At 72.3% G+C, this 99982-nt stretch carries 82 protein-coding genes and 1 pseudogene; 48 read left to right on the forward strand and 35 right to left on the reverse strand.

Annotated elements, in window-relative coordinates; all coding sequences use genetic code 11:
• The coding region (locus tag ACFC79_RS09995; RefSeq protein WP_376237565.1) for an electron transfer flavoprotein subunit beta/FixA family protein at positions 1-362 on the reverse strand (362 nt) is incomplete at its 3' end.
• Positions 363-507: 145 nt separating this feature from the next.
• Between ACFC79_RS09995 and ACFC79_RS10000 the strand changes: the two genes are divergently transcribed.
• From ACFC79_RS10000 to ACFC79_RS10010, 3 genes are all read left to right on the forward strand, one after another.
• Entirely contained in the window at positions 508-1179 is a 672-nt protein-coding gene (locus ACFC79_RS10000) for a TetR family transcriptional regulator (protein WP_376238286.1), read from the forward strand.
• Between the two features lie 143 nt (positions 1180-1322).
• On the forward strand, positions 1323-1694 hold the full coding sequence (locus tag ACFC79_RS10005; protein ID WP_376238289.1) for a Zn-ribbon domain-containing OB-fold protein: 372 nt from the start codon (positions 1323-1325) through the stop codon (positions 1692-1694).
• Between the two features lie 121 nt (positions 1695-1815).
• Complete coding sequence (locus ACFC79_RS10010) at positions 1816-2697, forward strand: inositol monophosphatase family protein (protein WP_376237567.1); 882 nt, start codon at positions 1816-1818, stop codon at positions 2695-2697.
• A gap of 37 nt (positions 2698-2734) precedes the next feature.
• Here the strand turns inward: ACFC79_RS10010 and ACFC79_RS10015 are convergent, their stop codons facing one another.
• Positions 2735-3529, reverse strand: coding sequence for a DUF4037 domain-containing protein (locus ACFC79_RS10015; protein WP_376237570.1), 795 nt, complete (start codon positions 3527-3529; stop codon positions 2735-2737).
• Positions 3530-3736: 207 nt separating this feature from the next.
• Between ACFC79_RS10015 and ACFC79_RS10020 the strand changes: the two genes are divergently transcribed.
• Together ACFC79_RS10020 and ACFC79_RS10025 are read left to right on the forward strand one after the other, a co-directional pair.
• The gene (locus ACFC79_RS10020) at positions 3737-5152 is read left to right on the forward strand and encodes a phytoene desaturase family protein (RefSeq protein WP_376237573.1); all 1416 of its coding nucleotides are present in this window, start codon (positions 3737-3739) and stop codon (positions 5150-5152) included.
• Positions 5153-5335: 183 nt separating this feature from the next.
• The gene (locus ACFC79_RS10025; protein WP_376237576.1) at positions 5336-5872 is read left to right on the forward strand and encodes an O-acetyl-ADP-ribose deacetylase; all 537 of its coding nucleotides are present in this window, start codon (positions 5336-5338) and stop codon (positions 5870-5872) included.
• 153 nt (positions 5873-6025) lie between these two features.
• Here ACFC79_RS10025 and ACFC79_RS10030 read toward each other — a convergent pair whose 3' ends face one another.
• Complete coding sequence (locus tag ACFC79_RS10030) at positions 6026-6217, reverse strand: hypothetical protein (protein ID WP_376237577.1); 192 nt, start codon at positions 6215-6217, stop codon at positions 6026-6028.
• A 280-nt stretch (positions 6218-6497) separates the two neighbouring features.
• A complete protein-coding gene (locus ACFC79_RS10035) occupies positions 6498-6665 on the reverse strand; it encodes a hypothetical protein (RefSeq protein ID WP_376237579.1) in 168 nt (55 codons plus the stop codon).
• Positions 6666-6803: 138 nt separating this feature from the next.
• On the opposite strand from ACFC79_RS10035, the gene ACFC79_RS10040 reads away from it, so the two are divergent.
• Together ACFC79_RS10040 and ACFC79_RS10045 are read left to right on the forward strand one after the other, a co-directional pair.
• Positions 6804-8276 carry an AlkA N-terminal domain-containing protein gene (locus ACFC79_RS10040; RefSeq protein ID WP_376237582.1) on the forward strand — a complete coding sequence of 491 codons (1473 nt, stop codon included), beginning with the start codon at positions 6804-6806 and terminating at the stop codon, positions 8274-8276.
• Positions 8277-8311: 35 nt separating this feature from the next.
• Entirely contained in the window at positions 8312-8860 is a 549-nt protein-coding gene (locus ACFC79_RS10045) for a methylated-DNA--[protein]-cysteine S-methyltransferase (RefSeq protein ID WP_376237584.1), read from the forward strand.
• 257 nt (positions 8861-9117) lie between these two features.
• Here ACFC79_RS10045 and ACFC79_RS10050 read toward each other — a convergent pair whose 3' ends face one another.
• Positions 9118-9702 (reverse strand): TMEM165/GDT1 family protein, encoded by a 585-nt coding sequence (locus ACFC79_RS10050; RefSeq protein WP_376237586.1) that lies wholly within the window; start codon positions 9700-9702, stop codon positions 9118-9120.
• A gap of 335 nt (positions 9703-10037) precedes the next feature.
• On the opposite strand from ACFC79_RS10050, the gene ACFC79_RS10055 reads away from it, so the two are divergent.
• The gene (locus tag ACFC79_RS10055; RefSeq protein ID WP_376237588.1) at positions 10038-10433 is read left to right on the forward strand and encodes a (2Fe-2S) ferredoxin domain-containing protein; all 396 of its coding nucleotides are present in this window, start codon (positions 10038-10040) and stop codon (positions 10431-10433) included.
• 80 nt (positions 10434-10513) lie between these two features.
• On the opposite strand, the gene ACFC79_RS10060 is transcribed toward ACFC79_RS10055, so the two are convergent.
• Entirely contained in the window at positions 10514-11263 is a 750-nt protein-coding gene (locus ACFC79_RS10060) for an NAD-dependent deacetylase (protein ID WP_376237591.1), read from the reverse strand.
• A 201-nt stretch (positions 11264-11464) separates the two neighbouring features.
• Positions 11465-11959, reverse strand: coding sequence for an NUDIX domain-containing protein (locus ACFC79_RS10065; protein ID WP_376237593.1), 495 nt, complete (start codon positions 11957-11959; stop codon positions 11465-11467).
• Positions 11960-12087: 128 nt separating this feature from the next.
• On the opposite strand from ACFC79_RS10065, the gene ACFC79_RS10070 reads away from it, so the two are divergent.
• Positions 12088-13203, forward strand: a complete 1116-nt coding sequence (locus ACFC79_RS10070; protein ID WP_376237595.1) for a glycerate kinase — start codon at positions 12088-12090, stop codon at positions 13201-13203.
• Between the two features lie 218 nt (positions 13204-13421).
• Here ACFC79_RS10070 and ACFC79_RS10075 read toward each other — a convergent pair whose 3' ends face one another.
• Positions 13422-13976 (reverse strand): SRPBCC family protein, encoded by a 555-nt coding sequence (locus ACFC79_RS10075; RefSeq protein ID WP_376237598.1) that lies wholly within the window; start codon positions 13974-13976, stop codon positions 13422-13424.
• A gap of 289 nt (positions 13977-14265) precedes the next feature.
• Here ACFC79_RS10075 and ACFC79_RS10080 point away from each other — a divergent pair, with 289 nt between their 5' ends.
• Complete coding sequence (locus tag ACFC79_RS10080) at positions 14266-15297, forward strand: zinc-dependent alcohol dehydrogenase family protein (RefSeq protein WP_376237601.1); 1032 nt, start codon at positions 14266-14268, stop codon at positions 15295-15297.
• 98 nt (positions 15298-15395) lie between these two features.
• Here ACFC79_RS10080 and pssA read toward each other — a convergent pair whose 3' ends face one another.
• From pssA to ACFC79_RS10130, 10 genes are all read right to left on the reverse strand, one after another.
• A complete protein-coding gene (gene pssA, locus ACFC79_RS10085; RefSeq protein ID WP_376238292.1) occupies positions 15396-16217 on the reverse strand; it encodes a CDP-diacylglycerol--serine O-phosphatidyltransferase in 822 nt (273 codons plus the stop codon).
• Positions 16218-16239: 22 nt separating this feature from the next.
• Positions 16240-16887: a phosphatidylserine decarboxylase gene (locus ACFC79_RS10090; protein WP_376237603.1), complete on the reverse strand. Its 648-nt coding sequence runs from the start codon at positions 16885-16887 to the stop codon at positions 16240-16242.
• Positions 16888-17068: 181 nt separating this feature from the next.
• Positions 17069-18274, reverse strand: a complete 1206-nt coding sequence (locus tag ACFC79_RS10095) for an acyl-CoA dehydrogenase family protein (RefSeq protein ID WP_376237605.1) — start codon at positions 18272-18274, stop codon at positions 17069-17071.
• Positions 18271-18804, reverse strand: a complete 534-nt coding sequence (locus ACFC79_RS10100) for a MaoC family dehydratase (protein WP_376237607.1) — start codon at positions 18802-18804, stop codon at positions 18271-18273. The genes ACFC79_RS10095 and ACFC79_RS10100 overlap by 4 nt, the downstream gene beginning before the upstream one ends.
• A gap of 1 nt (position 18805) precedes the next feature.
• Positions 18806-19825, reverse strand: a complete 1020-nt coding sequence (locus ACFC79_RS10105) for an HpcH/HpaI aldolase/citrate lyase family protein (protein WP_376237610.1) — start codon at positions 19823-19825, stop codon at positions 18806-18808.
• Positions 19822-21834, reverse strand: coding sequence for a protein meaA (locus tag ACFC79_RS10110; RefSeq protein ID WP_376237612.1), 2013 nt, complete (start codon positions 21832-21834; stop codon positions 19822-19824). The genes ACFC79_RS10105 and ACFC79_RS10110 overlap by 4 nt, the downstream gene beginning before the upstream one ends.
• 9 nt (positions 21835-21843) lie before the next feature.
• Positions 21844-23241, reverse strand: coding sequence for a crotonyl-CoA carboxylase/reductase (ccrA, locus tag ACFC79_RS10115; RefSeq protein ID WP_376237614.1), 1398 nt, complete (start codon positions 23239-23241; stop codon positions 21844-21846).
• A gap of 362 nt (positions 23242-23603) precedes the next feature.
• Positions 23604-24413 carry a GNAT family N-acetyltransferase gene (locus tag ACFC79_RS10120; RefSeq protein WP_376237616.1) on the reverse strand — a complete coding sequence of 270 codons (810 nt, stop codon included), beginning with the start codon at positions 24411-24413 and terminating at the stop codon, positions 23604-23606.
• A gap of 119 nt (positions 24414-24532) precedes the next feature.
• Entirely contained in the window at positions 24533-25348 is an 816-nt protein-coding gene (locus ACFC79_RS10125) for a TetR family transcriptional regulator (protein ID WP_376237619.1), read from the reverse strand.
• 203 nt (positions 25349-25551) lie between these two features.
• Complete coding sequence (locus ACFC79_RS10130) at positions 25552-27333, reverse strand: 3-hydroxyacyl-CoA dehydrogenase family protein (protein WP_376237622.1); 1782 nt, start codon at positions 27331-27333, stop codon at positions 25552-25554.
• A gap of 401 nt (positions 27334-27734) precedes the next feature.
• Here ACFC79_RS10130 and ACFC79_RS10135 point away from each other — a divergent pair, with 401 nt between their 5' ends.
• Positions 27735-28316, forward strand: a complete 582-nt coding sequence (locus ACFC79_RS10135; protein WP_376237625.1) for an adenylosuccinate lyase — start codon at positions 27735-27737, stop codon at positions 28314-28316.
• Between the two features lie 116 nt (positions 28317-28432).
• Here the strand turns inward: ACFC79_RS10135 and ACFC79_RS10140 are convergent, their stop codons facing one another.
• Together ACFC79_RS10140 and ACFC79_RS10145 are read right to left on the reverse strand one after the other, a co-directional pair.
• Positions 28433-30034 (reverse strand): alpha/beta hydrolase, encoded by a 1602-nt coding sequence (locus ACFC79_RS10140; protein WP_376237626.1) that lies wholly within the window; start codon positions 30032-30034, stop codon positions 28433-28435.
• Positions 30035-30263: 229 nt separating this feature from the next.
• Positions 30264-31304, reverse strand: a complete 1041-nt coding sequence (locus tag ACFC79_RS10145; protein WP_376237629.1) for an Rv2578c family radical SAM protein — start codon at positions 31302-31304, stop codon at positions 30264-30266.
• 194 nt (positions 31305-31498) lie between these two features.
• On the opposite strand from ACFC79_RS10145, the gene ACFC79_RS10150 reads away from it, so the two are divergent.
• The 3 genes from ACFC79_RS10150 to ACFC79_RS10160 all read left to right on the forward strand — a co-directional run bounded on the left by ACFC79_RS10150 (position 31499) and on the right by ACFC79_RS10160 (position 35274).
• A complete protein-coding gene (locus ACFC79_RS10150) occupies positions 31499-31942 on the forward strand; it encodes an SRPBCC family protein (protein WP_376237631.1) in 444 nt (147 codons plus the stop codon).
• Positions 31943-32119: 177 nt separating this feature from the next.
• A complete protein-coding gene (locus ACFC79_RS10155; protein ID WP_376237633.1) occupies positions 32120-34678 on the forward strand; it encodes an MFS transporter in 2559 nt (852 codons plus the stop codon).
• Between the two features lie 374 nt (positions 34679-35052).
• On the forward strand, positions 35053-35274 hold the full coding sequence (locus ACFC79_RS10160) for a hypothetical protein (RefSeq protein WP_376237635.1): 222 nt from the start codon (positions 35053-35055) through the stop codon (positions 35272-35274).
• Here the strand turns inward: ACFC79_RS10160 and ACFC79_RS10165 are convergent.
• Positions 35223-36671, reverse strand: coding sequence for an amidase (locus tag ACFC79_RS10165; protein ID WP_376237637.1), 1449 nt, complete (start codon positions 36669-36671; stop codon positions 35223-35225). The genes ACFC79_RS10160 and ACFC79_RS10165 overlap by 52 nt on opposite strands.
• Before the next feature lie 47 nt (positions 36672-36718).
• Between ACFC79_RS10165 and ACFC79_RS10170 the strand changes: the two genes are divergently transcribed.
• Positions 36719-37384, forward strand: a complete 666-nt coding sequence (locus ACFC79_RS10170; RefSeq protein WP_376237640.1) for a TetR/AcrR family transcriptional regulator — start codon at positions 36719-36721, stop codon at positions 37382-37384.
• Complete coding sequence (locus ACFC79_RS10175; protein ID WP_376237642.1) at positions 37381-38253, forward strand: alpha/beta fold hydrolase; 873 nt, start codon at positions 37381-37383, stop codon at positions 38251-38253. The genes ACFC79_RS10170 and ACFC79_RS10175 overlap by 4 nt, the downstream gene beginning before the upstream one ends.
• A 274-nt stretch (positions 38254-38527) precedes the next feature.
• Here the strand turns inward: ACFC79_RS10175 and ACFC79_RS10180 are convergent, their stop codons facing one another.
• From ACFC79_RS10180 to ACFC79_RS10190, 3 genes are read right to left on the reverse strand one after another with little or no spacing between them, the layout of a single operon-like run.
• Positions 38528-38932 carry a GntR family transcriptional regulator gene (locus tag ACFC79_RS10180; RefSeq protein WP_376237644.1) on the reverse strand — a complete coding sequence of 135 codons (405 nt, stop codon included), beginning with the start codon at positions 38930-38932 and terminating at the stop codon, positions 38528-38530.
• A 58-nt stretch (positions 38933-38990) separates the two neighbouring features.
• Positions 38991-39971 (reverse strand): ABC transporter permease, encoded by a 981-nt coding sequence (locus tag ACFC79_RS10185; RefSeq protein ID WP_376237646.1) that lies wholly within the window; start codon positions 39969-39971, stop codon positions 38991-38993.
• The gene (locus tag ACFC79_RS10190) at positions 39968-40912 is read right to left on the reverse strand and encodes an ABC transporter ATP-binding protein (RefSeq protein WP_376237649.1); all 945 of its coding nucleotides are present in this window, start codon (positions 40910-40912) and stop codon (positions 39968-39970) included. Before ACFC79_RS10190 ends, ACFC79_RS10185 begins: the two co-directional genes overlap by 4 nt.
• Positions 40913-41392: 480 nt before the next feature.
• Here ACFC79_RS10190 and ACFC79_RS10195 point away from each other — a divergent pair, with 480 nt between their 5' ends.
• From ACFC79_RS10195 to asnB, 7 genes are all read left to right on the forward strand, one after another.
• Positions 41393-42226, forward strand: a complete 834-nt coding sequence (locus ACFC79_RS10195) for a M55 family metallopeptidase (RefSeq protein ID WP_376237652.1) — start codon at positions 41393-41395, stop codon at positions 42224-42226.
• On the forward strand, positions 42219-43562 hold the full coding sequence (locus tag ACFC79_RS10200) for a M20/M25/M40 family metallo-hydrolase (protein ID WP_376237654.1): 1344 nt from the start codon (positions 42219-42221) through the stop codon (positions 43560-43562). The genes ACFC79_RS10195 and ACFC79_RS10200 overlap by 8 nt, the downstream gene beginning before the upstream one ends.
• A 22-nt stretch (positions 43563-43584) precedes the next feature.
• The gene (locus ACFC79_RS10205; protein WP_376237656.1) at positions 43585-45573 is read left to right on the forward strand and encodes a prolyl oligopeptidase family serine peptidase; all 1989 of its coding nucleotides are present in this window, start codon (positions 43585-43587) and stop codon (positions 45571-45573) included.
• Complete coding sequence (locus ACFC79_RS10210; protein WP_376237658.1) at positions 45570-46514, forward strand: LD-carboxypeptidase; 945 nt, start codon at positions 45570-45572, stop codon at positions 46512-46514. The genes ACFC79_RS10205 and ACFC79_RS10210 overlap by 4 nt, the downstream gene beginning before the upstream one ends.
• A 235-nt stretch (positions 46515-46749) precedes the next feature.
• On the forward strand, positions 46750-48579 hold the full coding sequence (locus tag ACFC79_RS10215) for a CocE/NonD family hydrolase (RefSeq protein WP_376237661.1): 1830 nt from the start codon (positions 46750-46752) through the stop codon (positions 48577-48579).
• Between the two features lie 229 nt (positions 48580-48808).
• Positions 48809-49540 (forward strand): GNAT family N-acetyltransferase, encoded by a 732-nt coding sequence (locus tag ACFC79_RS10220; protein ID WP_376237663.1) that lies wholly within the window; start codon positions 48809-48811, stop codon positions 49538-49540.
• Between the two features lie 413 nt (positions 49541-49953).
• Entirely contained in the window at positions 49954-51810 is a 1857-nt protein-coding gene (asnB, locus tag ACFC79_RS10225; RefSeq protein ID WP_376237666.1) for an asparagine synthase (glutamine-hydrolyzing), read from the forward strand.
• A gap of 339 nt (positions 51811-52149) precedes the next feature.
• Here the strand turns inward: asnB and ACFC79_RS10230 are convergent, their stop codons facing one another.
• Entirely contained in the window at positions 52150-52503 is a 354-nt protein-coding gene (locus tag ACFC79_RS10230) for a DUF6204 family protein (protein ID WP_376237668.1), read from the reverse strand.
• Between the two features lie 178 nt (positions 52504-52681).
• Between ACFC79_RS10230 and ACFC79_RS10235 the strand changes: the two genes are divergently transcribed.
• A complete protein-coding gene (locus tag ACFC79_RS10235) occupies positions 52682-54661 on the forward strand; it encodes a DUF5107 domain-containing protein (protein WP_376237671.1) in 1980 nt (659 codons plus the stop codon).
• A gap of 102 nt (positions 54662-54763) precedes the next feature.
• On the opposite strand, the gene ACFC79_RS10240 is transcribed toward ACFC79_RS10235, so the two are convergent.
• On the reverse strand, positions 54764-55117 hold the full coding sequence (locus ACFC79_RS10240; RefSeq protein ID WP_376237673.1) for a VOC family protein: 354 nt from the start codon (positions 55115-55117) through the stop codon (positions 54764-54766).
• Positions 55118-55141: 24 nt separating this feature from the next.
• Positions 55142-55951, reverse strand: coding sequence for a class I SAM-dependent methyltransferase (locus ACFC79_RS10245; protein WP_376237676.1), 810 nt, complete (start codon positions 55949-55951; stop codon positions 55142-55144).
• Between the two features lie 417 nt (positions 55952-56368).
• Between ACFC79_RS10245 and ACFC79_RS10250 the strand changes: the two genes are divergently transcribed.
• Both ACFC79_RS10250 and ACFC79_RS10255 read left to right on the forward strand, forming a co-directional pair.
• Positions 56369-57220, forward strand: coding sequence for an SMP-30/gluconolactonase/LRE family protein (locus tag ACFC79_RS10250; protein WP_376237679.1), 852 nt, complete (start codon positions 56369-56371; stop codon positions 57218-57220).
• Between the two features lie 145 nt (positions 57221-57365).
• The gene (locus ACFC79_RS10255) at positions 57366-58622 is read left to right on the forward strand and encodes an aminotransferase class I/II-fold pyridoxal phosphate-dependent enzyme (protein ID WP_376237682.1); all 1257 of its coding nucleotides are present in this window, start codon (positions 57366-57368) and stop codon (positions 58620-58622) included.
• Between the two features lie 84 nt (positions 58623-58706).
• Here the strand turns inward: ACFC79_RS10255 and ACFC79_RS10260 are convergent, their stop codons facing one another.
• Both ACFC79_RS10260 and ACFC79_RS10265 read right to left on the reverse strand, forming a co-directional pair.
• Positions 58707-59327, reverse strand: a complete 621-nt coding sequence (locus tag ACFC79_RS10260; protein ID WP_376237684.1) for a DedA family protein — start codon at positions 59325-59327, stop codon at positions 58707-58709.
• Positions 59324-60115: an MBL fold metallo-hydrolase gene (locus ACFC79_RS10265; RefSeq protein ID WP_376237687.1), complete on the reverse strand. Its 792-nt coding sequence runs from the start codon at positions 60113-60115 to the stop codon at positions 59324-59326. Before ACFC79_RS10265 ends, ACFC79_RS10260 begins: the two co-directional genes overlap by 4 nt.
• Before the next feature lie 519 nt (positions 60116-60634).
• Here ACFC79_RS10265 and ACFC79_RS10270 point away from each other — a divergent pair.
• The 5 genes from ACFC79_RS10270 (at position 60635) to secD (ending at position 69528) form a co-directional block, all read left to right on the forward strand.
• Positions 60635-61048 carry a hypothetical protein gene (locus tag ACFC79_RS10270; protein ID WP_376237689.1) on the forward strand — a complete coding sequence of 138 codons (414 nt, stop codon included), beginning with the start codon at positions 60635-60637 and terminating at the stop codon, positions 61046-61048.
• A gap of 99 nt (positions 61049-61147) precedes the next feature.
• Positions 61148-63286 (forward strand): alkaline phosphatase family protein, encoded by a 2139-nt coding sequence (locus ACFC79_RS10275; protein WP_376237691.1) that lies wholly within the window; start codon positions 61148-61150, stop codon positions 63284-63286.
• Positions 63287-63343: 57 nt separating this feature from the next.
• Positions 63344-65437: an NAD-dependent DNA ligase LigA gene (gene ligA / locus ACFC79_RS10280; RefSeq protein ID WP_376237694.1), complete on the forward strand. Its 2094-nt coding sequence runs from the start codon at positions 63344-63346 to the stop codon at positions 65435-65437.
• 157 nt (positions 65438-65594) lie between these two features.
• Positions 65595-66416, forward strand: a complete 822-nt coding sequence (locus tag ACFC79_RS10285; protein ID WP_376237696.1) for a rod shape-determining protein MreC — start codon at positions 65595-65597, stop codon at positions 66414-66416.
• A 646-nt stretch (positions 66417-67062) separates the two neighbouring features.
• Entirely contained in the window at positions 67063-69528 is a 2466-nt protein-coding gene (secD, locus tag ACFC79_RS10290) for a protein translocase subunit SecD (protein WP_376237698.1), read from the forward strand.
• Positions 69529-69695: 167 nt separating this feature from the next.
• On the opposite strand, the gene ACFC79_RS10295 is transcribed toward secD, so the two are convergent.
• The gene (locus tag ACFC79_RS10295) at positions 69696-70529 is read right to left on the reverse strand and encodes a helix-turn-helix domain-containing protein (protein ID WP_376237699.1); all 834 of its coding nucleotides are present in this window, start codon (positions 70527-70529) and stop codon (positions 69696-69698) included.
• Between the two features lie 63 nt (positions 70530-70592).
• Between ACFC79_RS10295 and ACFC79_RS10300 the strand changes: the two genes are divergently transcribed.
• Positions 70593-70898, forward strand: a complete 306-nt coding sequence (locus tag ACFC79_RS10300) for a 4a-hydroxytetrahydrobiopterin dehydratase (RefSeq protein WP_376237701.1) — start codon at positions 70593-70595, stop codon at positions 70896-70898.
• A 128-nt stretch (positions 70899-71026) separates the two neighbouring features.
• On the opposite strand, the gene ACFC79_RS10305 is transcribed toward ACFC79_RS10300, so the two are convergent.
• A complete protein-coding gene (locus tag ACFC79_RS10305) occupies positions 71027-71989 on the reverse strand; it encodes a LysR substrate-binding domain-containing protein (protein WP_376237703.1) in 963 nt (320 codons plus the stop codon).
• 251 nt (positions 71990-72240) lie between these two features.
• Here ACFC79_RS10305 and ACFC79_RS10310 point away from each other — a divergent pair, with 251 nt between their 5' ends.
• A complete protein-coding gene (locus tag ACFC79_RS10310; protein ID WP_376237706.1) occupies positions 72241-73194 on the forward strand; it encodes a class I SAM-dependent methyltransferase in 954 nt (317 codons plus the stop codon).
• Positions 73195-74107: 913 nt separating this feature from the next.
• Positions 74108-74683 carry a hypothetical protein gene (locus tag ACFC79_RS10315; RefSeq protein ID WP_376237707.1) on the forward strand — a complete coding sequence of 192 codons (576 nt, stop codon included), beginning with the start codon at positions 74108-74110 and terminating at the stop codon, positions 74681-74683.
• Positions 74684-75228: 545 nt separating this feature from the next.
• Here ACFC79_RS10315 and ACFC79_RS10320 read toward each other — a convergent pair.
• A complete protein-coding gene (locus tag ACFC79_RS10320; protein WP_376237709.1) occupies positions 75229-76065 on the reverse strand; it encodes an aldo/keto reductase in 837 nt (278 codons plus the stop codon).
• Between the two features lie 335 nt (positions 76066-76400).
• On the opposite strand from ACFC79_RS10320, the gene ACFC79_RS10325 reads away from it, so the two are divergent.
• Genes ACFC79_RS10325 through ACFC79_RS10335 form a run of 3 tightly spaced genes read left to right on the forward strand, consistent with a single transcriptional unit; the run spans position 76401 to position 80512 of the window.
• Positions 76401-77447 carry a chitinase gene (locus ACFC79_RS10325; protein WP_376237711.1) on the forward strand — a complete coding sequence of 349 codons (1047 nt, stop codon included), beginning with the start codon at positions 76401-76403 and terminating at the stop codon, positions 77445-77447.
• Between the two features lie 9 nt (positions 77448-77456).
• On the forward strand, positions 77457-78722 hold the full coding sequence (locus ACFC79_RS10330) for a glycosyl hydrolase family 8 (protein WP_376237714.1): 1266 nt from the start codon (positions 77457-77459) through the stop codon (positions 78720-78722).
• A gap of 11 nt (positions 78723-78733) precedes the next feature.
• Positions 78734-80512 carry a PQQ-dependent sugar dehydrogenase gene (locus tag ACFC79_RS10335; protein ID WP_376237717.1) on the forward strand — a complete coding sequence of 593 codons (1779 nt, stop codon included), beginning with the start codon at positions 78734-78736 and terminating at the stop codon, positions 80510-80512.
• Between the two features lie 223 nt (positions 80513-80735).
• Here the strand turns inward: ACFC79_RS10335 and ACFC79_RS10340 are convergent, their stop codons facing one another.
• A complete protein-coding gene (locus ACFC79_RS10340) occupies positions 80736-82535 on the reverse strand; it encodes an AMP-dependent synthetase/ligase (RefSeq protein WP_376237720.1) in 1800 nt (599 codons plus the stop codon).
• A gap of 334 nt (positions 82536-82869) precedes the next feature.
• Complete coding sequence (locus ACFC79_RS10345) at positions 82870-83796, reverse strand: LysR substrate-binding domain-containing protein (RefSeq protein ID WP_376237722.1); 927 nt, start codon at positions 83794-83796, stop codon at positions 82870-82872.
• Positions 83797-83891: 95 nt separating this feature from the next.
• Between ACFC79_RS10345 and ACFC79_RS10350 the strand changes: the two genes are divergently transcribed.
• Complete coding sequence (locus tag ACFC79_RS10350) at positions 83892-84971, forward strand: bile acid:sodium symporter family protein (RefSeq protein WP_376237725.1); 1080 nt, start codon at positions 83892-83894, stop codon at positions 84969-84971.
• Positions 84972-85092: 121 nt separating this feature from the next.
• On the opposite strand, the gene fdhD is transcribed toward ACFC79_RS10350, so the two are convergent.
• Positions 85093-85941: a formate dehydrogenase accessory sulfurtransferase FdhD gene (gene fdhD, locus ACFC79_RS10355; protein ID WP_376237728.1), complete on the reverse strand. Its 849-nt coding sequence runs from the start codon at positions 85939-85941 to the stop codon at positions 85093-85095.
• A 297-nt stretch (positions 85942-86238) separates the two neighbouring features.
• Here fdhD and ACFC79_RS10360 point away from each other — a divergent pair, with 297 nt between their 5' ends.
• The 10 genes and pseudogenes from ACFC79_RS10360 to ACFC79_RS10405 all read left to right on the forward strand — a co-directional run.
• Positions 86239-87189 carry a beta-ketoacyl-ACP synthase III gene (locus tag ACFC79_RS10360; RefSeq protein WP_376237730.1) on the forward strand — a complete coding sequence of 317 codons (951 nt, stop codon included), beginning with the start codon at positions 86239-86241 and terminating at the stop codon, positions 87187-87189.
• A 195-nt stretch (positions 87190-87384) separates the two neighbouring features.
• On the forward strand, positions 87385-88566 hold the full coding sequence (locus ACFC79_RS10365) for an ROK family protein (protein WP_376237733.1): 1182 nt from the start codon (positions 87385-87387) through the stop codon (positions 88564-88566).
• Between the two features lie 175 nt (positions 88567-88741).
• Positions 88742-90262, forward strand: coding sequence for a sugar ABC transporter ATP-binding protein (locus ACFC79_RS10370; RefSeq protein WP_376237735.1), 1521 nt, complete (start codon positions 88742-88744; stop codon positions 90260-90262).
• Positions 90259-91308: an ABC transporter permease gene (locus ACFC79_RS10375; RefSeq protein ID WP_376237737.1), complete on the forward strand. Its 1050-nt coding sequence runs from the start codon at positions 90259-90261 to the stop codon at positions 91306-91308. The genes ACFC79_RS10370 and ACFC79_RS10375 overlap by 4 nt, the downstream gene beginning before the upstream one ends.
• Before the next feature lie 110 nt (positions 91309-91418).
• On the forward strand, positions 91419-92459 hold the full coding sequence (locus tag ACFC79_RS10380; RefSeq protein WP_376237739.1) for a substrate-binding domain-containing protein: 1041 nt from the start codon (positions 91419-91421) through the stop codon (positions 92457-92459).
• A 68-nt stretch (positions 92460-92527) separates the two neighbouring features.
• Positions 92528-93766, forward strand: coding sequence for a Gfo/Idh/MocA family protein (locus tag ACFC79_RS10385; protein WP_376237742.1), 1239 nt, complete (start codon positions 92528-92530; stop codon positions 93764-93766).
• 174 nt (positions 93767-93940) lie between these two features.
• Positions 93941-94945 carry a sugar phosphate isomerase/epimerase family protein gene (locus tag ACFC79_RS10390; RefSeq protein ID WP_376237745.1) on the forward strand — a complete coding sequence of 335 codons (1005 nt, stop codon included), beginning with the start codon at positions 93941-93943 and terminating at the stop codon, positions 94943-94945.
• A gap of 401 nt (positions 94946-95346) precedes the next feature.
• Positions 95347-97962: pseudogene (locus ACFC79_RS10395) on the forward strand (PQQ-dependent sugar dehydrogenase); the annotation flags it as partial.
• A 237-nt stretch (positions 97963-98199) separates the two neighbouring features.
• Positions 98200-99318: an inositol-3-phosphate synthase gene (locus tag ACFC79_RS10400; RefSeq protein ID WP_376237747.1), complete on the forward strand. Its 1119-nt coding sequence runs from the start codon at positions 98200-98202 to the stop codon at positions 99316-99318.
• A partial coding sequence (locus tag ACFC79_RS10405) for a UbiA family prenyltransferase (RefSeq protein ID WP_376237750.1) occupies positions 99315-99982 on the forward strand: 668 nt, incomplete at its 3' end. The genes ACFC79_RS10400 and ACFC79_RS10405, both read left to right, overlap by 4 nt.

The raw sequence follows: 99982 nt of genomic DNA on the forward strand, positions 1-99982 counted from the left end.
GCCATCCCCGCAACCACCACGTCGAACCCGGCCTTCTCCACCGCCCGAGCCAACACCAACGACGTCCCCATCACATCACTGCCATGCAGATCATCGTCCTCGACATGCACCGCCCGGTCCGCACCCATCGACAGAGCCTTCCGCAACGCATCCCGAGCATCCTCCGGACCCACCGTCAACACGGTGACCTCCGCATCATCCACCCCATCCGCGATCTGCAACGCCTGCTCCACCGCATACTCATCCAGCTCCGACAACAGACCGTCCACATCCTCACGGTCCACCGTCAGATCATCGGCGAAGCGCCGGTCACCCGTGGCATCGGGCACATACTTCACACAGACAACGATCCTCAAGCTCACGCCGGCTCTCCTACCTGGGTACGGTTCGTGAGGACGACGATATGGCACTCAGTACCCTCTGTAAAGGAACGCGGTGCCAGAATCGGCCTTTCGGTGCTACGTTCCCCGCATGACTGACGCACCCAGACCCGCGAAGAAGACCCCGATGCGGGAGATGCTGGCCCAGGCCGCCTTCCAGCTCTTCCTGGAGCGGGGCTTCGAGCAGACCACGGTGGACGACATCGTGGCCCGGGCCGGGGTCGGGCGCCGGTCGTTCTTCCGGTACTTCCCGTCCAAGGAGGACGCGGTCTTCCCGGACCACGAGCGCTGCCTCGCCGACATGACGGCGTTCCTGGCCGCGGTCGGCGACGCGGAGCCGGTCGACGCGGTGTGCGACGCGGCCCGGCTGGTGCTGCGCATGTATTCCGCCAACCCCGAATTCTCCGTCCAGCGCTACCGGCTCACCCGGGAGGTGCCCGGACTGCGCACCTACGAACTGTCCGTGGTGCGCCGGTACGAGCAGACGCTCGCGGGCTATCTCCGCGGGCGCTACGGCGAGGCGGGGGACGGCGCGCTGCGGGCCGAGGTGATCGCCGCCTCCGTGGTCGCCGCGCACAACAACGGGCTGCGGACCTGGCTGCGCTCGGGCGGTGAGGGGGACGCGGAGACCGCGGTGGATCACGCCCTCGGGCTGGTGCGGCAGGTGTGGGGGAGCGCGGTGGCGGCGGACGGGCCGAGCCGCCCGCAGGACGGTGACGTGGTGGTGATGGTCGCCGCGAAGGGGGCTCCCATGTGGCGTGTGGTGCAGCAGATCGAGTCGGCCATCGCCCCCGACTGAGACCGGAACCGAACTCGTCTGGCACTGAGTGCCTTTACGGTTCGGCACTCAGTGCCCTATGGTGCGGACGCGTCGACACGCAGGTGCGGCGCATCCGAGCCGAACGCAGGGGGTCGAACGTGTCCCAGTCATCGCATGACACCGTGCGGACGGTGCCCGAGACGGTGCCCGAGGAAGTCGGCCTGCACTACCACCGGTGCCGCTGGTGCGGCACCGCCTCCTTCCGGCGGCTGTTGTGCCCGGTGTGCGCGTCGAGCGATCTGAAGTCCGAACACAGCGCGGGCCTGGGTGTCGTGGTCAGATCCGGCGTCGTGCACCGCTACACGGAGGCGGCACGCAACGAGTCGTTGGTCCGGCTCCCCGAGGGCTTCGTGTTCCGCTGTCGTGTGGTGGGCGCCGCACCGCACATGGTTCCGGTCGGCGCGCGGGTGCGGCCGCCGACCGGGGGCGTCCCGGAGGTCGGCGACGTGGTGCTCGAACTCTGCGAGCCGCCGCGGGACGACGACTGGTCCTGAGCCCCGTCCGCGCACCGCCGGTGCACCGATCCCCGATCCGTATGCCGTCGTACACCGACCGGCCGCCCTCCTGACACGGGCCGTTCGTCAATTCCTCGATGCATCGTGATTGGCTGGAGACATGATGAACGAACTTCTCGACGGATTCGCAGGCATCGTCGACCCGGCCGAGGACGCCGAGGACACCGGGCGCGCCGGATGGCTGACCGAGGTCGAGGCGGCGGTGCGCGCGGCGGCCGCGGCCGAAATCATGCCCCGCCACCGACAGCTCGCCGCGCACGAGATCATCGAGAAGAACGGCCCGCACGACCTCGTCACCGTCGCCGACCGCCTCGCCGAGGAACACCTCACCGCCTCGCTGACCCGGCTCCTGCCCGGTTCGGTCGTCGTCGGCGAGGAAGCGGTACACGCCGATCCGGCGGTGTACGACGCACTGCGGGGCGACGCGCCCGTGTGGATCGTCGACCCGGTCGACGGCACCCGGCAGTTCGTCCACGGCGACCCGGGCTTCTGCACCCTGGTCGCTCTCGCCCGGCACGGCGAACTCCTCGCCTCGTGGACCTTCGCCCCGGCCCTCGACCAGATGGCCGTCGCGATCCGCGGCCGGGGCGCCACCCTGAACGGCGAGCCGATCCGTTCCGGCTCGCCCGCGCCCGGCGCCGCCCTGCGGGTGGCCACGTCGCACCCCGACTACACCACCGACGCCCAGAAGCGCGCCCTGCTCGGCCTGCGGACCGACGGCATCGACGCCCGGCCCTGCGGCTCGGCCGGCCTCGAATACCTCGCCGTCGCGCGCGGCCAGATGGACGCTGTCGCCTTCACCTGGGAGTACGCGTGGGACCACGCGGCCGGCCTGCTCCTGGTCGCCGAGGCCGGTGGCGCCCAGGCCACGTTGGAGGGCACCCCGTTCCGGATCGCAGGCGGGAACGCCCTGCCGTTCACGGCCGCACGCGACGCAGCGACCGTCGAACGCGTCCTGAAGGCGCTGCGCGACGGGGCCTGACCGGCACGGTCGGGCACCACGCACCGGAGGGCGGCGATCAGGTGTGGTCCGCCTCGCCTGCGGCGAGGACCGACCGGACGTCCCGGACCAGCTCCGCGGCCCGCTCCACCGCCTCCCCGTCCAGGCACCTCAGCACCTCACCGGCCCGTGCGGCGAAGCCCGCGGGGGTGTCCGGCATGCCGGACACCGCGGCCAGCGCACCCTTCTCGTTCAGGCACCAGGTGCGGTGGTGGGCGTGGAGCGACTGCGCAAGGACGCCGACCGCACGCGACAGGCACAGGGAGACATGCAGCGGGTCGTCGGCGGAGGCCGACTTGCGGGCGTTGGCCACCGAGAACTCCGCCTCCCACGACGCCTCCACCAACGCCGTGCGCAGCGGTTCCGGGTAGGCGACGGTCTCGTGCCGAAGTGCGGTCAGCTCGCCCCCGGGGTCGGCGAGCACATGGCACAGCGCGACCTCGCCGGGGTAGGCCGGAGACCAGAAGCCGAGCGGATGCCCGGCCTGCACGCCCACCTCGAAACGGCCCTCCCGGCAGTCGGACCAGACCGCCTCCACCCGGTCCAGATCACGCAGGATCCAGTCCACCGCGCCGCCGTCCACCGTCAGCCAGGCACCGCCGTTCACCCAGGGGCCCCAGCCGCCGGGCCCCGCGACCTCCGCCGGGGAGCCCTGGACCTCGGAGGCCAGGGCGGTCAGCGCCGCCACGTCGGGAGTGCCCCGGTAGTAGAGGCCGAGATCCCAGTCGGAGTCGGGGCGGTGCGTGCCGCGGGCCCGGCTGCCGCCCAGGGACACGGCCCGCATGCCGGGCAGTGAGACGAGGCGCGAGGCCATGTCCGCGATCGGGGCGGGCACGATCGGGCCGGGCGGTGCTCCGGGCGTGCGCGGAGCGGAGGAATGCGTCCGCCGAGCGGAGGAATGCGTGCGTGGAGCGGAGGAGTTCGGTGTGTTCATCGCGCGGTGACCCTACCCGCGCCCCCGTTGCCGATGCCGCGGAATATCCTGGGACTTCCGGCCGCCGGCTGACGAAGGAGCCCGAAGGTGCCGTCGATGCTTGATGCCGTCGTCGTGGGGGCGGGGCCCAATGGACTGACTGCCGCGGTCGAACTGGCCCGGCGCGGTTTCGCCGTGGAGGTCTTCGAGGCCGGCGAGACCGTCGGGGGCGGGGCCCGCACGGAGGAGCTCACCCTGCCCGGCTTCCGCCACGATCCCTGTTCCGCCGTTCATCCGCTGGGCATCGGCTCGCCCGCCTTCGCCACCATGCCGCTCGCCCGGCACGGCCTGGAGTGGCTCCAGCCGGAGCTGGCGCTTGCCCACCCGTTCCCGGACGGGACGGCGGCGGTCCTGGCCGGATCGGTGGGGGAGAGCGCCATGTCGCTCGGTGCCCGGGACGCGGGGGCCTACCGCAGACTCGTCGCCCCCTTCCTCGGCCACTGGGACGCCCTGGCCGAGGACTTCCTGCGCACCCCGTGGGACGGCCTGCCCCGCGACCCGTACCGCTGGGTGCGCTTCGGCCTCGACGCGCTCCAGCCCGCGACCCTGCTCTCCCGCCGCTTCCGCGGCGCGAAGGCGCGGGGCCTGATCGCCGGGCTCGCCGCCCATGCCATCGCGCCCGTCGGCGGAGTCGCCACCGGCGGAATCGCCCTGCTCTTCGCGCTGGCCGCGCACGAGAAGGGGTGGCCGGTGCCGCGCGGCGGATCACAGGCCATCTCCGATGCCCTCGCCTCGTACCTGCGCGAACAGGGCGGTGCCATTCACACCGACACCGAGGTCAGACGGCTCGACGAACTCCCGCCCGCCCGTGCGTACATCTTCGACACCTCGCCCACCGCGGTCGCCCGGATCGCCGGGCTGGGCCGCGCCTACAGCGGCTACCGCTACGGGGCGTCCTGCTTCAAGATCGACTATGCCCTCTCGGGCCCGGTCCCGTGGACCGCACCCGAGGCCCGCAGGGCCGGAACGGTCCACATCGGCCCCACCGCCGGGGAGATCGACGCCGCGCTGAGCGCCGCGGTGGCGGGCCGCGATCCGAGCGTGCCGTTCCTGATCACCGCGCAGCCCAGCCTGATCGACCCCTCCCGCGCACCCGAGGGCCGGCACGTCTTCTGGGCATACGGGCACGTCCCGGCGGGCTGGGAGGGCGACGCCACCGAGGTGATCGAGCGCCAACTGGAGCGCTTCGCCCCCGGGTTCCGGGACCTGGTCCTCGCCCGGGCGGTCGCCGGACCACCCCGGATCGCCGCGCGCAACGCCAACTATGTCGACGGCGACATCGCCTGCGGGGCGTTCGCCGGACTCCAGACGGTCATTCGCCCCAAGCTCGCCCGCGTCCCCTACGCGACGGCGCACCCGGCCGTGTTCCTGTGCTCCTCGGCCACCCCGCCCGGCCCGGGGGTGCACGGCATGTCCGGCCACCATGCGGCGAAGGCGGTATGGCGACGGCTGCGGGAGGTCTGACGGCCTCTCGGACGCCACCGCATCCCCCGCGCCGTTCCCGTGGTCGCGCGAGGGGAGCGGAAGCCGATCGCGAAGGCCGGTCCGGTGGCGGGCAACCGCTCGGCCGCGAGCGCGTCGCGCCGCGCCTGCGGCCACGTCCGTGTTCGTGCAGTGCGGTCGACGCCGACACGGCATCATGGCCCCATGCGCACACCTGAGACCGTTTCCGTCACGCTGGTACGTGGTGACATCACCGAGCAGACCGTTGACGTCATCGTGAACGCGGCGAACTCCTCCCTGCTCGGGGGCGGCGGGGTCGACGGGGCCATCCACCGGCGCGGTGGCGTCGACATCCTCAGGGAGTGCCGCGAACTCAGGGCCTCGCACTACGGAAAGGGCCTGCCCACCGGCCGGGCCGTCGCCACGACCGCCGGACGGCTGGACGCCCGGTGGGTGGTCCACACCGTCGGCCCGGTCTGGAGCGGTGCCGAGGACCGGTCGGCCCTCCTCGCCTCCTGCTACCGCGAGTCGCTGCGGGTGGCGGCCGAACTGGGAGCACGCACCGTCGCCTTCCCCGCCATCTCGACCGGGATCTACGGATGGCCCATGGACGACGGGGCCCGGATCGCCGTGCGCACGGTCCTGGCGGAGGCGGTCCCGCCCGTCGAGGAGGTGCGGTTCGTGCTCTTCGACGCGCACGCGTACGAGGAGTTCCGGGAGGCCCTGGCGGGACGCGGCTGACCGCGGTCGCCACCCGACGCCGTACGCGCTCGGTGGGCCGGGAGCGTCCGCCGCCGGCCCGTGCGTTCCTCCGGGACCACGAGGTCCGTCGCCGTGTCGTCGCCGGGGGAGTCCTGGGGATCACAGGTGGACATCACAGGCGCGGATGCCGGTTCAGGCGGTGTGTGCGGTGACGAAACCGGCGACGGCGTCCTGCATCTGCTGGAGGCCGGGTTCTTCGAGGGGGTAGTGGCCGGCGTTGTCGAGCATGACGGTATCGACCGGGACTTCGGTGATACGGGACAGGAACGGCGTGCTCGGGTGGAGCGGGGTCCAGCGGTCCCGGGCGGGCTGGGCCAGCAGCACCGGGCAGGCATCGAAGTGTTCCGGTTCGACGTGGGAGCGTAGTTCAGGCAGCGGTCCAGGAAGCGGACGCCGACCCAGTTGACGGCCGAGGTGCGGTCCTTCGCCAGGACCTTCATCGCGCCCGGGACGTTGGCCAGGGCGGACATCTTGGAGACCAGGCTCATGGTCGCGGTAGTACGTGGGGGTGGTGCTGCTCATGGTGGCGCCTTTCGCCGGTGGGTGGGCGGCCCGGTGGTGGGTCGGGTCGGGAACGACGCGGGGCGGGCGAATGCGCCGGTGATCATTTGCGCGCCGGAGCGCACTGCGCGGCGCACGGCTTCGGTGTCGCGCAGGGCGGCCTCCGGGCCTCGTCGACGATGCCGGAGGCCGTGGTGCGGCGGTACCCGTTGTGGCAGAAGCAGTGGTGGGCGGCGTCGAGCACGATCCGGGAGGACGGGATCGTCGACATGCTTACAAAATTAACGCTCGACTCGAAGAGTGTAAATTTCGATGAGTCGTACCTCGGGAGGCGATCTCGGAGAGGGCGCTCGTGGTCGATGTCGGATTCTCGCCAGTCCTGCCGCCGTCGGTGCCCCATGCTGGGGGCATGCACACCGACACCGAGCGCTGCGTGCGGGCCGTCCAGTCCAAGGACGCCCGCTTCGACGGCTGGTTCTTCACGGCGGTCCTGACCACCCGGATCTACTGCCGCCCCAGCTGCCCCGTCGTGCCGCCCAAGGTCGAGAACATGACCTTCTACCCCAGCGCCGCCGCATGCCAGCAGGCGGGGTTCCGGGCGTGCAAGCGGTGCCGTCCCGACACCAGCCCCGGTTCCCCGGAGTGGAACGCCCGCGCCGACTCCGTGGCCCGCGCCATGCGCCTCATCCGGGAAGGCGTCGTCGACCGGGAGGGCGTCCCCGGACTCGCGGCACGCCTCGGCTATTCCGCCCGGCAGATCGAGCGGCAGCTGCTCGCCGAACTGGGCGCCGGCCCGCTCGCCCTGGCCCGCGCCCAGCGCGCCCAGACCGCACGCCTGCTCATCGAGACGACCGCGCTCCCCATGGCCGAGGTGGCGTTCGCTGCCGGGTTCTCCTCGATCCGCACCTTCAACGACACCGTGCGCGAGGTCTTCGCGCTCGCGCCGGGCGAGCTGCGCAGCCGCGCCGCCCGGGGCGCGTCACCGGCGCCCGCGCCGGGGATGATCGCGCTGCGACTTCCGTACCGGGCCCCGCTCAACCCGTCCAACCTCTTCGGCCACCTCGCCGCGACGGCGGTGCCCGGCGTGGAGGAGTGGCGCGACGGCGCGTACCGCCGCACCCTTGCCCTGCGCCACGGACACGGCATCGTCGCCCTCACCCCGCGCCCCGACCACATCGGCTGCCGCCTCCTGCTCACCGATCCGCGCGATCTCACCCTCGCGATCAGCCGCTGCCGCTGGCTGCTCGACCTGGACGCCGACCCGGTGGCCGTCGACGACCGGCTGCGGGCCGATCCCGTGCTCGCCCCCCTTGTCGACAAGGCCCCCGGGCGGCGGGTGCCACGCACCGTCGACGGAGCGGAATTCGCCGTACGGGCGGTGCTCGGCCAGCAGGTCTCGACCGCCGCCGCCCGCACCCACGCGGCCCGGCTGGTCACCGCCCACGGCGTTCCCGTCGACGACCCGGAGGGCGGTCTCACCCACCTGTTCCCGACCCCGGACGCGCTCGCCGGGCTGGACCCCGAGCGGCTCGCCCTGCCGCGCAGCCGCCGCGCCACCCTCACCACGCTCGTCGGCGCGCTCGCCGACGGGACGCTCGGGCTCGGCACCGACACCGACTGGGAGCGGGCCCGCTCCGAGCTGGCCGCCCTTCCCGGCTTCGGCCCCTGGACCGTGGAAGTGATCGCGATGCGGGCCCTCGGCGACCCGGACGCCTTCCTCCCCACCGACCTCGGCATCCGCCGCGCCGCCGCGGAACTCGGCCTGCCGTCGACACCCGCCGCCCTCACCACCCGTGCGGCGGCCTGGCGGCCCTGGCGGGCCTACGCGGTCCAGTACCTCTGGACCGTCGACGACCACCCCATCAACCACCTGCCCGTATGAACCAGTTGGGAAGTGCCCCCATGACCGTGACGCCCATGACCGCGACGCCCACGCGCGCGACCGCCCGGCAGCAGGACGCGGCCGGCCGCCGTCGGTACACCGTCGTCGACAGCCCGTACGGTCCGCTGACCCTCGTCGCCACCGACGGCACCCTCTCGGGCCTCTACATGACCGGGCAGCGCCACCGCCCCGCCGAGGAGACCTTCGGAGAGCCCGATCCGGGGCCGTTCACGGAGGCGGTCCGCCAGCTCGATGCCTACTTCGCGGGGGAGCTGCGCGTGTTCGACCTTCCGTTGCACCTGGACGGAACCCCGTTCCAACGCGCCGTCTGGGAACAGCTCCGGCGCATTCCGTACGGCGAGACCCGCTCGTACGGCGAACTCGCGGAATTCCTCGGCAAACCGGGGGCCTCGCGGGCGGTGGGCCTCGCCAACGGCAAGAACCCGGTGGGCATCATCGTCCCCTGTCACCGCGTCATCGGCGCCTCGGGCAGCCTCACCGGCTACGGCGGCGGGCTCGACCGCAAGCAGCGACTGCTCGCCTTCGAGAAGGGCGAGGAACACGATGCCCGGACGCTCTTCTGACACCGTCCGGGCCGTTCCTGCCCCGGACCGCGGACGGCGGCTCACCGGCCGCCGGACCGGGGAAGGGACGCGAGGACGGGCCCGGCGCGCAACCGGCCCCGTCCCGTGTGCGTCCCGGTTCATCCCCGTTCGTCCCGTGTACGTTCCGGCACGTCCAGAAGCATCCTGGAAGGTTTCCGGAACGTGCCCGACGCGCCGCCCGCAGACCGCCGCGTCCGACGACGGCGACCGGCGGCGAGCCGGGCCGACGCGTGACATCAGCCGGTGAAGATCTCCACCACGGTCCAGATCGCCAGCCCCAGCATGCAGAGCCCCCCGATCCGCTGAACCGTCTTGAGCGGCACCCGCTTCGCGATGAACTGCCCCGCCAGCAGCGCCAGCGCCGAGACCGACATCAGCGCGGCGGCGGACCCGATCGCGGTGGACCAGGTCCCGTTGCTCGCCGCCAGGTTGGCCGTGGTGATCTGCGTCAGGTCGCCCCACTCGCTGATGAAGACCGCCATGAACGCGGTCGAGTAGACGGGCCAGAACCCGGTCACCGTCCGGGTGCCGTCCTCGTCCTCGTCATCGCCGCCGCCCGCCCGCAGCAGCATGAACGCCCCGAACGCGAACAGGGAGGCGGAGACGACCTTGACGAGCCAGCCCGGCAGCAGCCCGATGAGACTGCCCGCTCCGACGGCGATCGCGACATGCACGATGAACGCGGACGACGTACCGAACCAGACGTAAAGCGGCTTCATGCGCGTGCCCATGGCCAGGGACGCGAACATGGTCTTGTCCGGGAGCTCGGCGAGGAAGATCAGCCCGAAGGCGGTGATGATCGCCAGGGGGTCGAGGTGCATTCCGGGTGGCTTTCTGTGAGAGCCGGGCCCCGGGTCTTCGCGAAGTGCCGTTCGGGCTCTCGGAGGACCACTCGGCCCGGCATGACATCGACGCCCACGGGGCGCGGGCGCGTCATACCTGACCGAAGGTCTCGCCCGCCCGCGACGATCCGCGGGCCCGGCCACCGGGAACCCGAGGGCTCCAGTGTGTCGACGACCGGTTTGCGGGGCTACTCCCCTTCGCAGCCCACCACTCTACCCCACCGGCTACCGGGGGAGCGCAGGTGTTCGATCGGGCGACGAGGTCGGTACAGTCCCACCGTGATCGTCGGAGCCACCACCCGGAGCCGTCCCGCATGAGCCGCCGCGCCCACCAGGCCGCCCCCGCCCGGGACACATCCGGGCCCACCGTCAGTGTCTGCCGCGGCTGCTGCTGCGGAACACCGAAGATCCCCGACGTGGACCACGCCGGCCAGCTCTCCGGGCTGCGCCGGGCGCTCGACGCGGTGGCCACGGTCCGTGCCGTGGACTGCCTGGACGCCTGCGAGCAGGCCAATGTCGTCGTCCAGCCCTCGGCGCAGGGGCGCCGCGCCGGGGGCCGACCGGTCTGGCTCGGCCTGGTCAACGATGCGGACGCGGCGCGGGACATCGCGGCCTGGGTGCGGGCGGGCGGTCCGGGCCTGGCCGACCCGCCGGAGATCCTCGACCTGTACACCTTCCGCCCCTCCCGCCGCGTACAGCGGGGGCTCTGAGAGCCCGCCCGTGCCGGACCCCCGCCGCGGCCGGGCCCGAGCGCCCTTCGGCCATGCCGCCCGGCCGCCCCCGCCGCCGTTCAGCCCGGCGTCGGCGTATCCGTGTCCGGTGACGCGGCAAACCGCTTCAGCAACACCGGAAGAGCCGTTCCGATGGGCTCGCGAACGATCTCCTCGGCCAGTTCGTCGTACGGGGTGGGTTCGGCGTTCACCACGATCAGCCGCGCCCCGTGCTCGGTCGCGATACCGGCAAGCGAGGCCGCGGGCTGCACCTGGAGGGTCGTGCCGACGGCGACGAAGACCTCACAGGCCTTGGCGATCGCCATCGCCTCGCTCAGCACCATCGGATCGAGCCGCTCACCGAACATGACCGTCGCCGACTTCAGGATGCCGCCGCAGACCGTGCACGGCGGGTCGGTCTCGCCCGCCTCGACGCGGACCAGTGCCTCCGCCATGGGGGCGCGGGCATGACAACGGGTGCAGGCGGTCTCGCGCGCCGTCCCGTGGAGTTCGAGAACCTTGCGGGAGGGCAGACCGGCCAGTTGGTGCAGCCCGTCGACGTTCTGCGTGAGCACCCGCACCGGCGTACCGGATCGTTCGAGTTCCGCCACCGCTCGGTGGGCGGCGTTCGGCTCCGCGCCCCAGGTCGCGCTCGTGCGACGCATCTGCCAGGAGCGGCGGCGGATTTCCGGGTCGGCCATGTAGAAGTCGTACGTGACGAGCTTCTCGGCCTCCGGGTCCTTGCGCCAGAGGCCCTGGGGGCCGCGGTAGTCGGGAATGCCGGAATCGGTGGAGATCCCGGCGCCGCTGAGGATCGCGACGAGTGCCATGGGCCGAGCGTACGCAGCGACGAAGACGCTCGCGAGGCCATTTCGGCGGGGCGTGCCCGGCCCCGGACACCCGTGCCCGGCCGGCCGCAGTCCCCGGCCGTCGGCCGACGCGCTGTGTGCGCAGCGGAACGCGAGGGGGGTACGGGTGACCGGGGCGGCCGGCGTGCGCGGCACGCGACCGTCGCGGGCCGCCCCGGGGCGTCAGCCGCCGACCGGGCGGCCGTCCTCCAGCTCCACCGCGCCGCCGCCGGAGTCCAGCACGTCCAGTGCCGCTCCCAGGCGCAGCGCGAGACCGCCGAGCAGGTAGCGGTCGAGGCCGTCGCGCCCGACGAGCTCCCAGGACAGCAGTTCCTCCTCCTGGAGCCGGATCTCCTTCAGCGCCGCCTCGTCCAGCACCCCGCCGTCGTAGAGGTACGCGGCGATGGGAGGACGTTGCGGGCCGCGGGACCAGTCGATCGCGAGCAGCCGTCCCGGCGGCACATCGAGACCGATCTCCTCGGCCGTCTCGCGTCGCGCTGCCTGCCTGGGGCTCTCCCCGCCGTCGGACTCGACTGTTCCGCCCGGCAGGGCCCAGCCGTCGCGGTAGTTGGGCTCGACGAGCAGCACGCGGCCGTGGACGTCCCGGAACACGGTGGCCGCGGCGGCCAGGACACGGGGCAGCCCCGCGATGTAGGTGGCGTAATCAGGGGTGGTCACGTGGGCAGCGTAGCCGGGGGAGCGGCAGTGAGACGGCCCTGGCCAGCGGGTATCCGCTGTGGATAGGGTCGGGGCGGCGCGACTGCCTGTTCGAGAGCAAGGGATGCAAAGTGGCGGACGGAGCAGTGATGGAGACCGCGCGTGTACTCGTCGCGGCGGACAAGTTCAAGGGGTCTCTCACGGCCGTACAGGTCGCGGAACGTGTGACGGCCGGGCTGCGACGGGTCGTCCCCGGAGCCAGGGTCGAGGCCCTGCCGGTCGCGGACGGCGGCGACGGCACGGTGGCGGCGGCGGTGGCCGCCGGGTTCGAGCACCGCGAAGCACGGGTGACCGGACCACTCGGGGATCCGGTGACCGCCGCGTACGCGCTGCGCGGCACCACCGCGGTGGTGGAGATGGCCGAGGCTTCGGGTCTCCAGCGGCTGCCCGCCGGGGAGTTCGCCCCGCTCACGGCCACCACGTACGGCTCCGGCGAGCTCCTGGCCGCGGCGCTCGACGCTGGCGCCCGCACGATCGTGTTCGGTGTGGGCGGCAGCGCCACCACGGACGGTGGCGCGGGCATGCTCGCCGCGCTCGGCGCCCGGTTCCTGGACGCGGACGGCAAGCCCGTCGGCCCCGGCGGCGGCGGGCTCGCCGACCTCGCCGAGGCCGATCTGTCCGGCCTCGACCCGCGCCTCGCCGACGTCGACCTGATCCTCGCCAGCGACGTCGACAACCCGCTGACCGGGCCCAAGGGGGCTCCCGAGGTCTACGGTCGGCAGAAGGGCGCCACCGACGAGGACATCGCGCTCCTCGACGCCGCGCTCGCCCACTACGCGTCCGTTCTCGGCCCGGACCGCGCCCGGCTGCCCGGAGCGGGTGCGGCGGGCGGCATCGGCTACGGGGCGCTGGTCGCCCTCGGGGCCAGGTTCCGCCCCGGCATCGAGGTCATGCTGGACGTCCTCGGCTTCGCCCCGGCGCTGGCGCGCGCCGACCTCGTGATCACCGGGGAGGGCTCGCTCGACGAGCAGACCCTGCACGGCAAGGCGCCGGCGGGTGTCGCCGCGGCCGCCCGCGCGGCGGGCGTGGAGGTCGTGGCGGTCTGCGGCCGCCTCGCCCTGTCGGCAGAGGCACTGACCGGTGCGGGCATCCGCCGCGCCTACGCGCTCGCGGACCTGGAACCGGATCCCGCCGTGTCCATGGCCCAGGCGGGGCCGCTGCTGGAGCGAGCGGCGGAGGCGATCGCCCGCGACTTCCTGCGGTAGCGGATCCCGGCCGGGTGGGGCGGGCCGACGACACGCGGTCCGCGACCGCGGGGCCGCCGCGCGCTCCGGCCCGGCGCATGGGCACGCCGACCTGCCCGACGGCCGGAGCCGAGCCCGAGGACCGGTGCCGTGCGGCGGCGTCGGTCTCCGGCGCGGGACCACCACCGCGGCCGGGACGGAACCCACGCCCCTCGGCAACCCCCGGGCGGGCTCCCGTCTCAGCGGTGGAAGGGCGCCCGCCCGGTGCTGTCGCCCGTGTCGGCGCCCGACTGCTCGCGCCCGTGCCGTTCGTCCTCGGGCCGTCCGCTCCCGGCCCCCTCGTCCCCGGACTGCTCGCCGTCGGTCAGCAACTCCGCCAGACACCGCAATTCCACCGGCAGGTCACGGCGCCACGCCATTGTCACGAACGGCGCAAGGATGATCATGCCGCCGTCCAGATGGGGCTTGACCGACATCTGGACCAGCGTTCCGCGCCGGCCGGGACGCAGCCGGAACTCCAGTTCCGGCGAGTGCCGGCCGAGCGGCGTCCACATCCGCGCGCCCCGGAAGGCCAGGTACTCGACCGGTGCGCTCGCGGTGCACGTGAGACGGTGCACCCGCCGTCTGCCCGGGAACTTGCAGGTGTACGTGTCGCCGACCTCCGTGGCGACCGGGCCCTCGATCACGCGATCTATGCTCGACGACCACACGGCCAGATTCCGTGGATCCCGGAGGAACGCGAAGATCTCGTCGGCGGGACGGGACACATGGACATGCGCAGACACACGGGGCATGGCTCCACCTCTTACGGCGGCCGGTCGCCCGAGTCCCGGCGTCCGGCCGCCCTCGTCGCGGTGCCGTCATCCCTCAGCCTGCTGCGCGGCAGGAGCCCGCGCACTCCTCGTGCGACCGATGGAGTGATTCCGGGCTCCTGATCCGGCACCTCCGCGGAGCGCCGCGCGGGCGGGAGCACCTCTCCCTGATAGAGGCGCCCGGAGCCGGGGAGCGCCGCGCCCTCCCCGGAAGCCGTCCGGGCCCGCCGGACGGTTTGCCCCCGTTCCCCGGACGCCGCACGCTGGAGGTGTGGCTGTTCCCCGTCCCGTCCCGGCCGACCGAACCGCCTGGGCCGTCCGGACACCCGGTCCGATCGGCACCGGCCCCCTGGTACGTGTGCGCCGGCCGGCACCCGCACCGGGCCCGGGGGAGTTGCTGCTCGACGTGGAGGCGTGCGGTGTCTGCCGTACCGACCTCCATCTGGCCGAGGGCGATCTCCCGCCCCACCGCCCGGCCACCGTCCCCGGCCACGAGATCGTCGGCAGGGTCTCTGCCGTCGGCGACAGGACGGGCCGGTTCCGGATCGGCGACCGGGTGGGCGGGGCCTGGCTGCGCGGGACGTGCGGGAGCTGCCGCTACTGCCGGGGCGGGCGCGAGAACCTCTGCCCGCGGTCCGTCTACACCGGCTGGGACGCGGACGGCGGCTTCGCCGACGCGGTACTCGTCCCGGAGGACTTCGCCTACCGGCTCCCGGACGACGAGGACCCGATACGGCTGGCCCCGCTGCTCTGCGCGGGCATCATCGGCTACCGCTCCCTGCGACGGAGCGAGCTCCCCCCGGGCGGACGCCTGGGCATCTACGGCTTCGGCGCCTCGGCCCACCTGGCTGCCCAGGTGGCCCTCGCCGAGGGTGCCACCGTCCACGTGCTGACCCGGTCGGAGCAGGCACGCGCACTCGCCCTGGAGCTGGGCGCGGCCTCGGCGGGGGACGCGTACGACCGGCCGCCGGAGCCGCTGGACTCGGCGATCCTGTTCGCCCCGGTCGGAGACCTGGTGCCGGTGGCGATGGAGGCACTGGACCGGTCCGGGACACTGGCGATCGCCGGAATCCACCTGTCCGACATCCCCGTCCTGAACTATCGGCGCCACCTCTTCCAGGAGCGCGAACTGCGCAGCGTCACGTCCAACACCCGCGAGGACGGTCGTGAGTTTCTCGCCCTGGCCCGACGCGTCGGCATCCGGGTCACCGTGAGCCCGTACCCGCTGAGCGGGGCCGACCGGGCGCTTGCCGACCTGGCCGCCGACCGGGTGCACGGGGCCGCCGTGCTCGTGCCCGGCTGACCGCCCGCGGTCCCGGCGTTTTCTCGCGTACGCGAGAGGGCCCCGGAAGCTCGGCCGAGCTTCCGGGGCCCTCTCGCACACGATGAGCCGCCATGCCACTACGGCAGCTGTGCCGCCCTTGCCTCGCGTCGATTGCCGCGGAAGGTGTTCACCCGCCGTGCCGTCGCGAAGAGCGGGATGACCGCAGCGAGGACGACCTGGAGCGCGCAGCCGGTCTGCAGCAGCAGCTGCCCGCCCGGGGCGTCCAGCGCCCACGCAGCGAGGAGCCCCATCGCGGCGACGATCCAGCTGAGCATCGCCACCGCCAGGATGCCCCGCGGCTTCGGGTACTCGACGCGGCTCACCATCAACCACGCCACCCCGACGATCGCCAGGAGCGTCGGAACGAAGTACAGCTCCAGGAGCACGATCGACACGATGGTGAGCGCACCGAAGGGGCTCGGCATGCCCTGGAACATGCCGTCCTTCATGGTCACGCAGGAGAATCTGGCAAGTCTCAGCACCACCGCCAGCAGCACCACCACCGCCGCCAGCGCCGACACCCGCTGATGTGCGTCGTCCGCGACCATGCCGTAGACGAGGACGAAGTACGCCGGGGCGAGCCCGAAGCTGATCAGGTCCGAGAGGTTGTCCAGCTCGGCCCCCATCGGGGAGGAGCGCAGCTTGCGCGCCACGAGCCCGTCGAAGAGGTCGAACACCGCGGCCAGGAGCATCAGGATCACGGCGGTGGCCGCGGAGTGGCGTGCCATGCCGCTCTCGTCGCTGCCCGTGAGGTGCGGGATGAGGATTCCGGTGGTGGTGAAGTACACCGCCATGAATCCGCACGTGGCATTGCCGAGGGTGAGGGTGTCGGCTATCGACAGCCGCAGCGAGAGCGGCATGTCCTCGCCGGCGTCCTCCTCGGACTCCGCCTCGGGCACCCAGCCCGCCCGGGTCTCGGGATCAATCACGGTCAATTCGAGTCACCCCCGCGGTGGTGGCCTGGCCGACCTCGACCGCGACCTCGACACCCTCCGGCAGGTAGATGTCGACCCGGGAGCCGAAGCGGATCAGACCGATGCGTTCGCCCTGCTCCACCTTCGTGCCCTGCGGAACATAGGGGACGATGCGTCGTGCGACCGCGCCTGCGATCTGCACCATCTCGATGTCGCCGAGCTCGGTGTCGAAGTGCCAGACGACGCGCTCGTTGTTCTCGCTCTCCTTGTTGAACGCCGGAACGAACCCGCCCGGGACGTGCTCGACCGAGGTCACCGTGCCGGCCAGGGGCGCACGGTTCACATGGACGTTCAGCGGGCTCATGAAGATCGCGACGCGGGTGCGCCCGTCCTTCCACGGCATGATGCTCTGCACCACGCCGTCGGCCGGTGAGATGACCCGGCCCTGCGTGATCTCGCGCTCGGGGTCCCGGAAGAACCACAGCATGCCCGCCGCGAGCGCGGTGGTGGGCACGGCCACCGCGGCCCAGCGCCCGGACTTGCGTGCCCGGGTGAGGCTGAGCGCCGCGGTGGCGACAGTCGGGAGGAGCCACGGCGAAGCTCCGCGCGCAAGGCGGACGCCACCGCGCGGTGCAGAGTTTTGGCTGTCGGGCATGGATGACCTTCGTAGCGGATGATGCCGCGCTGGCAACGGGGGACGGCGGCTTTTCCGGCGATGTTATCGGTTGCGAGCCGCAACTGGGCAAGCCAGCAGCCGAGTCGGACGGCGGGAAGGCACCGGCTGAGGATGACAGGGTGTGATCTTCTTCGCTGCCAAATCGGCTTTAAAGGGACAATCACCCCTGGAACCGGTACTCCTCAAGGAGTCGGCGCCCAATGATCATTTTCTGGATCTCGGCGGTACCTTCGCCGATCAACAGCATCGGTGCCTCCCGGTAGAGGCGCTCGATCTCGTACTCCTTGGAGAAGCCGTAGCCGCCATGGATCCGGAAGGCGTCCTCGACGACTTCCTTGCAGTACTCGGAGGCGAGGTACTTCGCCATCCCTGCCTCCAGGTCATTTCGTTCGCCGGAGTCCTTTTTGCGCGCTGCATTCACCATCATGGCATGGGCGGCCTCGACCTTGGTGGCCATTTCGGCCAGTTTGAACTGGATCGCCTGGTGCTGCGCGATCGGCTTTCCGAAGGTCTGGCGCTGCTGGGCGTACGAGACGCCGAGCTCGAACGCACGCTGTGCGACACCGCAGCCACGCGCGGCCACATTCACCCGTCCGACCTCGACCCCGTCCATCATCTGGTAAAAACCTCGACCGGTGGTGCCGCCCAGTACGCGATTGGCCGGAATTCGCAGACCGTCCATGATGAGTTCGGTCGTATCGACGCCCTTGTAGCCCATTTTGTCGATTTTGCCCGGAATGGTGAGTCCGGGGCGCACCTCGCCGAAACCGGGCTCCTTCTCGACCAGGAACGTCGTCATCGACTTGTGCGGCGGGGTGCCCTCGGGGTGGCCTTCGTCACTCCGGCACAGGACCGCCACGAGCGAGGACGTACCACCATTCGTCAGCCACATCTTCTGGCCGTTCAGGACGTACTCCTCGCCGTCCTTGACGCCCTTGGAAGTGATCGCCGAGACATCCGAGCCGAGAGCCGGCTCGGACATCGAGAACGCCCCCCTGACCTCGCCCAGAGCCATGCGCGGCAGGAATGTGTCCTTCTGTTCCCGGGTGCCGTGCTGCTTGAGCATGTACGCCACGATGAAGTGCGTGTTGATGATTCCGGAGACGCTCATCCAGCCGCGGGCGATTTCTTCCACGCACAGCGCGTAGGTGAGCAGCGACTCGCCCAGACCCCCGTACTCCTCGGGAATCATCAGGCCGAACAGGCCGAGTTCCTTCAGCCCCTCGACGATCTCGGTCGGGTACTCGTCGCGGTGTTCCAGCCCGGTCGCGACCGGAATGATCTCCTTGTCGACGAAATCCCGGACCGTGGCGAGGATTTCCTGCTGGACATCGGTGAGACCGGAAGTCCGGGCGAGTCGTGTCATGGCTGCTTCTCCACGTTCTTCTGCGAGGGCCGGATCGGCTCGGGGCGGCCGGGCTGCTCGCCGCCGCGCTCCTTGATGTACGTCTCGGTGGGAACCATCACCTTGCGGCGGAAAACGCAGACCAGCGTCCCGTCCTGCTTGTGGCCCCGGGTCTCCACGTGGACGATTCCGCGGTCGCTGCGGGACTTCGACGGCCACTTGTCCAAAACGGTGGTCTCGCCGTAGATCGTGTCGCCGTGGAAGGTCGGCGCGACGTGCTTCAGTGACTCGATCTCCAGGTTGGCGATCGCCTTTCCGGAGACGTCCGGGACCGACATCCCGAGCAGCAGGGAATAGATGTAGTTGCCGACGACGACGTTCTTTCCGAAATCGGTCGTCGTCTCCGCGTAATTGCTGTCCATGTGCAGCGGGTGGTGATTCATGGTCAGCAGGCAGAAGAGGTGGTCGTCGTACTCGGTGACCGTCTTTCCGGGCCAGTGCTTGTAGACCGCGCCGACCTCGAACTCCTCATAGGTGCGTCCGAACTGCATGTCAGTCCTCCGGCGCTTCGAACTTGGAGGTGCGCCGCATGCCGGCCGCGCGCCCCTTGCCCGCGACGACCAGGGCCATCTTGCGGCTCGCCTCGTCGATCATCTCGTCGCCGAGCATCGCCGAGCCCTTCTTGCCGCCCTCCTCCGAGGTGCACCATTCGTAGGCGTCGAGGATCAGCTCGGCGTGGTCGTAGTCGTCCTGCGACGGCGAGAACACCTCGTTGGCCGCCTCGACCTGGCCCGGGTGGAGCACCCACTTGCCGTCGAAGCCCAGCGCCGCGGCGCGGCCGGCGACCTCGCGGTACGCGTCCACGTCCCGGATCTGGAGGAAGGGGCCGTCGATCGCCTGGAGGTCGTGGGCGCGTGCCGCCATCAGGATGCGCATCAGGATGTAGTGGTAGGCGTCCGCGTCGTACCCGGGCGGCTGCTGGCCGACGACCAGGGTCTTCATGTTGATCGACGCCATGAAGTCGGCGGGGCCGAAGATCAGGGTCTCCAGGCGGGGCGACGCGGCGGCGATGTCGTCGATGTTCACCAGGCCCCTGGCGTTCTCGATCTGGGCCTCGATGCCGATCCTCCCGACCTCGAAGCCCATCGTCTTCTCGATCTGGGTCAGCAGCAGGTCCAGCGCGACCACCTGCTGGGCGTCCTGGACCTTCGGCAGCATGATGCAGTCGAGGTTCTGCCCGGCGCCCTCGACGACGGTGACGACGTCCCGGTACGTCCAGTGCGTGGTCCAGTCGTTGACCCGCACGACCCGGGTCTTTCCCGTCCAGTCGCCCTTGTTCAGCGCGTCGACGATGGTGTGCCGCGCCCCCTCCTTGGCGAGCGGCGCACAGGCGTCCTCCAGGTCGAGGAAGACCTGGTCGGCCGGGAGGCCCTGGGCCTTCTCCAGGAACCGCGGGTTCGAGCCCGGCACGGCCAGGCAGGAGCGGCGCGGACGCAGACGGGAGGTGCCGTCCCCCGGGGACGTCGTTTGAGGGTGGTGGGGGGAGACGGGCGGGCGGTTGACGGCAGTCATGCGGGGACCTCCAGAGGGTCGAGCTTGTTCGCTTTCCGGATCTCGTCGACGATACGGCCGATGATCTCCGTGATGCCGAAGTCCTTCGGGGTGAAGACGGCGGCGACGCCGGCCCCGACCAGGGCCTCGGCGTCGGCGGGCGGAATGATCCCGCCCGCGATGACCGGGATGTCCGAGGCGCCGGCCTCCCGGAGCCGGGCCAGCACGTCGGGGACGAGCTCGGCGTGCGAACCGGAAAGGATCGACAGGCCGACGCAGTGCACGTCCTCGGCGAGGGCGGCCGACACGATCTGCTCGGGCGTCAGCCTGATCCCCTGGTAGACCACCTCGAATCCGGCGTCGCGGGCCCGTACGGCGATCTGCTCGGCGCCGTTGGAGTGCCCGTCGAGGCCGGGCTTGCCCACCAGCAGCCGCAGCCGTCCGGACCCCAGGTCGGCCGCGGTCCGGGCGACCTTCTCCCGGACCAGGGCGAGCGGGGTACCGGCCTCCGCGGTCACCGCCACGGGGGCCGAGGACACGCCCGTCGGCGCCCGGAACTCGCCGAACACGTCGCGCAGCGCCCAGGACCATTCCCCGGTGGTGACGCCCGCACGCGCGCACTCGACGGTCGCCCCCATCAGGTTCTCGGTGCCCGCGGCCGCCTTCTTCAGCGCGGCGAGCGCCTCGGCGGCGCGCGCCTCGTCACGGCCCGCGCGCCACTCGTGCAGGGCGGCGACGACCCGGGTCTCGTTGGCGGGGTCGACCGTCATGATCGCGCCGTCCAGGTCGGCGGTGAGCGGGTTGGGTTCCGTCGTCTCGTGGACGTTGACGCCGACGATCTTCTCCTCGCCGCTCTCGATCCGGGCCCGGCGGGCGGCGTGCGAGGAGACCAGTTCGGACTTCAGATAGCCGGACTCGACGGCTGCCATGGCGCCGCCCATCCGTTCGATCCGGTCCATCTCGGCCAGCGACTCGGTGACGAGTTGCTCCACCTTCGCCTCGACGACGTGCGATCCGGCGAAGATGTCCTCGTACTCCAGCAGGTCGCTCTCGTGCGCCAGCACCTGCTGGATGCGCAGCGACCACTGCTGGTCCCAGGGCCGGGGGAGTCCGAGGGCCTCGTTCCAGGCGGGCAGCTGGACGGCCCGCGCGCGGGCGTCCTTGGACAGGGTGACGGCCAGCATCTCCAGGACGATGCGCTGGACGTTGTTCTCCGGCTGAGCCTCGGTCAACCCGAGCGAGTTGACCTGGACGCCGTAGCGGAAGCGGCGCTGCTTGGCGTTCTCGACGCCGTACCGCTCGCGCGTGACCCGGTCCCAGATGCGGCCGAAGGCGCGCATCTTGCACATCTCCTCGATGAAGCGGACGCCCGCGTTCACGAAGAAGGAGATCCGCGCGACCACATCGCCGAACTTCTCCTCGGGCACCTGGCCGGAGTCCTGTACGGCGTCCAGCACCGCGATCGCCGTCGACATCGCGTAGGCGATCTCCTGGACCGGGGTGGCTCCCGCCTCCTGGAGGTGGTAGCTGCAGATGTTGATCGGGTTCCACTTCGGGATGCGGTTGACCGTGTACGTGATCATGTCGGTGGTCAGCCGCAGCGAGGGACCGGGCGGGAAGACGTGCGTCCCGCGCGAGAGGTACTCCTTCACGATGTCGTTCTGCGTGGTGCCCTGGAGGCCCGAGACGTCGGCTCCCTGCTCCTCCGCGACCACCTGGTAGAGCGCCAGCAGCCACATCGCGGTGGCGTTGATCGTCATCGAGGTGTTCATCCGCTCCAGGGGGATGTCCTGGAACAGCCGCCGCATGTCACCGAGGTGCGAGACGGGCACGCCGACCCGGCCGACCTCGCCGCGGGCGAGGACGTGGTCGGGGTCGTACCCGGTCTGGGTCGGCAGGTCGAAGGCGACGGACAGGCCGGTCTGGCCCTTGGCGAGGTTGCGCCGGTAGAGCTCGTTGGACGCCTCGGCGGTGGAGTGGCCGGCGTACGTCCGCATGAGCCACGGGCGGTCCTTGTGGCGTTTGCTCATCGGTGGACCTCAGCCGTTCAGGCCGGCTCGGACGGGCTGCTCCGCGGGTGTGTCGCGGAACAGGTTGATGGCGTCGATGTGCCGGGCGCGCTTCTCGTGGTCGCGGACGCCCAGGCCCTCGTGCGGGGCGAGGGCGAGGACGCCGACCTTGCCCTGGTGGAGGTTGCGGTGGACGTCGTACGCGGCCTGGCCGGTCTGCTCCAGCGGGTAGACCTTCGACAGCGTGGGGTGGATCTTCCCCTTGGCGACCAGGCGGTTGGCCTCCCATGCCTCGCGGTAGTTGGCGAAGTGCGAGCCGACGATCCGCTTCAGCGACATCCACAGGTAGCGGTTGTCGTACTCGTGGGTGTAGCCGGAGGTCGAGGCGCAGGTCACGATCGTGCCGCCCTTGCGGGTCACGTACACGCTCGCGCCGAAGGTCTCGCGGCCCGGGTGCTCGAAGACGATGTCCACGTCCTCGCCGCCGGTGAGTTCGCGGATGCGCTTGCCGAACCGCTTCCACTCGCGCGGGTCCTGCTCGTGCTCGTCCTTCCAGAACCGGTAGCCCTCGGCGGTGCGGTCGATGATCGCGGTCGCGCCCATCCGGCGGCAGATGTCCGCCTTCTGGTCGCTGGAGACGACGCAGATCGGGTTGGCCCCACCCGCCAGGGCGAACTGCGTGGCGTACGAGCCGAGGCCGCCACTGGCGCCCCAGATCAGCACGTTGTCGCCCTGCTTCATGCCGGCGCCGTTGCGCGAGACGAGCTGCCGGTACGCGGTGGAGTTGACCAGGCCCGGCGCCGCGGCCTCCTCCCAGCTCAGATGGTCCGGCTTGGGCATCAGCTGGTTGGACTTGACGAGCGCCAGCTCGGCGAGGCCGCCGAAGTTGGTCTCGAAGCCCCAGATGCGCTGCTCGGGGTCGAGCATCGTGTCGTTGTGCCCGTCGGAGGATTCCAGTTCGACGGAGAGGCAGTGCGCGACGACCTCGTCGCCGGGGTGCCAGGCGTTGACGCCGGGGCCGGTGCGCAGGACGACACCGGCCAGGTCGGAGCCGATGATGTGGTACGGCAGGTCGTGGCGCCGGGTGAGTTCGCTGAGCTTCCCGTAGCGCTCCAGGAAGCCGAAGGTGGGCAGCGGCTCGAAGATCGAGGTCCAGACCGAGTTGTAGTTCACCGAACTCGCCATGACGGCCACCAGCGCCTCGCCCGGGCCGAGTTCGGGCACCGGCACCTCGTCCAGGTGCAGCGATGTGCGGGGGTCCTTGTCGCGGGTGGCGAGCCCGGCGAACATCTCCGTCTCGTCCTTGTGCACGGTCACCGCGCGGTACGACTCGGGGACGGGCAGGGCGGCGAACCGCGCGGCCCGCTCCGCGGCGGAGCCGTCCTTCGATTCCGACTGCGATTGGATCGCGTCCAGGATTTCCTTCACGGGTGCCTCCGGCGGATGGGGGCGCTCGGGGGGACGCCGGGGCGTCCCCGCGGGCGGAGGGGGAGCTGGGTGGTGTGGAGGTGGTTGCCGTCGGGTTCGGCTGGTGGTGCTTCGGCTTGCTCGGTGGAGCGGAAGGTCTCGCCTGTGACGCAGGCGTCCGGGCGCGCGGGCACGTTGCCCGCGGGGACAGCCGGTGTACGCGAGATTTCGGTACGTCGGCCACCCGGACAACTTCAACGTATGGCACTCTGTGACAGCTGACAAGGCACTCGGTGCCAACAATTTCTCTCACTTGTCACCCCCCGGGCACGCATGAGCGCCGAGAGGGCTGTTCTGCGGGGAAATGCCGGGTGAATGATCGATCAGCGGGGCCGGTGAGGGTGCGGCCGGAACACGTACGGGGTCGTGGTGCTCAGGGCCAGGAATCCGAGCCGCTCCAGGATCGGACGGCTCTGCCCGGAGGCGTCGACCTGGAGGAAGCCGAAACCGCGCTCCGCCGCGATCCGGGCGCGATGGGCGACCAGCGCCCGGTAGATCCCCCTGCCGCGCCATTGCGGGGCCGTGCCGCCGCCCCACAGCCCGGCGAAGCGGGTGCCCGGGTACAACTCCATCCGGGCCGAGCTCACCGGCTCGTCGCCGGCCATGGCAAGGACACCGACGAAACCGTCCGGGTCCCCGGCCAGCAGGGCCGACACCCGGTGCCGCAGCCATGACGCGTCCGAGCCGAAGGCCCGCTCGTGGGCCCGGGCCATCAGCTCCACGCCGTCCGCGTCCCGCACCGGGCACAGCCGGACACCCTCCGGGGGCTCCGCCGCCGCGGACAGGTCCGCCACCCGGGCCACCATCACGGTCTCCGGCTCCTGCGCCTCGAAACCTGCCGCGCGCAGTCGCCGCGCCAGACAGTCCGGACGATCGTGCGCGTACAGCTTCCACTCGAACTCGGTATGCCCCAGCGCCGTGTAACGGTCCACCTGGGAAGCGATCACCGCGTCGACCCGGGCGGGATCGAGGCCCGGGGCGGACCAGACGATCCCGTTCCAGTCGTCGACGGCACCGACCTGCCGCACCACGTCGGCGGTGCGCTCGATCCGCACGCCCGGTCCGTCGGGACGCGCCTGCTCCCGCAGTTCCCGGTCGAACAGGGCCGTCAGCACGTCGCGATCGGAGTCCATCCGCACATCACAACCCGCGGGCCGCCGATGCGGCAACGCGGTTTCGGTCCGGCAACCGGTTTCGGCCCGGCGGGCGGTCCGGACGAGCAGGCCGGACGAGCAGGCCGGACCGCCCCCGATCAGCGGTCCTCGAGAGCCTGCTGGATGGTGCGCATCACTTCGTCGAGCGGCGCGTCGGTGCGTGCCACCGCGACCAGCACCTCGCCCTCGGACCCCACCGAGGCGGCCGGCCGCCTCGTCGGCTCCCCGCCGGTGATCCGGCTCGCCCCGATGCCGGTCCCGAACGTGTCCCGCACGATCGCGAAGGCGTGGTCCAGCTGGGCCTCCACGTCACCCTCGCCGCCCGCCCGCAGCCAGCGCCGCAGCACATGGTTGTGCGCGGTGACGACGGCGGACGCGGCCACCTCCGCGAGCAGCGGGTCGTCGTTGCCGACCTCGTGGTCGCGCTCGTCGAAGTGACCCAGCAGATAGCGCGTGAACAGCCGCTCGTAGCGGGCCACCGAGGCGATCTCGGCCTCCCGCAGGGTGGGGACCTCCCGGGTCAGCTTGTAACGGGCCACGGAGACCGCGGGCTTCGCCGCGTACATCTTCATGACCTCCTTGATGCCGCGGCAGACCGTGTCGAGCGGATGCTCGTGCGCCGGGGCCGCGTTGAGGACGGCCTCGGCCCTGACGAGGGTGTCGTCGTGGTCCGGGAAGATCGCCTCTTCCTTGGAGCGGAAGTGCCGGAAGAAGGTGCGTCGGGCGACCCCCGCGGCCCCCGCGATCTCGTCGACCGTCGTGGCCTCGTACCCCTTCGTCGCGAAGAGTTCCATCGCCGCGGCGGCCAGTTCGCGGCGCATCTTGAGCCGTTGGGCGGCGGCGCGGGTGCCGGTGGCACTTTCCTGCGGATCGGGCGCGGCGGTGGCACGGGAGGACCTGGCGGGCTGGGACATGGTGTGAACGTACTGCATCGGCGCGGGTGAATGTGCCCGCGGGTGCGGTCCGCCCGAAGGTTCGAGCAGGCCGCCCCACCCGGCTCCCGGCCCACGGGGCCCGGCGTCGTGCCTGCCCGCGCCGCGGGGCCGGGGCCCGCGCCCCGCGGCGCCGTCGTCCGTCACCGATGCCCCGTCACCGCCCGGTACCCCGTCGGCCCCGCTCAGCGGCGGGTGTGTTCGCGGAAGCCGCGTCCCGTCTTGCGGCCGAGGCAGCCCGCCGCCACCAGATGTTCGAGCAGCGGCGCCGGGGCCAGGCCCGGGTCGCGGAACTCGTCGTGCAGCACCTTCTCGATGGCGAGCGAGACATCGAGTCCGACGACGTCGAGGAGTTCGAACGGGCCCATCGGGTAACCGCCGCCCAGCTTCATCGCCGCGTCGATGTCGTCGAGGCTGGCGTAGTGCTCCTCGACCATCTTGATCGCGTTGTTGAGGTACGGGAACAGCAGCGCGTTCACGATGAACCCCGCGCGGTCCCCGCAGTCCACCGGGTGCTTGCGGATCTCGCCGCACACCTCGCGCACGGTGGCATGGACATCGTCCGCGGTGAGCACCGTGCGGACGACCTCGACCAGCTTCATCGCGGGCGCCGGGTTGAAGAAGTGCATGCCGACCACGTCCTGCGGGCGCGAGGTCGCCCGCGCGATCGCCACGACCGGCAGCGACGAGGTGGTGGTGGCGAGTACCGCCCCGGGCCTGCAGACCTTGTCCAGCGACCGGAACAGCTGCTGCTTGACCGCCAGGTCCTCGGCGACCGCCTCGACCGCGAGATCGACGTCGGCCAGCGCGTCCGGCGAACCGGCCGGGGCGATCCGGGCCAGCGCCGCGTCCCGGGCCCCGGCCGTCAGCCGTCCCTTGGCCACCGAGCGGTCCAGGGACGTGGCGATCCGGTTCTTCGCCGCTTCCGCCTTCTCCGGGCTGCGGGCGACCAGCACCACGTCGTAGCCGCCCTTCGCGAACACCTCGGCGATCCCCGAGGCCATCGTGCCGGAGCCCGCGACGCCCACCGAACGCACCGGCCGCCCGGCGGCCGGCGACGCGCTCTCGCCCGGGGTCAGCGCGTCCGGCACCACGGTCCGGCTGCCGGGCTCCGCGTACGTGTAGAAGCCGCGGCCCGCCTTGCGGCCCGTCAGTCCGGCCTCGCTGAGCTGCCTCAGCACGGGCGCGGGGGCGTGCAGCCGGTCGTGGGACGAGGCGTACATGGCCTCCAGGACGGTGCGCGCGGTGTCGACACCGATCAGGTCGAGGAGGGCGAGCGGCCCCATCGGCAGGCCGCAGCCCAGCTTCATTGCCGCGTCGATGTCCTCGCGGGAGGCGTAGTTCGCCTCGTACATCGCGGCGGCCTGGTTGAGGTAGCCGAACAGCAGCCCGTCCGCGACGAACCCCGGCCGGTCGCCGACCGCGACCGGCTCCTTGCCCAGGCCGCGGGCGAGCGCCGTGACCGCTTCGACGGCCGGCGGCGCGGTCAGTACCGAGGAGACCACCTCGACCAGCTTCATCGCGGGCGCCGGGTTGAAGAAGTGCAGCCCCAGCACGCGTTCGGGGTGCAGCGACTCGGCGGCCAGCCGGGTCACCGACAGCGCGTTGGTCCCGGTCGCCAGGACCGTGGTGGGGGAGACGATCGCGTCGAGTTCCCGGAACACCTGCTGCTTGATCTCGTAGGACTCCGGCACGACCTCGACGACAAGTTCCGCGTCGGCCGCCGCCCGCAGGTCGTCGTGGACCCGGAACCTGGCGAGGGCCTGGCTCCGCTCCTCCTCCGAGATCCGCCCGCGCCGCACGGCGCGCTCGGTCGCGGCCTCCAGCGCGGCGACGGCACGGCGGGCCGCCGCGTCGCAGGTGTCGATACCGATGACCTCGTGACCGGCGAGGGCCAGGACCTCGGCGATGCCGGTGCCCATGGTGCCGAGGCCGATGACGGCGATGGTGCTGAACGGGGTGTCCATCACGGGACTCCAGATGATGAGTGACGACTGGGAGAGGGCGCGGAGCGCGCGCGGGCACACGGAGAACGTGCGCAACCGAGGCGGCGCGTGCGGGAATTGCGTGTCGTGATGCCCGGTCCGGGGCCAAGGGCATGCCCGGAGCGGGAGGGGTGACGGACTCTGTCCCGGAGTCACGTCTCGCGAAGCTGCCGAACCGACGAGCACTCCGGACGGCTGCGTCACCAGGCCACCGGAGCCGGCGGGATCGTGTCCCGCTCACTTGAGATTAACTCCCGGGTAACGAGCGCGCCAGACCCGTGCGGTCGTGCGCCACGTCACATCCGCCCGGCCCGTCGGCGCCGGCCGGCCAAGGGTGCGCCCGGCACTCGATACGCAGAGTCCCCGCCGATACGCTGAGCGTCATGGACGAGGAATACCGGTCACTGGCCGACCGGCTGGCGGGCGAGGCGGAGGCGGCGGGGGAGTCGTCGGCCTTCCGCGTGCTGCTGGCCACCGACGACGAGGAGGAACTGGCCCGCGTTCTGGTGGAACCCGAACGCCCGCTCTGGGCGCGGGAGATCGCCGCGTTCCGGCTCGGCTGTTCCGGGGACCGCCGGGCCTTCGAGGCGCTGGTCCTGCTGCTCAACCACCGTGACCCGGAACGCTGCGTCGGCGCCGCCCACGCCCTGGCGTGCCTCGGCGACCCCCGCACCCCCCGGGCCGCCGCCGCGCTGGCGACCAACACCCTGCGCACCGCGTACGCCCTTCACCCGGTGCGGCTGCTCACCGTGCTCCGGGCGCCGGAGTCCGTGCCCGCGCTGATGGCCACGCTGGAACGCCTGCTGGCCCCCGGCGACCCGTACTGGCGGGTGGCACTCGCCTGCGTGGAGGGGCTCGGGCAGCTGGCGGACGAGCGGGCCCGGCCGCTCCTGGAAGCGGCCCTTCCGCACCCGAGGCTCGGCGGCGCCGCGCGCGACGCGCTGGCCCGGTTGACGGCGGACTGACCGCCGGCCGCCCGGCACCCGTGCCGGAGCGGTCGGCGGGCGCGGCACGGGGCGGGGCCCGGGTGTGACGACACCCCCGCGGCGGGGGAACGTCCGCCGCGGAGGCCGGCCGACCGTCAGCCGCGGAAGCCGAGCAGCCGGTGCAGGACGCTGCCCCTGCTGCGGGCCTCCGCGGCCCGTGCCGACTTCGCCGCCCTGCCGGTGGTCGGTGTCGGGTCGGGCGACTTGGCGCAGACCGCGTCCGCCTCGGACCGGCTGCCCCCGCCGCGTGGGACGGTGCCCTTGGCCAGGTAGTCGGTCAGGTAGGTGTCCAGGCAGTCGTTGCCGCTCAGGGTGATGCCGTGATTGCCGCCGCCCTGTTCCACGACGAGGCTGGAACCGTGCAGTCTGCGGTGCATGGTGACAGCGCCCTCGTAGGGTGTCGCCGCGTCGTCCGTGGCCTGGAAGAGCAGCACCGGCGGCAGGTTCCGGTTGGAGACCCGCGGTGGGTTCAGCGGTTCCACCGGCCAGTCGGCGCACGGCGCGTTGTACCAGGTGTTGTTCCAGGTCGAGAAGGGGGCCTTGGCCTCGACGCGCAGGCTGTCGTTGCGCCAGGTGTTCCATCGGCGGGGCCACGGGGTGTCCCGGCACTGCACGGCCGAATAGACCGAGTAGCCGTTGTCGCCCTCCGCGTCGACGACGCCGAACCGCTCGTACGCCTTCACCAGCGCGCCCTCGTCGTGGTCGTTCACGTACCCGGCGAACGCGTCGGCCAGACGCGGCCAGTAGCCGTTGTAGTAGCCGCCCGGCAGGAAGGTGTCCTCCAGCTCGCCCGCCCCGACCTTCCCGCCCGCGGGGTGCGCCGCGACGGCCGCGCGCATCGCGTACCAGGCGCGCTCCACCTTCGCCGGATCACTGCCCAGCCGGTAGGCGCTGTCGTGTTTCGCCACCCAGGCGGCGAACGCCTTGTGGCGGGCGTCGAAGGCGTAGTTCTGCCCGATGTTGTCCTCGTACCAGACGCCCTCCGGGTCCACGTTCGAGTCGAGCACCAGGCGTCGCACGCGCTCCGGGAACAGCTTGGCGTAGACCGCGCCGAGGTACGTCCCGTACGAGTAGCCGAAGTAGTTGAGCGTGTCCGCGCCGGTCGCCCGGCGGATCACGTCGAGGTCCTTGGCGGCGCTGACGGTGTCCATGTGGGGCAGCAGGTCCGGGTACTTCTCCCCGCAGGCCCGCGCGAAGGAACGGGCGCGGTTCCGGTTGGCCTGCTCGACGCCGGGCGTGTCGGGGACGGAGCCCGGTCGCGGCGGATCGAAGTACTGGGGCACGCAGTCCAGGGCCGGCCTGCTCCGGCCGACGCCGCGCGGATCGAAACCGATCACGTCGTACTGCGCGGCCACCGCCTTCGGCAGCGCCGACGCGACGAAGCCGGCCATCGACCGGCCGCTGCCCCCGGGACCGCCCGGATTGACGAGCAGGGGGCCCTGGAAGGTCTTCGCGGTGTGCGGGATCCGGGTCAGTGCGAGGGTGATCCGGCGACCCGACGGGTCGTCATGGTCCAGTGGTGTACCGACCGACGCGCACTGCAGCCGCGGCTGGGCGTCGGTGCCGCAGTCGGTCCAGCGGAGCCGGGCGGTGGCCGGCCCGGCACCGGTGTCGGCGGTCGCCGGCGGCGGAGCGACGGTCACCAGACCGGCGACCGTCGCACCCACGGCGATGAGAACTCCTGGACGTTTCGTCATATGGCCTCCCGTGGTGGGGGAACACGGCTGCGCGAGGCGCAGTCCCCGCCGCATGCTCCCCGTATTCACGCCGGAAAGGACGTGGAAGGCCGAGAGTTGACCCGTTTGCCCCTATTGACGCTGTTTCGGCAGGTATCCCGCAGAGGCGTTCTCCCGGCCCGGAGGGACCAGGACGGGAGGGATCGGGCCGAGGGGCCGGGTCGACGGATGGCGGTTTCCAGGGGCCGGGTCAGATCAGGGTCAGCTGGGTCGGCCCGGGGGATTCGGGCGACGGTGGGTTCTCCGGTCGTGCGGGCAGGCGGCGGGCCGCGCCCCGATGCGACGGTCCGATGCCGAACTCGGCCGCCAGTTCGTGGACGTGACGTGTGATGCGCCGTTGGTACCACGTGGGCGCGTAAGCCCCCTCCGCGTACATCCGCTCGTACCGGCGCACCAGGTGCGGGTGGTGTTTCCCGAGCCACTGCATGTACCACTCGCGGGCGCCGGGGCGCAGATGGAGCACGAGCGGGGTGACCGATGTGGCTCCGGCCGCGGCGATCGCCCGGACCGTGGCGCGCAGCTGGTCGGGGGAGTCGCCGAGGAACGGGACGACGGGTGCCATCAGTACGCCGCAGTCGATGCCGTGCTCGCTCAGCGCGCGTACGACGTCCAGGCGGCGCTCGGGCGAAGGTGTGCCGGGCTCCACGGTGCGCCAGAGCCCGGCGTCGACGAAGCCGACCGACACGGAGATGCCGATGTCGGTGACCTCGGCCGCCTGCCGCAGCAGCTCCAGGTCGCGCAGGATCAGCGTCCCCTTCGTCAGGATCGAGAACGGGTTCGCGTGATCGCGCAGGGCCGCGATGATGCCGGGCATCAACCGGTACCGGCCCTCCGCCCGCTGGTAGCAGTCGACGTTGGTGCCCATGGCGATGTGCGCTCCGTGCCAGCGGGCGGACGCGAGATGGCCGCGCAGCAGTTCCGGGGCGTTGGTCTTGACGACGATCTGCGAGTCGAAGCCGATCCCCGTGTCCAGGTCCAGGTAGCCGTGGGTCCTGCGGGCGAAGCAGTACACGCAGGCGTGCGTGCAGCCGCGGTACGGATTCACCGTCCATTCGAACGGCATCCGGGAGGCGCCCGGCACCCGGTTCATGATCGAGCGGGCCCGGATCTCGTGGAAGGTGATCCCTCGGAACTCGGGGGTGTCGAAGGTGCGCGTGGTCACCGCTTCCGCGGCGAAGAGCGCGCTGCTTCCGGCCGTGGCGGGTTGTTCGACCAGATGGTCCCAGCGCATGGACGCCTCCTCGGTAGCACTCGGGGAGAGAATAGAACATATGTTCCCTTGATCGTTTTCTCCCCTTCGTCCCGGAGTGGGTCCCGGCCGGTTCCCGGCCCGGATCCGGCCGGGAGGCACCCCCGATTTTGAGCGGGGTCCGGGAGGTGGTTGGCTCGGCACACCCCCGTAAACCGAGTGCTGGAGGAACAGCCATGGCGCAGGTCGAGGCCACCACTGAGCGAGTCATCGCGGCGGACGCGGAGACGGTGTTCGACGCGCTGGCCGACTACGAGCGGACCCGCGGCAAGGTGCTGCCCGCGCAGTTCAGCGAGTACGAGGTGCGCGAGGGCGGTGACGGCGAGGGCACCGTCGTGCACTGGAAGCTCCAGGCGACCAGCAAGCGGGTGCGCGACTGCCTGCTGGAGGTCACCGAGCCCACCGACGGCCGGCTCGTGGAGAAGGACCGCAACTCCTCGATGGTCACCACGTGGACCGTCACCCCGGCCGGGGAGGGGCGGTCGAAGGCGGTCGTGTCGACCGTCTGGAACGGGGCCGGCGGCATCGGCGGGTTCTTCGAGCGGACGTTCGCCCCCAAGGGGCTCGCGCGGATCTACGACGAGCTGTTGAACAATCTCGCTGCCGAAGTCGAGAAGTAGGACCGCCGGGCCTCACCGGTTCGGGTGGTTTTCCGGGGCCGCCGGTCGTGCGCCGTAGTGGCTCCCACCGGGGACGAAACCCGTAGTGCGCCGCCCGCGCCCCCCTCGTCGGCGTTTGCTCTCCCTTATCGCGCGATGCGAGAAAGGGCGGCGCAGACGCGACGAGGGGAGCGGCACGTGGTGGGTGGAATCACTCTGTTGGGGGACGAGCCGGACGGCACGGAGGCCGCCGGGACACCGGGCGTGTTACCCCCGCCGCGGCCCGCACCGTCCCCTGCCGCGGTGGAGGAGCAGACCGGGACCGCGGCGCCGCAGGCTTCGGGATCCGCGGGACGGGGAACCGGGACACCCGGACCCGAGAACGCCGGGGCGATCTCCGCCGGGCCGCTCGCCGCGCCGGAGACGAGTCCCCGCCGCATCCGCCTGATCTTCCTCGGGCTGATGCTGACACTGCTGCTCGCGGCGCTCGACCAGATGATCGTCGCCACCGCCCTGCCGAAGATCGTCGGAGAACTGCACGGCCTGGAGAAGATGTCCTGGGCCGTCACCGCGTACCTTCTCGCCTCCACCATCGGACTGCCGATCTACGGCAAGCTCGGCGACCTCTTCGGCCGCAAGAGCGTCTTCCAGTTCGCGATCGTCGTCTTCGTGATCGGTTCCGCGCTGGCCGGCTGGTCCCGCACCATGGACGAACTGATCGCCTTCCGGGCCGTTCAGGGCATCGGCGGCGGCGGACTCATGATCGGCGTCCAGGCCATCATCGCGGACGTCGTGCCGCCCCGGGAACGCGGCCGTTTCATGGGGCTCATCGGGGCCGCCTTCGGCCTCGCCTCCGTCGCCGGCCCGCTGCTCGGCGGCTTCTTCACCGACCACGCCTCCTGGCGCTGGTGCTTCTACATCAACGTCCCGTTCGGCCTGGTCACCCTGGCCGTCATCACCGTCGTCCTGAAACTGCCCCGGCCCGCCGTCCGGCCCCGGCTCGACGCCCTGGGCGCGTTGCTGCTCGCGGCCTCCTCCACCTGCCTGGTCCTGCTGACCAGTTGGGGCGGGACGGAGTACGCCTGGGGGTCGCGCACCATCCTGGGACTGGGCGCCGGAGCGATCGCAACCGCCCTGCTGTTCCTCGTCGTCGAGCGCCGGGCGGCCGAACCCATCATTCCGCTGCGGCTGTTCCGTGACTCGATCTTCAACGTCACCGCCCTCGTCGGCGCGGTCGTCGGGGTCGCGCTGTTCGGCGCCGCCAGCTACCTGCCGACCTTCCTCCAGATGGTCGACGGCGCCACGGCCACCGAATCGGGGCTGCTGATGCTCCCGATGATGGGCGGCATCGTCGTGGCGTCCATCGTCTCCGGCCAGTTGATCTCGCGCACCGGACGCTACCGGGTCCACCCCATCGCCGGCGCGGCCCTCGCCGCGGTGGGGATGTGGCTGCTCTCCCGGCTCGACACGGACACCCCGTGGCTCGAGTACAGCATCGCCCAGGCCGTGCTCGGCATCGGGATCGGCCTGGTCATGCCGGTGCTGGTGCTGGCCGTGCAGAACTCCGTGCGGCCCGCCGACCTCGGCACCGCCACCAGCGCCAACAACTACTTCCGGCAGATCGGCGGCAGCGTCGGCGCCGCCGTCTTCGGCACGCTCTTCGCGGGCCGGCTCGCCGACGCGCTCGCCGCTCGGCTGCCCTCCGACGCCGAGCTCCCCGACCCCGAGTCGATCACCCCGCAGCTGGTCCATGCCATGGAACCCGCGCTGCGCGACAGCTACATCCGGGCATACGCCGACGCGATGCCGCGGATCTTCCTCTACCTCGTGCCGGTGCTCGTGCTCGGCCTGATCCTCGCCCTCTTCCTCAAGGAGAAACCGCTGGTGTCCCACAACAGCCCCGAGAACGCCGCCGAACCGTTCGCCGAGACCGCCCCGATCCCCGCCGCCCGGGCTCTCGCCCCCGCCCACCCCGCCACGACCGCGTCCGTGTACCTGTCCGGGGTACCGGTCTGCGGCAGCGTCCAGCACCCGGACGGCACGAAGGTCCCGCGCGCCGCGCTCACTCTCATCGACGTGCAGGGGCAGCAGGTGGGGCGCGGTGCGAGCGGCGACGACGGACGATACGCGCTGAGCGTCCCCGGCGCAGGCGGCTACGTGCTCATCGCGGCGGCGGGCGGCCATCAGCCGCAGGCCGTCAGCGTCACCGTGGGCGAGCGGCCCGTCGAACTGGATGTGGTGCTCGGTGGTGCGGGGCGGCTCGCCGGGACCGTCGTCACCGCCGACGGGCTCCCGGTGCGTGACGCCGCCGTGACCCTCACCGATGTGCGCGGCGAGGTGGTGGCGTCCACCCGCAGCGGACGCGAGGGCGGTTACGTGATCAAGGAGTTGGTGGCAGGGGAGTACACGCTCGCCGCCAGCGCCCCCGCGTTCCGGCCCGCCGCGTTGCCGGTGAGCGTGCAGGCGGCCCGGGAGACCCGGCAGGACATCGAACTCGCCGGTGGGGCGGTGCTGCGGGGCGTGGTGCGGGCGAGCGGGGGTCGTCCCGTGGAGGACGCCAGGGTCACCCTGCTGGACGCGGCGGGCAACGTGGTCGACACACTCACCACCGGGCCCGACGGGGCGTTCCGGTTCGTCGACCTGTCCACCGGCGAGTACACGGTGATCGCCGCCGGGTATCCGCCGGTGGCCACCGTCCTCCAGGTGGCGGGCGGCGGGCGCACCGAACGCGATCTCCAACTCGGGCACGAGGACTGACAGTTCGGCGTGTGACGGGTGACGGACGGCGGTTCGGCGCGTGGTCGCCGATGCGGACCGGACCGGGCACACCCGGTCCTGCCGCGGGCGCCTCGGGACGCTTCTCCTGCGGACCGGGGCGGAACACCCCAAAGACAAGGGGGCCGACGGGCCCGGGACTGCGCATGGGTGCGTCGGAGCGGTAGGGCGAGGCGTGGGAGGGCCACTGGTCGGCCGCCCCGGGCCCGCGGTCGCGACGCTGCTGGGGGAGCGGGCCCGGGTCTTCGTCGCCGGGTCCGTCCCGGCCGCCGGGGAGGCGCTCCGGCCGGTCATGGCCGAGCCCGGCGGCGCCGCCCGCGAAGGTGCGGCGCGTCCTGGAGCACGGCCCGCGACCGGTGAGCACCACCACCGAGGAGAAGGCGCGGCTGCTGCGGGCGGCCGGTCCGACGATCCTGGCCGAGGGGGACACCGAACCGGCCCGGACCGTGCACCGGCCGGACGGCACCCGGATCATCCTGCCCGCACGCCGGTTCGCCCCGGCCCCGGCACGCGCCGTCGCCCGGCGTCAGGAGGCGCGGGTCGTCGGCGACGCGTGGGCCCCGTCCCGGCCGGGATAGCGGCCGGCCCAGGGCAGAGCCTCCTCCAAGGCCGCGGAGACGCCGAACAGGAGGTCCTCGCGGCCCCAGCCCGCCGTGAGCGACACCCCGAGCGGAAGCCCCTGGGAACTCCAGCCCAGCGGAAGGCTGATGGTCGGAAACCCGGTGGCGTTCCCGATCACGGTGTTGCCGGTGAACGCGGTCATCGCGGCGAGTTCCGCGGCCGGGTCGGTGTCGTCGCGGAGCTGCCCGACGCGCGTCGGAGGGGCGGTCACGGTCGGGGTGATCACGATGTCGGCGTCCGCGTGGTCGAGGGTCCAGGCCCGTGCGCGAGCCTGCACGACACCGATCGCCGCGGCGAGCTCGGCCGCGGTCGACTTCTGTGCCCGGGACCGGAGGTGACGGACGATCGGTCGCAGGGCCGCCTCGTCGAGGGCTGCGGTCCTGGCGCCGACCAGCGCGGTGAACATCACCTGGAAGCCCCCGGTGAACGCGGGGTCCGGGGCCTGGTCGCGGGCGAACACGTCATGACCGAGTCCGGCCAGCACCCGGCCGGTGCGTTCGACGGCGGCGGCGACCTCGGCGTCCACGGGCGCGCCCGAGACCGAGCCCTGCGCGACCGCCACCCGCAGGCGGGGGACGGGGGCGTCGCAGGCGCGCTCGTAACCGTCCGCCCCGTCCACCCGGGGAGGGTGCACGAGACCGGCCCCGGTACGGGTGGTCAACGCGTCCAGGAACGCCGCGGTGTCGCGCACGGTGCGGGCGATCGGCCCCTTCACGGACAGCCCCAGGCCGTCGTCGCCGCCCGGGCCCCCGGGGACGAGCCCGCGGCTCGGCTTCAGCCCGACCACACCGCAGGCACTCGCGGGGGAGCGCACGGAACCGGCGGTGTCGCTGCCCTGGGCGATCGGCACCAGCATCGCGCCGACCGCGGCCGCCGCGCCGCCGCTGCTGCCCGCCGCGCTGCGGGTCGGGTCGAACGGGCTCCGCGCGGGCGCGGCGACCTCCGGCTCGGTGTAGCAGGCGGCCCCGAACTCGGGAACGGTCGTCTTGCCGAGGCTGATCAGCCCGGCGTCGGCCATCACCACGACGATCTCGTCGTCGTGGTCCGGCACCCAGTCACGGAACTGCGAGGACCCCAGCGTGGTGCGTACTCCCGCGGTGGCCTCCAGGTCCTTGACGGCGGTGGGCACGCCGAACAGGCGCGGCAGTCCGGAGCGGTCCGCCGCGCGCAGCACGCGCCCGGCCTCGGCCGCCGCCGCGCGGGCCCGGTCGGCCGACACCGTGGTGAACGCACCCACCCGGTCGCCGTCCTCGATCCGGGCGAGCAAGTGGTCCACGACCTCGGCGGGCGTGGTGTCGCCGCGCTCGTAGGCGGCGGCCAGTTGGAGGGCCGTGAGTTCGTGCAACTGCGTCATGGATGCTCCCATTGTGATTTCGTTACGCGTATCGATATGGTGGGCACATGAGCACCGACAAGGCAAGTCCCGGCAAGGCGGGTCAGGCGCGGAGCGGCCGGCCCCGGGCGGTCTCGTTCGACGCGATCCTGGACGCCGCGACCCGGATCGCCGACGAGCGGGGACTGGACGCGGTGACCTTCCGCGCGGTGGCCGAGCGGCTGGAGGTGTCCCCGATGGCGATCCACCGCACGACGGGCGGTGTCGACGCGCTCCGGCACGCGCTGGTCTCCCGGATCGTCGGCGAGGCGACCCGCTCGGTGGACTGGCCCGGGGACTGGCAGAGCATCCTGCGCACATTCGCGAACGAGCTCCACGACCTGCTCATGCGCCACCCCGTCGTGCTGGAGGCGCACCGCAGCGCCCCCCTCGTGGGGCCCGGCGCCGACGACGCCGCCCTCCGGGTCGTCGCGGCGCTGCGCACCGCCGGGCTCGACGAGCGGGCCGCGGTGTACGCGTACGGCACGCTGCACGACTTCGTCACCGGACACGTGGCGATCCGGCTGGGTCGCGGCGGTCCGGAACGGCTCCCGCTGCCGCCCGAACGCCGGGCGATGTCGGTCTTCATCGAGCACCACGACTACGACCGCCGGTTCGCCTACGGCCTCGACCTCGTCATCGGCGGGATCACCGCCGCTGCCGCCGCCCCCGTACCGCATGAGGAGCAGAGATGACGCACGACCTGCCCGAGCCGCCCGAGACGGTCCGCATCGAAGGGCCCGGCGGGCGCCGCATCGCCTACTGCTCGTACGGCGATCCCGCCGCCGCACCCGTGATCGTGCTGCACGGCACCCCGGGCAGTCGCTACGAGGGCCTTCCGTTGCAGCGGGCCGCGACGGACGCGGGAGTGCACCTGATCTTCCCGGACCGCCCCGGGTACGGCGAGACCGATCCGGTGCCCGGCAGCGGTTTCCACCGCTGGAACGACGACTTCCTGACGCTGCTCGACCACCTCGGCCGGGAACGCGCGAGCCTGGTGGCGATCTCCGGCGGCGGCGGATACGCGCTGTCCGCGGCCCGGGCGCACCCGGACCGGGTGACGAAACTGATCCTCGCCGCCGCCGCCGTTCCCGGAGCCCCCAAGGAGGCATACGCGCGCCGGATCCCGATCGTGACCTTGCTGAGCCACATCGTCCGCTGGGCCCCACCGGTCGGCGGCGCGATGCTCGCGGGCACGGGCGTCTTCAAGCGGCTGCGCAGCCGGGATTCCGACCTCTCGGCCTGGCCCCGGGCCGACCGGCTGGTCATGAGCACCCCCGAGTTCCGGGCGCTGTCCGAACTGGACACGACCGAGGGGCGTCGCCAGGGCATGGACGCGGCCCTCACGGACCTGAGCGGATACGCCCGCTCCCTGCCGGACGCACTGGCCTCGATCTCCGTGCCGACCGTGTTCATCCACGGCGAAGCGGACGGCAACGTCCCCGTGGAGGTGGCGCGTTGGGCGCACGCGAGGATCTCCGGAGCCGAGCTGAGGATCGTGCCCGAGGGCGGCCATCTGTTCCTCGTGGAAGACCCCGGCATACTCCTGCGGGAACTGGTCTGAGCGCCGGCGCACCGCCGGGGGCCGGACGTCGCGACGGAGAGGGTGCGACGCCGACGGTGCGATGCCGACGGTGCGAAGACGACCGTCCTGGACCGGACGGCCCCGGGGCGGAACCCCCGGCACATGACGGCGATCGGTCGCACGTTCCGGGCGCCGCGAAGGGGTGGGCCGTGCCCGAGGACGGGTGGGCCGTGCCCGTGAACGGCGGCCGCGGGAACGGCCGGGCGCGCCTCGCCGGAGGCACGCCCGGCCGTTCCGGGCCGTTCGCGGTCCCTCAGTCGGCCGCCCGGGCCGACTCGATCGGGTACACCACGGCGTGGACCGACTCGAAGAGTGCGCTCGCCTCCCGGGCATCGAGGCCCTGGGAGCGCGCCTCGGTCAGCCACTCGGTCAGCGACGCCCGCAACGGCGACTCGTAACCCGCCTGCGCCGGCACGAGGGAGCGGGTGATGAAGGTGCCCGCCCCCTGCCGGACCTCGGCGAGACCGGCCCGCTCCAGCTCGCGGTACGCCTTGAGCGTCGTATTGGGGTTCACCCTGGTGTCCGCCGCGACCTGAGCGGCCGTCGGCAACCGGTCCCCCACCTCCAGCGCCCCCATGCGCAGGGCCTGTTCCACCTGGTGCACGATCTGGAGGTACGTAGCCACTCCGCTGCGCCTGTCGATGCGGAATACGACCACTGTCTTCACCTCCGTCGGACTGCCGAAACCATACGTGACCAACCCGCGCCGGTACGCCCTACAGAGGGCGGCGCGAGACCTGCCACACCGTGAACGCGGTGAGTGCGGCTGTGGCCGCGAGCAGGATGCCCGCCCCGGTCCACTGCATCGCCGGCATCTGGTCGAACCCGAGGTACTCGATCACGTTGTTGACGATGCCGTTCTTCTTCACGCAGGCGTCCGAGGCCGCCTCGGTGGTCTTGGCGCACAGCCCCCAGCCGTAGAGGTGGCCGTCGGCCGAGCCGATCCAGCGGTCCAGTTCGTACGACTCGCTCAGTTGCGCGGGCAGGTTCCCTTCGAGCGGGTAGGTCAACGTGCGCGACGGCGCCAGGTACATGCGCACCTCGCCCCAGGCGACCTCGAAGATCGAGGCGAGGACGAAGGTGACGGCCATCGACGCGAGGACGCGGCGCAGCAGCAGGCCGATGGTGATCCCGACGGCGGTGAGGAACAGGCAGAACGCGGGGAACATCGGGCCGGTGTTGTCGAAGATGTCCCCCTCCGACCACGGGCTCTGGAACACCGAGCGGTGCGGCTTCCACCACCAGGTGAAGATCACCGAGAGCACCGCACTGGTCAGCAGGACGGCGGAGTAGCACCAGGCGAGCTTGGCCGTGATCCAGCGGCGCCGGGAGACGGACTGGGTGGTGACCAGTTGCGCCGTGCCGTTTTCCTGGTCGCCCGCGATCAACGGGGCGCCGAGGAACACGGCGAGGAGCAACGGCAGCGCGCTCAGCGCGGTGAGGGTGAGGCCGCCCCCTGCGGAGTTGAACGTCGGCTGTGCGAGCTCCTTGTCCGGCCAGCCCGCCGCTTCGAGCGCCCGGACCATCTTGCCGCGCTGGTAGATGAGCCAGCCCGAGCCGACGACCGCCACCGCGACCACGCCGAGCAGCGCGGTCCGGTGCTGGCGTACGACGAGCCAGTTCAGCCCGCTCAGCATGCGGCGTCCGGGCTTTGAACCCGTCCTGGAGCTTTCGGTATCGGTGAGGGTGGAGCTCATGCGCTGTGGATCCCTTCGGCGTCGACGCGGGCACCGGGTGTGAACAACGGGGGCGCGTCGGGCGAGCGGAGATGCGCCAGCAGGACTTCCTCCAGGCCGGGTTCGGCGACGACCCAGTCGGCGGGCATAGGGCCGTTCGGCCGCACCAGCGCCTGGAACTGCCTTCCCTGGACACGGCATTCGATCACCGTGTGGGGTGCCAGCGCGGCGACCGGGTCCCCCTCGGGCGCAAGCCCCGTCACCAGCGAGTGCGCCGGGACGAGCGCGTCCGCGTCACCCGCCATCCGGAGCCGGCCATCGGCGAGTACCAGCAGGTAGTCGCACATGTCCTCCAGCTCGGACAGCATGTGCGAGGACATCACCACGGTGGTTCCGCGTTCGACTGCCTCCGACATCAGCAGGGCGCTCATGTCGTGCCGGGCCAGCGGGTCCAGGTCGGCCATCGGCTCGTCGAGAAGCAGTAGATCGGGCCGCTTGCCGAAGGCGAGCGCGAACGCCACGCGGGTGCGCTGGCCACCGGAGAGCGTCTCGACCCGGGCACCCATCGGGACCTCGCCCGCCCGCACGATGCGCTCCGCCGCGGCCGCGTCCCAACCGGGGTTCAGCTCGCTGCCCATGCGCAGTGTCTCGGCCACGGTGAAGCCCTTGAACAGCGGCTTGTCCTGCCCGAGGTACGCGAACCTCGGCATGACGGCAGGATCGTCCACCGGTACCCCGAAGATGCGGAGTTCGCCCTCCGTCGACTGCACCTGCCGGGTGGCGAGCCCCAACAGGGTGCTCTTTCCCGCCCCGTTGGGGCCCACGAGACCGCAGATCCGCCCGGCCGGCAGCCGGAACGAGCAGTCGCGCAGCGCCCAGCCGCGGCGGTACCGCTTACCCAGACCGCGAGCCTCCAGCGCCCAGGCGCCCAACACGCCGTCCGGAGTGAATGCGTCGGCCATGCACTTCGCCTCAATTCCATTAGTCAATTAATGGAATCATGGTCTCGACGGGGGAGTGCTGTCAAGGCGGGACCGCAGGGGCACGGCGGGCCGCGTGGAATGTCCGGAGTCTCGGCACGCCGGTCGTGGCGTCGTGATCGCCCCGCCGCGCGCCCCGGTTCCGTGAGGGGGCGGACACCTGCCACGGCTCCTCGCGGTGCCGCACGCGCATGACGCGATCGGGCTCCACGGGCGCCGCGGCCGGCTGTGTCCGACGTCGGCCGGGGCGAACATCGCGGTCGTCGGCCGCGGGGCCGGAAGGTGCTTCCGGATGATCTCGTTCCTGCCGGGTGACGCAGGAGGGGAGACGGCCGGCCTGCATGGATGTTTGTATGGGGACGCCGATTCGGGTGCCTGCTCGTCGACTTCGCGAACCGATGCCGACGACGGGTGCCGCAACCGGCCCAGACAGCCCCGGACCTGTAAGAAGACGGACTCATCATGAAGATCCTGATCAGCGCGGACATGGAAGGCGCAACCGGCGTGACCTGGCCCGCCGATGTGCTGCCGGGCAGCCCCCAGTGGGAGCGGTGCCGTGCCATGTTCACCTCGGACGTGAACGCGGCGGCGCTCGGGTTCTACGACGGCGGCGCCGACGAGGTGCTCGTCAACGAGGCCCACTGGTCGATGCGCAACCTCCTGCTGGAACGGCTCGACGACCGGGTGCAGATGCTCACCGGCCGGCACAAATCCCTGTCCATGGTGGAGGGCGTCCAGCACGGTGACGTCGATGCCATCGCCTTCGTCGGTTACCACACCGGCGCCGGTGCGGAAGGGGTTCTCGCCCACACCTACCTGGCGAACTCCATCACCGGTGTCTGGCTCGACGGCGTCCGCGCGAGCGAGGGGCTGCTCAACGCCCACGTCGTCGCGGAGTACGGCGTTCCGGTCGTTCTCGTCACCGGGGACGACCTGACCTGCGCGGACGCCGAGGGCTACGCGCCCGAGGCGCGCAAGGTCGCGGTCAAGGACTACGTGTCACGGTACGCGGCGGTCTGCCGCACCCCGGCCCGGACCGCCGCGGACATCCGCGCCGCGGCCGGGGAGGCGACCGCCCTGGCCGTACGGCACACGCCGGTGGAGGGCGGCCCCTTCACCATCGAGTTGGAGTTCGACGCCGAACACCTCGCGGGCGCGGCCACCGTCGTCCCCGGCGTGACGCCGACCGGTGAGCGGCGCGTCAGCTACACCAGCGCGACGATGTACGAGGGTATTCGCACATTCAAGGCGGTGACCACGCTCGTGTCGTCCGCCGTGGAGGAACAATATGGCTGAGCCGACCGACCGCCGGGAGACCGTCGACGCACAGGCGCTCGACGAAGTGGTGACGTTCACCTCCGAACTGATCCGGATCGACACCACCAATCGGGGCGGCGGCGACTGCCGCGAACGCCCGGCAGCCGAGTACGTCGCCGAACGGCTCGCCGACGCCGGTCTGGAACCCACCCTGCTGGAACGCTCCCCGGGGCGCACCAACGTGGTGGCCCGGATCGCGGGCACCGATCCGTCCGCCGACGCCCTCCTCGTCCACGGCCACCTCGACGTGGTCCCCGCCGAGGCCGCCGACTGGACGGTGCACCCCTTCTCCGGCGAGGTCCGCGACGGCGTCGTCTGGGGGCGCGGCGCCATCGACATGAAGAACATGGACGCCATGGTCCTGGCCGTCGCCCGGTCCTGGGCGCGGGCCGGCGTCCGCCCCCGCCGCGACATCGTGATCGCCTACACCGCCGACGAGGAGGCGAGCGCCGACGACGGGTCCGGCTTCCTCGCCGACCGGCACGCCCCGCTCTTCGAGGGCTGCACGGAGGGCATCAGCGAGTCCGGGGCCTTCACCTTCCACGCCGGACCGGACCTGCCGCTCTACCCGATCGCCGCGGGCGAACGCGGCACGGCCTGGCTGAAGCTCACCGCGCACGGCAAGGCCGGGCACGGCTCCAAGGTCAACACGTCCAACGCGGTCACCGCGCTCGCCGCGGCCGTCGCCCGCATCGGCGAGCACACCTGGCCCGTCCGCCTCACCCCGACCGTCCGTGCCGCACTCACCGAACTCGCCGCCCTGCACGGCATCCACCCCGACCTCGACGCCCCCGGCTTCAACGTCGACGAACTGCTCGGCAAGCTCGGACCGGCCGCCGCCCTGGTCGCGCCGACCGTCCGCAACAGCTCCAACCCGACCATGCTGGAGGCCGGGTACAAGGTCAACGTCATCCCGGGCCACGCCACCGCCTTCATCGACGGCAGGATGCTCCCCGGGGGCGAGGACGAGTTCCACGACACCCTGGACCGGCTGACCGGACCCGACGTCGACTGGGAGTTCCACCACCGCGAGGTCCCGTTGCAGGCCCCGGTCGACTCGCCGACGTTCGCCAAACTCCGCGCCGCCATCGAGCGCTTCGACCCGGACGGCCACGTCGTGCCGTACTGCATGTCGGGCGGCACGGACGCCAAGCAGTTCTCCCGGCTCGGCATCACCGGCTACGGGTTCTCGCCGCTGAAGCTGCCCATCGGCTTCGACTACCAGGCACTGTTCCACGGAGTCGACGAACGCGTCCCGATCGACGCGCTGCACTTCGGCGTCCGCGTCCTCGACCACTACCTGCGCACCGCCTGACCAGCCACAGAGGGATTCGAACATGCAGCCCACAGGGGCCCACGGAACATGGCCCTCCCCGATCGACGCCGCTCTCGCCGCCTCGTACGACGGACGGCCCGAGTATGTCGGCACCGTCGGCGACGAGGTGTGGTGGACGGAACCGCGTCCGGCCGAGGCGGGCCGCCGCGCCCTGGTCCGCCGGCACGCGGACGGGACCCGCACCGGTGTACTGCCCGCGCCGTGGAACGTACGGAGCCGCGTCATCGAGTACGGCGGACGGCCCTGGGCCGGCGCCGTCCGTGACGAGGGCGGCCCCCTCGTCGTCTTCGTCGACTTCGCCGACCAACGGCTCTACGCCCACGAGCCCGACGGCCCCGGCGAACCCAGACCGCTCACCCCGCTCTCCGCCGTCGGCGGCGGACTGCGCTGGGTCGACCCGGAGATCCACCTCGGCCGCGGCGGGCACGGCGAGGTGTGGTGCGTCCTGGAGGAGTTCACCGGCGAGGGCCCCACCGAGCTGCGCCGGGTGATCGCCGCCGTGCCGCTGGACGGATCGGCGGCCGACGACCGCTCCGCGGTGCGCGAACTCACCGACGGCCGCCACCGGTTCGTCACCGGACCCAGGCTTTCGCCGGACGGGCGGCAGGCGGCCTGGATCGCCTGGGACCATCCGCGCATGCCGTGGGACGGCACCGAGGTGATGCTCGCGGACGTCGCCGACGACGGCACGCTCCGGCACCCCCGGTGCCTCGCGGGCGGCCCGGAGGAGTCCATCCCGCAGATCGAGTGGGACGCGGACGGACAACTCCTGTTCGCCAGTGACCGCAGCGGCTGGTGGAACCTGTACCGCATGGACCCGGGGCACGATGCCGTCGCGCTCTGCGAGCGGGCGGAGGAGTTCGCCGGACCGCTCTGGAAGATCGGCCTCAACTGGTTCCGGCCGCTCGACAACGGCCTGATCGCCACCGTCCACGGCAGCGGCACCACCACGCTCGGCGTCCTCGACCCGCAGACCGGCGAACTCGCCGACGTCGCCGGGCCCTGGACCGAATGGGCCGACACGCTCGCCGTGCACGGCAGTCGGATCACCGGTATCGCCGCGAGCCCGCACAGCGCCTACGAGGTGGTGGAACTGGACACCACGACCGGCCGCACCCGCGTGATCGGCAGCCCGCACCGGGACGCCGTCGACCCCGCCCACTACCCGCGTCCCGAGGCCCGCACCTTCACCGGCCCCGGCGGCCGCGAGATCCACGCCCACATCTACCCGCCCCGCAACCCCGACCGCACCGGCCCCGACGGCGAACTGCCGCCGTACGTCGTCTGGGCCCACGGCGGACCGACCGGGCACGCCCCGCTCGTACTCGACCTGGAGATCGCCTACTTCACCTCGCGCGGCATCGGCATCGCCGAGGTCAACTACGGCGGCTCCACCGGATACGGCCGCGCCTACCGCAACCGGCTGCGCGAACAGTGGGGCGTCGTCGACGTGGAGGACTGCGCCGCCGTCGCCGGGGCGCTGGCCGCCGAGGGCACGGCCGACCCGCGACGGCTCGCCATCCGGGGCGGCAGCGCCGGCGGCTGGACCAGCGCCGCCTCACTGACCGGCACCGACGTCTACGCCTGCGGCACCATCATCTACCCCATCCTCGATCTGACCGGCTGGGGCACGGACGAGACCCACGACTTCGAGTCGCGGTACCTGGAATCCCTGGTCGGCCCGCTCGCCGTGGTCCCCGACCGCTACCGCGACCGGTCCCCGGTCAGCCGCACCGCACACCTGACCACCCCCTTCCTGCTGCTCCAGGGACTCGCCGACCCGATCTGCCCGCCCATCCAGTGCGAGCGGTTCCTTGCCGCGGTCGAGGGGCTCGGCATCCCGCACGCATACCTCGCCTTCGAGGGGGAGGGTCACGGGTTCCGCCGGGCCGACACCATGATCCGTGCCCTGGAGGCCGAACTCTCCCTGTACGGGCAGACGTTCGGCTTCGACTGCCCGGACGTGCCGAGGCTGGAGCTGAAGCGATGACCCTCGAACCCCTGACCCGCCCCGCGCGGCTGCGCCCCGGTGCCAGGGTCGCCGTCGTGTCGCCCAGCGGGCCCGTCCCCGCCGACCGCCTGGGGCCCGGACTCGACATCCTGCGGCGCTGGGGCCTGGAACCGGTGGTGGCACCGCACGCCCGTGACCTGCACGGGGAACTGGACTACCTGGCGGGTACGGACGAGGCGCGGGCGCGGGACCTCCAGGAGGCGTGGTGCGACCCGTCGGTCGACGCGGTGCTCTGCGCCCGCGGGGGCTACGGTGCCCATCGCATGGTCGACCTCGTCGACTGGGCGGCGATGCGTGCCGCCGGACCCAAGGTGTTCGTCGGCTACAGCGACATCACCGTGCTCCACGAGGCGTTCGCACGGCACACGGGGCTCGTCACCCTGCACGGCCCGATGGTGGGGGCGGACACCTTCCACAAGGACCCGGACACCCAGGAGTCCCTGCGCGCCACCCTGTTCGAGCCGGAAACGGTCCGGACGCTCGGACTTCCCGGGGCGCGGGCACTGTTCCCCGGCCGGGCACGCGGCGTCACCTACGGCGGCTGCGTGAGCCTGCTCGCCGCCGACATCGGGACCCCGACCGCCCGGACGACCGCCCGGGGCGGGCTGCTGGTGATCGAGGACACCACCGAGGACCCGTACAGCATCGACCGCATCCTCACCCAGTTGCTGCGGGCCGGCGCGCTCGCCGGGATCTCCGGGGTGGCCTGCGGCTCCTGGGCGGGCTGCGGGCCGTACGAGCAGGTGCGGGCGGTCCTCGCCGACCGGCTCGGCACACTGGGGGTCCCCGTCGTCGAGGAGTTGGGCTTCGGGCACGGACCGACGGCGCTCACGATTCCGCTCGGCGTCCCCGCCGTGCTGGACGCACCCGCCGACGGCGGCCCCGCCACCCTCACCGCCGAGGTGCCCGCCCTGGTCTGAGCTCTTTGTACGACACCGCAGCGACACCGCAGCGACACCGCACCGACACCGCACCGACACCGCACCGGACCGATCCGCCTCGGTCCGGTGCGGTGTCGGTGCGGTCCGGACGGGGCGTGAAGTGCGAAGAAGTTGAGCACCCTTCAGGAAACGTCGCCCCGGTCGTTGACACTGCTGTGACGTGTATCACAGCATGAGCGCGGCCCAGTTCTTACTGGTCGGTAAGTTCCTTGGTGTGGAGGTCTTCGTGGCACGTCGTGTTTTCCGCCCCCGGTCCGGTCGCCGGACGCTGTCCCGGACGTCGGTCGTGGCCGTGGCCGCCACTGCGCTCGCCGCGCCGCTGGTGCTCGGGGGCGCGGCCGGGACGGCCGCCGCCGACACCGCCTCGTACAAGGTCACACCGCTGAAGTTCACCGTGGACACCGGCGGGCGCCCGTGCACCGTCGACGCCGATCTGTACCGCCCGGCCGGTGTCGACGCGCGGCACCGGGCCCCCGCCGTTCTCGCCACCAACGGCTTCGGCGGCAGCAAGTCGGACGGCACGACCGACGGCATCGGCAGGGCGTTCGCCGAGCGCGGCTATGTCGGCCTCGTCTACTCCGGACTCGGCTTCGGCAAGTCCGGCTGCCTCATCACGCTCGACGATCCGCAGATCGACGGCCGGGCCGCGGCCGCGCTCGTCGACTTCCTCGCAGGGACGCGCCCCGCCGACGACGGCACCGTGGCCGACTACGTCACCCAGGACGGCGGGGGAGACCCCAGGGTCGGCATGATCGGCGGCTCGTACGGCGGCGCCATCCAGCTGGCCACCGCCGCCGTCGACCACCGGGTCGACGCCCTCGTGCCCCTGATCACCTGGAACGATCTGGCCTACGCGCTCGCCCCCAACAACGCCGCCACCCGTGCCGGTGTCTCCTCCGACACCGCAGGCGTCTTCAAGTGGCAGTGGACCAACGGCTTCTACCTCCTGGGGGAGGGGCAGACGATCCTCAACGCGAGCCTCGATCCCTCCCGGTTCAACAACCTCACCTGCCTCCACTTCGCGACCCGGGCCTGCGACACCATCCGGCTGCTCAACTCCGGCCGCTTCCCCGCCGACCGGACCGCCTCGATGCTCGACTACGCGCGCAGCGTCTCGCCCGTCGGCCACCTCGGGAAGGTGAAGGCGCCCACCCTGCTCGTCCAGGGGCAGGCCGACAGCCTGTTCAACCTCAACGAGGCCACCGCCACCTACCGGGCGCTCAAGGCGCAGGGCACCACCATCAAGATGATCTGGCAGGCATGGGGGCACAGCGGCGGCCAGGCCCCCGGCGAACTCGACCTGGGCAAGGACACGCTGGAGACCAGCTACGTCGGACAGCGCGTCCTCGCCTGGTTCGACCGCTATCTCCGGCACCGGACGAACACGGACACCGGGCCGGAGTTCGCCTACTACCGCGACTGGCGGAGCGGCTACGGCACCGCCGCCGCCCTGCCGGCCCCGAGCCGGACGCTGTACCTCTCCGGCGACGGGAAGCTCGTCGACAGCCGCTCCCAGGTGGTCCGGGGCAGCCGCCAGTACGCCAATCGGCTGGTCCCCACCAGCCATTCGGAGAATTCGCTCGCCGGTCCCGTCGGGCTGCCCGACCCGGAGCCGTACGACATCAAGGGCACCTACCTCGGTTGGACCAGTGCCCCACTGATTTCCGCCATGGACGTCGTCGGGGCGCCGAAGGCCACCCTGAAAGTCGTCTCGCCGAAGACGGAGCGTGTGCAGAACAGCGGTGACGCCGCCGACAAGCTCGTTCTGTTCGCAAAGGTGTACGACGTGTCGCCGGACGGCAGGAAGTCACTGGTGAACCGGCTCGTCGCCCCGGTGCGGGTGCCCGACGTCACCCGTCCGTTCACCGTGCAATTGCCGGGCATCGTCCACCGGTACGAGGCGGGGCACCGACTCGAATTCGTGATCGCCGCCAGCGACAGCGCCTACTCGGGAAATCGCGGCATCAAGCCGGTCACGGTGGTCAGCGCGCCGGAGGACACCGGTGTCCTGGAGCTGCCGGTGGTGGGTGGCGGGAAGGAGTGAGGCACGCGCCACCGAGCCGGTGACCCCCTTCCGGTTCCGCATGCGTGCCCCGGCCGGCAACGTGTGCCCGGGAGAACGAGACCGGTCACCGCGCCGAGGGCCGCCCGGTCGTCCCGGCAGGGGCGCGGCGAGAGCTCGCGGCACCGCCGGGACGACGGGACGGTCCTACGATCTGGGGAGCGGTGGGGAGTGGGCCCCCCACCGCTCCCCGGATCGTTAAACTTGCCGGGTGCCCGAGACCGACTACCTGGCCGAGGGGCGTCGTACGGCGATCCGCCCCTACGACCCGGGGGACGCCGAGGAGTTCACCGCCCGCGTGCGCGAGAGCCGGGAACTGCATCACCCATGGCTCTTCCCGCCCACCGACGTCACCGCGTACGCCGTCTACGCCGGACGGCTCGCCGACGACCCCGCGAGGACCGGCTTCCTGGTCTGCGAACGCGAACGCGGACACGACGACGAACACGCACGTGTGCACGTGCCCGAGCGCGGACGGGGCCGACGGGACGGGGCGGCGGCGGGAGACCGCCCGGACCGTCGGAACGCGAGCGGCGAGCGCCCCGCCGACGGTCGGATCGCCGGTTTCATCAACATCAACAACATCGTGCGCGGAGGGTTTCGCTGCGGGGCACTCGGATACGGCGCCTTCGCCCACGCCGCAGGCCGCGGACTGATGAGCGAAGGACTGGAACTGGTGCTGCGCCACGCCTTCGGACCGCTGGACCTGCACCGCCTCGAAGTCAACATCCAGCCCGCCAACCGGGCCTCGCTCGCCCTCGTCCGCCGGGCCGGATTCCGCCGCGAGGGCTTCTCGCCGGACTTCCTCTTCATCGACGGGGCCTGGCGCGACCACGAGCGGTGGGCGATCACGGCCGAGATGCCGAGGCCGACGGCGAGCCGAGCGAAACACTCTCCGCCCACACGCCCCGAACACGGCATCATGTCCGGGTCCGGATACTGACAATCGCTGCCGACCGGAGCCCCTGCCCGCCGGGCGCGGGCCCGTCCGGCACTCCCGGTCGGGCCCAGGGGCCGCCGGGGTCGATGCCGGGCCCACTCCGTCGGACGCACCGGATTGGACAAGTTTTTGCCCGTGGCCGGATCGGCATCCCCGAAGGCCGCAGCGGGCCGTGGTCACGGGGAGCGGAGTGCGGTATTCCGTAGAGAAACGGAAAAGCGGCGGCCGAAAGTGTCAGGAGCCGTCCCCGCCGACGCGACGCTCGTGTTGACCGTACGTACTCCCGGGCGGAGGCTCGTCATATAGCTGCTCAATACAACTGGTTTTTGCCGGGCTCTCGCTCTCGGCACGCCGCTCCTCGGGGCGTCACCGTGCGGAGGACCGCCATCCCGGCCGGGACCGAATCGGGAGGACGTATGTGTGGCATCGCCGGCTGGGTCTCCTTCGACCGTGATCTGCGGGCAGCCGAGAACACCGCGACGCTGGACGCGATGACGGAGACCATGTCCTGCCGGGGTCCCGACGACCGGGGGACCTGGACCGCCGAGCACGCGGGGCTCGGTCACCGTCGGCTTGCGATCATCGACCTGCCGGGCGGGCGCCAGCCCATGTCCGTCTCCACGCCCGAGGGCGACATCGCCCTCGTCTACTCCGGCGAGGCGTACAACTTCACCGAACTGCGCAGCGAGCTGAGCGCCCGCGGACACCGGTTCCGCACCGACTCGGACACCGAGGTCGTGCTGCACGGCTATCTGGAATGGGGCGAGTCCGTCGCCGAACGGCTCAACGGCATGTACGCCTTCGCCCTCTGGGACAGCCGCCACGACAAGCTCGTCATGATCCGCGACCGGATGGGCGTCAAACCCTTCTACTACCGGCCGACACCCGACGGGGTGCTCTTCGGCTCGGAGCCCAAGGCCGTCCTCGCCAACCCGCTGGTCCGGCCCCGGGTGACCCTCGACGGGCTCCGGGAACTGTTCACCCTCGTCAAGACCCCCGGCCACGCCGTATGGGACGGCATGTACGAGGTGGAGCCCGGCACCGTCGTCACCGTGGACCGCGGCGGCCTGCGCCGGCACGTCTACTGGCGGCTGGAGACCCGTCCGCACTCCGACGACCGGGACACCACGATCGCCACCGTACGGTCCCTGCTCGACGACATCGTGCGACGCCAGTTGGTCTCCGACGTCCCGCGCTGCATCCTCCTCTCCGGCGGCCTCGACTCGTCCTCGGTCACCGCCCTCGCCGCCCGTCGGCTCGCCGAGAGCGGCGAAAAGGTCCGCACCTTCGCCGTCGACTTCGTCGGCCGGACCGAGAACTTCGTCGCCGACTCGCTGCGCACCACCCCCGACACCCCCTTCGTCCACGACGTGGCCCGGCTGTCCGGTACCGTCCACCGCGACATCGTGCTCGACCCGGAGACGCTCGCCGATCCCGACGTGCGCGCCCGCATGATCCGCGCCCGGGACATACCGATGGGTCTCGGCGACATGGACACCTCGCTCTACCTGCTCTTCCGTGCCATCCGCGAGCACTCGACCGTCGCACTGTCCGGCGAGTCGGCCGACGAGGTCTTCGGGGGCTACCTCCAGTTCTTCGACGAGGAGGCCCGCCGGGCCGACACCTTCCCCTGGCTCGTCCGGTTCACCGAGCACTTCGGCGAGGACGCGGGCCTGCTCCGCGACGACGTGAACAGCGCCCTCGACCTGGAGTCGTACGTCCGCGACAGCTACGACTCCGCCGTCGCCGGCATCGAACGGCTCGACGGCGAGAGCGACTTCGAGTACCGCATGCGCCGGATCTGCCATCTCCACCTGACCCGGTTCGTGCGCGTCCTGCTCGACCGCAAGGACCGGGCGAGCATGGCCGTCGGCCTGGAGGTCCGGGTCCCGTTCTGCGACCACCGGCTCGTCGAGTACGTCTACAACGCCCCCTGGGCCCTGAAGTCCTTCGACGGCAGGGAGAAGAGCCTGCTGCGCGAGGCCGTCGCGGACGTGCTGCCCCGGTCCGTGTACGAGCGGACCAAGAGCCCCTACCCGTCGACCCAGGACCCGAAGTACGCCGTCGCGCTCCAGGAGCACGCCCGCGACCTGCTCGCCCGCCCGGACCACCAGGTCTTCGATCTGGTCGACCGCGACCGATTGCAGAAGGCGGCCGACCACGAGGCGCCCCAGATCACCATGGCGTCCCGCCGGGGCCTGGAACGCACCCTGGACCTCGCGACCTGGCTCGACCTGTACGAGCCGGAGGTGCACCTGAGGGCTGTCCCGTAATCCCTGGCGGGTGCGCGACGACAGCTGCGGCACCTCGCCGCGTTGTCGGGACGTCCGTATACGTCCAGTATGCGGACGTCCCTTCGCCTTGCGATGCACCACATCTGACGCCGCGCACCGGTCCATCACGGATTGCGGGACAGCCCTTGGTCCGAGCGGACCTGCGCCGGATGTCCGGGGGCGGGCGTCCGGCGTCGTCCCGGCCGTGACACCGCGGACACGGCCGCGCGCCCGCCGGGACGCGGCGATCCGCGGATCCGGCCCGCGGCCCGGTGTCCGCGACGGGCGGGACGCACCGCCGTCCCGAAGCGGGCGGCGGAACCGCCCCCGGCACGGGTGTCACACCGAGGCCGACGACCGCCCGCCCTTGCGGTTGATCTTCATGGTGTCCATGTCCGTCGCGGTGGAACGCAGTTCGCCGTGGCCGCAGCCGAGCTTCTTGAGCAACGCCTCGGCCCGGTCCTCGGCGATCGCGGACGCCATCTCCTCGCCGTCCGCGGCGTCCGACACGACGGCGAATCGGAAGCTGAAGTGCTTCAGCACACGGTCGTACGCGAGCGATCCCTCCTCGGTGAACCGCATCGCGCTCAGCCCGTGCTCGTCCACCTCGGACAGCAGCCGGGCGCGCGCCTCGTCCGTCAGGCCGTCCCAGGTGCCGCGCACGATCACTCGGTAGGTGTGCTGCGTGCTCATCGTGTGTCCCACTCCGCATTCCGCTCGTGAACCGTGGAGGGCCAAGGGTACGGAGGCGAGTGCGGAGCGCATCCGCATTTACGGTGCGAGCACCCTGGTCGGGCGGCCTTCCAGCGTGTTCGATGGTCATCGGGCGCGCCCGGACCCGTGGCGGCCCGTGCGAGGGAACGAGGTTGCCTTGGCCACGACCGTACGACGTGCCGTACTGACTCTGCCGGCCGCGCCACTGGGCCCGGAGAACCCACTGCCCGCACTGCGCCCGCTCGACGAAACGCATGTGGTCGACGCCCGCGACCGGGCCCGGCTGCCACGCGACATGGCACGCCAGATCGGCTTCGGAGCACTGACGACCGTGCTGCCGGTGCGTGTCCTCGACGGGTACGGACGCACACGCGTGCCCACCCGGCTGGATGCCGTCGTCATCGAGAACGACCGGCTGCGGGCCACCGTCCTGCCCGGACTCGGCGGCCGGGTCCATTCCCTCCACCACAAGCCGACCGGCCGTGAACTCCTCTACACCAACCCGGTGTTCCAGCCCGCCGACTTCGCGCTCAACGGCGCCTGGTTCTCCGGCGGCATCGAGTGGAACATCGGGGCCACCGGCCACACCACCCTCTCCTGCGCGCCGCTGCACGCGGCCCGGGTGCCCGGCCCCGACGGCGGCGACATGCTCCGCCTGTGGGAGTGGGAGCGGCTGCGCGACCTGCCCTTCCAGGTGGACCTGTGGCTGCCCGAGGATTCCGATTTCCTGCACGTCGGAGTGCGGATACGTAACCCGCACGAGCACACCGCGCCCGTCTACTGGTGGTCCAACATCGCCGTCCCCGAGGACGAAAGCAGCCGGGTCCTGGCCCCGGCCGACGAGGCATGGCACTTCGGCTACGAACGCACCCTGACCCGGGTCCCCGTCCCCGGGACCGGTTCCGACGACCGCACGTACCCGTCGCGCGGCGACCACCCCGCCGACTACTTCTACGAGGTTCCCGACGGCGCCCGCCGCTGGATCGCCTCCCTCGACGCGGACGGGCACGGACTCGTCCAGACGTCGACCGACCTGCTGCGCGGCCGGAAACTGTTCCTGTGGGGCAGTGGTCCGGGCGGGCGGCGCTGGCAGGAATGGCTCACCGAACCCGGCACCGGGGGCTACGCCGAGATGCAGGCCGGACTGGCCCGTACCCAGCTGGAACACGTACCGCTCGAACCGGGCGGCGAGTTCAGCTGGCTGGAGTCCTACGGACCGTTGTCCGCCGACCCCGGTGCCGTGCACGGCGACGACTGGGCGGTGGCCCGCGCCGAGACCGGGCGACGGCTCGCCGAGGCACTGCCGCGCGCCGATGTCGACGCCGCGTACGCCGCCTGGCGACGTTGCGCCGACACCGAGCCCGGGGAGTCGCTCGCGACCGGATCCGGCTGGGGCGCCCTGGAGGTCCGGCGGGGCGCGTACCACCTCCCCGGCACCCCCTTCGCCGAACAGACCCTCGGCGAACAGCAGCTCCCCTGGCTGGAGTTGCTCGATCAGGGCACCCTCCCCGGACCGCCCCGTCCGGCGCCGCCCGGCCCCACCCCGGTCTCGACCCACTGGCGCGACATGCTGGAGACCGCTCCCGCCGAACCGCTCACCGAGTACCACCTCGGTGTCGCGCAGTGGCACGCGGGCGACCGCGCCCAGGCGGTCCGCAGCTGGGAACGCGGACTGGTCCGGGCGACGTCCCGCTGGCCGCTGCTGCGCTGCCTGGCCGTCGCCGCCGGGGAGGGCGCCCAGCGGGACCGGGCCGCCGATCTGTACGCCGAGGCGTTCGACGCCCTGCGGGAGGAACGCCCCGGCGACGGCGACCACGACGAGGCATGGGCGGCTGCCACGACGGCGCTCGGCCGTGAGGCGATCGAGGCGCTGCTGACGGCGGAACGGCCGCAGCCGGCCCGGACGGTGTGGTCCGGCCTGCCCGGGAGCACCCGGCGACGGGGCCGCTTCCGCCTGCTGGAGGCACGGCTGCTGATCGCCGAGGGCGACCGCGCCGCCGCCCGTGCCGTCTTCGACGAGGGCTTCGAGGTCGCCGATCTGCGCGAGGGCTCCGAAGTTCTCGACGAGGTCTGGGCCGAGCTCACCGACGAGGCGATTCCGGACCGGTACAACTACCGGATGCGTCCCGGGACGTGACGCCGTGGACGGTCCGGCCCGCGCCCGCTTCGGGAGCCACGGGCCGGGCCGTCGGCGCGTCGGACCCTCTCGTCCGCGGTGGCCGACGCCCGGACGGGCCGGTCAGACGCCCGGGTTCCGGTCCACGTACTCGAAGACGGAGCCGTCCGGGTGCAGGGCGATCAGGTTGCGGCCCACCGGCGTTGCCACCGGGCCCGCGATGATCTGGGCACCGACCCGGACGAGCGAGGCATGCGCCGCGTCGACGTCCTCGACCGCGATCGTCGCCGTGACCTTGCGCAGGATCTCCAGTTCCGACTCCGGCCCGCTCATCAGCAGGAAGCAGCTGATCGCGGCGACCGACACCCCGCCGCGCTCGAAGCGCAACGCGGAACTGCCCGTGAGGTCCTCGTAGAAGGCCACGGCGGCCTCCAGGTCGTCGACGCAGATACGCAGCGTGGTTCCCAGAATGTCCATGCGGATCAGGGTAGTTGGCGCACATCAGGCCCGGCAGAGCACCTCGCCGTGCGGGACCATGAACCAGGCGTCGTCCTGTGCGCCCCACTCGCGCCAGGCCGCGGCGATCGCCTCCAACCGCCCGGCGTCGGCGTGGCCGCCCTCCACGGCCTGCCGCGCGTAGTCCGAGCCGACCGTGCGCTCCGCCCACAGCCCGCTCCACCAGGCCCGGCTGTCCGAAGTGGCGAAGCACCAGGTGCCGGCGGTCGCAGTGATATCGGTGAAGCCGGCCCGCCGCGCCCAGGAGAGCAGCCGGCGCCCGGCGTCCGGTTCCCCTCCGTTGGCGCGGGCCACCCGGCGGTACAGCTCCTGCCACGTGTCCAGACCCGGGACCTCGGGGTACCAGGCCATCGCCGCGTAGTCGCTGTCGCGGACCGCGACGATGCCGCCCGGTCGGCAGACGCGCCGCATCTCGCGCAGGGCGAGCACCGGATCGCCCACGTGCTGGAGCACCTGATGGGCGTGGACGACGTCGAAGGAGTCGTCGGCGAACCCCAGGGCGTGCACATCGGCGATGGTGAACTCGACGTTGTCCAGGCCGCGTTCGGCCGCAACCCCGGCGGCTCGGGCGAGGATCTCCCGGGTGGTGTCGACGGCGGTCACCCGGCCGGGTGCGACCATCGCCGCGAGATCGGCGGTGATGGTGCCGGGCCCGCAGCCGATGTCCAGCACGGAGACGCCGGGGCGGAGTTCGCCGATCAGGTACGCCGCGGAATTGGCGGCGGTGCGCCAGCGGTGCGAGCGCAGGACCGACTCGTGGTGGCCGTGTGTGTAGACGGCGGTCTTCCTCGGCATGACGGTGGATCCTTCCTCGGGGCGTGCTGCCCGGACGCGAGCCGTGCGAAGAACTGATCGGTGCCGACACCGTACGCGCCCGGTCGAATATTGAGACGACCGTCTCGCTGAATGGGATAGGGGGATGGTGGGGGATCGGTCGGCGGAGGACCGTCCGGGCGCCGCGCGCCGGTGGACCCTCCGGCCGCGGTACCGGGGGAGGGGCCGATCGGCGACGGCGGGGGCGTCGGGCGCGGCCCCCGCGCCGTTGCCGGTGCGCGCGCGGGGTGATTACGCTGCGGTCATGATTCCGGTCCAGGACCGGACTCTCCGTATCCGCACCCGTCATCCGCCGGGGCGGGCGCGCGAAGGGGCGGCCCGCTTCCGGACCTTCGGCCCCGGTGACCCCGGCGGGGGCGGACTCCACGAGGGGCACACATGAGTTCCGCGCGTCTGGACGTGGCCGTACCCGAACAGGCCGAGCTCGGCGAGGGCCCGACCTGGGATCCGACCGTCGGCCGGCTGATCTGGGTCGACATCCTCTCCGCCCGCGTGCACACCTACGACCCGGCGAGCGGCCGTCGTACGGTGCTGGCAACCGAGCAGCACGTCGGCGCCGCCAAGCCGCGCGCGGCGGGCGGACTCGTGGTGAATCTGCGCGACGGCATCGGCCTGTACGACCCGGACGGCGCCTTCCGCTGGCTGGTCCACGACCCCGTGCCCGGCCGCCGCGGCAACGACGCGGGGGTCGCCCCGGACGGGGCGCTGTGGGCGGGGACCATGGGCTACGACGGCTCCCCGACCGGCGGCAGCCTCTTCCGCGTCGCCCCCGACGGCACGGTCGCCCCGCTACTGCCCGTGGTGGCGTGCAGCAACGGCATCGGGTGGAGTCCGGACCGGCGGCTGATGTACTACATCGACACCCCCACGCGCCGTATCGACGTCTTCGACTTCGACGGCGAGCACGCCGTCGACCGCAGGCCGTTCGCCACCGTCGAGGAGGGCGCGGGCTTCCCCGACGGGCTGACCGTCGACGCCGACGGAGCCGTCTGGGTGGCCCTGTGGGACGGCTCGGCGGTACGCCGCTACACGCCCGACGGCTCGCTGGACCGGATCGTCGAACTGCCGGTACGGCGCCCGACGGCCTGTGCCTTCGGCGGCACGGACCTGCGCGACCTCTACGTCACCTCGGCCCGGTCGGGACTGGCCGCCCCGCATCCTCTGTCCGGGTCGCTGCTGGTCCTGCCGGGCGTGGGACACGGCATGCCGGGGACGCCCTTCGCCGGCTGATTCCGGCCGTCGGCCCTCCCGCCCACGCCCTGCCGGGCGGGCGGGGCCACCGGAACCCTCGTATAAAGGCCCTGGGCCCCGTGCGAAGTCCCCGGGCACGAGGGACGGCGGGGTACGGCGACGAGCGGCGGGGAAGGAGGCCCGGATGGCACGGGAACGGACCGGACGGGCGGCGCGCGGGAGCGGTGCCCGCGCCGTACGGGAGGACCACGGTCCGGTCAGATACGGTCCGCCGCCCCCCGGCCCCGGCCTGCCCGTCCTGCCCGAACTGGCCGAGGTGCTCGCCGGTGCGGCCGGTCGTGACGCCCCCGAGCCGACCGGCGGCGGTGCGGTCCTGCGTGCGGCCGCCACCGCCTACTGGGGGCGGCGCGGTCTGCGCGGCGGACCGGAGCACGTCGTGGCCGCGCCGGGGGCCTCGCCGCTGCTGCTCGCGCTGATCGCCGCCCACGGGGGCGATGTGCTGATGCCGCGCCCCTGCCCCGCCGCGTGGATCCCGCAGGCCCGGCTGCTGGGCAGCCCCGCCTACCAGGTGCCGACGCCCGCCGAGTGCGGTGGCGTGCCCGATCCGTACGCGCTGCTGGAGACCGTGCGCAGGGTGCGCGCCGAGGGCGGCAGGCCCCGGCTGCTGCTGATCTCCGTCGTCGACGACCCGACCGCGACCGTGGCCCCGCCGGAACTCGTGCGCGAGGCGTGCGAGGCGGCGGTCGCCGAAGGGCTGCACGTCGTCAGCGACGAGACCTGGCGCGACACCCTGCACCGGCCGCACGACACGGTCCTGCTCAGCCCGGCCGAGATGTGCCCGGACGACGTCACGGTCGTCTGCGACCTCGCCGGGGCTCTGACCCCGTCCACATGGCCGGTCGCGATCGCGCGGTTCCCGGACACCGGGCGGGCGGCCGAGCAGCGCGCCCGCACCCTCGACATCCTCACCGCGCTCGGGGCCCACGTCGCCGGGCCCGTCGCCGAGGCCGCCGCCCACGCGCTCGGCGAACCGGAATCCGTCACGGAACGGATTCGCCGTTCGGCCGCGCTCCACGCCGCGCTCGGGGCCGCGGCCCACCGCGCGGTCCTCGCCGCGGGCGCACTCGCCAGGCCCCCGCAGGCGGGACGTCACCTCTACGCCGACCTGGAGCCGCTCAGATCACCGCTGGCCGAACGAGGTGTGACCGACTCCCTGGAACTGGAGCAGTACCTGACGGAACGTCTCGCGGCGCCCGCGCCGGGAGGCCACCGGTTCGGCGACGAACTGGGGGCGCTGCGTGTACGGCTCGGGACCGGAGCCCTGCTCGGGACCACCCCGGAACAGCGGACGCGCTCCCTCGCGGCGGCGGAGCCCCTGGATCTGCCGCACGTGGTCCGGGCCCTGGGCGTCTTCGCGGCGGTCTTCGCCGGCCTCCGCTGAGGGAGCCGGCCCGTCGGCACCGCCGACCCGCGCGTCCTCGGCGACGACGCCCCGTCCGCCCGCTCCCTCCCGCTCCCCGGGCCGTCAGTGGGCGAACCGGGCCCGCATCCTGCGCCACGCCGCCGGGCCCCCGCTGATCAGCAGCGTCAGACCCACCGCGGCGGCCATCCCCTGCCACGGCTCGGGAAACAGCGAACCGCCGAGTATGCCGATGAGCTGGTACGTCGCGGCCCACGCCAGACAGGCCGGCACGTCGCCCCGGGCGAACCTGCGCAACGGCATCCGGCCCAGCAGACAGGCCAGCATCACCGGAATCCGCCCCGCCGGTATCAGCCGGGACAGCACGAGCACCATCGCACCGTGTTCGTCCAGCTTCTGCTGCGCCTGCGCCAGCCGCTCCGGAGCGGCCCGGTCGTTGATCGTCCGGAGCCATTTCGAGCCGTTCCGCGACCGCACCCCGCGCTGCCCCAGCCAGTACAGGCAGATGTCGCCGAGGAACGCGGCGGCAGAGGCCACCGCGAAGACGATCAGGAGCGCGAACGGCGACGACTGATGCAGTGCCACGACCGCCGCGGAACTCACCAGCGCACCCGTCGGCACCACCGGAACCAGCGATCCCAGGGACACCAGCAGGAACAGGGACGGATAGCCCACCGCCTGCTGCGTCGACTCCGGGGGAAGCTGCCGCACGACCTCCTGGATCACCTGGCGGCCTCCGGCCGCACCCGCTCGCCGTGGCACAGGCGGTGCACGGCCACCTCCGGCGCCAGCAGTCCCGCCTTGCGGACGAACTCCTCACCCGGCGCGTGGAACTCGTGCGGCCGGACCCCGTCCATGCCGATCGGCCAGTACGTGCCGTAGTGCACCGGCACCGCCGACCGGGGCGCCAGCCGGGCAAGTGCCTCGGCGGCCCGCCCCGCGTCCAGATGACCATGACCCAGGTACGGACCCCAACCGCCTACCGGCAGCAGTGCCACGTCCACCGGACCGACGGCCCGGGCCATGTCCTCGAAGAGCCCGGTGTCGCCCGCGAAATACGTCCGCGCCTCGCCCTCGACCACGAAGCCGAGCGCGGGGGAGCGCTGCGCGCCCATGGGCAGCCGCCTGCCGTCGTGCAGCGCGGGAACCGCGCGCACCCGGATCCCCTGCGTCCCGCCGAACCGGACCACGTCGCCCGGGGCCACCTCGGTGACGCGCAGACCGCGCGCCGCGCACAGCCGCCGGAGCCCCGGCACGGCCCGCATCGCACCCACCGGCACGACCAGGCGGGTCCCCGTTGCCAGCCGGGCCAGCGACGGCGGATGCAGATGGTCGGAGTGCAGATGCGAGACGAGCACGACATCGGCGGCCGCGGCCTCCGGGCCGGGCAGCTCGCCGCGGCGTCGTCGCAGGTGCGCCAGCCGCCGCACGAACAGCGGATCGGTCAGCACCCGCACCCCGGAGTCCTCGATCGTGCAGGTGGCATGGCCCCACCAGGTGACTTCCACCGGCACGCGGCGCCTCCTCGTTCGCGGGTCTCTTGTTCGGTTCCGACGACCGAGCCTAATGCGGTCGACGGCCCGGATGACCGGCTCCCGCCCGTCGCCCGATCCCGCCGCACGCGTGCGCCCCCGGGGTGCACAGGTCGCACGGGACGCCGCACGCGGGGAAAGCCGCCCCCGCGTGCGCCCCCAGCCACCGGCGTCCGCCCCGGCGCGCCGGAGTGTACGGCCGTCCCGCCCGGTGCGCCGGGGTGTACGGCCGCCCCGCCCGGTGTGACGCGCTCCTCCCGTCCCAGACGCGCGCCTTTTTGCGCAGGGGCGGGAGAGGTAGGGTCGCCGATGCGCTTGGTGCCGCGGCAGGCAACGCACGCCCCCGGTGTGACGTCCGGCACGCGACATCGCCGCACCGGCCGACGGCCCGAGTACGTCCCGTACGAGGACTTCCGTCCGGCACACCAGGAGCACGCACCGGACGCCGCTCCTTGACGGGCAGACGCTGCCCGTCGCGGCACGAGCACGGGGAGAACGGTCATGGGGGACGCAGCGGACGTCAGGGTGGCGGCCATCGCCAGTCTCACACCCCTCGAAGAACTCGACAGCGACCCGTTCCTCGTGGACACCCGCAGCCAGCACGACATGTGTGCCCGCTGGGCCGCCGACAAGGGCTACGTCGTCACCCGGCAGCTCCGCTTCTACGGGCTGCGCCCCGACCACCACGCCCTGTGGACCGATGTCGAGAGCGGCGACGTCGAGGTGTTCGTCGCCGCCAACGACCGGGTGCTGGCCCGCGCTCTCACCTCGGTGCCCGAGTTCGCCGCGGAGTGCGAGCGGCGCGGTGTGCGCCTGGAGATCGTGGGACTGGACGAGCCGCCGTACAACGCCGGTAGGAAAGCGAGCGTGCACCGCAGGCTCTCCATGCCCACCGCCGGCTACGACGGCTGCTGACCGCCCCGGCCGCCGTCGGAGCGGGGGCCCGCCGTGCGCCTGTGAAAGGCTGGGGGCAGGGCCCGGAACGGCGGGGCCCGGACGTGAGGTGGGTGCGGCGTGGGTGACGGGCGATGGCGAACAGCCGGCAACGCCCTGGTGAGAGTGGTCGTGGTGTGGGCGGTCTCGACGCTCACGATGCTGGTGCTCGCCGGGATCCTTCCGGACTTCCACATCCAGTCGGCGGACGGCGTGAGCACCACCAGGACCGCGTTCGCGGCGGCCTGGGGCGCCGGCGCGTTCGGCCTCCTCTCCGCCCTGGTCTGGCCCGTTCTGGTACGGGCGCTGCTCATCGTGCCCGCACTCGTCCTCGGACTCCTCGTCTTCTTCCTCAACGGTTCCCTGCTGCTGCTCGCCCTGCGGCTCATCCCGGACGGGCGCGGCGCCGCGGACCCGCAGACCGCGGTCGTCGTCGCGGCCGTCATGTCCGCGGTCGCCTCCGCGACCTCCACGGCGCTCGCCGTCCGCGACGACAACGCCTACCGGCGACGCCTGTCCCGGCTCGCCGACCGGCGGCGACGACGCAGCGGAGCGCCGGGCGGCCGCTGCGGACCGCCGGGCGCCGTCTTCATCCAGCTCGACGGCGTCGGCCACGACGTGCTCGCCCGGGCCGCCGCCACCGGCCTGATGCCGACCGTCGCGCATTGGCTCGCGCGCGAGGAGGGGCACCGGCTCACCCCCTGGCGCACCGACTGGTCCAGCCAGACCGGCGCCAGCCAACTCGCCATCCTGCACGGCAGCAACCATGACGTCCCCGCCTTCCGCTGGTACGAGAAGGAGACCGGCGACGTGATGGTCTCCAGCCGGCCCGCGAGCGCCCTCGAACTCCAGCGCAGGGCCATCGCCCGCACGCACGACGGCGGACTGCTCACGGTCGACGGGGCCAGCCGCGGCAATCTCTTCAGCGGCGGCGCCGACCAACTGGCGCTGGTCCTGTCCATGGCGGCCCGGCTCGGCAAGGGCCGCCGCTCGCGGGCCGGCTACTTCGCCTACTTCTCCGACCCGGCCAACGCCGTGCGCACCGCGCTGTCCTTCGTCGCCGAGGTCTGCCGAGAGATCGGCCAGTCGACGCGGGCCCGCGTCCGCAAGGACACGCCCCGGATCAAGCGCGGCGGGCTCTACCCCTTCATCCGCGCCTTCGCGACCGTCGTCGAACGCGATGTGGTGGTCGCCGCGGTCATGGGGGACATGTTCGCCGGGCGCACCGCCGTCTACGCCGACCTCGTCGCCTACGACGAGGTCGCCCACCACTCCGGACCGCACAGCCGGGACGCCGAGAAGGTGCTCGCCCGGCTGGACCGCTCGCTCGCCCTGATCGCGAAGGTCGCCGAGCACACTCCGCGCCGGTACCGGATCGTGGTCCTCTCCGACCACGGCCAGAGCCCCGGGGAGACCTTCGCCGGGGCGTACGGGCTGACGCTCAAGGACCTGGTGCGGGCGGGCTGCGGGCTGCCCGTGTCCCGGCGGGCGCAGCGCACCCGCAGCGGTTCGGAGGCGCGCGACGCGGTACGGACCGCCCTGCACCGGCGGCCGGTCGAGGCGGGGGAGGCGGAGCACCGCGCGAAACCGTCCGACCCGGTGGTGCTCGCCTCCGGCAACCTCGGGCTGATCTCCTTCCCCGACATCGAGGGACGCGCCTCGCGCGAACAGCTCGACCGGTGCCATCCCGCGCTGCTCGGCACCCTCGCCAATCACCCCGGCATCGGCTTCCTGCTGGTCCGCAGCGAGCGGCACGGCTCGGTCGTGCTGGGCCGCGACGGTGCCGAGATCCCGGTGGCGGAGCTGCGGGACGGGCAGGGGCCGCTGGCCCCGTTCGGCCCGGGCGCGGCGGATGCGGTGCGCCGCACCGACACCTTTCCGCACGTCGCGGACATCATGGTGAACTCCATGTACGACACCGGCACGGGGACCGTGCACGCCTTCGAGGAGCAGATCGGCTCGCACGGAGGACTGGGTGGTGAGCAGTCCCGGCCGTTCCTGCTGTGGCCGGCGGAGCTGTCTGCGCCCGCGGCACGGGGTGCCGAGCCGGTGGGCGCGGAGCAGGTGCACCAGGTGCTCCGGCGCTGGCTGCGGGAGTGCTCGGGGCCGCAGGTACCGCTCGCCGCGCAGGGCGCGGCGGACGGCGCCGTGAGGACGGGCGCGCACGACGGGACCGGGCGCGCCGACGAGGCGGACGGAGCGGTTCCGGCAGCCGACTGAGCCGCGCCTCCGCCGGTCGGGACGGCGTTGTCAGTGGTGGACGGCAGGATGTGGGCCATGACGAACTCAGCTGTTGTGCTCGCCGATGCCGCCGCCTACGCTGCCGCGGTCGAAGAGGCGTCGCGGGCCGCCGCCGCGTACTACGCCACGGGCGAGAGCACGCTCGACGACGACGCGTACGACCGGCTGGCCCGGGGGATCGCCGCCTACGAGGCGGACCACCCGCAGGAGGTCCTGGACGCCTCGCCGACCGGCAAGGTGGCGGGCGGCGCGGCGAGCGGGGACGTCCCGCACACGGTGCCGATGCTCTCCCTGGACAACGTCTTCTCGGCCGAGCAGTTCGCCGCCTGGACGGCGTCCCTGGAGCGCCGCATAGGCCGACCGGTCGCGGCGTGGAGCGTGGAGCCGAAGCTCGACGGCCTGGCGGTAGCCGCCCGCTACCGGGCGGGTCGTCTGGAGCAGCTGATCACCCGCGGCGACGGCACCGCCGGTGAGGACGTGTCGCACGCGATCGGCACCGTGGTCGGGCTCCCCGAGCAGCTCGCCGAGCCGGTGACGATCGAGATGCGCGGCGAGATCCTCATGACGAACGAGCAGTTCGAGCGGGCCAACACCGTGCGCACCGAGCACGGCGGCACGCCGTTCGCCAATCCGAGGAACGGCGCGGCGGGCACGCTGCGCGCCAAGGACCGGGCGTACACGGTGGAGATGACGTTCTTCGCCTACGGCGCCCTGCCGCTGCCCGAGTCCGGCGCCCTGTCCGACACCCTCGACGACCTTCCGCACAGCGAGGTCCTCGCCCGCGTCGCCGCCCTCGGCATCCACACCGCGGCGGACACGGACGTGGAGCCGCGCACCCTCGCCACGGTGGAGGAGGTGCAGACCCGGGTCGAGGAGATCGCCGCGCTGCGTGCCTCGCTGCCGTTCGGCATCGACGGCATCGTGATCAAGGCCGATCTCGCCGCCGACCGGCGAGAGGCGGGCTCCGGGAGCAGGGCGCCCCGCTGGGCCATCGCGTACAAGCTCCCGGCCGTCGAGAAGGTCACCCGGCTCCTCGCCGTCGAATGGAACGTCGGCCGGACCGGCATCATCGCGCCCCGCGCCGTGCTGGAGCCGGTCGAGATCGACGGTTCGACCGTCAGCTATGCCACGCTGCACAACCCGGCCGACATCACCCGCCGCGATCTGCGGCTGGGCGACCGCGTCATGGTCTACAAGGCGGGCGACATCATCCCCCGGATCGAGGCCCCCGTCGCCCATCTGCGCACCGGCGACGAGCAGCCCGTCGTCTTCCCCGAGGCGTGCCCGCAGTGCGGCTCGGAGATCGACACCAGCGAGCAGCGCTGGCGCTGCGTCCGGGGCCGGGACTGCCGCCTCGTCGCCTCCATCTCGTATGCGGCGGGCCGCGACCAGCTCGACATCGAGGGCCTCGGCGCGACCCGCGTCGTCCAGCTCGTCGACGCCGGTCTGGTGACCGATTTCGCCGACCTCTTCACGCTCGACCGGGAGCAGTTGCTCGGCCTGGAACGGATGGGCGAGACGAGCACGGACAATCTCCTCGCCGCCATCGACTCGGCCCGGACCCAGCCGCTCTCCCGGGTGTTCTGCGCGCTGGGGGTGCGCGGCACCGGGCGCTCCATGTCGCGGCGGATCGCCCGGTACTTCGCGGAGATGGACCGGATCAGGGCCGCCGACGCCGAGGAGCTCCAGCGGGTCGACGGCATCGGCAAGGAGAAGGCCGCGGGCGTCGTCGCGGAACTCGCCGAGCTGGCACCGCTCATCGAGAAGCTGGTGGCCGCGGGGGTCAACATGACGGAGCCCGGAGCGACACCGCCGCCCGCACCCGGCGAGGAGCCCGCAAAGACCGCTGCCGAGGCCGGGGGCGCCGGGCTGCCGTTGGACGGCATGACCGTCGTGGTCACCGGTGCGATGACCGGCGTGCTGGAGAAGCTGTCCCGCAACCAGATGAACGAACTGATCGAGCGGGCCGGCGGGAAGTCGTCGTCCAGTGTCTCCAAGCGGACCACGCTCCTGGTGGCCGGGGAGAAGGCCGGTTCCAAGCGGACCAAGGCCGAGGATCTCGGCGTCCGGATAGCCGCGCCGGACGAGTTCGCCGAACTGATCGCCGATTTCCTGCCGTCGGAGGTGTGACGCACCACCGCTCACGTACGACGTCCCAGCCCTTCGATTTTGCTTGAGAGTGGCTTTCTTTGCCTCTCTATTGCATAGTGAGGGCTCGGCCATGCCTCGCTATCAGCAGGTCCATGGGGTGGTTCAACGGCTGCTTCGGCGGACCGGGGGAGGGACGATGCGTTCGCTGTACGACGGACCGCGGCCCGGCCGGTCGGCCCGCCGGGAGAACCCCGGCGCCGTCCGTGGTATCGCGCTCGACCTCGGCAGCTCGTGGACCCGCGCCTGGATCCCCGGGCACGGCGTCGTCGCCGAAACAGCAGCCTGCTACGGCCCCGACGACCGGCCGGGGCAGCCGCGCCCGGTCCGGCGGGGCCGCGTCGTCGACCCGGTGTCCTGCGGGCGGCTGCTCGGCCGAATCGCCGACACGGCGCTGGGCGCGGACCGCGGTGACACCGTGATCGTGCTCAGCCACCCCGTGCTCGCCGGCGCCGAGCACCGCGCCGCCGCGAAGGAGGCGGTCGCCGCCGCGCTCGGACCGACACGGGTCATCGCGCTGGACAGCGCGCGGGCCGCGGCCGCGGGTGCCGCACCGCGGGAGGGCGGCCCCCTGCTCGTCGTCGACATCGGGGCCGAGCTGACGGAGGCGACCCTCCTGGTCGACGGGCGGGTCCGTGACGCCCGCCAGACCGAGACCGGACTCAGTGACCTGGCCCCCTCGGAGCCGCCCACCACCGTCGTCCGCACCGTCCTCGACATGATCATGGCGATGTGGAAGCAGGATCGGCACGGTGCCGTCCTGGGAGCGCTGCGCAAGGGCCCGCTGCTCGCGGGCGGCGGTGCCGCACGCCCGGACATCACCAACCGGGTCGCGCTCCGCCTCGGTGTTCCGGTACGGCTCAGCGAGGACCCGGCGACCGCGGTCGTGCGCGGTGCCGGACTTGTCCTCGGCTCGGTGCTCCACACGTCGGCCCCGGCACTGCCCGGCCGGCAGAGGTGACCCCCCTCCCGGGGACGCCTCCCGGGAACGCGCCCCCCGGGGCACGGCCGGAGGCCAGCCCCGGCGCCGTGCGGGTGGCCCGTCGGGCGCTCGCAGCCCTCCTGCTGACCGTGCTCGCCGTCGTCGGCGGTGCGCCCGCGGCCGTCGGCGACCGGCCCGTCGCGGGCCCGCTCGCCGGAGCGCCGTCCTCGGCCGCGTACCCGCCCGGTTCCCGCCGGCCGACCCCGCACACCGACCGAACCGCCCGCACGGCCCCCGTCCACGACTCCCGCCGCGGCCGCACGGCCGTGGCGACCGACGGCCACCGGCCCGCGCCCGCGACCGGGCCCCGACCGGAGCCGAGGGCCGGCGCCGACCACGTGCGCATCCCGCACCAGATCCCGCCACCCGGTCCCGAGGCGCTGCTGCCCGGTGCACCGGCTCTCCGGGCCCCCTGCCTCCTGCCGCGACCGGCGCCCGCCGGACCCGCGCGCACCACCGACCGCCTCCGCACCGCACTCCCCGGGGTGCGCGGGCCTCCGGGAATGCCCGTCCACCGGTCATCCGCACCGGTTCCGACACCGGACCGTCCACCGGTCCCTTCCCGCTGACCCGCCGCTCCGTCCTCGCCGAACCGAGGGCGCCCGGCGCTCCCTCGGAGGAATCCATGACTCGCGCCACCACGGTGCGAGCGGTTCTGGCTGCCGCCGTGCTGCTCGTTTCCGTGCTCATCTCGCTGAACATGTCGCCAAGACTTGGCCTCGACCTTCAGGGCGGCACCCGAATGGTGCTCCAGGCCAAGGACTCGGACACCGCGAAGGCGGACCGGGAGAGCACCGACCGCACCCTTGAGGTGCTCCGCCAGCGCATCGACTCGCTCGGCGTCGCCGAACCCACCCTCACCCGTTCCGGCGAGGACCGGATCATCGTCGAGCTCCCGGACGTCCAGGACCCGCGCAAGGCCGCCGAGGTGATCGGCAAGACCGCCCAGCTCAGCTTCCACGCCGTCCGGGGACCGGGCGCGCAGACCGACGAGGGCGGCACGGCCGATGGCGGCGCCGGGAAGCCCGCCACGGGGGAGCCCGCGACCGGGAAGCCCGCGGAGCCGGAGCCCGGTGAGAAGAAGGCCGGTGAGAAGAAGCCCGAAGACGCGAAGCCCGACGAGCCGAAGGCCGATGTACCGGAGCCCGGTGAGAAGAAGGCCGACGACGGACCGACGCTCCCCGATGAGCAGGGCCGCCCGCTCGACCTCGGCCCGGCCCGGCTGTCGGGTGCGGGAGTCAAGGCTGCCACGGCCACGTTCGACGCTCAGCAGGGTGCCGGCTGGACCGTCTCGCTCGACTTCCACAAGAAGGCGGGACGGGACTGGACCCAACTGACCGGCGAGGCCGCCTGCCATCCGGCGCAGGACGAGCGGCGCCGCGTCGCGATCGTCCTCGACCAGCAGATCATCTCCTCGCCGCAGGTGTCCCCGTCCGTCGGCTGTGGTGTGGGCCTGCCGTCCGGGTCCACCCAGATCACCGGCTCCTTCAGCGCCGACGAGGCCCGGGAACTCGCCCTGCTCATCGAAGGCGGCGCACTTCCGCTCCCCGTCGAGATCGTCGAGCAGCGCACCGTCGGCCCGACACTCGGTGCCGAGGCCATCGACGCCAGCGCCCGGGCCGCCCTCATCGGTGCCGCCGCCACCGCGCTGTTCATCATCATCGTCTACCGGCTGTTCGGCGCGCTGGCGGCCGTCGCGCTCGCCGCCTACGGCCTCATCTCCTACGCCGCCCTGGTCGCCCTCGGCGTCACCCTCACCCTTCCCGGTCTCGCCGGGTTCGTCCTGGCCATCGGCATGGCGGTCGATGCCAACGTCCTGGTGTTCGAACGCGCCAGGGAGGAACACGAACAACGGCCGGGCCGTAGCCTGCGTTCCTCGCTGACCGCCGGATTCCGCGGCGCCTGGAGTGCCGTCGCCGACTCCAACGTCACGACGCTGATCGCGGCCGGCCTGCTCTTCTTCCTCGGTTCCGGGCCGGTGAAGGGCTTCGGTGTCACGCTCGCCATCGGTGTCATCGCCTCGATGTTCTCCGCGCTCGTCATCGCCCGGGCCCTCACCGAGATCGCCGCGGGTTCACGCCGCGTCAACGACTCTCCCGGTGTCAACGGCATCGCCAGCCCCGGCCGGGTGCGCACCTGGCTGGCCCGCCGGGATCCGCAACTGATGCGCTCCCCGCGCCGCTGGCTGCTGATCTCCACATCGTTGATCGTCGTGGCCGTCCTCGGCATCGTCGTACGCGGTGTCAATCTGGGCGTCGAGTTCACCGGTGGCCGGCTCGTCGAGTACTCCACGAGCCGTCCGGTCGACGTGGAGCGGGCCCGGACCGCCCTGGCGGACGCGGGCTTCGGCGACGCCGAGGTCACCACGGCGGGCGCCGGAGACCTCTCCGTACGCACCGGGAAGCTCGACAACGACGGCGAGCAGGCCCTGCGCGCCGCCCTCGCCGAGGAGGGCGGCAAGACCACCAAGGTCCGTGACGAACTCATCGGTCCCAGCCTCGGCGACGAATTGCGGCGCAACGCCCTGATCGCCCTCGCCATCGCCGTCCTCGTGCAACTTGCCTACCTGGTGGTGCGGTTCCGCTGGACGTTCGCCGTGGGCTCGGTGGCGGCACTGGTCCACGACGTCATCATCCTGATCGGTGCCTTCGCCTGGCTCGGGCGCACCGTCGACGGCATCTTCCTCGCCGCTCTCCTCACCGTCATCGGGTACTCCGTCAACGACTCCGTGGTGGTCTTCGACCGGGTGCGGGAGCTGTGGGCGAAGTCCCGGCGGACCCCGGTCGCCACCATCGCCAACCGGGCCGTGCTCCAGACCGTGCCCCGGACGGTCAACACCGGGATGGGCGCCCTCTTCATCCTGGCCGCGCTGGCCGTGCTGGGCGGTGACTCCCTCGCGGACTTCGCGCTCGCCCTGCTGATCGGCATCTGCGTCGGAACGTACTCCTCGGTGATGACGGCGGTACCGGCCGCGCTCGTCCTGGAACGGAGCAGCAAGGCCCCGCCGCCTGCCCGGAAGCGGGCTCCGGGGCGCCGGTCCGGCACGCGCACGGCACGCCGGGATCCCGCCGACAACGGAGCACGCGTCTGAGGACGTTCCCGAGCCCCCGGCGCACCGGCCCACGGCATCCCCGGTGCGCGTCGGCGCACGGCGGACGGGACACACCATGGGGCGCGAAGGGGCGCCCGCACACCGGAAGCACGTGTGTGCGGGCGCCCCTCCGCCCATCGCTCCTCGTCGGGAACGCCTACCGGACGTCAGAGGACGAGGGAACGCAGATGATCGGCGGTGGCCCGGTCGGCGGGCAGGAACGTCTCGATGGCCAGCTCGGACACCGTCACGTCCATCGGCGTGTTGAACGTCGCGATGGAGGCGACGAACGAGAGCACCTGCCCGCCGTGCTCGATGCGCAGGGGCAACGCGAACGGCGGGGCGGACGACACCGCGGCGCCGTCGTCCCCCTCACCCGGCCCGGGGTCCGCGGCCCGGACGCGGCGTTCCGGTGACGGGTAGCCCGCGACCTCCTCGTACAGCGCGCGCAGCTCCGCGGATCGGGCCAGCGCGATCTGACGGCGCATCTGCGCGAGGAGGTCGGCCCGCCACTCCCGGAGGTTGTGGATGCGCGGGGCCAGGCCCTCCGGGTGGAGAGTCAGCCGCATCGCGTTCGTCGGAGGCACCAGCAGATGCTCCGCGACCCCTTCCAGCAGGCTCGCGATCCCCCGATTGGCCGCCACCACGTCGTACATCCCGTCGACGACGAGCGCCGGATAGGGCTCGTATCCCCGAAGCAGCCGTTCCATCCCCTCGCGCAGGGCGTCCAGTGCGGGGTCGTCGAGTGCGGTCTGCGCGTACCGCGGAGCGTAACCGGCCACCACCAGCAGGGCATTGCGCTCCCTGACCGGAACGTCGAGCTGCTCCGCCAGCCGCAGGATCATCTCCTCGCTGGGGCGGGAGCGGCCCGTCTCGATGAACGAGATGTGCCGGGCGGACGAGTCGGCGCGGAGTGCCAGTTCCAGCTGGCTGATCCGCCGTCGCTCCCGCCAGCCGCGCAGCAGCGGCCCTACCCCCGTGTCACTCGCGACAGTCGTCATACCCAGACCGTAACGTCACCGGCACCGCCGACCGGAACCGATCGCTCGTGAGGGAGCCGCCGCATGCCCGCCGAACCACTGTCGCGACAGGAGATCGAGGACCGTCTGGGGGATCTGCCCGGCTGGACGCTCGACGGGGACAGAATCACCTGCACCTACCGCCTGCGCTCGCACTTCGCCGCCGCCGGACTGACCATGCACGTGGCGCAGATCCAGGACGAACTGAATCACCACTCGGATCTGACGCTCGGGTACAACACCGTCACCCTGTCCGTGAACACGCACGACGCGGGCGGCGTGGTCACCGAGTACGACCTGAACCTCGCCGCACGGGTGGCGGCGATCGCCGCCGGACACGGCGTGCGGTAGCCCACGGGCCCGGCGCGGCACCCGGACGACCGGGCACGCGGGCGCCGCACCGGCGCATGGGACCGGTGCGGGTGTCGCGTCGGCGCATGGGACCGGTGCGGGTGTCGCGCCGGTCGTGCGGCGGCGCGTCATCGTGCCGGACCGAATCCGGGGTTCACGGCGAGCCAGTCCGCGTAGTTCCTGCTGCGCTCCACGGCGTCCGCGTACGCCGCCAGGGCGTGCCCGCTCACCGTCCCGGCCGCCGACACGGCCGCGGCGGAGCGGGGGTGCCAGCCGAGCAGGTGACGCCAGCTCAACGGCGAACCCGCGAGCGGCCGGGTCACCAGCCCCGGTGTGGGCGGGAAGGTGGCCCGGCACAGCCCGACCGCGCGTCCCACCTGGACCAGATGGACGACGGATGCCGTGTCCGCCTCGTACACCGATGCCGGGCTGAACCCCGCCCGTGCGCACGCGCCGATGAAGCAATCGGCGAAACAGCCCTCGCCGGGCACGTCCGCCCAGCACTCGTCGGCGAGATCGGCGAGGTCCAGTTCCCGCACGGCCGCGAGCGGGTGGGTGTCCGGCAGCATCACGAAGACCGGATCGACCCCGATCACCTGCCAGGTCAACCGCTCGCCGGCGGGCGGCGGGCTGTCCCCGCAGGTCCCGATGAGGGCGAAGTCGAGCCGCCCGTCGACGAGTTGGGTGGAGATCTCGCCGACCGACCACGAGGTGTACGTCGACACCGGCGCCGTCGGGTGCGCGGTGACCAGACGGTCGACCAGGCCGCCCAGCAGCGGGCCGTGCGTGCCGCCGAGACGGAAGCGCTCCATCGTCCCGCAGGCGTTGGCGAAGCGCACCGCCTCCTGCTGGAGCTCGCTGACCGCGGGCAGGACCACCCGTGCCCGTTCGAGCACCAGCTCACCGAGGAGCGTGGGCCGGGCACCGGTGTGGTCGCGCTCGAACAGCGGGCCGCCGAGCGCCTTCTCGATCCGCCTCAGTTGCGCGCTCAGCGCGGGTTGGGCAAGCCCGAGGGTCGCGGCGGCCTTCGTCAGGCTGCCGGTGTCGGCTATGGCACGTACGGTTCTCAGATGGCGCAACTCCAGCTCCATAAACGCAAGTTATGGGTCCGATGGCCTACCGGCAATATGCTGTCGTCCCATCGGTGTCGAACCGGCTCCGTCCTGGACATGGTCGAGCGCGGTCGGGCCGGTGGCGCGGGAGTCCGGCCGCGGCGCATCCTCCGTGTTCGGTACCGCCTTCGAACGGTGCGCGGGGGCAGTTCCCGGGAGCACCGGAGCGGCGACTTGCCGGAACGGCAATGCAGCTTGCCGAGGCAATGATGTGTGGTGAGGCTGTCCCCATGAACCGGAACAACGACCGCCACCACACCACCGCGCGCGACGCGCAGCACGCGCACCACGGCCCCGCGCACGGTCATCGGCACACCGACACCGACATCGACTGGGATGCCATGGCCCCGCTGCTGGAGCGGGAGGCCGAGCTGGGCCGCCCGCAGTACGAGGAGGCGGCCCGCTGGATCGCCGGTCTCCGCGAGGCCCACGAGGTGCGCCGGGTGCTCGACATCGGCAGTGGACCCGGTGTCATCACCTGCCTGCTCGCCGAGGTGTTCCCGGAGGCGGAGGTCGTCGCCGTCGACGGAACCGAGGCCCTGCTGGAGCGCGCCCGTGCCCGCGCCGAACGACTCGGTCTCGGCGGCCGTGTCCGCACGCTGCGGGCCGACATCCCCGATGACCTCGAACTGCTGGGCGGGGCCGATCTGATCTGGGCGGGCAACTCCCTGCACCACATGGGCGACCAACGCGCAGTCCTCGCCGGGTTCGCGGAGTCGCTGCGTCCGGGCGGGACGGTGGCGCTCGTCGAGGGCGGACTGCCGTCGCGTCAACTGCCGCGCGACATCGGCATCGGGCGGCCCGGGCTGGAGGACAGGCTGGACGCGATCAGGGCCGACTGGTTCGATTCCATGCGGGCGTCACTGCCCGGATCCACGCGCGAGACCGAGGACTGGAGGGCCCTGATCGCCGCGGCCGGGCTGGAACCGCAGGGCACCCGCAGCTTCCTGCTCGACCTCCCGGCACCGCTCTCCGAGCCGGCCCGGGAACAGGTCATCGCCGAGTTCACGCGGCGGCGCCAGTCCTTCGAGGACGTTCTGACGGCGGAGGACATCGCGGTGCTCGACCGGCTGCTCGACCCCGAGGACCCGGCCGGGCTGCGCCTGCGCCCCGACGTCTTCCTGCTCATGGCCCGCACCGTCCACCTCGGCCGACGCGGCGAGGACCGCCGGGCGGGGCACTGAGGCGCCGAGGGCCGTTCCGGGATCCCCGGTGGGCGCCCGGTGACGGCCGCGGCTCCTCGCCGCGCCGTCAAAACGCCCGGCCGGGTCCCGTGCGCGGGCATTCCCGCGCCGTGCGACGCACCACATCCGACACCGCGCGCCGTTCCGCCACGGATGGCGGGACGGCCTGCTGGGGCGTGTCCTCGAACCGACGGTGCCCTGCCGGGGCCGGGCCCTGTGACGGGCCCGGCCCCGCGCAGTTGCGGCACCGCCGTGGGCTCCCGCCCCTGCGCGCGCACCCGCGCCGGATCGTCGAGGGCCGTCGGCATCCGAAGGCTCCGGACCGTTTCCGGGCGCGGCTGCTCAGTGGCGCCCAGGTCGCCCCGGCCGAGACCGGTCGCGCGTCGAACTGCCGGGGTTCGCACGGCTGACCCGTCAGCCGGTGCCCGAGGGCGAGACGGTGACGAACCGTCTCCAGCGGAACGTCGCGGCCGAAGGCATCGAGTCCCGCCGTCGCGGAAGCGGTATGGCCGCAGAACTGACAACCCGTCCGCCGCCGGTACCGCTCTCCCCGTCCGCCCTCCCGTCACCGCCCCGTGCCGCGCGTCGCCCCGCGCCCGTCCGCCCCGGAAGCGGGTGGCCGGCAGGTGGCCGCGCTGCGCGGAACGTGTCAAGGGAAGACACACTTCTGCCAGGGTGAGGAGGCGTCAGGAAGTCGCCTGTACAGGCTAATGGCACATCAATTGCCCTTCATATCAGGCAACTTGGCGATTCATTCCAGGATGCGGAAATGGCATTTGGCGTACCTTTTGTCCCTCTATCGGAGGCCTGGAGGGGGCCTCCAACGTGTCCGATATGACAGGTATGACAACCGTAAGTACGTTCGTCCTCGGGTCGACTGCTCAGCCGACCTCTCTGAGACAGGAGAAGCGACATGGTTACCCGTTCCACCATCGTTACTGCCGCCGTCGCGGCTGCTGCGGCCATGGCCGCCACTGGAATCACGTACGCCTCGGCTGCCACCGCCCAGCCGCTCCAGGCAGCCCCGGCCGTCCAGCAGGCCGCTCCCGTTTCGGCTCCCGACGGCGGCGACACCGGGAAGGGCAACGAGGGCAAGGGCAATGAGGGCAAGGGCAATGAGGGCAAGGGCAATGAGGGCAAGGGCTACGAGGGTGGGGGCTACGAGGAGCGTGGCTACGGTGGGGGTCGTGGTTACGAGCACGAGGGTCGAATCCACATCAACGAGCGGACGTACAGCGACGACCCGGGCGGCTGCATCACCGTGGTCAGTGGGCTCGGCGCCAAGAGCCTCAACATCCGCAACGAGAGCCGCCGGACGATCGAGGTCTTCCGCGGTGCCACCTGCGACAACGGCGCGCCCATCGCGATCGTCGGACCGCACAGCTCCAGCGACGGCGTCTTCCCGGGCCGCGTCAAGGGCGGCGTGTGCGTGGAGAACGGCGTGGTCGGCAGCTTCCGCGTGATCGAGCGGCACTTCGAGGGCCGGTGACCTGATCGGTTCGCCGGTCCGACACGGAACCCCGGCCCGCCGGAATCGGGCCGGGGTTCCGGTACGGGTGTCCGGGACCGGAGGCTTCCGGGACCGGACACCCACACGTGACATATACATCCACCTGCCCCGCCATATTAAAGCCGGACGGCGAGGCACTGCCAGCCGACCGGGACGGCCGCGTCGCACGCGGCCCCGGTCTCCGGCGCTCGGTCGTGGTCCCGGTCCGGGACCACGACCGCGGCGGCCGAACGTGGCGTCGGCGCGGCAGACGCCGCCCACGTCCCGGCCGCCAGGACCCGGCCGGATGCCCACCGGCCGGGGCGAGGGGAGCTCTGCCCCCTCGTGGTCCGCCCTGGCCCGGAAGGGTGAAATTCCGGGTGTCGGGGCCGTTCCTCCGCCGCCCCGGGCGTGCTCCCGTGTATCGGCGCTCCCGCAGCCGTTCGTGGCGCCATCGCTCCCGCGCCCGGGGCGGGGCCGCTGCCCGGTCGTGCGGTCCGTGACCCCGACGAGCCGGGACTGCGGGCGTCCGGCGGCGGAACCGCTCAGGCGCCGAGGTTGAACTCGCCGGGGTTGGGGCCGAGGCGCTTGCCCTCGTCCAGCGCGGCGACCGCGGCCAGGTCGTCGGCGTCCAGTTCGAAGCCGAACACGTCGAAGTTCTCCACGATCCGCGACGGTGTCACGGACTTCGGGATCACCACGTTGCCCGTCTGGATGTGCCAGCGGAGCACCACCTGGGCCGGTGTGCGGCCGTGCTTCTGCGCGATCGCGACGATGGTCGGGACCTCCAGCAGTCCCTTGCCCTGCCCCAGCGGGGACCATGCCTCGGTCGCGATGCCGTGCTCGGCGTGGAAGGCGCGCGACCCGGCCTGCTGGAGCTGCGGGTGGAGCTCGATCTGGTTGACGGCCGGCACCACGGACGTCTCGCCGAGCAGGCGCTCCAGGTGTTCCGGAAGGAAGTTCGAGACGCCGACGGCCTTCGCGCGGCCGTCGGAGAGGATCTTCTCGAACGCCTTGTACGTGTCGACGTACATGTCCTTCGCCGGTACCGGCCAGTGGATCAGGTACAGGTCCACGTAGTCCGTGCCCAGCTTGTCGAGCGAGGCGTCGAAGGCGCGCAGGGTGGCGTCGTACCCCTGCTCGGTGTTCCACAGCTTCGTCGTGATGAAGAGTTCCTCGCGGGCGACCCCGGAGGCCGCAACGGCCCGGCCGGTGCCCTTCTCGTTCTCGTAGATCGCGGCGGTGTCGATGCTCCGGTATCCGGCCTCGATGGCGGTCGCGACCGCCTTCGCGGCCTCGTCGTCCGGCACCTGCCAGACACCGAAACCGAGCTGGGGCATCTCGACGCCGTTGTTGAGGGTGATGGAGGGGACCTTGGTCACGGGGGGTCGATCCTTACGTCGTCGGTTGGGATTCTCATGGTCAACGATCACGACCGGCCGGGCATTCCCCGGGGACGGGTGTCCGCGACGGGCAACCCGTCCGGCCCGCGGCGGCGGGCCCCGCCCTCATGTCCGGGCCGCGGGCCCTCCGCGAACCGGCCCCGGTCCGGACCGCACGTCGGCTCGATGTGTCCGAGCTGCCCGAAATCCTGCGAACTCACGTGCGGGTCCACATATTTGGGCCCGCGAGAGGCATTGACAGATCGCCCGTGAGGGAATCCCATGCATTGATGGTTAGGAACCTTTCCTAACGTGGATTCCCGAAGGGAGCATCTGTGCACGCAGACCGACCCCCACGTCGTGTCGCGGCCGTCCTCGCGGGGCTCAGCTGCCTGCTGCTGCCGCTGCTCGCCCATGTGCCCGGGGCGTCGGCCGTCACGGAGGGCGACGCCCCGGGCGCCGAGCCCCCGTCCGCCGCCGCGAAGGCCGCGGGCCCGGGGGCGATGGCCGCGGCCCCGTACGAGTACCTGGGCCGGGGCGACCCGCAGAAGCCGACCGGGGTGATGGCGGCGACGGGGCTGAAGTGGTTCACGCTCGCCTTCGTCCTCTCCGACGGCACCTGCAACCCGAAGTGGGACGGCACCCGGGCGTTGGCCGGAGGAAAGGACCAGGCCGCCATCGACGCCATCCGGGCGGCGGGCGGCGACGTCGTCGTGTCGGTCGGCGGCTGGAGCGGAAACAAGCTCGGCGAGAAGTGTTCCAGCGCCTCGGCGCTGGCCGGGGCGTACCAGAAGGTGATCGACGCCTACCACCTCAAGGCGCTGGACATCGACATCGAGGACACCGAGTTCTCGAAGGCCGCCGTGCGGCAGCGGGTGGTCGACGCCCTGAAGATCGTGAAGACGAAGAACCCGGGCATCGTGACGTACGTGACCATGGGAACCACCCCGTCCGGTCCCGATGCCGAGGGGAAGGACCTCATCGAGCGGGGTGCCGCGGCGGGGCTCGACAACGACGGCTGGGTCATCATGCCGTTCGACTTCGGCGGGCACAGCGGGACCATGGGCGCGGCGACGCTCAGCGCCCTCGACGGGCTGAAGACCGCGGTCGCGAGCGCCTACGGGTACGGCGACGACGCCGCCCACCGGCACATCGGTGTCTCCTCGATGAACGGGAGGACCGACGAGGCGGAGGAGACCGTCACCACCGCCGACTTCAGGAAGATCCTCGGGTACGCGCGACAGCACCATCTCGCGCGCTTCGCCTTCTGGTCCGTCAACCGCGACCGTGCCTGCGGCTCGGGCACCGACGCGGACGCCTGCAGCGGGGTGTCCCAGTCCCCGTACGAATTCACCAAGATCGTCGCCCAGTACCAGGGCTGAGGAGGTCCCATGCGCACCACCACCAAGAAGCTGACCACCGGTTCGGCCGCACTCGCCGCCGCCGGACTGCTGCTGCCCCTGCTCGCCACACCGTCCGCGACCGCGGCGGCCGGCGCCGCCGCGGGCCCCGCGGTGCCGTTCGGCAGCCACACCTTTCCGTACGCCGCCGGAACCCTGAAGCCGTCCGGCTCGCAGTCCTCCCTCGACCAGGCCGTGATCAAGGCCTACAACGCCTGGAAGTCCGCGTTCGTCAAGAAGAACTGCGGCAACGGCTGGTACGAGGTCGTCTCGCCGGACGCCGACCACCCGTACGTCGCCGAGGCCCAGGGCTACGGCATGGTCGTCACGGCCACGATGGCCGGGGCCGACCCGGACGCGAAGACCGTCTTCGACGGCATGGTGAAGTACGTGCTCGCGCATCCCTCGGCCAACAACTCCAACCTCCTGGCCGCCGAACAGAACTCCTCCTGCAAGAGCGTCGACGGCTCCGACTCGGCGACCGACGGCGACCTCGACGTGGCCTTCGGACTGCTGCTCGCCGACAAGCAGTGGGGTTCCTCCGGCACGTACAACTACAAGGACCTCGCGGTCAAGCGCATCAACGCCATCAAGAAGAGCGAGGTCAACCCGACCACCCACCTGATGCTGCTCGGCGACTGGTCGGACTCGGGGGAGGAGCACTACTGGATGACCCGGTCCTCGGACTGGATGATCGACCACTTCCGCGCCTTCAAGAAGGCCACCGGCGACAGCGCCTGGGACACCATCCGCTCGGCCCACCAGAAACTGATCACCAATCAGCAGTCCAAGTACGCGGCCAGCACCGGCCTGTTGGCGGACTTCGTCGTCAATACCAACGGGACCGCCAAGCCGGCCAACGGCGAGGTGCTGGAAGGCCCCAACGACGGCGACTACGCCTGGAACGCCTGCCGCGACCCGTGGCGCATCGGCGCCGACGCCGTCACCAGCGGGGATTCCGCGTCGCTCGCCTCCGCACGCAAGCTGAACTCCTGGATCAAGTCCAAGACGGGCGGCGACCCCAACAAGATCGTCAGCGGCTACCGCCTCAACGGCGGCGCGTTCGACAGCGGCCACGACATGGCGTTCACCGCCCCGTTCGTCGTGACCGCGCTCACCGATTCCGGTTCGCAGGCATGGCTCGACGCGCTCTGGAAGAAGATCGCCGGCACCTCGATCGACCCGGACCTCTACTACGGCGGGAGCGTACAGCTCCAGTCGATGATCGTCGCGTCCGGCAACTACTGGGTTCCGTGACGGGGGTTCGGATGCAGGTCGCAACGCTCACCATGAAACGGAGCACGACGGCGGCCCTCGCGGCGATGCTGCTCTGCGCCGCATCGGTGCAGGCGGCACCGGGGTCCGCCGCCGCGGCAGCCACGCGGTACGAGGCGGAGTCCGCGACGATCGTCCGGGGCGCCGCCGAATCCAACCACTCCGGCTACTCCGGCACCGGCTTCGTCAACGGCGACAATGTCGTGGGCAGTTACGTGGAATTCGCCGTCGACGCAGCCGCAGCGGGGACCGGGCGGATCGCCGTGCGGTACTCCAACGGCACGGACGCGGCCCGGCCCGCGGACATCGCCGTGGGCGGCAAGGTCGTCTCCGCCGCCCACGCCTTCGAGGGCACCGCCGACTGGAACACCTGGGCCACCTTCACCGTCACCGCCCCGCTGGCGGCGGGCAGCAACAAGGTCCGGCTCACGTCCACGTCGGCCGACGGGCTGCCCAACCTCGACTACATCGACGTCACGGTCACCGCGCCGGACGCCGTACCGCCCACCGCCCCCGGAACCCCGTCCGCGTCGGGCCTCACCGCGAACGGCGTCACCCTCAACTGGGGCGCGGCCACGGACGACACTGCCGTCACCGCCTACGACATACGCAGCGGCGACACCGTGCTCACGACCGTGACCGGCACCCCGCCCGCCACCAAGGCCACCCTCACCGGCCTCGCCTGCGCCAGTCCGTACACCCTCGACGTCGTCGCCCGCGACGCGGCGGGCAACGCCTCGCCCCCCAGCAAGGCGGTCACCTTCACCACCCCGGCCTGCACCGCGGACGGAGGCGTCCCCTCCGAGATCACTGCCTTCTCCACCGGCTGGACCATCCCGTGGGGCATCCACTGGATGCCCGACAGCAAGACCGCCCTGGTGACCGAGCGGGACAGCTTCAAGGTCTTCCGGGTCACCCCCGACGGCACCAGGACCCAGGTCGGCACCGTGCCGAACGCCGTCACCACCGGCGGCGAGGGCGGCCTGCTCGGCGTCGCCGTCGACCCCGAGTGGTCCACGAACCACTACGTCTACTTCATGCACACGGCGTCCGAGGGCAACCGCGTCGCCCGCATGACGTACGACGGCAGTTCGCTCACCGGCTACAAGGTCCTGCTCCAGGGGATCAAGAAGAACAAGTACCACAACGGCGGACGCCTCGCCTTCGGCCCGGACGGCTACCTGTACGCGTCGACCGGCGAGGCCCAGGACCGCGACCTCGCCCAGGACAAGAACTCGCTGAACGGCAAGATCCTGCGGATGACCAGGGACGGCAAGGCGGCCCCCGGCAACCCGTTCGGCACCTACGTCTACAGCTACGGTCACCGCAATCCGCAGGGCCTCGCCTTCGACCGCAACGGACGCCTGTGGGAGGCCGAGTTCGGCGACAGCTCCAAGGACGAACTCAACCTCATCCAGCCGGGCAAGAACTACGGCTGGCCGATCTGCGAGGGCAGTTGCTCCACCGCCGGGATGACCAACCCGAAGATGACCTGGAAGGTCTCGGAGGCGTCGCCCAGCGGGATCGCCATCGTCCGCAACGTCATCTACATGGCCGCGCTGAGGGGCGAACGGCTCTGGCGGGTGCCCATCGACGGCGACACCGGGAACCTCGGCACGCCCACCGCCCACTACGTCGGGTCCTACGGCAGGCTGCGCACCGTCACCACGGTGCCCGGCCGGGACGAGCTGTGGTTGTCCACCACCAACTGCGACAACAACGGAAAGGAACCGGCCGGCGCGGACAAGCTGTTCCGCGTCTCGATCACCTAAGGCTGTCCCGTAATCCGTGGTGGAGCGGTGCGCGGCGTCAGATGTGGTGCATCGCAAGGCGGAGGGGCGTCCGCATACTGGATGTATGCGGACGTTCCGACAACGCGGCGAGGTGCCGCAGCTGTCGTCGCGCGCCCGCCAGGGATTACGGGACAGCCCTTGGCACCGCGGCGCACCGCCGGGGCACGGCAACGCGAAGCCCTGCCCCGGCGGTACGCGCGTCTCAGCGGTACAGGGCGTCGACCTCCGCCGCGTACGCCGCCTCGATCGCCCTGCGCTTCAACTTGAGCGACGGGGTGAGCAGCCCGTGCTCCTCGCCGAACGGATGCGCCAGGATCCGGAACGTGCGGATCGACTCGGCCTGGGACACCGCGGTGTTGGCGGCCACCACCGCGCGCCGGATCTCCGTCTCCAGGTCCGGGTCGCGCACCAGTTCCTCCGGTCGCATCGCGGGCCGCCCCTGCATGGCGAGCCAGTGCTCCACCGCCTCCTGGTCGATCGTGACCAGGGCCGCGATGTACGGCCGGTCGTTGCCCACCACCAGGCACTGCGCGATCAGCGGATGGGAGCGGACGCGCTCCTCCAGACCGGCCGGCGACACGCTCTTGCCGCCCGACGTCACCAGGATCTCCTTCTTCCGCCCGGTGAGCGTCAGATAGCCGTCCTCGTCGAGCGCTCCCAGATCCCCCGTGGCCAGCCAGCCCTCGCGCAGCACCGCCGCGGTGGCCTCCGGGGCGCCGAGGTAGCCCGCGAACACGTGGGCGCCGTGCAGCCACACCTCGCCGTCCTCCGCGATGTGCACCGAGGTGCCGGGAATCGGCAGCCCGACGGTGCCGTACCGGGGGCGCTCGGGCGGATTGGCGGTGGCCGCCGCGGTCGTCTCGGTCAGCCCGTACCCCTCGTACACGGTGACGCCCGCGCCCTCGAAGAACAGCCCCAGCCGCCGCGCCATCCCGGAACCGCCGGACATGGCGTGCCGGATCCGGCCGCCCATCGCCTCGCGCACCTTCCGGTACACGACCTTGTCGAAGAACTGGTGCTGCACGCGCAACCCGGCCGAGGGTCCCGGCCCCGTGCCGAACGCCTTCGCCTCCGCCGCCTCCGCGTACGCGACGGCCACCTCCACCGCCTTGTCGAACGGCCCGGCCCGGCCCTCGGCCTCCGCCCTGCGGCGGGCGGCATCGAAGACCTTCTCGAAGACGTACGGCACCGCCAGGACGAACGTCGGCCGGAACGAGACGAGATCGGGCATCAGTGCCTTCGCCGACAGGTGCGGCTGGTGCCCCAGCTTCACCCGGCCCCGGATCGTCGCGACCTCGACCATGCGTCCGAAGACGTGCGCCAGTGGAAGGAAGAGCAGCGTCGATGCCTCGTCACCCGGCCGGGAGCGGAAGACCGACTCGAAGCGGGAGGCCATGGTGTCCGTCTCGAACATGAAGTTGGCATGCGTGAGCACGCAGCCCTTGGGGCGTCCCGTGGTCCCGGAGGTGTAGATGACCGTCGCCACCGAATCGGGCGTCACCGCGCGGCGGTGACGGTGCACCACCTCGTCCTCGACCCGGACGCCCGCGTCGACGAGTTCGGCCACCGCATCCGCGTCGAGCTGCCAGAGCCGTTTGACGCCGGGCAGCCGGTCGATCACCGATGCGACCGTCATCGCGTGGTCCTCGTGCTCGACCACGACCGCGGACACGTCCGCGTCGTGCAGCATCCAGCGGACCTGCTCGGCCGAGGAGGTCGGATACACCGGCACGGACTGGGCGCCCACCGACCACAGCGCGAAGTCGAAGAGCGTCCACTCGTAGCGGGTGCGCGACATCAGGGCCACCCGGTCGCCGAACCTGACGCCGTGCGCGATCAGCCCCCTGGCGAGCGCCAGCACCTCGTCCCGGAAGTCCGCGGCGGTGACGTCCCGCCAGTTCCCGTCGGCGTCCTTGCGGCCGAGGGCGACCCGGTGCGGATCCTCCTCGGCGTAGTCGAACACCACGTCGGCCAGCCCGCCCACGAGGGGCGCCGCCGCCATGGGTGGGACAGTGAAATCGCGCAATGACCTGCTCCTCGTGGCGCTCCGCACGGCGTCGTGACGCTACCCCACCGGATGGCGCGGCGGGAGGGGCCCGAACCGGTGGACAACGTGGCATATGCACAGGTGAGTCGCCGAAATCCGGCCAGATGGGCAGGGGGAGGGCGCGGGTGGCACACCGGCGCAACGGGCCCGCGCCCGAATCTCCACCGAATCTGTACGCCGCGATCACGCGGGTTCGGGGCGGATGCGGCGCATGCGACGGGTGTGGTGGATACGGCGGATGTCTGGGGGCTGGTCCCGCTCGGGCGCGAAGCGTCCGGCGCGGCCCGAGTCAGCCCGCGTCCCCGCCGAGGATCGCGCCGCTCGCGTCGGCACCGCGGAGCAGCCGGTCGGCGCCCGTCAGGATCGCCGCCGCCAGGGCGTCCGCGGCCTCCTGCGACCGGCCGCGGTGGCGGCCGTGCAGCAGCACGAAGTCCACATCGCCCAGATCGGGCAGGCCGGACCGGGGCGGCAGCGGCATCAGGCCGGGCGGGACCATGCCGCGGCTGTGTGCCATCACGCCGAGTCCGGCCCGCGCCGCCGCGACGAGTCCGCTGAGGCTCGTGCTCGTACAGGCGATCCGCCAGGGCCTGCCGTGCTCCTCCAGAACCTCCAGGGCGCGGGCCCGGGTGATGCCGGGCGGCGGGAAGAGCACCAGCGGAACCGGGCGGTCCGGATCGATCCGGAGCCGTGGTGCGCCGATCCAGGTCAGCGCGTCCCGCCAGACCAGCTCCCCGTGCGCGTCGCCGACGCGCCGCTTGGCGAGCACCAGGTCCAGCCGGCCCGCCGCCAGCCGCTGGTGCAGCGTCCCGGAGAGCTCGACCGTCAGCTCCAGCTCGACCTCCGGGTGATCGCGGCGGAACGACTCCAGGATCTCCGGCAGCCTGGTCAGCACGAAGTCCTCGGACGCCCCGAACCGCAGCCGCCCCCGCAGCCGCGTCCCGGCGAAGAAGGCGGCGGCCCGCTCGTGGGCCTCCAGTATGGTCCGGGCGAAACCGAGCATGGCCTCACCGTCCTGGGTCAGCTCGACCCGGTGGGTGTCGCGGCTGAACAGCTGCCGCCCCGTCGCGTCCTCCAGACGCCGCACGTGCTGACTCACCGTGGACTGCCGCACCCCGAGCCGGTCCGCCGCCCGGGTGAAGCTCAGCGTCTGGGCGACGGCGAGAAAGGTCCTCAGCTGTGCGGGTTCGTACACGGGGTCGAGGATATCGCGGATCATGATGACAGTGAGTGCGGTGTACGGGATTCCCGATCGCCTTGATCGGGCGCAGGATGGGACGGCACGATCGGAACCGACGAGAACGCGTGGAGCACATGAGCCGCCGCATCCCCAGGCTGCCGTCCCGGCTGCCGGTCGACCCGTACGTCCTGGTGCTGATCGGCACGGTCCTGGTCGCGGCGATACTGCCCGCTTCCGGGGCCGTCGCGGACGTGGCCGGCGGTGCCTCGACCGGGGCCGTCGCCCTGCTCTTCTTCCTGTACGGCGCCCGCCTGTCCACCGCCGAGGCGCTCGACGGGCTGCGGCACTGGCGGCTCCACCTCACGGTGCTGGCCTGCACCTTCCTGGTGTTCCCGCTGCTCGGGCTGGCGGGCGGGGCGCTCGTGCCGTACGTGCTGACGCCGCAGCTCCACAGCGGCTTCCTCTTCCTGTGCCTCGTCCCCTCGACCGTCCAGTCGTCGATCGCCTTCACCTCGATCGCCCGGGGCAACGTGCCCGCGGCGATCTGCGCGGGCTCCTTCTCCTCGATCGCGGGCATCTTCCTCACCCCGCTGCTCGCCGCCGCCCTGCTGGGCGACGACGGCGGCGGCTTCTCGGCGGAGGCGCTGCTGAGGATCGGCGTCCAGCTGCTGCTGCCGTTCGTGGCCGGGCAGCTGCTGCGCCGCTGGATCGGCGGCTTCCTCACCCGCCACAAGAAGGTGCTCGGCCTCGTCGACCGGGGATCGATCCTGCTCGTCGTCTACACGGCGTTCAGCGAGGGCATGGTCGCGGGCATCTGGCACCAGGTCACCCCGGTCCGGCTCGGTGCGCTGCTCGGCGCCGAGGCGCTGCTGCTCGCGTCGATGCTCGCGCTGACCTGGTACGGGGCGAAGCGGCTCGGTTTCGGCCGGGAGGACCGGATCGCCATCCAGTTCGCCGGGTCGAAGAAGAGCCTGGCCTCCGGGCTGCCGATGGCGAGTGTGATCTTCGGGGCGCAGGCGTCCCTCGCCGTGCTCCCGCTGATGCTCTTCCACCAGATGCAGCTGATGGTGTGCGCGGTCCTGGCCAAGCGCCGTTCGCGCGATGCGGAGACGGAGCCGGGACGGCCCGGGGCGCCCGTGCCCCCGCCGGAGGACCGCGAGGAATGCCGCCGGGCGGGCGGTGCGACGGCCGGGGAATCCGTGCCGGCGGGCTGAAGCCGCGACGGGCCGGTGCGGTGATTCGGCGGGACGGGCGGCGGGCACGGGGGTGTCCGCCCGGGGCCGGGCGGACGCGCCGGGCGGACGGGCTCGTGCGGAACGGGCCGGGCCGAGCGGGTCAGCCCCGGTCGGCGACGGTCTCCCATGCGACGCGGTGCTCGCCCGCGTACACGTTCATGGACGGGCCGCGCAGGAAGCCGACCAGGGTGAGCCCGGTCTCGGCCGCCAGGTCGACGGCGAGCGACGACGGCGCCGAGACCGCCGCGAGCATCGGGATCCCGGCCATCACGGCTTTCTGGGCCAGCTCGAACGAGGCTCGTCCCGACACCAGCAGGATCGCCCGGGACAGTGGCAGCCGCCGGTCGGTGAGGGCGCGACCGACCAGCTTGTCCACGGCGTTGTGCCGGCCGACGTCCTCCCGGACGTCGACGAGCTCGCCCTCCTCGGTGAACAGCGCGGCGGCGTGCAGGCCCCCGGTCCGGTCGAAGACCCGTTGAGCGGCGCGCAGCCGGTCGGGCAGGGCGGAGAGCAGGGCCGGTTCGATCCGCAACGGGGGAGCGTCGGAGACCGGGTGCCGGGTCGTGGTACGGACCGCGTCGAGGCTCGCCCTGCCGCACAGCCCGCACGACGACGTGGTGTAGACATTGCGTTCGAGCGTGATGTCGGGGACCTCGACGCCGGGGGCGAGCCGCACGTCCACCACGTTGTACGTGTTCGCGCCGTCCGCGGTGGCCCCGGCGCAGTAGACGATCGACTGCACCTCGGATCCGTCGCCGACGACGCCCTCGCTCACCAGGAAGCCCGCCGCCAGCGCGAAGTCGTCGCCCGGGGTCCGCATCGTGATGGCGAGCGGCCTGCCGTTCAGCCGGATCTCCAGCGGCTCCTCGGCGACGAGGGTGTCGGGGCGTGCGGAGACCGCGCCGTCCCGGATGCGGATGGTGCGCCGGCGCTCGGTGACCCGTCCCATAGCCGTGAACCCGATTCTCGTCGTGGGCGGGGCGGCCTGCGCCGCCCACGCCCATCTGCCCGTTCTGCGTCCGCTGCTTCTGCTGCCCGATCCGCCCCTGGAGTGTGCCACCTCGCTCGTGCGGGGTGTGCGCCGGGCGGGGCGGTCCCGGGCAGGTGCCCGGGGTGCCGTTGGGCGGAGCTGATGCCAAACCTCCAAGGACCGCGTGCCATTCCTGTGGGAACACGTGCCCCCGTACCGGGCGGTAGCGGCCAAGACTGGATGGTTCCTGCCATACGTAGCGAGGGGAACCTGTTCATGACCGGCTCACGTGTCGTGGCGCTCGGCCACTATCAGCCCGCCAGGGTGCTCACCAACGAAGACCTGGCGGCCATGGTCGACACCAGCGACGAGTGGATCACCAGCCGTGTCGGCATCAGGACCCGCCACGTCGGGGGCCCCGATGAGCCGGTGGACGAACTCGCCGCCCACGCGGCTGCCAAGGCGCTCGCCTCGGCGGGCCTGAGGCCCGCCGAGGTCGACATGGTCCTGGTCGCCACCTCCACCGCGGTCGACCGCTCGCCGAGCATGTCGGCACGGGTCGCCGCCCGCCTCGGCATGGACTCGCCGGCCGTGATGGACATCAACGTGGTGTGCTCCGGCTTCACCCACGCCCTCGCCACGGCCGACCACGCGATCAGGGCCGGCGCCGCCGAGCGCGTCCTGGTGATCGGCGCCGACAAGATGGGGGACGTCGCGGACTGGACCGACCGCAGCACCTGCGTGCTGGTCGGCGACGGCGCCGGTGCCGCGGTGGTCGTCGCGGACCGGGACGGCGCGGACCGGCCGGGAGTGGGCCCCGTGCTGTGGGGCTCGGTGCCCCGGATGGGCAACGCGGTACGGATCGAGGGGACGCCCCCGCGCTTCGCCCAGGAGGGACAGTCCGTGTACCGATGGGCCACCACGCAACTCCCGCCCATCGCCCGCAAGGTGTGCGAGCGGGCAGGTGTCGCCCCGGAGGAACTGGGAGCGGTAGTGCTGCACCAGGCCAATCTGAGGATCATCGAGCCCGTCGCCAGGAAGATCGGCGCGGTCAACGCCGTCATCGCGCGGGACGTGGTGGAGTCCGGCAACACATCGGCGGCCTCCGTCCCGATGGCCCTGTCCAAGCTCGTGGAACGCGGCGAGGTGCACACCGGTGCCCCGGTCCTGCTCTTCGCCTTCGGCGGGAACCTCTCGTACGCGGGCCAGGTGATCCGCTGCCCCTGAGGGCCCGTCAGTGCCCCCGGGGCGCCGTTCGCGGGCGGCGCCCCGGACATCGGTCCCGGCTGCTTTGTCCTGGGTGTGGAGAAAGTTGCGGTGGATTCCTGCGCAACTTCTTCCCACTCCCGGCAACCGCTGCTACTTTCCCCTCGAAAGCCCGAACGGACAGGCCGATGAGGCGGGGAGGGGCGCGTGAGACGCATGACGGCACGACCCGCCAACGCCCACCAGGCGCGACTGCTCCGGCTGTTGCGCGACAGCGGCCCCCATTCACGCGCCCAACTCGGGGACCGGGTCGACCTGTCGCGTTCCAAGCTCGCCGTCGAGGTCGACCGGCTGCTGGAGACCGGACTCGTCGTGGCCGACGGACTCGCCGCCTCCCGCGGCGGGCGCCGCTCCCACAACATCCGGCTTGCCCCGCAACTGCGCTTCCTCGGCGTCGACATCGGCGCCACGTCCATCGACGTGGCCGTCACCAACGCCGAACTGGAGGTTCTCGGCCACCTCAACCACCCCGTCGACGTGCGCGAGGGCCCCGTCGTCATCTTCGAACAGGTGCTGGCCATGGCGGCCAAGCTCCGGGCCACCGGTCTCGCCGAGGGCTTCGACGGCGCGGGCATCGGCGTGCCCGGACCGGTCCGTTTCCCCGAGGGTGTGCCGGTCGCACCGCCGATCATGCCCGGCTGGGACGGCTTCCCGGTCCGCGAGGTGCTCAGCCAGGAACTGGGCTGCCCCGTCATGGTCGACAACGACGTGAACCTGATGGCGATGGGGGAGCAGCATGCCGGCGTCGCCCGCTCGGTCGGCGACTTCCTCTGCGTCAAGATCGGTACGGGCATCGGCTGCGGGATCGTCGTCGGGGGCGACGTCCACCGCGGGACGACCGGCAGCGCGGGCGACATCGGCCACATCCGGGTGGAACCCGAGGGGCGTGCCTGCGCCTGCGGCAACCGGGGCTGCCTGGAGGCGCACTTCAGCGGGGCCGCGCTCGCCCGCGACGCCGAGGAGGCGGCGCGCTCCGGGAGGTCGGCGGAGCTCGCCGCCCGACTGGAGGCGGCCGGGAGGCTCACCGCCGCCGACGTGGCCGCCGCCGCTGCCGCGGGCGACGCCACCTCGCTCGACCTGATCCGCACCGGAGGGAACCGGCTGGGGCAGGTCATCGCGGGACTCGTCAGCTTCTTCAATCCCGGCCTGGTGGTGATCGGCGGCGGGGTGACCGGCCTCGGGCACACGCTGCTGGCCAGCGTCCGGACCCAGGTCTACCGGCAGTCCCTGCCGCTCGCCACCGGCAACCTCCCCATCGTGCTCGGTGAGCTGGGCCACGCCGCCGGAGTGATCGGCGCCGCCCGGCTCATCAGCGACCACCTGTTCTCCCCGGCCTGACCCCAGGGGCCGGCGGCGCGTTTGCGCATCCGTGCCCAGCGAACGGCACCAGAGCCCGACGAACGACCCACCGCAGCACCACCGCACCCCGGTAACGCCCTGCCCGCTCACCGGCCCTCCCGTGTTCCCGGCTGCGCACGAGCCGGGGAGGCCCCATTCGCCGAGGGGATTCGTCATGGCACCAGAACCACCCCTGCTCACCATGTCCGGCATCACCAAGTCGTTCCCCGGAGTCCGCGCCCTCGACGGTGTCGACCTGGAGGTCCGGGCCGGCGAGGTCCACTGCCTGCTCGGGCAGAACGGCGCCGGCAAGTCCACGCTGATCAAGGTGCTCGCCGGGGCCCATCGGCCCGACGACGGGGCGATCACCTGGCGCGGCGAACCGGTCGATCTCAGGTCCCCCGTCGCGGCCATGCGCCTGGGCATCGCCACCATCTACCAGGAACTCGACCTGGTCCGGGGCCTGTCCGTGGCCGAGAACGTCTTCCTCGGCCACGAACCCACCACCGCCCGCTTCGTCGTCCGCGCCCGCGCGGGCCGCGAGGCCGCCGCCGCACTGCTGAGGCGCCTCGGGCACCCGGAGATCGACCCGGCGCGCGAGGTCGGCGAACTGTCCGCGGCCCAGCAGCAGATCGTCTCCATGGCGCGGGCACTCTCCCACGACGTGCGGCTCATCGTGATGGACGAACCGTCCGCGGCGCTCGACCCCGACGAGGTCGACAACCTGTTCCGCGTCGTCACCGCCCTCACCGCCGACGGGGTGGCCGTCGTGTACATCTCCCACCGGTTGGAGGAGATCCGCCGGATCGGTGACCGGGTGACCGTGCTCAAGGACGGCCGGGCCGTCGCGGCGGGGCTGCCCGCCAAATCCACCCCGACGCGCGACATCGTTGCCATGATGACCGGCCGGGACGTCGCGTACGTCTTCCCGCCGCGCCCCACGAGCGGCCCGGGAGCGGCGGCGGAGCCGGTGCTGAAGATCGAGGGGCTGGCCAGGAAAGGCGAATTCGCGCCGCTGGACCTGGAGTTGAGACCCGGTGAGATCGTCGGTCTGGCCGGACTCGTCGGCTCGGGCCGGTCCGAGATCCTGGAGACCGTCTACGGGGCCCGCAGGGCGAGCACCGGACGGGTCGTCGTGGCCGGCCGGCCGCTGCGCCCCGGCAGCGTCCGCGCCGCCGTCGCGGCAGGGATCGGGCTCGCGCCCGAGGAACGCAAGGCGCAGGCGCTGCTGATGCTCGAATCCGTCACCCGCAACGTCTCCGTCTCCTCGTTGTCCCGCTTCGCCCGGGGCGGATGGCTGGACCGCGGGGCCGAGCGACGCGCGGCCCGCGCCGCCACCCGCGAGCTCTCGCTGCGCCCCGACGCCCCGGACGCCCCCGTCCGCACACTCTCCGGCGGCAACCAGCAGAAGGCGGTCCTGGCGCGCTGGCTGCTGCGCGGCTGCCGGGTCCTGCTGCTCGACGAACCGACCCGCGGTGTCGACGTCGGCGCCCGCGCCGAGCTGTATGCCGTGATCCGCCGACTTGCCGACGAGGGCCTTGCCGTCCTGCTGGTCTCCAGCGAGGTGCCCGAGGTGCTGGGGCTCGCCGACCGCGTGCTGGTACTGCGCGAGGGGCGCGTCGTGCACACGGCGGACGCCGCGGAGCTCGACGAGCACCGCGTACTCGACCTGGTGATGGAAGGGAGCCCGTCATGACGCAACCCGTCCCCCCGGCGCGGCAGTACGGGCCGGACCACGGTTCCGGCCCCTCGCCGCACACGCATCGGCAGAAGCAGGACCGGCCCCCGCGCCGGCTCGGCCTGCGCGCGGACGTCCGCAACCTGTCGCTCCTCGGTGTCCTCGTCGTCCTGGTCGCCGTCGGAGGATTCACCGAGCCCGACGTATTCCTGGACACCGGGAACCTCCAGCTGGTCCTGACCCAGTCGTCCGTCATCGGCGTCGTGACCGTGGGGATGACGTTCGTCATCACCAGCGGCGGCATCGACCTGTCGGTCGGTGCGATGGTCGCCCTCGCCTCGGTCTGGGCGACCACCGTCGCCACGCAGGAGTACGGCTTCGCGGGCATCCTGTTCACGGCCGTGGTCGTGGGGCTCGGAGCGGGCCTGGTGAACGGGCTGCTCATCGCGTACGGGCGGATGGTGCCGTTCATCGCGACGCTGGCGATGCTCGCCTCCGCCCGCGGACTCGCACTCCAGATCACCGACGGCAGAACCCAGCTCGTCACCGTCCAGCCGGTCCTCGACCTGGGGCTGCCCGACTCGTACGTCCTCGGCGTTCCACCGCTGGTCATCATGTTCGCCGCGGTGACCGTCGTCGGCTGGCTGGTGCTGAACCGCACCACCTTCGGACGCCGCACGGTCGCGATCGGCGGCAACGCGGAGGCGGCCCGGCTGGCCGGCATCGACGTACGACGGCAGCGGCTCCTGCTCTACCTCCTGTCCGGACTCTGCTGCGGCATCGCCGCCTTCATGCTCGTCGTCCTGTCCGGCTCGGGGCAGAACACCAACGGCAACCTGTACGAGCTGGACGCCATCGCCGCGGCCATCATCGGCGGCACGCTGCTCAGCGGCGGACGCGGCACCATCGTCGGTTCCGTGCTCGGCGTCCTCGTCTTCACCACCATCACCAACATCTTCGCGCTCAACAACCTCCAGAGCGACGTCCAGCAGATCGCCAAGGGCGCGATCATCGTCGCCGCGGTCCTGGTCCAGCGCCGGACCTCGACGCAGGGCGGGACCTGATCCGGCGGGCACGCCCCCGGGTCCCGTCCCGCCGCCCCGTTCCCCGTACGACGTGCCACCTCCCGAACCCCGTACGACACGCCACGCACCGGACGAAGGGTTGGACAGCCATGCCAGAAACCAGTCGCAGAGGACTGCTCCTCGGCACCGCGGCCGTCTCCGCGGGCGCCCTGCTCACCGCCTGCACCAGCAATGAGCCCACGGGCCGGAACGCCGCGCCGAGCAGTGGCGAGGGCGGTGCCGACGACAAGCCCGGCAAACACGTCACGATCGGTTTCGCCGGCCCGCAGGCCGACCACGGCTGGCTCAACGCCATCAACGAGAACGCCAGGTCACGGGCCGGAAAGTACGCCGACGTGTCGTTGGAGACCACCGAGGGCTCCAACGACACGGCAGCCCAGATCGGCCAGGTCAAGACCCTCATCAACAAGAAGGTCGACGTCCTCGTCGTCCTCCCGGCCGACGGCAAAGCCCTTACCCAGGTCGGCCTGGAGGCCATGCGGGCCGGCATCCCGGTGGTCAACCTGGACCGGATCTTCGCCTCACCGCAGGCCTACCGCTGCTGGGTCGGCGGCGACAACTACGGCATGGGGCTCAACGCCGGCACGTACATCGGCGAGCGGCTGAAGGGCAGGGCGGGGGCCAAGGTCGTCGAACTGGCGGGCATCGACAACCTGGAACTCACCAAGCAGCGCAGCCAGGGGTTCGCCGACGCGCTGAAGAACTACCCCGGCATCGAGCTGGTGGCCCGTCAGGCCGCCGAGTTCACCGTGGAGTCGGGGCAGGCGAAGACGGCCCAGCTGCTCCAGGCGCAGAAGCGCATCGACGCCCTGTGGAACCACGACGACGACCAGGGGGTCGGTGCGCTGCGGGCCATCCAGCAGGCCGGCCGCGACGAGTTCCTGATGGTCGGCGGCGCGGGGGCCAAGTCCGCGATGGAGGCCATCAAGGCCGACGACAGCGTGCTGAAGGCCACCGTCCTCTACCCGCCGACGATGGCCGCCTCCGCGATCGACCTGGCCCGTGCCCTCGCCCAGGGCAGGGGCGTCGGCGGCCTGGCCGAGCTGGAGATCCCGACCAACCTCACCCTCTACTCGGCCGTGGTGACCAAGGAGAACGTCGACCAGTACCTGCCGACGGGCTTCAGCTGAGCCGCCCGCGGAAGGGGCGCCGACCCCGCCGCCGCATCCGACGAACGACCGACGAGGAGGAAGCCCGGATGGCCCGAAGGGAAGAGACGGCACAGGAGGCCGCCGCGCCGCCGACGTACCGGCCGATGCCGAACGCCCCGGCACTCGGCATCGGCATGGTCGGATACGCGTTCATGGGCGCGGCCCACTCACAGGGGTGGCGCACGGCCGGACACGTCTTCGATCTGCCGATGAGACCGGCGCTCGCCGCGATCTGCGGACGGGACCGGGCCGCCGTCGAGAAGGCGGCGGCCCGGCACGGCTGGGCGGCGGCGGAGAGCGACTGGCGGGCCCTCGTCGCCCGGGACGACGTGCAGCTCGTCGACATCTGCACCCCCGGCGACAGCCACGCCGAGATCGCGATCGCCGCCCTGGAGGCGGGCAAGCACGTGCTGTGCGAGAAGCCGCTCGCCAACACGGTCGCCGAGGCCGAGGCCATGGCCCGCGCCGCCGAACGGGCCGCGGCCCGCGGCCAGGTGGCGATGGTGGGCTTCAACTACCGCAGGGTCCCCGCGATCGCCCACGCCAGGAAACTGATCGCCGAGGGCCGCCTCGGCACCCTGCGGCACGTCCGTGCCGCCTACCTCCAGGACTGGCTCGTCGACCCCGGCGCACCGCTCACCTGGCGGCTGCAACGGGAGCGCGCCGGCTCCGGGGCGCTCGGCGACCTCGGGGCGCACATCGTCGACCTGGCCCAGTACCTGGCGGGGGAGTTGCTGGTCGGGGTGTCGGCGGTCAGCCGGACGTTCGTGACGCGCCGACCGCTGCCCGCCCGCCCGCCGGCCGGACTCTCCCCGACCGCCGCACAGGCCCGGCACGGAACGGTGAGCGTGGACGACGCGACCCTGTTCACCGGCCGGCTCGCCTCCGGGGCGCTCGCCTCCTTCGAGGCGACCCGGATGGCGGCCGGGCGGAAGAACGCCCTGCGCCTGGAGATCAACGGGGAGCGCGGCTCGCTCGCCTTCGACCTGGAGCGGCTCAACGAACTGTCCTTCCACGACCACACCGAGCCCGCTGCCACGGCCGGGTTCCGGCGCGTCCTCGTCACCGAGCCCCAGCACCCCTATCTGGAGGCGTGGTGGCCGCCGGGACACGCCCTCGGCTATGAGCACACCTTCGTCCACCAGGCCGGCGACCTGGTGCGGGCGATCGCCGAAGGGACCGTGCCCGCACCGTCGTTCGCCGACGGGCTCCAGGTGCAGCGGGTGCTCGCCGCGGTGGAGGAGAGCGCCGAGAAGAACTCCGTACACACCCCCGTGCCTCATTAGGGCCTCTCGTTTGGACCATGCCGGGCTCGCGGCGCCCGGCACGCACACCTGCGGCGTTGTCGTCGGTCGCCAATGCTCCGCAGTGACTCCCTCCTCCGCCTTGCAGCTGCACGCACCGGACCCCGCTCCCTGATCCGGCCCGATCCAAACGAAAGACCCCAGGAGGTCCCGCACATGCCCCGTCCCTTCACCCTGTTCACCGGCCAATGGGCCGACCTGCCGCTGGAGGAGGTCTGCCGCCTCGCCCGCGACTTCGGCTACGACGGGCTCGAACTCGCCTGCTGGGGCGACCACTTCGAGGTCGACAAGGCCCTGTCCGACCCCGGCTACCTGGACGGCCGACGGGAGTTGCTCGACTCCCACGGGCTGACGTGCCGGGCCATCTCCAACCATCTGGTCGGCCAGGCCGTCTGCGACCACCCCATCGACGAGCGGCACCGGGGCATCCTGCCCGCCCGGATCTGGGGCGACGGCGAGCCCGAGGGGGTGCGCAGGCGTGCCGCCGAGGAGATCAAGGACACCGCACGCGCGGCCGCCGCCTTCGGAGTGCGCACGGTCGTCGGTTTCACCGGGTCCTCGATCTGGCACCTCGTCGCGATGTTCCCCCCGGTACCGCCGCACATGGTCGAGCGCGGCTACGAGGACTTCGCCGAGCGCTGGAACCCGATCCTCGACGTCTTCGACGCCGAGGGCGTGCGGTTCGCCCACGAGGTGCATCCCGGCGAGATCGCGTACGACTACTGGACCACGCACCGGGCGCTGGAGGCCGTCGGCCACCGGGCCGCGTTCGGGCTGAACTTCGACCCGAGCCACTTCGTGTGGCAGGACCTCGACCCGGTCGGCTTCCTGTACGACTTCCGGGACCGGATCTACCACGTGGACTGCAAGGAGGCGCGCAGGCGGCTGGACGGCCGCAACGGCCGGCTGGGCTCCCACCTGCCCTGGGGCGACCCGCGGCGCGGCTGGGACTTCGTCTCCGCCGGGCACGGCGAGGTGCCGTGGGAGGACGTGTTCCGGATGCTCCGGTCCATCGGCTACGACGGGCCGGTGTCGGTGGAGTGGGAGGACGCGGGGATGGACCGTCTGGCGGGGGCGCCGGAGGCGCTCGCCACGCTGAAGCGGTACGACTTCGAGCCGCCGTCCGCGTCCTTCGACGCGGCGTTCGGGGGCGGCGACTGACGGCGGTCCGGGGCGCCTTCGGCGGCGGGCCCCGGGCGGGCGGACGCGGGCGGTTCGCGCCCCGGCGCCGACGGTCCGGGGCGCCCGCTCGCCATGGCCCCGCAGGTCGTCGGTGGCCGTCGCGCCGGGGCCGTGCCCGGTGGCCGCCGAGCGGGTGAGCGGGCCTCGCTCGCCCGGCGGCCAACCCTGCCCGCACCCTGCTTTGTCCTGCCACGGGAAAAAGTTCGTCAGGGTCCTTGCACAAGGTCTTTCCGTTCCGGACGAACCGGTCTACCGTCCGAGGTGTGTACATGACATAAATGGGTCGCAGGTGCCCCACCGGCCCCGGACGACCCGCGCGGCAGTCCCCGCGCAGCACGGCAGAACTCGCCCGTACAACCGGCACTCTCCGGAGGACACTCGTGCACCGAACCAGAGCCAGAAACCGGGACAGGACACGGCTCCGCGTCCGCGGAATCCTCGCCCTGCTCACCGGCGGCCTGCTGACGGCCGCCACCCTCGCCCTGGCCGCCACCCCGGGAGCGGCGGCGGCCGGCCCCGCACCGTCGCCCGCCGCCGACGACCTCCAACAGGTCACCCTCGCCAAGGGCGCCGCGGAGACCGGCGAACCCATGACCCTCGCCGTCCTCCCCGACCGCAGCGTGCTGCACACCTCGCGCACCGGCGAGCTGCGCCTCACCGACAGCGGTGGCAACACCCGTGTCGTGGGGACCGTGCCCGTGTACTCGCACGACGAGGAGGGCCTCCAGGGCATCGCCGTCGACCCCGAATTCGAGAAGAACCGGGCCGTCTACCTCTACTACGCGCCCCCGCTCGGCACCCCGGCGGGCGACGCCCCCGAGAACGGCACCGCTGCGGACTTCGCGGAGTTCGACGGGGTGAACCGCCTCTCCCGATTCGTCCTCAGGGAGGACGGCACCCTCGACAACGCCAGCGAGAAGAAGATCCTCGACATCCCGACCTCGCGCGGCATGTGCTGCCACGTCGGCGGCGACATCGACTTCGACGCCCGGGGCAACCTGTACTTGTCGACCGGTGACGACTCCAACCCCTTCGCCTCCGACGGATACACGCCGATCGACGAACGCCCGGACCGCAACCCGGCGTTCGATGCCCGCCGAAGCGCCGGCAACACCAACGACCTGCGCGGCAAGATCCTGAGGATCAAGGTCGCGGAGGACGGCTCGTACACCGTCCCCGACGGCAACCTCTTCGCGCCGGGCACGGAGAAGACTCGTCCCGAGATCTACGCGATGGGCTTCCGCAACCCGTTCCGCTTCTCCGTCGACAAGGCCACCGGCATCCTCTACGTCGGTGACTACGGCCCGGACGCGGGCGCCGCCGACCCGAAGCGCGGCCCGGCCGGACAGGTCGAGTTCGCGCGCGTGACCGGACCGGGCAACTTCGGCTGGCCGTTCTGCACCGGCGCCAACGATGCCTACGTCGACTACGACTTCGCGACGAAGACATCCGGCGAACCCTTCGACTGCGCGGCCCCGAGGAACACCTCCCCGCACAACACCGGACTCGTCGACCTGCCGCCCGCCCAGCCCGCGTGGATCCCCTACGACGGCGGCTCCGTGCCCGAGTTCGGCACCGGGTCCGAGTCCCCGATGGGCGGACCGGTCTACCACTACGACGCCGCGCTCGACTCACCCGTGAAGTTCCCCGAGTCGTACGACGGGAAGTTCTTCGCCGGGGAGTTCGGCCGACGCTGGATCAAGGCCATCGCGCACGACACCGACGGCACCGTCCGTTCCATCGACCCCGTTCCGTGGACCGGCACCCAGGTGATGGACATGGCCTTCGGGCCCGACGGGGCGCTGTACGTCCTCGACTACGGCACCGGGTGGTTCGGCGGCGACGAGAACTCCGGCCTCTACCGGATCGAGAACGCGGCGGGCGGACGCTCGCCCAACGCGGTGGCCTCCTCCGACAGGACCTCCGGCACGGCACCGCTGAAGGTGAGGTTCTCCTCGGCGGGCACCGTCGACCCCGACGGCGACCCCCTGACCTACGCCTGGGACTTCGGCGACGGTGCCACCTCGACGGCCGCCGACCCCGCCCACACGTACCGGAAGAACGGCACGTACACGGCGACCGTCACCGCCAAGGACCCCACCGGCCGGACCGCCTCCGCGAGCGTCCACGTCACCGTCGGCAACACGGCACCGAAGGTGGAACTGAAACTCCCCGGTGACGGGCAGTTGTTCAGCTTCGGCGACGACATCCCGTTCCGGGTGACCGTCACCGATCCCGAGGACGGCACGATCGACTGCTCCGCGGTCGAGGTCCGCTTCGTCCTCGGCCACGACAGCCACGGCCACCCCATCACCACCGTCAACGGATGTTCCGGCACCATCAAGACCGCCATGGACGGCGGCCACGACCCCAACGCCAACATCTTCGGGGTCATCGACGCCTCCTACACGGACGGCGGGGGCGGCGGCCAGGCACCCCTGTCCGGCCACGACCAGGCACAGCTCCAGCCCCGGCACCGCCAGGCCGAGCACTACACCTCCTCGTCCGGCATCAAGGTCCACGAGAAGGCGACCGCCCACGGCGGCAAGACCGTCGGCGACATCCACGACGGCGACTGGATCTCCTTCACGCCGTACATCCTCGGCGACTCCAACAGGCTCACCGCCCGCATCTCGTCCGGCGGCGCCGGAGGCTTCCTCGAAGTGCGGGCCGGCTCGGCGACCGGCACGGTCCTGGGCTCCACCCGGGTACCGGTGACCGGCGGCTGGGAGACCTTCCAGGACGTCGACGTGCCGCTGCGCAACGTTCCCAGGAAGGCCACCGAACTCTTCCTCGTCTTCAAGGGCGGCGACGGAGCCCTCTACGACGTGGACGACTTCGAACTCACCCACAGCACCCCGGACCGCACCGCCGAACGCGTCCTGGTCTTCCTCGACGGAGCCGGGACCAACGACTTCACCAACAACGATCCGGCGCGAAGCCTGCGCGACGGCCACATCGGTCTCCAGAACCACGGCGCCGACGACCACGTGTCGTTCCGCAACATCCGCCTGAAGGAACTGCCCCAGGCATAGCGGCGCCGGCCGGGCCCGCGGCGGACCGCCGCGGGCCCACCGCCGACGACCGACGACCGACGACCGACGGGGGCACGGCGGGCGGCGGGTGGAGCCGGTGACACCCCGTCCGCCCCGAGCACCCCGCCGGCAACGCCCTCCGCCCGTGCAGCGCCACCCGCTCGGCCCAGCCGGAACCCCCAACCAGGGAGGCAGCCCGTGTCATCACCCGCCGTACGTACCGGAGTCTGGTTCATCGGAGCACGCGGCTCCGTCGCCACCACCGCGACAGCGGGGTGCGCGGCGGTCGCGGCGGGGCTCCACCCGGCGGTCGGGATGGTCACCGAGACACCGCCGTTCGCCGACGCCGGTCTCCCCGCCCTCGACTCACTCGTCTTCGGGGGACACGACACCGTCGACTGCCCGCTGCCCAAACGGGCCGAGGCCCTGGCCGCCGGGGGAGTGCTGCCGCACGGCCTGCCGTCGGCGGTCCACGCCGAACTCGCCGCCGCCGACGCGGAGATACGGCCCGGCGCCCCGCTGCCCGGCGACACCCGCGACGACGAGGAACTCATCGCGGCCCTCGCCGCCGACCTCACGGACTTCGCACACCGGAACAACCTGGCCGGGACGGTCGTCGTCAACGTCGCGTCCACCGAGCCCGCACCGGCCCCCGACGACCCGCGACTGCCCACCAGTTCGCTGTACGCCGCGGCGGCGCTGCGGGCCGGATGCCCGTACGTCGACTTCACCCCCTCCACCGGACTGCGCGCCCCGGCGCTCCGGGACACCGTCGCGGCCTGCGGACTCCCGCACGCGGGCCGCGACGGCAAGACCGGCCAGACCCTGCTGCGCTCCGTGCTCGCCCCGATGTTCGTTCAGCGAGCCCTGCCCGTACGGGCCTGGTCGGGCACCAATCTGCTCGGCGGCGGGGACGGCGCGGCACTGGCCGACCCGGGCGCCGCGGCCGCCAAGAACGCGGGCAAGGCACGCGTCCTCGCCGAGAACCTGGGCGTCGTTCCCCAGGGCGAGGTCCACATCGACGACGTGCCCGCACTCGGCGACTGGAAGACGGCCTGGGACCACATCGCGTTCGACGGGTTCCTCGGCGCCCGCATGGTGCTCCAGACGACCTGGCAGGGCTGCGATTCGGCACTCGCCGCCCCCTTGGTGCTGGACCTGGCCAGGCTGGTGGCCCGTGCCCGGGAAAGGGGCCTGACCGGCCCGCTGCCCGGTCTCGGCTTCTACTTCAAGGACCCGGACGGCGGACCGGCCGGACTCTTCGAGCAGTACCGGGAACTGCTGGCCCTCGCCGACACGCTGCGGGGGGAGCGGTGACCGCGCGTGCCTGGGCGGAACTGCTCCGCGTCTCGGCCCTGTTCACCGTCCCCGGAGACGCCCTCGCCGGTGCCGCGGCCACCGGTCGCCGCCCCGGCCGGGGCACCGCCCTCGCCGCCGGCGCCTCGCTCTGCCTGTACGAGGCGGGCATGGCGCTCAACGACTGGGCCGACCGGGAGGAGGACGCCCTCGACCGGCCGCACCGTCCGATTCCGTCGGGCCGCATCGCCCCCGGCGCGGCCCTCGGCGCCGCGGGCGTGCTGACCGCCGCCGGGCTGGGGCTCGCCGCCCGAGCCGGTCGGCCCGCCCTCGCGGTCGCCACCGGACTGGCGGCGACCGTCTGGGCCTACGACCTCCGCCTCAAACACACCCCCGCCGGCCCCGCCGCGATGGCGGCGGCGCGTGGACTCGACCTGCTGCTGGGCGCTGCCGCCACGGGAACGGCGCAGCCGGACGCGGGCGGCGGCGGGGGCACGCGGACGGGACCGGGGGAACGGGCCGCGGCCCGCGACGGTGGCACGGGTGCGCGCACGGCCCACGGCCGGGGCGCGCGCCCCCCGCCCGGGGCCCGCCCCGGACCCGCGGCCCGGCCCCCCCCCCGGCGGCGCGGCGGGCCCCCCCAACCCCGCACCCCCCCCAACCCGCAACAGGCACGGGGGGGCGA

The organism is Streptomyces sp. NPDC056061, assembly GCF_042266885.1.
Classification (GTDB): Bacteria; Actinomycetota; Actinomycetes; order Streptomycetales; family Streptomycetaceae; genus Streptomyces.

What these genes read in the sequence shown, in the direction of transcription:
- ACFC79_RS10050 (WP_376237586.1), bottom strand. Translation starts at nt 9,702, where the DNA reads ATGCACCTCGACCCCCTGGCGATCATCACCGCCTTCGGGCTGATCTTC.
- ACFC79_RS10015 (WP_376237570.1), bottom strand. Translation starts at nt 3,529, where the DNA reads ATGGCCTCGCGCCTCGTCTCACTGCCCGGCATGCGGGCCGTGTCCCTG.
- ACFC79_RS10105 (WP_376237610.1), bottom strand. Translation starts at nt 19,825, where the DNA reads ATGACTGCCGTCAACCGCCCGCCCGTCTCCCCCCACCACCCTCAAACG.
- ACFC79_RS10375 (WP_376237737.1), top strand. Translation starts at nt 90,259, where the DNA reads ATGACGCAACCCGTCCCCCCGGCGCGGCAGTACGGGCCGGACCACGGT.
- ACFC79_RS10175 (WP_376237642.1), top strand. Translation starts at nt 37,381, where the DNA reads ATGACGCACGACCTGCCCGAGCCGCCCGAGACGGTCCGCATCGAAGGG.
- ACFC79_RS10125 (WP_376237619.1), bottom strand. Translation starts at nt 25,348, where the DNA reads ATGTCCCAGCCCGCCAGGTCCTCCCGTGCCACCGCCGCGCCCGATCCG.
- ACFC79_RS10040 (WP_376237582.1), top strand. Translation starts at nt 6,804, where the DNA reads ATGCACACCGACACCGAGCGCTGCGTGCGGGCCGTCCAGTCCAAGGAC.
- ACFC79_RS10060 (WP_376237591.1), bottom strand. Translation starts at nt 11,263, where the DNA reads ATGGCACTCGTCGCGATCCTCAGCGGCGCCGGGATCTCCACCGATTCC.
- ACFC79_RS10390 (WP_376237745.1), top strand. Translation starts at nt 93,941, where the DNA reads ATGCCCCGTCCCTTCACCCTGTTCACCGGCCAATGGGCCGACCTGCCG.
- ACFC79_RS10070 (WP_376237595.1), top strand. Translation starts at nt 12,088, where the DNA reads ATGGAGACCGCGCGTGTACTCGTCGCGGCGGACAAGTTCAAGGGGTCT.
- ACFC79_RS10270 (WP_376237689.1), top strand. Translation starts at nt 60,635, where the DNA reads ATGGGGGACGCAGCGGACGTCAGGGTGGCGGCCATCGCCAGTCTCACA.
- ACFC79_RS10185 (WP_376237646.1), bottom strand. Translation starts at nt 39,971, where the DNA reads ATGAGCTCCACCCTCACCGATACCGAAAGCTCCAGGACGGGTTCAAAG.
- ACFC79_RS10335 (WP_376237717.1), top strand. Translation starts at nt 78,734, where the DNA reads ATGCAGGTCGCAACGCTCACCATGAAACGGAGCACGACGGCGGCCCTC.
- ACFC79_RS10340 (WP_376237720.1), bottom strand. Translation starts at nt 82,535, where the DNA reads ATGGCGGCGGCGCCCCTCGTGGGCGGGCTGGCCGACGTGGTGTTCGAC.
- ACFC79_RS10195 (WP_376237652.1), top strand. Translation starts at nt 41,393, where the DNA reads ATGAAGATCCTGATCAGCGCGGACATGGAAGGCGCAACCGGCGTGACC.
- ACFC79_RS10095 (WP_376237605.1), bottom strand. Translation starts at nt 18,274, where the DNA reads ATGACACGACTCGCCCGGACTTCCGGTCTCACCGATGTCCAGCAGGAA.
- ACFC79_RS10245 (WP_376237676.1), bottom strand. Translation starts at nt 55,951, where the DNA reads ATGCCGAGGAAGACCGCCGTCTACACACACGGCCACCACGAGTCGGTC.
- ACFC79_RS10380 (WP_376237739.1), top strand. Translation starts at nt 91,419, where the DNA reads ATGCCAGAAACCAGTCGCAGAGGACTGCTCCTCGGCACCGCGGCCGTC.
- ACFC79_RS10055 (WP_376237588.1), top strand. Translation starts at nt 10,038, where the DNA reads ATGAGCCGCCGCGCCCACCAGGCCGCCCCCGCCCGGGACACATCCGGG.
- asnB (WP_376237666.1), top strand. Translation starts at nt 49,954, where the DNA reads ATGTGTGGCATCGCCGGCTGGGTCTCCTTCGACCGTGATCTGCGGGCA.
- ACFC79_RS10135 (WP_376237625.1), top strand. Translation starts at nt 27,735, where the DNA reads ATGGACGAGGAATACCGGTCACTGGCCGACCGGCTGGCGGGCGAGGCG.
- ACFC79_RS10100 (WP_376237607.1), bottom strand. Translation starts at nt 18,804, where the DNA reads ATGCAGTTCGGACGCACCTATGAGGAGTTCGAGGTCGGCGCGGTCTAC.
- ligA (WP_376237694.1), top strand. Translation starts at nt 63,344, where the DNA reads ATGACGAACTCAGCTGTTGTGCTCGCCGATGCCGCCGCCTACGCTGCC.
- ACFC79_RS10145 (WP_376237629.1), bottom strand. Translation starts at nt 31,304, where the DNA reads ATGCGCTGGGACCATCTGGTCGAACAACCCGCCACGGCCGGAAGCAGC.
- ACFC79_RS10010 (WP_376237567.1), top strand. Translation starts at nt 1,816, where the DNA reads ATGATGAACGAACTTCTCGACGGATTCGCAGGCATCGTCGACCCGGCC.
- ACFC79_RS10385 (WP_376237742.1), top strand. Translation starts at nt 92,528, where the DNA reads ATGGCCCGAAGGGAAGAGACGGCACAGGAGGCCGCCGCGCCGCCGACG.
- ACFC79_RS10110 (WP_376237612.1), bottom strand. Translation starts at nt 21,834, where the DNA reads ATGAGCAAACGCCACAAGGACCGCCCGTGGCTCATGCGGACGTACGCC.
- secD (WP_376237698.1), top strand. Translation starts at nt 67,063, where the DNA reads ATGACTCGCGCCACCACGGTGCGAGCGGTTCTGGCTGCCGCCGTGCTG.
- ACFC79_RS10045 (WP_376237584.1), top strand. Translation starts at nt 8,312, where the DNA reads ATGACCGCGACGCCCACGCGCGCGACCGCCCGGCAGCAGGACGCGGCC.
- ACFC79_RS10130 (WP_376237622.1), bottom strand. Translation starts at nt 27,333, where the DNA reads ATGGACACCCCGTTCAGCACCATCGCCGTCATCGGCCTCGGCACCATG.
- ACFC79_RS10255 (WP_376237682.1), top strand. Translation starts at nt 57,366, where the DNA reads ATGGCACGGGAACGGACCGGACGGGCGGCGCGCGGGAGCGGTGCCCGC.
- ACFC79_RS10025 (WP_376237576.1), top strand. Translation starts at nt 5,336, where the DNA reads ATGCGCACACCTGAGACCGTTTCCGTCACGCTGGTACGTGGTGACATC.
- ACFC79_RS10210 (WP_376237658.1), top strand. Translation starts at nt 45,570, where the DNA reads ATGACCCTCGAACCCCTGACCCGCCCCGCGCGGCTGCGCCCCGGTGCC.
- ACFC79_RS10250 (WP_376237679.1), top strand. Translation starts at nt 56,369, where the DNA reads ATGAGTTCCGCGCGTCTGGACGTGGCCGTACCCGAACAGGCCGAGCTC.
- ACFC79_RS10310 (WP_376237706.1), top strand. Translation starts at nt 72,241, where the DNA reads ATGAACCGGAACAACGACCGCCACCACACCACCGCGCGCGACGCGCAG.
- ACFC79_RS10365 (WP_376237733.1), top strand. Translation starts at nt 87,385, where the DNA reads ATGACGGCACGACCCGCCAACGCCCACCAGGCGCGACTGCTCCGGCTG.
- ACFC79_RS10360 (WP_376237730.1), top strand. Translation starts at nt 86,239, where the DNA reads ATGACCGGCTCACGTGTCGTGGCGCTCGGCCACTATCAGCCCGCCAGG.
- ACFC79_RS10240 (WP_376237673.1), bottom strand. Translation starts at nt 55,117, where the DNA reads ATGGACATTCTGGGAACCACGCTGCGTATCTGCGTCGACGACCTGGAG.
- ACFC79_RS10370 (WP_376237735.1), top strand. Translation starts at nt 88,742, where the DNA reads ATGGCACCAGAACCACCCCTGCTCACCATGTCCGGCATCACCAAGTCG.
- ACFC79_RS10285 (WP_376237696.1), top strand. Translation starts at nt 65,595, where the DNA reads ATGCGTTCGCTGTACGACGGACCGCGGCCCGGCCGGTCGGCCCGCCGG.
- ACFC79_RS10035 (WP_376237579.1), bottom strand. Translation starts at nt 6,665, where the DNA reads ATGTCGACGATCCCGTCCTCCCGGATCGTGCTCGACGCCGCCCACCAC.
- ACFC79_RS10295 (WP_376237699.1), bottom strand. Translation starts at nt 70,529, where the DNA reads ATGACGACTGTCGCGAGTGACACGGGGGTAGGGCCGCTGCTGCGCGGC.
- ACFC79_RS10150 (WP_376237631.1), top strand. Translation starts at nt 31,499, where the DNA reads ATGGCGCAGGTCGAGGCCACCACTGAGCGAGTCATCGCGGCGGACGCG.
- ACFC79_RS10300 (WP_376237701.1), top strand. Translation starts at nt 70,593, where the DNA reads ATGCCCGCCGAACCACTGTCGCGACAGGAGATCGAGGACCGTCTGGGG.
- ACFC79_RS10170 (WP_376237640.1), top strand. Translation starts at nt 36,719, where the DNA reads ATGAGCACCGACAAGGCAAGTCCCGGCAAGGCGGGTCAGGCGCGGAGC.
- ACFC79_RS10305 (WP_376237703.1), bottom strand. Translation starts at nt 71,989, where the DNA reads ATGGAGCTGGAGTTGCGCCATCTGAGAACCGTACGTGCCATAGCCGAC.
- ACFC79_RS10140 (WP_376237626.1), bottom strand. Translation starts at nt 30,034, where the DNA reads ATGACGAAACGTCCAGGAGTTCTCATCGCCGTGGGTGCGACGGTCGCC.
- ACFC79_RS10345 (WP_376237722.1), bottom strand. Translation starts at nt 83,796, where the DNA reads ATGATCCGCGATATCCTCGACCCCGTGTACGAACCCGCACAGCTGAGG.
- ACFC79_RS10165 (WP_376237637.1), bottom strand. Translation starts at nt 36,671, where the DNA reads ATGACGCAGTTGCACGAACTCACGGCCCTCCAACTGGCCGCCGCCTAC.
- ACFC79_RS10350 (WP_376237725.1), top strand. Translation starts at nt 83,892, where the DNA reads ATGAGCCGCCGCATCCCCAGGCTGCCGTCCCGGCTGCCGGTCGACCCG.
- ACFC79_RS10330 (WP_376237714.1), top strand. Translation starts at nt 77,457, where the DNA reads ATGCGCACCACCACCAAGAAGCTGACCACCGGTTCGGCCGCACTCGCC.
- ACFC79_RS10120 (WP_376237616.1), bottom strand. Translation starts at nt 24,413, where the DNA reads ATGGACTCCGATCGCGACGTGCTGACGGCCCTGTTCGACCGGGAACTG.
- ACFC79_RS10200 (WP_376237654.1), top strand. Translation starts at nt 42,219, where the DNA reads ATGGCTGAGCCGACCGACCGCCGGGAGACCGTCGACGCACAGGCGCTC.
- ACFC79_RS10205 (WP_376237656.1), top strand. Translation starts at nt 43,585, where the DNA reads ATGCAGCCCACAGGGGCCCACGGAACATGGCCCTCCCCGATCGACGCC.
- ACFC79_RS10075 (WP_376237598.1), bottom strand. Translation starts at nt 13,976, where the DNA reads ATGCCCCGTGTGTCTGCGCATGTCCATGTGTCCCGTCCCGCCGACGAG.
- ACFC79_RS10230 (WP_376237668.1), bottom strand. Translation starts at nt 52,503, where the DNA reads ATGAGCACGCAGCACACCTACCGAGTGATCGTGCGCGGCACCTGGGAC.
- fdhD (WP_376237728.1), bottom strand. Translation starts at nt 85,941, where the DNA reads ATGGGACGGGTCACCGAGCGCCGGCGCACCATCCGCATCCGGGACGGC.
- ACFC79_RS10000 (WP_376238286.1), top strand. Translation starts at nt 508, where the DNA reads ATGCGGGAGATGCTGGCCCAGGCCGCCTTCCAGCTCTTCCTGGAGCGG.
- ACFC79_RS10090 (WP_376237603.1), bottom strand. Translation starts at nt 16,887, where the DNA reads ATGCCCGACAGCCAAAACTCTGCACCGCGCGGTGGCGTCCGCCTTGCG.
- ACFC79_RS10190 (WP_376237649.1), bottom strand. Translation starts at nt 40,912, where the DNA reads ATGGCCGACGCATTCACTCCGGACGGCGTGTTGGGCGCCTGGGCGCTG.
- ACFC79_RS10315 (WP_376237707.1), top strand. Translation starts at nt 74,108, where the DNA reads ATGGTTACCCGTTCCACCATCGTTACTGCCGCCGTCGCGGCTGCTGCG.